Annotated in this window: 99 protein-coding genes and 8 pseudogenes; 49 read left to right on the top strand and 58 right to left on the bottom strand. The window is 68.6% G+C overall.

Going from position 1 to position 115343, the window contains the following annotated elements:
• Nucleotides 1-428 precede the first annotated feature (428 nt).
• Nucleotides 429-2045 (bottom strand): PucR family transcriptional regulator, encoded by a 1617-nt coding sequence (locus tag A3CU_RS0100010; RefSeq protein ID WP_043840451.1) that lies wholly within the window; start codon nucleotides 2043-2045, stop codon nucleotides 429-431.
• Nucleotides 2046-2209: 164 nt separating this feature from the next.
• On the opposite strand from A3CU_RS0100010, the gene A3CU_RS52075 reads away from it, so the two are divergent.
• A complete protein-coding gene (locus A3CU_RS52075) occupies nucleotides 2210-2992 on the top strand; it encodes a hypothetical protein (RefSeq protein WP_156960168.1) in 783 nt (260 codons plus the stop codon).
• Between the two features lie 421 nt (nucleotides 2993-3413).
• Here the strand turns inward: A3CU_RS52075 and A3CU_RS0100020 are convergent.
• Together A3CU_RS0100020 and A3CU_RS0100025 are read right to left on the bottom strand one after the other, a co-directional pair.
• Nucleotides 3414-3800, bottom strand: a pseudogene (locus A3CU_RS0100020) (hypothetical protein); the annotation flags it as partial.
• Nucleotides 3801-3830: 30 nt separating this feature from the next.
• The gene (locus tag A3CU_RS0100025; protein WP_156960169.1) at nucleotides 3831-4124 is read right to left on the bottom strand and encodes an MmgE/PrpD family protein; all 294 of its coding nucleotides are present in this window, start codon (nucleotides 4122-4124) and stop codon (nucleotides 3831-3833) included.
• Nucleotides 4125-4203: 79 nt separating this feature from the next.
• Here A3CU_RS0100025 and A3CU_RS0100030 point away from each other — a divergent pair, with 79 nt between their 5' ends.
• The 4 genes from A3CU_RS0100030 (at nucleotide 4204) to A3CU_RS0100045 (ending at nucleotide 8698) form a co-directional block, all read left to right on the top strand.
• A complete protein-coding gene (locus tag A3CU_RS0100030) occupies nucleotides 4204-5313 on the top strand; it encodes an acyl-CoA dehydrogenase family protein (protein WP_342668871.1) in 1110 nt (369 codons plus the stop codon).
• A gap of 234 nt (nucleotides 5314-5547) precedes the next feature.
• Nucleotides 5548-6435 (top strand): fumarylacetoacetate hydrolase family protein, encoded by an 888-nt coding sequence (locus A3CU_RS0100035; protein ID WP_027940536.1) that lies wholly within the window; start codon nucleotides 5548-5550, stop codon nucleotides 6433-6435.
• Nucleotides 6436-6471: 36 nt separating this feature from the next.
• On the top strand, nucleotides 6472-7437 hold the full coding sequence (locus A3CU_RS0100040; RefSeq protein ID WP_027940537.1) for a cupin domain-containing protein: 966 nt from the start codon (nucleotides 6472-6474) through the stop codon (nucleotides 7435-7437).
• Nucleotides 7438-7501: 64 nt separating this feature from the next.
• Nucleotides 7502-8698: an FAD-dependent monooxygenase gene (locus tag A3CU_RS0100045; protein ID WP_027940538.1), complete on the top strand. Its 1197-nt coding sequence runs from the start codon at nucleotides 7502-7504 to the stop codon at nucleotides 8696-8698.
• Between the two features lie 34 nt (nucleotides 8699-8732).
• Here A3CU_RS0100045 and A3CU_RS0100050 read toward each other — a convergent pair whose 3' ends face one another.
• The 6 genes and pseudogenes from A3CU_RS0100050 to A3CU_RS0100070 form a co-directional block, all read right to left on the bottom strand.
• Nucleotides 8733-9470, bottom strand: a complete 738-nt coding sequence (locus tag A3CU_RS0100050; RefSeq protein WP_052371327.1) for an IclR family transcriptional regulator — start codon at nucleotides 9468-9470, stop codon at nucleotides 8733-8735.
• A 167-nt stretch (nucleotides 9471-9637) separates the two neighbouring features.
• Nucleotides 9638-10654 carry a hypothetical protein gene (locus A3CU_RS54215; protein WP_281174075.1) on the bottom strand — a complete coding sequence of 339 codons (1017 nt, stop codon included), beginning with the start codon at nucleotides 10652-10654 and terminating at the stop codon, nucleotides 9638-9640.
• Nucleotides 10643-12361, bottom strand: a pseudogene (locus A3CU_RS54220) (aconitase family protein); the annotation flags it as partial. The gene A3CU_RS54215 and the pseudogene A3CU_RS54220, both read right to left, overlap by 12 nt.
• Nucleotides 12244-13104 carry a citryl-CoA lyase gene (locus tag A3CU_RS0100060; RefSeq protein ID WP_027940540.1) on the bottom strand — a complete coding sequence of 287 codons (861 nt, stop codon included), beginning with the start codon at nucleotides 13102-13104 and terminating at the stop codon, nucleotides 12244-12246. The gene A3CU_RS0100060 and the pseudogene A3CU_RS54220, both read right to left, overlap by 118 nt.
• Complete coding sequence (locus tag A3CU_RS0100065) at nucleotides 13101-14318, bottom strand: CaiB/BaiF CoA transferase family protein (RefSeq protein WP_027940541.1); 1218 nt, start codon at nucleotides 14316-14318, stop codon at nucleotides 13101-13103. Before A3CU_RS0100065 ends, A3CU_RS0100060 begins: the two co-directional genes overlap by 4 nt.
• 101 nt (nucleotides 14319-14419) lie before the next feature.
• Complete coding sequence (locus A3CU_RS0100070) at nucleotides 14420-15223, bottom strand: IclR family transcriptional regulator (protein WP_052371328.1); 804 nt, start codon at nucleotides 15221-15223, stop codon at nucleotides 14420-14422.
• A gap of 231 nt (nucleotides 15224-15454) precedes the next feature.
• Here A3CU_RS0100070 and A3CU_RS0100075 point away from each other — a divergent pair, with 231 nt between their 5' ends.
• Nucleotides 15455-16831, top strand: coding sequence for an MFS transporter (locus tag A3CU_RS0100075; RefSeq protein ID WP_027940543.1), 1377 nt, complete (start codon nucleotides 15455-15457; stop codon nucleotides 16829-16831).
• Between the two features lie 107 nt (nucleotides 16832-16938).
• Here A3CU_RS0100075 and A3CU_RS42800 read toward each other — a convergent pair whose 3' ends face one another.
• Complete coding sequence (locus A3CU_RS42800) at nucleotides 16939-17742, bottom strand: IclR family transcriptional regulator (protein ID WP_052371329.1); 804 nt, start codon at nucleotides 17740-17742, stop codon at nucleotides 16939-16941.
• 122 nt (nucleotides 17743-17864) lie between these two features.
• Here A3CU_RS42800 and A3CU_RS0100085 point away from each other — a divergent pair, with 122 nt between their 5' ends.
• From A3CU_RS0100085 to A3CU_RS42805, 4 genes and pseudogenes are all read left to right on the top strand, one after another.
• Nucleotides 17865-18260: a Rieske (2Fe-2S) protein gene (locus A3CU_RS0100085; protein ID WP_027940544.1), complete on the top strand. Its 396-nt coding sequence runs from the start codon at nucleotides 17865-17867 to the stop codon at nucleotides 18258-18260.
• Nucleotides 18247-18531: a hypothetical protein gene (locus A3CU_RS0100090; protein ID WP_027940545.1), complete on the top strand. Its 285-nt coding sequence runs from the start codon at nucleotides 18247-18249 to the stop codon at nucleotides 18529-18531. Before A3CU_RS0100085 ends, A3CU_RS0100090 begins: the two co-directional genes overlap by 14 nt.
• Nucleotides 18532-18593: 62 nt before the next feature.
• Nucleotides 18594-19796, top strand: coding sequence for an amidohydrolase family protein (locus A3CU_RS0100095; RefSeq protein ID WP_027940546.1), 1203 nt, complete (start codon nucleotides 18594-18596; stop codon nucleotides 19794-19796).
• Nucleotides 19797-19906: 110 nt separating this feature from the next.
• Nucleotides 19907-21379: pseudogene (locus A3CU_RS42805) on the top strand (aldehyde dehydrogenase family protein).
• Between the two features lie 22 nt (nucleotides 21380-21401).
• On the opposite strand, the gene A3CU_RS49550 reads toward A3CU_RS42805, so the two are convergent.
• Nucleotides 21402-22373: an AraC family transcriptional regulator gene (locus tag A3CU_RS49550; protein ID WP_052371330.1), complete on the bottom strand. Its 972-nt coding sequence runs from the start codon at nucleotides 22371-22373 to the stop codon at nucleotides 21402-21404.
• A 123-nt stretch (nucleotides 22374-22496) separates the two neighbouring features.
• Here A3CU_RS49550 and A3CU_RS0100110 point away from each other — a divergent pair, with 123 nt between their 5' ends.
• From A3CU_RS0100110 to A3CU_RS0100130, 5 genes are read left to right on the top strand one after another with little or no spacing between them, the layout of a single operon-like run.
• A complete protein-coding gene (locus A3CU_RS0100110; RefSeq protein ID WP_027940547.1) occupies nucleotides 22497-23294 on the top strand; it encodes a crotonase/enoyl-CoA hydratase family protein in 798 nt (265 codons plus the stop codon).
• A 23-nt stretch (nucleotides 23295-23317) separates the two neighbouring features.
• The gene (locus tag A3CU_RS0100115) at nucleotides 23318-25465 is read left to right on the top strand and encodes an acetate--CoA ligase family protein (protein ID WP_027940548.1); all 2148 of its coding nucleotides are present in this window, start codon (nucleotides 23318-23320) and stop codon (nucleotides 25463-25465) included.
• Between the two features lie 2 nt (nucleotides 25466-25467).
• Nucleotides 25468-26832 carry a 3-hydroxyacyl-CoA dehydrogenase gene (locus A3CU_RS42815; RefSeq protein WP_052371331.1) on the top strand — a complete coding sequence of 455 codons (1365 nt, stop codon included), beginning with the start codon at nucleotides 25468-25470 and terminating at the stop codon, nucleotides 26830-26832.
• Nucleotides 26829-27716 carry an amidohydrolase family protein gene (locus tag A3CU_RS0100125; RefSeq protein ID WP_043840452.1) on the top strand — a complete coding sequence of 296 codons (888 nt, stop codon included), beginning with the start codon at nucleotides 26829-26831 and terminating at the stop codon, nucleotides 27714-27716. Before A3CU_RS42815 ends, A3CU_RS0100125 begins: the two co-directional genes overlap by 4 nt.
• A 44-nt stretch (nucleotides 27717-27760) precedes the next feature.
• Nucleotides 27761-28912, top strand: a complete 1152-nt coding sequence (locus A3CU_RS0100130; protein ID WP_043840488.1) for an acyl-CoA dehydrogenase family protein — start codon at nucleotides 27761-27763, stop codon at nucleotides 28910-28912.
• 212 nt (nucleotides 28913-29124) lie between these two features.
• Here the strand turns inward: A3CU_RS0100130 and A3CU_RS0100140 are convergent, their stop codons facing one another.
• Both A3CU_RS0100140 and A3CU_RS0100145 read right to left on the bottom strand, forming a co-directional pair.
• Nucleotides 29125-29859, bottom strand: coding sequence for a branched-chain amino acid ABC transporter permease (locus A3CU_RS0100140; protein ID WP_027940551.1), 735 nt, complete (start codon nucleotides 29857-29859; stop codon nucleotides 29125-29127).
• A 613-nt stretch (nucleotides 29860-30472) separates the two neighbouring features.
• A complete protein-coding gene (locus A3CU_RS0100145; RefSeq protein WP_084143008.1) occupies nucleotides 30473-31273 on the bottom strand; it encodes a FadR/GntR family transcriptional regulator in 801 nt (266 codons plus the stop codon).
• A gap of 204 nt (nucleotides 31274-31477) precedes the next feature.
• On the opposite strand from A3CU_RS0100145, the gene A3CU_RS53815 reads away from it, so the two are divergent.
• The 3 genes from A3CU_RS53815 (at nucleotide 31478) to A3CU_RS0100160 (ending at nucleotide 32843) form a co-directional block, all read left to right on the top strand.
• A complete protein-coding gene (locus tag A3CU_RS53815; RefSeq protein WP_027940553.1) occupies nucleotides 31478-31855 on the top strand; it encodes an isocitrate lyase/phosphoenolpyruvate mutase family protein in 378 nt (125 codons plus the stop codon).
• 14 nt (nucleotides 31856-31869) lie between these two features.
• Entirely contained in the window at nucleotides 31870-32169 is a 300-nt protein-coding gene (locus A3CU_RS55035; protein WP_027940554.1) for an isocitrate lyase/phosphoenolpyruvate mutase family protein, read from the top strand.
• Nucleotides 32170-32249: 80 nt separating this feature from the next.
• Nucleotides 32250-32843: a TetR/AcrR family transcriptional regulator gene (locus A3CU_RS0100160; RefSeq protein ID WP_245616827.1), complete on the top strand. Its 594-nt coding sequence runs from the start codon at nucleotides 32250-32252 to the stop codon at nucleotides 32841-32843.
• Between the two features lie 41 nt (nucleotides 32844-32884).
• Here the strand turns inward: A3CU_RS0100160 and A3CU_RS0100165 are convergent, their stop codons facing one another.
• Together A3CU_RS0100165 and A3CU_RS0100170 are read right to left on the bottom strand one after the other, a co-directional pair.
• Complete coding sequence (locus A3CU_RS0100165; RefSeq protein ID WP_027940556.1) at nucleotides 32885-33682, bottom strand: SDR family NAD(P)-dependent oxidoreductase; 798 nt, start codon at nucleotides 33680-33682, stop codon at nucleotides 32885-32887.
• A gap of 20 nt (nucleotides 33683-33702) precedes the next feature.
• Nucleotides 33703-34503, bottom strand: a complete 801-nt coding sequence (locus A3CU_RS0100170) for an SDR family NAD(P)-dependent oxidoreductase (protein WP_027940557.1) — start codon at nucleotides 34501-34503, stop codon at nucleotides 33703-33705.
• Nucleotides 34504-34722: 219 nt separating this feature from the next.
• Here A3CU_RS0100170 and A3CU_RS42825 point away from each other — a divergent pair, with 219 nt between their 5' ends.
• Together A3CU_RS42825 and A3CU_RS42830 are read left to right on the top strand one after the other, a co-directional pair.
• Entirely contained in the window at nucleotides 34723-35109 is a 387-nt protein-coding gene (locus A3CU_RS42825; protein ID WP_084143009.1) for a MarR family winged helix-turn-helix transcriptional regulator, read from the top strand.
• Between the two features lie 105 nt (nucleotides 35110-35214).
• The gene (locus A3CU_RS42830) at nucleotides 35215-35559 is read left to right on the top strand and encodes a DUF6130 family protein (RefSeq protein ID WP_245616828.1); all 345 of its coding nucleotides are present in this window, start codon (nucleotides 35215-35217) and stop codon (nucleotides 35557-35559) included.
• 42 nt (nucleotides 35560-35601) lie between these two features.
• On the opposite strand, the gene A3CU_RS0100185 is transcribed toward A3CU_RS42830, so the two are convergent.
• Nucleotides 35602-36144, bottom strand: coding sequence for a TetR/AcrR family transcriptional regulator (locus tag A3CU_RS0100185; RefSeq protein WP_027940558.1), 543 nt, complete (start codon nucleotides 36142-36144; stop codon nucleotides 35602-35604).
• 93 nt (nucleotides 36145-36237) lie between these two features.
• On the opposite strand from A3CU_RS0100185, the gene A3CU_RS54230 reads away from it, so the two are divergent.
• Nucleotides 36238-37602 (top strand): thioredoxin family protein, encoded by a 1365-nt coding sequence (locus tag A3CU_RS54230; RefSeq protein WP_245616829.1) that lies wholly within the window; start codon nucleotides 36238-36240, stop codon nucleotides 37600-37602.
• Here the strand turns inward: A3CU_RS54230 and sigJ are convergent.
• Nucleotides 37599-38485: pseudogene (gene sigJ, locus A3CU_RS42840) on the bottom strand (RNA polymerase sigma factor SigJ). The gene A3CU_RS54230 and the pseudogene sigJ sit on opposite strands and share 4 nt — an antisense overlap.
• Nucleotides 38486-38569: 84 nt before the next feature.
• Here sigJ and A3CU_RS42845 point away from each other — a divergent pair.
• From A3CU_RS42845 to A3CU_RS0100215, 3 genes are all read left to right on the top strand, one after another.
• Nucleotides 38570-38956: a DoxX family protein gene (locus A3CU_RS42845; protein ID WP_342668872.1), complete on the top strand. Its 387-nt coding sequence runs from the start codon at nucleotides 38570-38572 to the stop codon at nucleotides 38954-38956.
• A gap of 272 nt (nucleotides 38957-39228) precedes the next feature.
• Nucleotides 39229-40836 carry an ABC-F family ATP-binding cassette domain-containing protein gene (locus A3CU_RS0100210; protein ID WP_027940559.1) on the top strand — a complete coding sequence of 536 codons (1608 nt, stop codon included), beginning with the start codon at nucleotides 39229-39231 and terminating at the stop codon, nucleotides 40834-40836.
• Nucleotides 40836-42428, top strand: a complete 1593-nt coding sequence (locus tag A3CU_RS0100215; protein WP_211246299.1) for an ABC-F family ATP-binding cassette domain-containing protein — start codon at nucleotides 40836-40838, stop codon at nucleotides 42426-42428. Before A3CU_RS0100210 ends, A3CU_RS0100215 begins: the two co-directional genes overlap by 1 nt.
• A 49-nt stretch (nucleotides 42429-42477) precedes the next feature.
• On the opposite strand, the gene A3CU_RS42850 is transcribed toward A3CU_RS0100215, so the two are convergent.
• A complete protein-coding gene (locus A3CU_RS42850; protein WP_063628777.1) occupies nucleotides 42478-44928 on the bottom strand; it encodes a BTAD domain-containing putative transcriptional regulator in 2451 nt (816 codons plus the stop codon).
• Nucleotides 44929-45158: 230 nt separating this feature from the next.
• Between A3CU_RS42850 and A3CU_RS52080 the strand changes: the two genes are divergently transcribed.
• From A3CU_RS52080 to A3CU_RS42855, 4 genes are all read left to right on the top strand, one after another.
• Nucleotides 45159-45326 (top strand): hypothetical protein, encoded by a 168-nt coding sequence (locus A3CU_RS52080; RefSeq protein ID WP_156960170.1) that lies wholly within the window; start codon nucleotides 45159-45161, stop codon nucleotides 45324-45326.
• A 38-nt stretch (nucleotides 45327-45364) separates the two neighbouring features.
• Nucleotides 45365-45796 (top strand): organic hydroperoxide resistance protein, encoded by a 432-nt coding sequence (locus A3CU_RS0100230; RefSeq protein WP_027940561.1) that lies wholly within the window; start codon nucleotides 45365-45367, stop codon nucleotides 45794-45796.
• A gap of 538 nt (nucleotides 45797-46334) precedes the next feature.
• Nucleotides 46335-47795 carry an aldehyde dehydrogenase gene (locus A3CU_RS0100235; RefSeq protein WP_027940562.1) on the top strand — a complete coding sequence of 487 codons (1461 nt, stop codon included), beginning with the start codon at nucleotides 46335-46337 and terminating at the stop codon, nucleotides 47793-47795.
• Nucleotides 47792-49147 (top strand): MDR family MFS transporter, encoded by a 1356-nt coding sequence (locus A3CU_RS42855; protein WP_052371334.1) that lies wholly within the window; start codon nucleotides 47792-47794, stop codon nucleotides 49145-49147. Before A3CU_RS0100235 ends, A3CU_RS42855 begins: the two co-directional genes overlap by 4 nt.
• A gap of 51 nt (nucleotides 49148-49198) precedes the next feature.
• Here A3CU_RS42855 and A3CU_RS0100245 read toward each other — a convergent pair whose 3' ends face one another.
• The 4 genes from A3CU_RS0100245 to A3CU_RS0100260 all read right to left on the bottom strand — a co-directional run bounded on the left by A3CU_RS0100245 (nucleotide 49199) and on the right by A3CU_RS0100260 (nucleotide 54461).
• On the bottom strand, nucleotides 49199-50236 hold the full coding sequence (locus A3CU_RS0100245; RefSeq protein WP_027940563.1) for an alpha/beta fold hydrolase: 1038 nt from the start codon (nucleotides 50234-50236) through the stop codon (nucleotides 49199-49201).
• Between the two features lie 96 nt (nucleotides 50237-50332).
• The gene (locus tag A3CU_RS0100250) at nucleotides 50333-53044 is read right to left on the bottom strand and encodes an ATP-binding protein (protein WP_027940564.1); all 2712 of its coding nucleotides are present in this window, start codon (nucleotides 53042-53044) and stop codon (nucleotides 50333-50335) included.
• Between the two features lie 72 nt (nucleotides 53045-53116).
• Complete coding sequence (locus A3CU_RS50750; protein ID WP_084143010.1) at nucleotides 53117-53257, bottom strand: MEKHLA domain-containing protein; 141 nt, start codon at nucleotides 53255-53257, stop codon at nucleotides 53117-53119.
• 43 nt (nucleotides 53258-53300) lie between these two features.
• Nucleotides 53301-54461 (bottom strand): acyl-CoA dehydrogenase family protein, encoded by a 1161-nt coding sequence (locus A3CU_RS0100260; RefSeq protein WP_027940565.1) that lies wholly within the window; start codon nucleotides 54459-54461, stop codon nucleotides 53301-53303.
• A 93-nt stretch (nucleotides 54462-54554) separates the two neighbouring features.
• Here A3CU_RS0100260 and A3CU_RS55360 point away from each other — a divergent pair, with 93 nt between their 5' ends.
• From A3CU_RS55360 to A3CU_RS0100270, 3 genes are all read left to right on the top strand, one after another.
• The gene (locus A3CU_RS55360; RefSeq protein ID WP_342668873.1) at nucleotides 54555-54761 is read left to right on the top strand and encodes a hypothetical protein; all 207 of its coding nucleotides are present in this window, start codon (nucleotides 54555-54557) and stop codon (nucleotides 54759-54761) included.
• Complete coding sequence (locus tag A3CU_RS55365) at nucleotides 54758-54985, top strand: cupin domain-containing protein (protein ID WP_342668874.1); 228 nt, start codon at nucleotides 54758-54760, stop codon at nucleotides 54983-54985. Before A3CU_RS55360 ends, A3CU_RS55365 begins: the two co-directional genes overlap by 4 nt.
• 180 nt (nucleotides 54986-55165) lie before the next feature.
• On the top strand, nucleotides 55166-56800 hold the full coding sequence (locus A3CU_RS0100270) for a tannase/feruloyl esterase family alpha/beta hydrolase (protein ID WP_043840493.1): 1635 nt from the start codon (nucleotides 55166-55168) through the stop codon (nucleotides 56798-56800).
• 59 nt (nucleotides 56801-56859) lie between these two features.
• On the opposite strand, the gene A3CU_RS53345 is transcribed toward A3CU_RS0100270, so the two are convergent.
• Complete coding sequence (locus A3CU_RS53345; protein ID WP_281174076.1) at nucleotides 56860-57351, bottom strand: ketopantoate reductase family protein; 492 nt, start codon at nucleotides 57349-57351, stop codon at nucleotides 56860-56862.
• The gene (locus A3CU_RS0100280) at nucleotides 57240-57710 is read right to left on the bottom strand and encodes a ketopantoate reductase family protein (RefSeq protein ID WP_027940568.1); all 471 of its coding nucleotides are present in this window, start codon (nucleotides 57708-57710) and stop codon (nucleotides 57240-57242) included. Before A3CU_RS0100280 ends, A3CU_RS53345 begins: the two co-directional genes overlap by 112 nt.
• A 134-nt stretch (nucleotides 57711-57844) precedes the next feature.
• Here A3CU_RS0100280 and A3CU_RS0100285 point away from each other — a divergent pair, with 134 nt between their 5' ends.
• Together A3CU_RS0100285 and A3CU_RS0100290 are read left to right on the top strand one after the other, a co-directional pair.
• Nucleotides 57845-58336 (top strand): hypothetical protein, encoded by a 492-nt coding sequence (locus tag A3CU_RS0100285; protein ID WP_211246300.1) that lies wholly within the window; start codon nucleotides 57845-57847, stop codon nucleotides 58334-58336.
• Nucleotides 58337-58539: 203 nt separating this feature from the next.
• On the top strand, nucleotides 58540-58944 hold the full coding sequence (locus A3CU_RS0100290; RefSeq protein WP_027940570.1) for a hypothetical protein: 405 nt from the start codon (nucleotides 58540-58542) through the stop codon (nucleotides 58942-58944).
• 242 nt (nucleotides 58945-59186) lie between these two features.
• Here A3CU_RS0100290 and A3CU_RS42865 read toward each other — a convergent pair whose 3' ends face one another.
• Nucleotides 59187-59648 (bottom strand): MerR family transcriptional regulator, encoded by a 462-nt coding sequence (locus A3CU_RS42865; protein ID WP_052371337.1) that lies wholly within the window; start codon nucleotides 59646-59648, stop codon nucleotides 59187-59189.
• A 45-nt stretch (nucleotides 59649-59693) separates the two neighbouring features.
• Between A3CU_RS42865 and A3CU_RS42870 the strand changes: the two genes are divergently transcribed.
• Nucleotides 59694-60305, top strand: coding sequence for a class I SAM-dependent methyltransferase (locus A3CU_RS42870; protein ID WP_052371338.1), 612 nt, complete (start codon nucleotides 59694-59696; stop codon nucleotides 60303-60305).
• A gap of 384 nt (nucleotides 60306-60689) precedes the next feature.
• Here the strand turns inward: A3CU_RS42870 and A3CU_RS0100305 are convergent, their stop codons facing one another.
• The gene (locus A3CU_RS0100305) at nucleotides 60690-62072 is read right to left on the bottom strand and encodes an MFS transporter (RefSeq protein ID WP_027940571.1); all 1383 of its coding nucleotides are present in this window, start codon (nucleotides 62070-62072) and stop codon (nucleotides 60690-60692) included.
• Between the two features lie 95 nt (nucleotides 62073-62167).
• Between A3CU_RS0100305 and A3CU_RS0100310 the strand changes: the two genes are divergently transcribed.
• The gene (locus A3CU_RS0100310) at nucleotides 62168-62806 is read left to right on the top strand and encodes a TetR/AcrR family transcriptional regulator (protein ID WP_027940572.1); all 639 of its coding nucleotides are present in this window, start codon (nucleotides 62168-62170) and stop codon (nucleotides 62804-62806) included.
• Nucleotides 62807-63157: 351 nt separating this feature from the next.
• Here A3CU_RS0100310 and A3CU_RS49565 read toward each other — a convergent pair whose 3' ends face one another.
• The 12 genes and pseudogenes from A3CU_RS49565 to A3CU_RS42885 form a co-directional block, all read right to left on the bottom strand.
• Nucleotides 63158-63616: an MFS transporter gene (locus A3CU_RS49565; protein ID WP_027940573.1), complete on the bottom strand. Its 459-nt coding sequence runs from the start codon at nucleotides 63614-63616 to the stop codon at nucleotides 63158-63160.
• The gene (locus tag A3CU_RS52085) at nucleotides 63550-63885 is read right to left on the bottom strand and encodes an MFS transporter (protein WP_156960173.1); all 336 of its coding nucleotides are present in this window, start codon (nucleotides 63883-63885) and stop codon (nucleotides 63550-63552) included. Before A3CU_RS52085 ends, A3CU_RS49565 begins: the two co-directional genes overlap by 67 nt.
• A 32-nt stretch (nucleotides 63886-63917) precedes the next feature.
• Complete coding sequence (locus tag A3CU_RS49570; RefSeq protein WP_156960174.1) at nucleotides 63918-64358, bottom strand: MFS transporter; 441 nt, start codon at nucleotides 64356-64358, stop codon at nucleotides 63918-63920.
• Nucleotides 64330-64593, bottom strand: a pseudogene (locus tag A3CU_RS55515) (hypothetical protein); the annotation flags it as partial. The gene A3CU_RS49570 and the pseudogene A3CU_RS55515, both read right to left, overlap by 29 nt.
• 44 nt (nucleotides 64594-64637) lie before the next feature.
• A complete protein-coding gene (locus tag A3CU_RS54235) occupies nucleotides 64638-64829 on the bottom strand; it encodes an Ig-like domain-containing protein (RefSeq protein ID WP_425388211.1) in 192 nt (63 codons plus the stop codon).
• Between the two features lie 260 nt (nucleotides 64830-65089).
• Nucleotides 65090-65957, bottom strand: a pseudogene (locus A3CU_RS42880) (IS701 family transposase); the annotation flags it as partial.
• 64 nt (nucleotides 65958-66021) lie between these two features.
• A complete protein-coding gene (locus tag A3CU_RS0100330) occupies nucleotides 66022-66417 on the bottom strand; it encodes a hypothetical protein (RefSeq protein ID WP_027940575.1) in 396 nt (131 codons plus the stop codon).
• 256 nt (nucleotides 66418-66673) lie between these two features.
• Nucleotides 66674-67126 carry a hypothetical protein gene (locus tag A3CU_RS0100335; protein WP_027940576.1) on the bottom strand — a complete coding sequence of 151 codons (453 nt, stop codon included), beginning with the start codon at nucleotides 67124-67126 and terminating at the stop codon, nucleotides 66674-66676.
• A 142-nt stretch (nucleotides 67127-67268) separates the two neighbouring features.
• The gene (locus A3CU_RS0100340; RefSeq protein ID WP_156960175.1) at nucleotides 67269-67523 is read right to left on the bottom strand and encodes a hypothetical protein; all 255 of its coding nucleotides are present in this window, start codon (nucleotides 67521-67523) and stop codon (nucleotides 67269-67271) included.
• 122 nt (nucleotides 67524-67645) lie between these two features.
• Complete coding sequence (locus A3CU_RS52090) at nucleotides 67646-67813, bottom strand: hypothetical protein (protein WP_156960176.1); 168 nt, start codon at nucleotides 67811-67813, stop codon at nucleotides 67646-67648.
• 175 nt (nucleotides 67814-67988) lie between these two features.
• Nucleotides 67989-68156: pseudogene (locus tag A3CU_RS50760) on the bottom strand (IS256 family transposase); the annotation flags it as partial.
• A 252-nt stretch (nucleotides 68157-68408) separates the two neighbouring features.
• Nucleotides 68409-69353 carry a helix-turn-helix transcriptional regulator gene (locus A3CU_RS42885; protein WP_245616830.1) on the bottom strand — a complete coding sequence of 315 codons (945 nt, stop codon included), beginning with the start codon at nucleotides 69351-69353 and terminating at the stop codon, nucleotides 68409-68411.
• 101 nt (nucleotides 69354-69454) lie between these two features.
• Here A3CU_RS42885 and A3CU_RS0100360 point away from each other — a divergent pair, with 101 nt between their 5' ends.
• Both A3CU_RS0100360 and A3CU_RS0100365 read left to right on the top strand, forming a co-directional pair.
• On the top strand, nucleotides 69455-70372 hold the full coding sequence (locus tag A3CU_RS0100360; RefSeq protein WP_027940578.1) for an MBL fold metallo-hydrolase: 918 nt from the start codon (nucleotides 69455-69457) through the stop codon (nucleotides 70370-70372).
• Nucleotides 70373-70398: 26 nt separating this feature from the next.
• Nucleotides 70399-71844 (top strand): carboxylesterase/lipase family protein, encoded by a 1446-nt coding sequence (locus A3CU_RS0100365; RefSeq protein WP_027940579.1) that lies wholly within the window; start codon nucleotides 70399-70401, stop codon nucleotides 71842-71844.
• 178 nt (nucleotides 71845-72022) lie between these two features.
• On the opposite strand, the gene A3CU_RS0100370 is transcribed toward A3CU_RS0100365, so the two are convergent.
• From A3CU_RS0100370 to A3CU_RS0100395, 6 genes are all read right to left on the bottom strand, one after another.
• A complete protein-coding gene (locus A3CU_RS0100370; RefSeq protein WP_027940580.1) occupies nucleotides 72023-73408 on the bottom strand; it encodes an MFS transporter in 1386 nt (461 codons plus the stop codon).
• Nucleotides 73409-73672: 264 nt separating this feature from the next.
• Nucleotides 73673-74473: an enoyl-CoA hydratase/isomerase family protein gene (locus tag A3CU_RS0100375; protein ID WP_052371384.1), complete on the bottom strand. Its 801-nt coding sequence runs from the start codon at nucleotides 74471-74473 to the stop codon at nucleotides 73673-73675.
• Nucleotides 74466-75638: a CaiB/BaiF CoA transferase family protein gene (locus A3CU_RS0100380; RefSeq protein ID WP_027940582.1), complete on the bottom strand. Its 1173-nt coding sequence runs from the start codon at nucleotides 75636-75638 to the stop codon at nucleotides 74466-74468. Before A3CU_RS0100380 ends, A3CU_RS0100375 begins: the two co-directional genes overlap by 8 nt.
• Before the next feature lie 176 nt (nucleotides 75639-75814).
• Complete coding sequence (locus A3CU_RS0100385; RefSeq protein WP_027940583.1) at nucleotides 75815-76825, bottom strand: LacI family DNA-binding transcriptional regulator; 1011 nt, start codon at nucleotides 76823-76825, stop codon at nucleotides 75815-75817.
• 792 nt (nucleotides 76826-77617) lie between these two features.
• Nucleotides 77618-79081: a M81 family metallopeptidase gene (locus A3CU_RS0100390; protein ID WP_027940584.1), complete on the bottom strand. Its 1464-nt coding sequence runs from the start codon at nucleotides 79079-79081 to the stop codon at nucleotides 77618-77620.
• Nucleotides 79078-80361 (bottom strand): MFS transporter, encoded by a 1284-nt coding sequence (locus A3CU_RS0100395; protein ID WP_052371340.1) that lies wholly within the window; start codon nucleotides 80359-80361, stop codon nucleotides 79078-79080. The genes A3CU_RS0100390 and A3CU_RS0100395 overlap by 4 nt, the downstream gene beginning before the upstream one ends.
• Before the next feature lie 97 nt (nucleotides 80362-80458).
• On the opposite strand from A3CU_RS0100395, the gene A3CU_RS0100400 reads away from it, so the two are divergent.
• On the top strand, nucleotides 80459-81472 hold the full coding sequence (locus tag A3CU_RS0100400; protein WP_027940586.1) for an Lrp/AsnC family transcriptional regulator: 1014 nt from the start codon (nucleotides 80459-80461) through the stop codon (nucleotides 81470-81472).
• Here the strand turns inward: A3CU_RS0100400 and A3CU_RS0100405 are convergent.
• Genes A3CU_RS0100405 through A3CU_RS0100415 form a run of 3 tightly spaced genes read right to left on the bottom strand, consistent with a single transcriptional unit; the run spans nucleotide 81459 to nucleotide 85842 of the window.
• On the bottom strand, nucleotides 81459-82766 hold the full coding sequence (locus A3CU_RS0100405; protein WP_027940587.1) for an MFS transporter: 1308 nt from the start codon (nucleotides 82764-82766) through the stop codon (nucleotides 81459-81461). The genes A3CU_RS0100400 and A3CU_RS0100405 overlap by 14 nt on opposite strands.
• A gap of 33 nt (nucleotides 82767-82799) precedes the next feature.
• On the bottom strand, nucleotides 82800-84464 hold the full coding sequence (locus A3CU_RS0100410; protein ID WP_027940588.1) for a dihydroxy-acid dehydratase: 1665 nt from the start codon (nucleotides 84462-84464) through the stop codon (nucleotides 82800-82802).
• 13 nt (nucleotides 84465-84477) lie between these two features.
• Complete coding sequence (locus tag A3CU_RS0100415; RefSeq protein ID WP_043840499.1) at nucleotides 84478-85842, bottom strand: FAD-dependent oxidoreductase; 1365 nt, start codon at nucleotides 85840-85842, stop codon at nucleotides 84478-84480.
• A 67-nt stretch (nucleotides 85843-85909) separates the two neighbouring features.
• Here A3CU_RS0100415 and A3CU_RS0100420 point away from each other — a divergent pair, with 67 nt between their 5' ends.
• On the top strand, nucleotides 85910-86548 hold the full coding sequence (locus A3CU_RS0100420) for a GntR family transcriptional regulator (protein WP_027940590.1): 639 nt from the start codon (nucleotides 85910-85912) through the stop codon (nucleotides 86546-86548).
• 1927 nt (nucleotides 86549-88475) lie between these two features.
• Here A3CU_RS0100420 and A3CU_RS0100425 read toward each other — a convergent pair.
• From A3CU_RS0100425 to A3CU_RS55520, 4 genes and pseudogenes are all read right to left on the bottom strand, one after another.
• Nucleotides 88476-89471 carry a hypothetical protein gene (locus A3CU_RS0100425; protein ID WP_027940591.1) on the bottom strand — a complete coding sequence of 332 codons (996 nt, stop codon included), beginning with the start codon at nucleotides 89469-89471 and terminating at the stop codon, nucleotides 88476-88478.
• 200 nt (nucleotides 89472-89671) lie between these two features.
• Nucleotides 89672-90535, bottom strand: a complete 864-nt coding sequence (locus tag A3CU_RS0100430; protein WP_342668875.1) for an SAM-dependent methyltransferase — start codon at nucleotides 90533-90535, stop codon at nucleotides 89672-89674.
• 167 nt (nucleotides 90536-90702) lie between these two features.
• On the bottom strand, nucleotides 90703-91254 hold the full coding sequence (locus A3CU_RS54240; protein WP_043840453.1) for a hypothetical protein: 552 nt from the start codon (nucleotides 91252-91254) through the stop codon (nucleotides 90703-90705).
• 77 nt (nucleotides 91255-91331) lie between these two features.
• A pseudogene (locus A3CU_RS55520) lies at nucleotides 91332-91673 on the bottom strand (phosphotransferase family protein); the annotation flags it as partial.
• Between A3CU_RS55520 and A3CU_RS54245 the strand changes: the two are divergent.
• The 9 genes from A3CU_RS54245 (at nucleotide 91643) to A3CU_RS42900 (ending at nucleotide 98734) form a co-directional block, all read left to right on the top strand.
• Nucleotides 91643-91864, top strand: a complete 222-nt coding sequence (locus A3CU_RS54245; protein ID WP_027940593.1) for a hypothetical protein — start codon at nucleotides 91643-91645, stop codon at nucleotides 91862-91864. The pseudogene A3CU_RS55520 and the gene A3CU_RS54245 sit on opposite strands and share 31 nt — an antisense overlap.
• Nucleotides 91861-93003: an MFS transporter gene (locus A3CU_RS0100445; protein ID WP_027940594.1), complete on the top strand. Its 1143-nt coding sequence runs from the start codon at nucleotides 91861-91863 to the stop codon at nucleotides 93001-93003. The genes A3CU_RS54245 and A3CU_RS0100445 overlap by 4 nt, the downstream gene beginning before the upstream one ends.
• Nucleotides 93004-93013: 10 nt before the next feature.
• Nucleotides 93014-93160: a hypothetical protein gene (locus tag A3CU_RS52095; RefSeq protein WP_156960177.1), complete on the top strand. Its 147-nt coding sequence runs from the start codon at nucleotides 93014-93016 to the stop codon at nucleotides 93158-93160.
• A 58-nt stretch (nucleotides 93161-93218) separates the two neighbouring features.
• On the top strand, nucleotides 93219-93899 hold the full coding sequence (locus A3CU_RS42895) for a TetR/AcrR family transcriptional regulator (protein ID WP_052371342.1): 681 nt from the start codon (nucleotides 93219-93221) through the stop codon (nucleotides 93897-93899).
• 101 nt (nucleotides 93900-94000) lie between these two features.
• Entirely contained in the window at nucleotides 94001-95188 is a 1188-nt protein-coding gene (locus tag A3CU_RS0100460; protein WP_027940595.1) for a cytochrome P450, read from the top strand.
• A gap of 16 nt (nucleotides 95189-95204) precedes the next feature.
• Nucleotides 95205-96398, top strand: a complete 1194-nt coding sequence (locus A3CU_RS0100465) for a cytochrome P450 (RefSeq protein WP_027940596.1) — start codon at nucleotides 95205-95207, stop codon at nucleotides 96396-96398.
• Between the two features lie 10 nt (nucleotides 96399-96408).
• Nucleotides 96409-97224, top strand: coding sequence for an oxidoreductase (locus A3CU_RS0100470; RefSeq protein ID WP_027940597.1), 816 nt, complete (start codon nucleotides 96409-96411; stop codon nucleotides 97222-97224).
• A gap of 125 nt (nucleotides 97225-97349) precedes the next feature.
• Nucleotides 97350-97550: a ferredoxin gene (locus A3CU_RS0100475; RefSeq protein ID WP_027940598.1), complete on the top strand. Its 201-nt coding sequence runs from the start codon at nucleotides 97350-97352 to the stop codon at nucleotides 97548-97550.
• A complete protein-coding gene (locus A3CU_RS42900; protein WP_043840454.1) occupies nucleotides 97547-98734 on the top strand; it encodes an NAD(P)/FAD-dependent oxidoreductase in 1188 nt (395 codons plus the stop codon). The genes A3CU_RS0100475 and A3CU_RS42900 overlap by 4 nt, the downstream gene beginning before the upstream one ends.
• Nucleotides 98735-99115: 381 nt before the next feature.
• Here the strand turns inward: A3CU_RS42900 and rph are convergent, their stop codons facing one another.
• From rph to A3CU_RS55040, 7 genes are all read right to left on the bottom strand, one after another.
• The gene (gene rph / locus A3CU_RS0100485) at nucleotides 99116-101758 is read right to left on the bottom strand and encodes a rifamycin-inactivating phosphotransferase (protein WP_027940599.1); all 2643 of its coding nucleotides are present in this window, start codon (nucleotides 101756-101758) and stop codon (nucleotides 99116-99118) included.
• A gap of 1112 nt (nucleotides 101759-102870) precedes the next feature.
• Complete coding sequence (locus A3CU_RS0100490; RefSeq protein WP_027940600.1) at nucleotides 102871-104088, bottom strand: TIGR02679 family protein; 1218 nt, start codon at nucleotides 104086-104088, stop codon at nucleotides 102871-102873.
• A complete protein-coding gene (locus tag A3CU_RS0100495) occupies nucleotides 104085-108110 on the bottom strand; it encodes a TIGR02680 family protein (protein WP_027940601.1) in 4026 nt (1341 codons plus the stop codon). Before A3CU_RS0100495 ends, A3CU_RS0100490 begins: the two co-directional genes overlap by 4 nt.
• A complete protein-coding gene (locus A3CU_RS0100500; protein WP_027940602.1) occupies nucleotides 108107-109333 on the bottom strand; it encodes a TIGR02678 family protein in 1227 nt (408 codons plus the stop codon). The genes A3CU_RS0100495 and A3CU_RS0100500 overlap by 4 nt, the downstream gene beginning before the upstream one ends.
• Entirely contained in the window at nucleotides 109330-110862 is a 1533-nt protein-coding gene (locus A3CU_RS0100505; RefSeq protein WP_027940603.1) for a TIGR02677 family protein, read from the bottom strand. Before A3CU_RS0100505 ends, A3CU_RS0100500 begins: the two co-directional genes overlap by 4 nt.
• A gap of 286 nt (nucleotides 110863-111148) precedes the next feature.
• Nucleotides 111149-112411 (bottom strand): hypothetical protein, encoded by a 1263-nt coding sequence (locus A3CU_RS42905; RefSeq protein WP_245616832.1) that lies wholly within the window; start codon nucleotides 112409-112411, stop codon nucleotides 111149-111151.
• 586 nt (nucleotides 112412-112997) lie between these two features.
• Nucleotides 112998-113120: a hypothetical protein gene (locus A3CU_RS55040; RefSeq protein WP_281174070.1), complete on the bottom strand. Its 123-nt coding sequence runs from the start codon at nucleotides 113118-113120 to the stop codon at nucleotides 112998-113000.
• A gap of 713 nt (nucleotides 113121-113833) precedes the next feature.
• On the opposite strand from A3CU_RS55040, the gene A3CU_RS42910 reads away from it, so the two are divergent.
• Entirely contained in the window at nucleotides 113834-115111 is a 1278-nt protein-coding gene (locus A3CU_RS42910) for a recombinase family protein (RefSeq protein WP_052371343.1), read from the top strand.
• The last annotated feature ends 232 nt before the right edge of the window (nucleotides 115112-115343 follow it).

The following is a 115343-nucleotide window of genomic DNA, read 5'->3' on the forward strand; positions in this document are numbered from 1 at the left end:
GACTATCCCGACACGCACCCTGCAACACCCTGATCATCACCGCACACCAACGCCTCACCGCCCTGCCACAACTCGCCTAACCATCACCAACCCGCCCCGACAACCAGCAACACCACCCCGGCAGTGAACACCGGCGGCCACCCCACCGACAACGGGCACCACCAACCTGCCCCAAACCAAACAAACACCCCGAACAACAACCCCACGGACCACCCAGGACCAGCCGACCACCCCATGCAAGATCCGGGCTAGGGTGGCAACATCATCGGAGAACGTCGAAATGACCAAGCCTTCGGTGGCTGCGCTCATAAGAAGAAATAATTTCCCGAAAGCCATCTGCATAACAAGACTCAACACTGTAGCCGTTAGTCGAATTTATTTACACCTTGTAACGGCCGAGGGACGACGCCGTAGCCAGGCACCGCGGCTCAGCGAGCGGCGTGACGGATGCAGTCCAGACCGTAGAGGGCAACGTGCAGGGCCAGCGCGATGTCCGGGTCGTCCAGGTCAATCGACAGTATCCGCTCGATGCGGCGCAGCCGTTCGTATAGCGCCGGACGGCTCATGGACAGGGTGGTCGCGGTGGTGGATTTGTTGCCACGATGTTCCAGAAAGGCCCGCAACACGGCTACCAGGTCAGTGTCATGTCGCTGGTCGTGGCGCAGCAACTCGCCGAGTTCGCGCTCCACGTAGGCCTGCAGCCGGGGCTCCTCGCGCAGCAGGTGCAGCAGGCCGTGCAAGTGGGTGTCGGCCAGCGTGTAGTACGGGCGCGCGCGATGTGACCGGCTTGCCGCCGCGACCGCGTCCTTGGCCTGCAGGTATGACCGTTCCACCTCGCTGATTCCGCGCACCACGGAGCCGACACCGATGGTGGCGTCCAGCCTGTCGTGCACCGCGTGCGCCATCTCGCCGAGCGGGCCCTCGACGCCCGCGTCCGCGCGCACCGCCAGCACCATGACGACCAGCCCCGACCCGGCCGTGGCGACCAGCCCGGACAAACCCTCGGTGCGCCGCACCGCCCGCTCGACAGCGGCCACGTGCGAGGTCTCGTCGGCCCGGCCGTCGGTCGCCGGGGCCCGGCCCTGAACCCGGACGATCGCGCACACCAGTCGATGGGCGCCGAGCTCGATACCCATCGCCCGCGCCCGGCTGGCCAGCGCCTCGTGCTCGCCTGGCGACTGGCGCAGGATGTCCTCGATCAGGGTGCGCTGGGCCTGCTGGCCGACGGTCTCGCGGTTGCCATCGATCAGCCGCCGCAGCACCAGCGTGTTCACCGCAAGCTCGGCGACGCTACGCGCCCGGGCGGTGTCGCTGTCCTCGCCAAGCACGATCACCAGCCGGCCCCACACATCGTTGCGCTCGCCGACTGTGGCGAGCAGCCAGCCCTGCTCCGGGTCGTGATCCAGCAGCCGTCCGCCGACAACCTTCCGGGAGCGCTGCTCCCAGCCGCGCAACAACGGCGGTAACGGCTGGCCCGCCGGGTCGGCGGCCAGCACCTGGTGCGCGAGATCCTCCAGCACGGCCGGGCAGCCGAGGATGGCGGCCACCCGGCCCACGATCGTCTCCAGCCCGGCACCGGCCAGCGCCAGGTCGCTGAACGTCTGATGGTCGTCCACCCGCTGGCGGAGTTGATCACGTTGGCCGCCGAGCAGCCGTTCGTGCACCGTCCGGGTCACGTCGACAAACCGGATCGGCCGGCTCAACGCGACCACCGGCAGCCCGCTCGACTCCGCCTCGTCGATCATCTGTTCCGGGATGCTCTGGTGGTAGACGCCCAGCTCGATGATCAGACCGGCCGCGCCGCGGTTCGTCATAGAACGGGCCAGCGCAGTCCAGGCCGCCGGGCCAGGCGCCACGCCGGTACCGCTGGTCAGGACGAGCTCGCCGCCGTCCACGAACTGGGTGACATCGGATTGCTCGCACACGTGCACCCACCGCACCGGCCGGTCCAGCGACGCCCTGCCCGCGAGGACCGTCGGCACCCCCATGGCCACCGACGGCAGTTCCAGCACCTCACGCACGCTGACCAGCCCGGCCACCCCCATCGTAGGTGGAGTGATTCGGACTAGTATCGGGCGCGGCCAAGACCTGACACAAGAACCTGCGATCAGCCCAGCGCTACGTCCCCCAGCCTCGCCGCCGGCCACGCTGACGCGATCCGAACCGGCCTGAGTCATGCCATCGAGCCACGGACCCACGATCGTCCAACGTGGGACGTGGCGGCGATGTGGTTGATCTCGGCCAGCCGGGTATCGGCCACCGCACGGCGCGTGGAGGGCAGACGTCGGGGTTTGGCGACCTTGCTCGCCGGGTTAGCGGCGGGGTCGATCAGGCCGTCGTCTTCGGCGTGCCGGTACAGGCAACGCAACGCGGCAACAAGATGCTCGGCCGCGCTGCGCCCGCCACGGGCGTTACCGCGGGCAACAACGTTGACTTTCACGTGTTCGACCAGTTGTTTGATCTCCGACGGGGTTGGTTCGTCGAGGTGCCGGTCACCCCAGCGTTGTTCGATGCGGTTCCAGTAGGGACACGACGGGTGCCAACGGTGACAGCGACAGCCACGATCGGGATGTACTGGCTGAACGTCGGCACCAGTGGACGTGCAGTGGGCGCGGCCAAGAGGTCTTCGGGCGACACGCCCATCCGGGCCAGCAGCAGCCGCGCGGCCTTCACCTCAGCCGATGCCGCCACCAACCGACCAGGCCGGATCGCTGCGCTGTTATCCGAGATCACCATCCAGCAGTGCGGCGTGGCGCGGGGCGAGCAGATCGTCCAGCGCGGCCGGCGGGTGCACGATGCACAGGTCACGCTGCGGGTCGGCGGCCAACAGAACCCGGTCACCTGGGACCAGGTCGCAACAGTGTCGGACAGGAGCGGGCAGGCGCAAGTGCCCCTGCCTGGTCACGCTGAACACGCCGTGATCATCACGGCGAATGACCAGAAGCCCTCGAGATTCGCGGATGTCCAGGGTAGTGCCGGGCACCCAGCCTAGCGCCGTCATCACGGCGTGATCGGCCACTCGGCCCCGGCAGTCCACAGCCGCTAGCCCATACACAACACTGCTCGTGCACGGCGTGGGCAGGCTCGGCAAGGGCAACGTTCGACGAGTGGACGACGTCCCCGACGATGAAACGGCCGCCTGCCCATCGCACCGCACAGGGGTCGCCGGAATGACCACCGGCTTGATCACAGCGCCAGTCACGACGACCACCGCCGGAAGACACACGAACGCGACTCAAAGACCACAGTCAAGTGTTGGAGTGCGTTCAAGCACAGGTACGTTAGGTGTCGCAGGCATGCCACGAAACTGTGTCCGAGGACCGAACTGCACCAAATCCCCAACCTCACCCACGCCACCGATCTGCAGCTCCCTTGATCGCCGGACGCAGTCCGGACAAGAGGCGTCCAAGAGCTCAGCCAGTGGCACCGACTAGCGAGCGGAGCGTAGAGAGATCGGGGTGCGCCGCGCCGATCAGCGCGTCGCTGAACTTCTCGGCCGCGGTCGATTCGACGCCGACTCGGGCGCAGTTGTCCAGAAACTTTCCGATCACACGCGCGGCATCCCATGGACGTCGCGCACTGCCATCGACGTCGTCGATGCGGAGGGTCTCGGTCGTGCCGTCGGTGAGCTCGACTTCAATGGCCGCTGGGAAGACCGCCGGGTAGCTGGATTCCGGCCACGGCTCCCAATCGATCCGAGCCGCCATCGCCAGTACGGCGGGATCGGGCACGCCGACGAAATCGTCCAGCACCACCGCGCCACGTACCACCTGCAGCGCAAGCACATACGGCAGGCTCCACCGTGCCTCGTCAGCCCGGCCGGGAACCTGCTAACGCGCCCACGGAAGGGCGATGATCTGCTCCTGCCCCTCCGGTACGCGGCAAAGAATCCGGCGGATCCGGCTTGGCGGGAGATCCAGGGCGGCGACCGCCTCGACGAACGGGTGCAGGAAATGCCAGCAGGGCAACGCCTTGAACGCCGCATCGGCCAGGTGCCAGCGGGAGCCGAGGTCGTCCGACAGCGCCACCAGCCGGTCGGCCGCCACGGGATCCCTGGCGTAGAGGCCGAAAAGACCGCGTTCGCCTTCGAAGACGTCCGGTGCGCCGGTTATTCCACCTCGCACGAGCGCCACCGCCGAGATCGCGGCTTGCGCGCCGATACCGGCCTGCGCCGCCTTACTCGTGGCGCCCCGGCTGAGGAAGGTGAAATTGCCAGCGCACCAGCTGAGGCGTCAGACCGTGCGTTCGTTCGTGGAGCGGGAGATCGCGCCGAACATCGGCAAGTGGGAGCGTCAGGAACGCATCGACCCCGGGCTGTGGCAGGCCGCCGCCAAGATCGGATTGCTCGGCCTGCGCATCCCCACCGAGTACGGCGGCGCAGGCCTGGACGACTATCGCTTCCGCTTCATCGTGCTGGAAGAGCTGGCCCGTGCGGGAGCGGCGTCGGTCAACGCCGGGATCAGCCTCGTCGACGACCTCGTCGGCCCCTACCTGGTGGATCTGGGCACTGACGAGCAGAAACGCCGTTGGCTGCCGGGGCTGTGGCCGGGCACCACGACCGCGGCGATCGCGATGACCGAGCCGGGTGCGGGTAGCGATCTGCACGGTATCCGCACACGGGCGGTCCGGGACGGCGACGAGTGGGTGCTCAACGGCAGCAAGACCTTCATCACCAACGGCGGTCACGCCGACCTGGTCGTGGTGGTGGCGCGGACCGGTGAACGGCAGCTCAGCCTGTTCGTGGTCGAGGACGGCATGCCCGGGTTCAGCCGGGGCGAGCCGCTGGAGACCATGGGTCGTCGCGCCGAGGCAGTGACCGAGCTGTTCTTCGACCACGTGCGCGTGCCTGCCGCGAACCTGCTCGGCACCGAGGGCAAAGGTATGCGGCATCTGATGGAGCGGATGTCGATCGCCTGCTTCGCGCTCGCGTGCGCCGAATCGGCGCTGCGCTGGACTCTGGACTACACGCGTGAGCGCAGCGCCTTCGGGTCGCGGATCGCCGAGTTCCAGTCCGCGAGGTTCGCTCTGGTCGAGATGACGACCGAGATCGAGGTGACCCGCGCCTACCTCGAGGCGCGGGTGCTGGACCTGGGTGCGGGCACCTTGACCGACACCGACGCGGCGAAGGCCAAGTGGTGGACCACCGAGCTGTTCCAGCGGGTGCTGACCCGGTGCGTCCAGCTGCACGGCGGCTACGGCTACATGCTGGCGTACCCGATCGCGCGTGCCTTTGTCGATGGCCGGATCCAGGCCATCTACGGCGGCACCACGGAAATCATGAAAGAGGTCATCGGCCGGTCCCTTCTGGCCTGAACCCGTCACCGCACCGCATTCAGGCTCTGACACAGCGCACCGCGTGCCATCCACCACCCGCGACACGACCGCCCGCCCTCGCCCGGGCCAGCGGTGATTGGGCCGTCCTCGCACTGAGCGGAACGTCGTTTCCCGACCCGGCGTCGCCGGCTTTACCGTCGGGTCACGTCGGCTGGGAAGCTCGCGCTACAACGCTCCTCGTGCCGGCAGAGCTCGCGCGTTAAGGAGGCATCGTTGAGGATCGCCCGTTTCGGGAACGGCCGCATCGGCGTGGTCGTGGACGACGACCAGGTCGTCGATGTCACCGACAGTGTCGGTGTGCAGCCGCAGGAATGGCCCCCGGTCGGCCCACTCCGGTTGATCGCGGACTTCGACCGTCACGCCGAGGCGCTGAAGAAGGCCGCTGCTGACGGCGAACGTCTGCCGCTGTCGTCGGTACCGCTGCTCACTCCGGTCCCGTGGCCGAACAAGGTCATCGCGTTCCCCGTGAATTATCACGACCACGGCAAGGAAATGCGCGCCGGTTACCGCGCCGACCGGCAGGGGTTCTTCCTCAAGCCGCCGTCGGCGCTGTCCGGCGCGGGAGAACCGGTTGTCCTGCCCCACCTTCCCGGCCGGGAGGTGCACCACGAGTCGGAGCTTGGGATCGTGATCGGCAAGGGTGGTCGCGGGATCGCCGCCGCCGACTGGCGTGACCACGTGTTCGGCTACGCCTGCCTGCTCGACATGGTCGTCCGGGGCCGCGAGGAGCGGGTGTTCCGCAAGGCGTACGACACGTTCTGCCCGGTCGGCCCGTGGATCACCACCGCCGACGAGGTCGGCGACCCGACCGCCCTCGAGATGCAGCTCTGGGTCAACGACGACCTGCGGCAGCACGCGAACACGCGTGACCTGGTGCTCGATATTCCCGGCATGATCGAGATGGCATCAGCCGTCATGACACTGCACCCCGGCGACATCATCGCGACCGGCACACCGGCGGGAGTCGGCCCGGTCTCCGACGGCGACACCATCCGCATTCGCATCGATCGCGTTGGCGAAATGTCCGTGCCGGTTCGGCAGGGCGACGCGGGCGCCACCCCGGCGTTCGCCGAGCCCTACCAGCTGGAGATCGCGAAGTAGGTCCGTGCGGAAATCCTTGAAGGAGAACAACAACCGATGACCGCCACACCGCTTGCCAGTCTGTCCAATGTGGAGACCCTTGAGGAACTGTACGAAGTCTTCGACGAGCTCAGCATGGAAGGGGGCTGGCATCGCCGGTTCCCGGCCCTGTGGCCCGAGCCGCGGAAGAATCTCGTTCCGGCGCGCTGGAGCTACGCCACGATCAAGTCGGTGCTCGACGCGGCGGGCCGCCTCGTCGATCACAGCATGGCCGACCGGCGCAACGTCACGCTGCGGAACCCGGCCGAGGGCAACGTCTACTCGACCGTTCGCACACTCGTGGCCGCCTATCAGCTAATCCGTCCCGGTGAGACCGCCGACGCCCACCGGCACAGCCCGGCCGCGCTGCGGATCATCCTCGAAGGACGTGGGACGTCCACAGTGGTCAACGGCACGCGGCTCGAGATGCGTCCCGGCGACGTGCTGCTCACCCCTAGCACGGCGTGGCACTCGCATTCGGCGGACGGGCCCGACGACTGCTACTGGGTCGACATCCTCGACGTGCCGCTGATCCATCTGCTGGAGCCGATGTTCTTCGAACCGCACCCGGACCGGCTCGAAAAGGACGTTGTCGACGCCGAGGTCTCGTCTCTGGCCTTCCGCTGGGAGGACTCGCTCGCCCGGCTCGACGCACAGACCAGCGCGCCGGAGCACGGTATGGCCGAGCGCGAGATCCAGCTCGGCGACCCGGCACTCAAGACCGTTGCCCTGCACGTTCAGCGGATGCCGGCCGGTTTCCGCTCCGCGACGCTTCGCACCACGGCGAACTCGATCTTCACCGTGCTGTGCGGCAGCGGTGAGACCGTCGTCGACGGTGAGGTGCTCACCTGGACCACCGGCGACATCGTCGCGGTGCCCGCGTGGCGTCCCTACCAGCACCACACCAGCGAGGACGCCTACCTGGTCCGCGCGAGCGACGAGCCCGTGATGCGGGCGTTCGACCTGTTGCGCGTGTCTGATTGATCGCTGCCCGCACCCGCCGTCAGTGCGTGCTGTCTGGCGGCGGAATCCACAAAGGAGTGAACGAATGCATGTGCTGATCGCGGGAGGCGGCATCGGCGGTATGACGACTGCGCTCGCGTTGCTGCGGCGCGGGTTCACCGTCGACCTATACGAGCAGGCATCCGAGCTCACCGAAACCGGGGCGGGTATTCAGATCAGCCCCAACGGCAACCGGGTCCTCGATGAGCTGGGCCTTTTCGAGGAATTGAAAGAACTGTCGTGCGACCCGGTGCGCAAGGAACTCCGGCTCTGGGACACCGGTCGGCGCTGGCCGATGTTCGACCTCGGGCCCAAGGCCGTCGGGCGCTACGGCTACCCGTATCTCACGGTGTACCGACCGGACCTGCTCGGCGCTCTCGAGGCCGCGGTGCGCGCCACGTCCCCGGGCACCATTCACCTCGGCAGCAAGGCCGCCGGGTTCGAGGAGGACGACCACGGTGTCACGCTGATCCTGGGCAACGGCGAGCGTGCCCGCGGTGACGTGCTCATCGGGGCCGACGGTTGGCGTTCGGTGATCCGCACCCAGCTGTGGGGAGACACCACGCCCGAGTTCTCCGGCATGATCGCCTGGCGTGGACTGGTGCCGATGGACAGCCTTCCCGAGCACATGAAGGAGAACGTAGGCACCACATGGATCGGCCCCGGCGGGCACGCCGTCAGCTACCCGCTGCACAAGGGGACGATCATGAACTTCGTCGCCACCATCGAGGGCAAGCAGTGGTCGTCCGAGCGGGGCAGCGAACCGGGAACGGCGGAGGAATGCCTCGCGGATTTCACAGGGTGGCACGAGGAGGTGCAGACCCTCATCCGGCTCTCGCCGACGCTGTCCAAGTGGGCGCTGATGCAGCGTGACCCGATCACGCGGTGGTCGTCGGGCCGGGTCAGCCTGGTCGGAGACGCGTGCCACGCGACCCTGCCGTTCCTCGCACAGGGTGCCGTGCATTCGATGGAGGACGGACTGGTCCTGGCTCGTGCGCTCGAGACGTACGGCGACGATCCGGCCGGTCCGTTCGAGGCGCTGAGCCGTTACGAGTCCGCGCGGATCGAGCGGACCAGCCGGATGGTGCGCGGCGCGCGCGCGAACACCGAGCGGTTCCACAGCCAGGAACTCAAGGACGAACAGACCGCGGAGAAGTACTTGGCGCGGGAATGGAGCAACGCGCCGATCTTCGACCGCTACGACTGGCTCTACTCCTATGACTCGGCGACCGTGGAGATCTGATCGTTTCGAACGTCAGCGAACCGCGTCCGCGGGCTCACCGGCCGCGGACGCGGTTCGCGAGGTCCCGGGTGACCGCGGCCGCGGCGGCGCTCACCGCGCGGGACGAAGCGCCCGTGTTCACCGTGTCGTCGGCGGCGACGATCGACAGGGTCGAGCGGATCGTGCCATCCCGGTCGAAAATCGGCGCGGATACCCAGGTCGCCGAGCCGGGGCCGGCCACGCTGTGCACGGCGACACCGGTGCGGCGCACGTCGTCCAGAAGCTCGCGTCGCTGGGCGTCCACGGGCGTCCGAAGGTCGGCCGAGGTGCGGTGGGCCAGGATGACGATGCCGGGGGCGGACCAGGTGAACGGCAGGGTGGAGGGCATGGGGATGTGTTCGAGTGCCCTGCGACCGGCGATCACGTCCACGACCGCCACCCGGTCGCCGTCCGGTGAGCAGAGCGCGGAGATACAGCCGGTCACGTCGTGCAGGTCGACGAGGAACGGCCGGGCGACGTCCTTGAGGATCCGCGTGCTCGGCACGTCGCGGCCGAGCTTCCACAACCGCCGTCCGAGCCGATAGTGGCCGCGCGACATGCGTTCGACCGCGCCCCACCGGATGAGGTGGGCGAGCATGCGGTGCACGGTGGCGGGAGGCAGGCCCGTTTGCTGGCTGAGGCCGACGACCGTCTGTTCCGGCTCGTCGCCCGCGAAGCACTCGAGGATGTCGAAGGCGCGGCCAAGGACGGAGCGTTTGCCCTCCACCTGCTCCACCCGCCCCGGCGTGGCCATGGACTTCCCTCCGGAACGCACCCATCCTGTGGGACGCTGCGCGCCCCGCGCACACGATACCTGGGCCCGTTCCCGGACACGTGGCCTCAGGGCGACATCGACTACCTTTCCACGGCGCGTGTGCGACTCACCTCGACCAGCAGTCTCACCGATCTACCAACAGCCTCTCACTGCGTCCACTCGGCGATGAGGTGGCCGATGATGCCGCCGTGGCGCAGCCAGGCGCGCTCGACGTCGTTGTCCAGGCGCTTGCGGCCCTCGTGACGTGCGACGACCTGCCCGTCGCGGACGATGCGGACCTCTACGCCGGGAGCGTCGGTCCCCGCTCCGAGCAGGTCGAACCGGTCCGCTGGTGCCAGTGAGGCGGGATCGAGCGATGGGCATTCGATCGGAAGCACGCCGAGCGCGACGAGGTTGGTCCGGTGGATCCGTTCGAAACCGCGTGCGACCACGACCCTGATACCGAGCAGGCGGGTCACCTTGGCCGCCCAGTCACGCGCGGAACCGGTGCCGTAACGGTGACCGGCCACGACGATGGCGGGGACACCCGCTCGCACGAACGCCTCGGCGGCCTCGTGCACGGGGACCGGTTCGGCCGGCCGTTCGCCGGATGGGGTGCACACCGTGCGCGTCCACCCGCCGCGCCGCCCTGGCACGAGCAGGTTTTCCAGACGCACGTTGGCGAAACCGCCGCGCAGCATCACATCGTGGTTGAGTCGTCGTGACGCGAAACTGCCGAAATCGGGTGCGCCGACAGCGCGCTCGGCGAGCCACTCCCCGGCGGCGGAGTCCCGCGAGATCCGCGCCACCGGCGAGATGTGGTCGGTGGTGATGTCGTCGCCGAGTACCAGAAGGGCCTGCGCGCCGAGAATGTCGTCACCGTCGACCACGGGCCTGGTAAGCGACGCGTCGGCGAACGGCGGGCGGCGGATCGACCCCGACTCGTCCTCCCACTCGTACGTCGGCCCTTCCGAACGCGGCAGGGACAGCCACCGGTCGGTGGTCAGTGCGCCGGTAGCGGCCCGGCGCAGTGCGTCGGAGGAGAACTCGCCGACCACCTTGTCGACCTCGTCCGGATCCGGCCACAAGTCCGCCAGCCGGACCGGCCGTCCCGCCTGGTCGTGCCCAAGCGGGTCGGTGTCGAGGTCGACCGCAATGTCGCCGGCCAGCGCGGCCGCGACCACGAGCGGCGGCGACGCGAGGTAGCTGTCCGTCACGTCGGGATGGATCCGGCCGGGGAAGTTGCGGTTGCCAGAGAGAACGGCGACACCGCGGACGTTTCCGGCCGCGAGCGATTCGGAGACTCCGGCGTTCAGCGGTCCGGAGTTACCCATGCAGGTTCCGCAGCCGAACCCGGCCACCTGGAACCCGAGTTCGTCCAGCCACCGCTGCAGACCGCTCGCGCGCAGGATCTCGGCCGAGGAACGCGACCCCGGTGTGAACGAGGTCTTGACCCACGAAGGGGTCGACAACCCCAGCTCGCGGGCGCGTCGCGCCAGCAGCCCGGCGGTCACCAGCGTGTGTGGGTTGGCGGTGTTCGTGCAGCTGGTGATCGCCGCGATGACCACCTGCCCGCGGGGAGCCTCGCGCCCCGCCTCGCGAGCGACCGCCGACGGCGAGGCCGCCTAGTGCGGGCGGGCGGGGCCGGCCATGGTGCGCCGGATCGTGGACAGGTCGAGCTCGGATCTCTCGGTGTAGCGAACCTCGGCCGGATCCCGCACGGTGATCATGTTCTGCGCGCGCAGGTAGTCCTCGGCCAGGGAGGCGGGACGGCCGGTGGCACGCAGGTAGTCGAGAACCCGTTCGTCCGGTGGGAAATACGCCATGGTGGCGCCGTATTCGGGAGCCATGTTCGCGATCGTGGCCCGGTCCGCGACCGACAGCGCCGCGACACCGTCGCCGTGGAACTCCACGATCTTCTCCACGACACCGTGAGCCCGCAGCATCTCCGCCAGCCGAAGCGCGACATCCGTCGCGAGAACGCCGGGTGCCATCCGGCCGGTCAGCCGCACGCCGACCACTTCCGGTATGCGGATGGCGAGGGGTTGGCCGAGCGCGGCGGCCGTCGCCTCGATGCCGCCGACCCCCCAGCCGACCACGCCCAGCGCGTTGATCATGGTGCTGTGGCTGTCGGTGCCGATCATCGTGTCGAACGCGACGAACCGGCGGCCACCGGTCTTCCGCACACCGACCACGTCGGCCAGCACCTCCAGGTTCAGCTGGTGGCAGATGCCGACACCCGGCGGGACGACACGCAGACCGGACAGCTGGGTCTCACACCACCGCAGGAACCGGAAACGCCGAGCGTGCCGGTCGTACTCGCGGTCAAGGTTCTGCGCCGCCGCGTTCCCACGGCCGGCCACGTCGACCTCGACCGCGTGGTCGACGACCAGGCCCATCCGCCGAGCCGGGGAGGCCACTTCCGGCGCGACGCCTTCGGCGATCGCGCGTTCGCGGATGGCGACAAGGTCGGCCAGCACCGGCAGTCCGGACGCGTCCTGCAGCAGAATGCGCTCCGGGTGGAATGGGATCGAAGCGCTGGTGTCGTGGGCGGTGAGCGCCTTGATATGGGCTGTCGTGACGGTCTGGCCGTCTTCATGCCTGAGCAGGTTCTCGGCCAGGATCCGCAGCGCGTACGGGAGCCGGTGCAGATCACCCGCCCCATGTCGTTCGGCGAGTTCAAGGCTGGCGAAGACCGTGTCCGGGTGGCCGGGAAGCGAGCGCACACAGTCGAAGGAGTCGTTGCTTTCGCCCACGCGACCGGCGGTCGCGCTCATTCCGGCCTCTCCCCGGAGTCGTCCAGGTCGCGTTCGGACACGCCGGTGTACGCGGCGAGCAGCGGGGGCGGCAGGGGTCCCTTGATGCGCCGCGCCTGTGCGGTCTCCTCCCATGCGTGCGCGAGGATTCCCACCGAGCGGGACAGAATGAACAACCCGCGCGCCAGCTCCGGCTCGAACCCGAGTTCCGCGTAGATCACGGCGGTGGCACCGTCGATGTTCATGGGGACACGCCGGCCGGAACGGGTTTCCAGCGCCTTCTCGATCTCGGTCGCGATGCGCAGGTACTCGCCGCTGACCACGCCGAGGTCGCGTTGCTCCGCGACGGCACCGAGCAACGGGTCGCGCCGGGGGTCTCGCGGGTGGAACCGGTGACCGAAACCCGGCAGAAACCGGCGTGCCGCCCGGTAGTCGGCGACCGTGCGCCGCACCGCTTCCATCAGCGGCTCACCGTCGGCTACGGCCTGCCGGATCCCCTGATACACCACCATCGCTTGCTGGCCCGCTCCGCCGTGGACGTCGCCGAGCAGTCCGACGCCGGTCGACACCGCTCCCTGTAAACCGATGCCGCACGTCGCGGCCATGCGGGCGGACGCGATCGACGGCGCTTGTGGGCCGTGGTCGACGGCGGAGACCAGTGCCTTTTCCAGCAGCGCGGACTGGCCCGGTGACGGAAGTTCGCCGCGGAGCATGAGCCAGATCATGTCGGTGAAGCCGATGCCGTTGATCAGCTGCTCGATGGGGTAGCCGCGCATCCGGATGACGCCGGGTTCGATGTCGCTGATCGCGGTCGCCCACCAGTCGACGGTCGCCTCCACGGTCGTGTCCGCGATGGCCTGCTTTCGGGCGTCGCTCATATCGCTCCCTCCTCCCGCAGCGCAGCGATCTCCTCGCCGGTGAACCCGAGCTCGCCGAGAACGGCCTCGGTGTGCTCGCCGAGCCGTGGGGCACGGGACGCCGGCCGCACCGACGCACCGTCCACACGGGTCGGAGAGCCGAGAACCTCGACGGTCTTTCCCCCGCCTGTCGCGAGTTCGACTTCGCTGACCAGTTCGCGATGGCGGATCTGCTGGGAACGCAGGGCGGTCGGCACCGACACGACGGGAGCCGCGGGGACACCGGTGCCGAGCAGGATGTCGTCCCACTCCCGCGCCGATTTCGTCTTCAGCGACCGCTGAAGTTCCTCGCGCAGCTCGTCCCGGTTGCGCTTGCGGTCCTCGCGGGTCACAAACCGCGGATCGGTGAGCAGCTCCGGTCGGTCCAGCACAGTGCAGAGCGTTTCGTATTGTTCCTGCTTGTTCGCCGCGATGTTGAGGTCGCCGTCGCCGGTCTCGAACGTGCCGGACGGGGCCGACGTGACGTTCTCGTTCCCCATCGGCATGGGCTCCCGGCCCGCGATCAGATGATCGGAGACGACCCACCCCATCGAGGTGATCGCCGCGTCGAGCATGGAGGTGTCCAGATAGGCGCCCTGGCCGGTACTGCGCTGCCGCAGGAGCGCGGACACGACGGCGAAGGCCGCGGCCAGGCCGCCGAAGCTGTCGCAGATCGGGAAGCCCACCCGCAGCGGGGCGGTGTCCGGGGTGCCGGTCACCGACATCATCCCGGACAGGCCCTGGATGACCTGGTCGTAGGCTGGGCGTTGACTCATCGGGCCGGTGGCGCCGAACCCGGACACGGCGCAGTAGACCAGTCTCGGGTTGATGGTCCGCAGGCGCTCCCAGTCGAATCCCAGCCGGGCGAGAACACCGGGGCGGAAGTTCTCGAGCAGAACGTCGGCGCCCGCGACGAGCCGTTCGAAGATGCGTCGCCCGCCGTCCGACTTGAGGTTGACCGTGATGGAGCGTTTTCCGGAGTTCTGCGCCAGGAACGAGACACCGAGGCGGTGCTCGCTCAGCTCCCGGCTGGCGCCGAGCTGGCGTGCGAGGTCGCCGGTTCCCGGGGTCTCGACCTTCACGACATCGGCGCCCATGAGCGCCAGCTGGTAACCGGCGAACGGCCCCGCGAGAACGTTGGTCATATCGAGTACGCGCACACCCGCGAGCAGCCCGCTCTCGGTGTTTGTCGGCAAACCTCCGTATGGCGCGTGCGAGGACTCACCTCGACAAGAAATCTCACGGTTCGGCAACAAGCTCTCGGCGATACCGGGCTCTGGGGGTTCGTCATTCGTGGTCACAGGAAAGCCTCCACATTGCCCAGACCCAGCTGTTCGATCCGTGCCGCCGCGCTCGTCACCTGATCGACCAGGGTGCCGACGCGGTCGGCGGTGAAACGCGAGGTCGGGCCGCTGGCCGACAGCGCGGCGATCACGCGCCCGTCCGCGCCGTGGATCGGTGCGGCGACGGCGGAGGCGCCCAATTCGCGCTCGCCGTGTGTCACCGCGTAACCGACCTCGTTGATACTCAAGACTTCACAACGGAAAGCCTCACTGTCCGCATCGGAGCGTTGCGCGAGCAGTGCACGCAGCACCGGTTCCGGTGTCCCGCTGAGCAGGATCTTCGCTCCGGCGCCGGTCATGAGCGAATAGGGCACACCGACCTTGACCACACTGCGAACAGTGGAACTTCCCTCGACCTGCGCGATGGAGATCCGGCTCCGGTCGCGCCGGACGTAGATGTTGACGGTCTCTCCGCACGCGTCGACCAGCTCGGCCATGACGCGGCGCACGTCGGCGCTGACCTCCCACAGTGACCGCGCGAGATCGACCCAGCGCAGGAAACCGGTGCCCAGCCCGTATGTCGACTCGCCCTTGTCCGCCACCAGATCGAGGGTTTCCAGTGTCGCCAGCACCCGCACCACCGTCGTCTTGGGCAGGCCGGTCAGCGACACGATCTCCCGCAGGGTGCGGCTCGGGTGCTCGGCGTCGAACAGCTCGAGAATGCTGACCGCGCGGCCGATGCTCCGGACGCCGGCGTCGGATTTGCCGCCGGGATCGCCGATCTGGGTCGCGCCGGGCGACAGGTTTCCGTCCGTCATGGCAGCAACCATAGACCACCTAGTGGTCTAGGAAAACCATGAGGCGGTCTTGACGAAAAAACATGCCCATGTTTTCCTTCCTCCAGTGCAACTCGGGACCGTTAGACGGTTCACAAGAACCGTACTTCGGTGAAAGAGTGCGTCACTGACGTGATCCGGGGTCGTGCGGATGCCGGACCGCCTTTCATCGAGGACGTCCACAACCCCTGGCCCATGAGCTGAGGACCAACTATGAGCAATGATGCTGACGCTGCGGGTCTGACGGCTTCTGTCGACCAACGCGACGATCGAGAGACCGGGAAGGGGTATCGACGAGTTCTGCTGTCCAGTTTCCTGGGCACGTCGGTCGAGTACTACGACTTCCTGCTGTACGGCACGGCCGCCAGCCTTGTGTTCGGGCCGCTGTTCTTCAAGGGACAGGGGCAGGCGATTGCCCTGCTGCTGTCGTTCGCCACGTTCGCCGTGGGCTACATCGCACGGCCGCTCGGCGGGATCATCTTCGGAACCATCGGCGACCGGCTCGGTCGCAAGGCCAGTCTTTTCACCACGATGCTCATGATGGGCATCGCCTCGACCGCCATCGGCGTGCTCCCGACCTCCTCGCAGGTCGGGGCAATCGCGCCGATTCTGCTGGTGATCGTCCGTGTCATCCAGGGCATCGCGGTCGGTGGCGAATGGGGCGGGGCGGCACTGATGGCGCTCGAGCACTCCCCGGATCGCAAGCGCGGGTTCGGGGCGTCCTTCGCGAACATGGGCGGGCCGGCAGGCGGCTTCGTCGCCACGATCATGTTCGCGCTGTTCAGTGCGCTTCCGCGCGAGCAGTTCCTCTCCTGGGGCTGGCGGATTCCGTTCCTGTTCTCCGCGGTGCTGGTCGCCGTCGGGCTCTTCGTGCGACTCAAGATCGCCGAGTCCCCGGTGTTCGTCGCCGCGAAGAAGCGCACGGCAACCGGCGAGAAGCCACGTCCCGCCATCTTGGTCGTCATCAGCCGGTACCCTCGGCAGCTGGCACTGGCAGCCACCGCGGTCATCGGCGCTCTGGTGTTCCAGACGTTCTTCTCGAGCTTCGCTCTCACCATGTCCACCAACGGCGGTGTCAGCTCGAGCGCGGTGCTCTACTGCAAGGCGGGCTCGCAGGTCGTCAACCTCATCTCGATCGGCTACTTCGCCCACTTCTCCGACCGGCTCGGACGCAAGCGGGTGCTCATGGGCGGTGCCTGCGCCTCCATTCTGGCGGCGTATCCGATCCTCATGCTGATGGGCAGCGGAAGCGTGGTCGGCGTGCTGCTCGGGTACACACTCGGCAACGTGGTGCAGGGCGCGATGTACGGACCACTGGCCGCCTATATCTCCGAGCTGTTCGGCACCGGCGCCCGCTACACCGGGGCCGGGGTGAGCTACCAGCTCGGCGCCATCATCGGCGGGTTCACGCCGTTCATCGCCACCAGCCTGTGGGAGCTGGGACAACACCACGTCTCGTCGGCGGGCTGGAGCCAGTACTGGCTGATCGGGCTGTTCCTGATCCTGGGCTGCGTGGTGACCATCGTCTCGGTGTCCGTGGGCAAGGAAACGCGCAACCGAAAGCTCGACCAGGCCGAGTCCCTCGCCTGAGCGATCGGCCTCAGAGTCTGTTGGTAGATCGGTGAGACTGCTGGTCGAGGTGAGTCGCACACACGCCGTGGAAAGGTACCCCCACCGCGGTGACCTCGACCCGGGCTTCAGCTGCTGAAGCCCGGGTCGAGCGCGTTCGACAGGTCTGCCGAGGCCTTGCGCACCGTGTCGATGACGAGGTTGCGCCGCTGGTCGTCCATACGGAACAGAGGGCAGGGTGCCGACAGCGTGGCGACGACATTGCCGTCCTCGTACACCGCGGCCGCCGGCGCCCAGACGCCCTCGTCGATCTCCTCGTTGCTGACCGACCAGCCACGCTTCAAGTCCCGTTCCACCTCGCGCAGAAACCGTTCCCGGCCGTGCAGAGGTGGCTGCGCCCCGGACTGTATGGCGGAGTCGACGTAGTTCTCACGCTGGGTGGGTGTCATGGGGCCGAGCAGGAGCCGGATGCTGGCGCCCCGCAACAGCGGAAGCGACTGGCCCGGCTCGAAGGACAACCGGAACCGGCCCGGGCTTTCGACCCGGTGTGAACACACCGGCTGGCCACCCACCATCCGGATGAGCAGCACAGCTTCGCCGATCTGCTCGGCAAGACGCCGCATATACGGCTCGGCGAGGTCGACGAGCGGGGTCGCCTGCCGAGCGGCACGCGCCAGCGCCGCTACCCGCATGGTGAGGTGGTATTGCCCACGGGTGCCTTCTTCGAGCAGGCCCATCTCCCGCAGCATCGCGACATAGCGGTGCACCGACGGAACCGGGATGTCCAGAGTCTCCGCCAGATCGCGGACCGAGGCGCTGGGCTTGTTTTCGGTGAACGCGAAAAGCATCTCCAGTGCGCGCCGGGCGCTGTCGGCCCCGGATTTCGTGCCCGCCACCGTCTCCCTCGCTTGTGTTCGCAGGTCTTTGCGCATGCCGGCTGTTCGTTGACCTCGCCAAGTATCGCTTGTTAAGGTGCTTCTATCAGCCTGCAATTTTATTCTATCACATAGTGATAGAAGAGGCATTCCCGTGAGTTCGCTTCGAGGAGGGCACCTTGGCGCCCAGTGGCACCCAGCAGTCCGCCAATTCGGTCGTTGTCGCACGCAGTGGTGACGTCGCCGAAGGCGGGCGCTATGTCGTCGCGGTCCGCGACGACCTGCACATCGGCATCTTCCGTTTCCGCGGCGCTCTGTACGCCTACGAGAACACCTGTCCGCACCAGGGCGGCCCCGCCTGCCAGGGGCGTCTCGTCGACGGTGTGCGTGAGCGTCTCGACGAACACTGCAACAGCCTCGGCCGGACCTTCGACAAGGACGACCCGCACATCGTCTGCCCCTGGCACGGCTTCGAATTCCGGCTCACCACCGGCGAACATCCCGGTGCGCCCCGGTACCGGCTGCGTGCCTTCGAGGTCTCGGAGAAAGAAGGAGAAATCAGTGTCGTCGTCTGAGCTTGCCGACCTCGCGGCGCAACTGGAACACCAGGTCAACGACCTCGTCACCAAGGTTGACGGTCCGCTCGAGGTGAGCCCGGAGTCCGTGCGCGCCATCGTCACCGCCGCAGCCCGGCTGTATGCCCGCTACGGGGAGACCGTCGGCCCGATCGACCCGCTGCGTGAGGAGGCCAGCCCCACCGAGGCCGTCGACCTGGCCTGCGGCCTGCTGCGCGCCCGCGACCTCAACCCCTTCGACCTCGCGCTCTGGTTCTCCCGACCGGCCTGAACACGCACCGTCGGAGTCCGCTGGAGCCGGACTCCGCCCACCATGACCCGAAAGGAGCCGATATGCCGCAGGCATCCGGCGCCCGTCCCCTGCCATCGCAGGAGATCACCACCAAGACCCACACCGCGGAGATCCTCGCGAACGCACGCCGCGACACCGAGCGCTACGGCCTCGACGAGATCTTCATCGTCGATGTCGACTCGCACCACTCCGAGCTCAGTTCATGGCGAGACATCATCGCCTACGTCGAGGACCCGGTGCTGCGTGACAATGCCCAGCGAATGATGGATCACCGCCCAACGGGTGCGCAGCTCGCCCTCAGCAACTTCACGCCAGGCCTGGCCTTCCAGGACGTCGGCACGCGGGTCCCGCACCAGACCGGGCTCTCCGAGCCGGTGCCGGTCGACGGCAACCCCCGCGACGTCGAACTCGTCCGCCGCGCCATGGACGCGATGAGCATCGACATCCAGGTCGTGTTCCCCCAGCCGATGCTCGAGATCGGCCTGCACCCAGAGCCGGCCATCGCGGTACAGCTGATGAAGGCGTACAACCGCTGGTTCGTGGAGCAGATCCTGCCCGGAGACCCGCGCATCAAGACGATGCTCGGCCTCCCCTTCGAAGACCCGGCCGCGTGTGTCGAGACCATTCGCCAGTTCGGTGACCATCCCGACGTCATCGGCTTCCTGGTCACCAGTCAGCGCCACACCGGCGTCCACCGCAACGAGTACCTGCGCATCTACGCCGAACTCGAGGAGCGCGGCCTGCCCATCGGCTTCCATGCCGGCCCGTCGTGGCACGACACCATGACGGCCACCATGAACCGGTTCCTGTCGGTCCACGCGATGTCCTTCGTCACCTGCAACATGACGCACCTGACGAACTGGATCATCAACGGTCTGCCCGAACGGTTCCCGAACCTGCGCACGATCTGGATCGAAAGCGGTCTCGCCTGGATCCCGTTCATGATGCAGCGCCTCGACCACGAATACCTCATGCGCCAGTCCGAGGCCCCGCTGCTGCGGCGGCTGCCCAGCGAATACATGCGGCAGATGTACTACACCTCCCAGCCCATGGAGATCACCGATCTCAAGCTCCTCGAGGCCACGTTCCATGCGATGGACGCCGAGAACACGCTGCTCTACTCCTCGGACTGGCCGCACTGGGACTTCGACGTCCCTGGCCGCGTCATGAGCATCCCGTTCCTGGACGACACCGCCAAACGCAACATCCTCGGCGGCAACGCCCGCAAGGTGTTCGGCCTCTGAGCTTGTTTGTTCAACCGTGAGATTCCTGGTCGAGGTGAGTCCTCGCACGCGCCATCCGGAGGTAAGCGCCTTTGCCAACAAACACTGACCACGACGGCGGGAAACTGACCATGACCCCACCTCTCGACACCGATGACCACACTCCAGCATGGAACGGCAAGATCTTCAGCGGCGGATGGGTCGCGGGCGCAGCCGGCGTCCTTGCGGTGACCGCACCGGGCACGGGGCGGCCCGTCGCGTCGGTCGGGGTGGCTTCCGCCGCCGACGTCGACCGGGCCGTCGGCATCGCCAAGGCGGCGCAGCGTGAGTGGGCAGCCTTGCCCTATGACCAGCGCACCGCCGTCCTGCGCAACGCGGCGGCCCTGCTGACCGCCGACCCCCATCGGTTACGGCGCTGGCTGGCGCCCGAGTCCGGATCCGCACAGGGCAAGGCCCGGCGCGAGACCGGCCTCGTGGTGTCCAAACTCCACGAGTCCGCGACACTGGCCGCGCGACCGTATGGTGAGCTGCTGCGCAGCGCCAAGCGGCGGTTCTCCTTCTCCCGGAGGGTTCCCCTCGGGGTGATCGGTGTGATCTCGCCGTTCAACTTTCCAGCCCTGCTGTCCATGCGCTCGGTCGCTCCCGCGTTGGCCGTGGGTAACGCGGTAATCCTCAAACCCGATCCGCGCACCCCGATCTCCGGCGGGCTCGCATAGGCGGAGTTGCTCGCCGAGGCCGGCCTGCCCGAGGGCCTGCTGCACGTGTTGCCTGGCGGGGCGGACGTAGGAGAGGCGCTGGTGGCCCACCCTGGCGTGCCGTGCATCTCCTTTACCGGGTCGACCGCGGCCGGGCGGGTGATCGGCGCCGCGGCGGCCCCGCTGCTGAAGAAGGTCCACCTGGAGTTGGGTGGCAACAACGCGTTGCTCGTCCTGCCCGATGCCGACCTCGACGACGCCGCCTCGGCTGGTGCCTTCGGTTCGTTCCTCCACCAGGGCCAGATCTGCATGACCACCGGCCGCCATCTTGTGCCTGCCGACAAGGCCGAGGAGTACGTCGCGAAGCTCGCCGAGAAGGCCACCGCGATCAAGGTCGGGGACCCGGAGGACCCCGCTAACGCGCTCGGTCCGGTGATCGACGCACGTCAGCGCGACCGGATCCATGATCTGGTTGTCCGCACCGTCGAGCGGGGCGCCGCCCTGGCGGCGGGCGGTAGTTACGAAGGGCTGTTCTACCGGCCCACCGTGCTCGCCGACGTGCCGAAGGACGCTCCTGCCTTCTGCGAAGAGATCTTCGGTCCGGTCGCGCCGGTGACCACCTACGAGACGGTGGAGGAGGCGATCGAGATCATCAACTCCTCCGAATACGGTCTGTCCGTCGGGATTCTCACCACTGACGCGTTCGGCGCGATCGAACTCGCCGAGCGCATCGAGTCCGGCGCCGTGCACATCAACGACCAGACCGTCGACGACGAGGCGGTGGCGCCTTTCGGCGGGGTGAAGGCGTCGGGCACCGGCGGCCGTTTCGGCGGCAGCGCGAGCCTGGACACCTTCAGCGAGGTGCAGTGGGTGACCGCTCAGACGTCGATCGAGCGCTACCCGTTCTGACCATCCATTGTGGAACAGGACTTCAGCGGCGCCCGTGGGCGCGGTATTCGCGCGGTGTGCGGTGGATGGCGGCGGTGAAGGCCCGGCGGAACGCGGCCTCGCTGCGATAGCCGACCATTTCCGCGATTCTGTCCACTGTGGTATCGGTCGTGCTGATCATTTTCGCCGCTGTCGCCATGCGCCAGCCGGTCAGATAAGAGTGCGGGGCCTCGCCGACCGTTTCGGCGAACCGGGCCGCGAACGCCGAGCGGGAAAGCCCGCAGATCGCGGCCAGCGAGGCGACCGACCAGTGCTGCCCCGGGTCGGCGTGGATCGCCTTGATCGCCGGCGCGATCAGCGGATCGGCGAGGGCCCGCAGACCCGGCTTGCCGGCGCGATCGTTGGCTTGCCGCCGGAGCGCGAGGATCAGCAGCACCTCCGCCAGCCTGCTCATCAGGCGGGTGCTGGCGGGGCCGGGAGACGTGCTCTCCGAGATCATCATTTCCGCGACACGCCAGATCTGTCCGGATGTCCCGGATGCCCGCGTCGAGATATGAGTGACCGCGGGAAGGCTGTCCAGCAAAGGGCCGCGCGGTGCGTCGCCAAGGCGCATCAGGCAGCACACGAACGAGCTGGCCGGGTTGTCCGGAGTCAGCCGCAACGGGGCCGGTGTCGCGGTTCGCCCTGGCTTCGGGGTGAGCATCCACGTGGTGGTGGCCGGGTCGGATCCGTCGTGGATGTACCCGCCTCCGACGCCGCGCAGCTGGATCACCACGTCGCCGGGATTCATGACGACGGGTTCGGCGTCCTCCTTGCGCACCAGGTAGCTCTGTCCGACGGCCTGCACGAGTATCGACACCAGGTCGGTGGGTTCACTGTCGAGCCGCCAGGGTGGCGCGAGGTCGATCCTTCCCGCGACGACGGTCGTGAGCCGGTGGACATCCAGCAGTGACGCCAGCACGTCGACATCCTCTCCCTCGGGGACGGTCTTCTCTCGGTTGACGTGCGTCACCATCGGGATCTCCACTGGACGATTTAGTCGGTTTCAGCGACATAGTGTCATGGACAGTCCTGATTTCCGAGCATTTACTGAAGGCAATCCGGCCTGCTTCCCGAGCACGGAACAAAGGAGACCACGATGTCGGAAGACCTACTCAGCTACGAGCTCGACAACGACATCGCGTTGATCGGCATCAACCGCCCGGAGAAGCGGAATGCCATGCCCGAGGCGATGTTCGCCGACCTGGGCCGGCTGGCGGATAAGGCGGGACAGGAAGCGCGCGCGGCCGTCCTGTTCGGACACGGCCCGCACTTCTCGGCCGGGCTGGACTTGGCCGACCTCGCTCGCCGGCTGAAGGAGAACGGAGGAAAGCGGCCTCCGCACGCGGGGCCGTACATGCCGCACATCGCCTTCGACAAGATCGCGCGTGGTCGCATCCCCTTCGTTGCCGCGCTCTCCGGTGCGGTGATCGGTGCGGGACTGGAGGTCGCGGCCGCGACACACGTGCGGGTCGCCGACGACACAGCGTTCTTCGCGCTCCCCGAGGCCCAGCGCGGGATCTTCGTCGGCGCGGGTGGATCGGTCCGCATCCAGCGGCTGGTGGGCAACGCCCGGATGACGGACATGATGCTGACCGGGCGGGTTCTGGGCGCTGACGAGGCCTACGCCCAGAACCTGGTGCAGTACCGCGTCGACGAGGGCAAGGCGATCGAGAAGGCCAAGGAGCTCGCCACCGTCATCGCGGGCAACCGGGTCGAGACCAACTGGTCGATCACCCAGGGACTCAGCCGGGTCAACGACATGTCCTACGACGACGCCCTGTTCGTGGAGACCCTCATCGGTCGCAACGCCGCTTCCGCCGGAACCGAACGCCTGCTCGACTTCCTGGAGAAGCGAGCCAAGCCCCTCGCCCCTCACCCCGCTCCGCGGAACTGATCCACTTAAGGGAGAAGCCGTCCATGACGACACAGCATTCGGCCGCGCCGCCCCGCACCGCGGTCGCCACCATGCTCGAGCCGCGGTCGATCGCGATCGTCGGCATCTCGGCGAAGCCGGAGGCGTCCAGCCGCAGACTGCTCGATCACCTGTTCCAGGACAACTACGCCGGAGACATTCACCTGGTCGGCCGCTCCGGTGGCGAGATCGTCGGACGCCCGGTACTGGCCGGCGTCGACGAGCTTCCCGATGGCGTCGATCTTGCTCTGCTGATCCTGCCGGCCGGTGCGGTCAAGGATGCGGTGAAGGCGTGCGTGCGCCGGGGCGTGCGCGTCGCGGTGGTCTACGCTGCCGGGTTCGCCGAGCTCGGCGACGCCGGACGAGCAGAGCAGGCCGAGATCGGCAGGCTGGCGCGGGAGGGCGGTCTGGCGCTGGCGGGGCCGAACTGCATCGGCTTCATCAACTACGTCAACCCGCTCAACACCATCTTCATCCCGCAGATCCCGGTGCGAAAACTCGCCGAGGAAACGACGGGTGCGCTCGCCGTACTCGCGCAGAGCGGCGGCCTCATGGCGATGGTGCGCGAGGGTCTGCGTGCTCGTGGGGTCCCCATCTCGTACTGCGTCTCGACAGGCAACGAGGCCGGGCTTACCCTGGCCGACTACCTCGATCACCTTGCCGAAGATCCGGCGACGAGCGGGGTCGTCGTCTACGCCGAGGACATTCGCGACCCACGCGGGCTTCTTGGCGCGGTGCGGAAGATGCGCGCGAACGGCAAAGTGCTGGTGCTCATGCACACCGGTCGCAGCGAACGCGGCAAGGTGGCGGCGGCCTCCCACACAGGGGCCCTCGCCGCCGACTACGGCGTGATGAAGACGTTGCTGACCCATACCGGCGCGTGCGTCGTGGAATCCCTTGAGGAGCTGGTCGACGTCGGGGAGATCCTCGCGCGGTATCCGCGGCCACCCGCGGCCGACACGGCGGTCGTCACCACCTCCGGCGCGTTCTGCTCGATCGCACTGGACGCTCTGGGCGATCTCGGTGCCGACGTGCCGGAGTTATCGCCGCACACCGTGGAGACCCTCACGGCGCGTATGCCGTCCTACATGAAGCCGGGCAATCCACTGGACCTCGGCACGGTCACCGCGACGGACCCGGAGCTGTACCACGACGGTCTCGCCGCGGTGCTGGCCGACGACCGGATCGGTTCGGTCGTCGTCGCCGTCCCCTTCGTCAGCGCGGCCGCCAATCTTCGCATGCTGGAGGAGGTCACCAGGGCTGCTTCGGGCCAGCCCAAGCCCGTCGCGATCGGACTGCTGGGGGACGTGAAGCCACTCGACGAGGACCTCAAGAGCTACGCGAAGGAACACGGGATGGTCGTCTCCGGTTCCCCCGAGCGCATCATCCGCGCGATGGCCGCCGTCACGAGGTATGGACGCACGCTGGCGCGCGCCCGTGGCACCGTCGCGGAGTCCGCGGACGTAGCCGAGCCCAGCGGTCTCGGGCCGGGAGCGCGGCCGGAGTGGGCGGGCAAGAGGTTCGTTGCCGCACAAGGAATTCCCGTTCCGGACGGCGAGCTGGCCACGACCGTGGAGCAGGCAGTGGAGATCGCGGCCAAGGTCGGCTACCCGGTCGCGGCGAAGGCACAGGCGGCCGATCTCCAGCACAAGACCGAGGCAGGCGGTCTGGTGCTCGGCATTCCCGACGAGAGCGCGTTGCGCGCGGCGTGGGACCGGCTGACCGAGCGCGTCGCCGAGGCCGGGGTGCGCTTGTTCGACGGCGTTCTCGTCGAGGCAATGGCACCCAAGGGTGTCGAGCTGATGGTCGGCGCTAAACGCCACCCGGAGTGGGGCCCGGTGGTGATGGTGGGGCTCGGTGGGGTGTGGGTCGAGGCGATCGGCGATGTGCGGTTGATCCCGCCGGATCTGTCCGAGGCCGAGATCGTCGGCGAACTGCGCGCCCTCCGGTCGGCGAAACTCCTCGGGGACTTCCGGGGATCCCGTGCGGTCGATCTGGACGCGGTCGCACGTGTCGTCTCCACGGTCGGACGGCTGATGGTGGCGCACCCCGAGATCGCCGAGCTCGACATCAACCCGTTGCTCGCCCGGCCGGACGGCGCCACGGCGCTGGACGTGCTGATCGCGTGCTCCCCCGAGGACACCCGGAGGTAAGGATGACCCAGCACAAGAAAACGCCGGCGACCCCGGAAGAGGAGGCGGCGGTCGAATACGTGCGGCACACACAGGAGGCGGCCGCCGACATTCCCGGCCTTCCCGAGGTCGATCCCGCCTGGCGACCGGTACGAGCCGCGGTGGTGGGGGCTGGAACGATGGGCGGCGGGATCGCCATGGCGCTGGCGAACGCCGAGGTGCCGGTGACGTTGATCGACCGCGGTGCCGACGACCTGGCGCGGGGGATCGAACGGATCAAGGCGAACTACGCGTCGAGCGTGCGCCGGGGGCGGCTCGAACAGTCCGTGGCGGACCGCCGCATCGGACTGATCACCCCGGTCGCCGACCTGGCCGCGGTTGCCGACGCGGACGTCGTCGTGGAGGCGGTCTTCGAGGAGATGCATGTCAAGCAGGAGGTCTTCCGCGCGCTGGACCGCCATGTGAAGGCTGATGTGCTGCTGGGCACCAACACCTCGGCGCTCGACATCGACGCGATCGCGTCCGCGACGAGCAGGCCCGATCGGGTCGTCGGAACGCACTTTTTCAGCCCGGCCCACGTCATGCGCCTGCTCGAGGTCGTACCCGGCGCGGCGACGGGCCCGGCGACACTGGCCGAGGCGATGGCACTGGGAAGGCTACTGGGCAAGGTGGCGGTGCGGGCGGGCAACTCGCACGGCTTCATCGGCAACGCCATGCTTTTCGACTATCGCAGGGAGGCGTTCTTCGTTGTCGAGGAGGGAGCGTTCCCGAGCGACGTCGATCGTGTGCTGACCGATTTCGGCTTCGCCATGGGCCTTTTCACCATGACCGACATGTCGGGCCTCGATCTGGGCGTGGATTCCAAGCGTAAGGCGATCGCGACCAGGCCGAAGGACCGCCGTTACACGGATCTCGGCTTGCTGCCCGTCGACCTCGGCCGTCTCGGCCAGAAGACCGGTGCGGGCTGGTACCGGTATGAGCCGGGAGACCGGACGGCGCACCGCGACCCCGAGATGGACCGTGAGATCGTCGCGTACTCCGCGCGCATCGGAATCGAGCGCAGGAAGGTCAGCGACGAGGAGATTCTCAAGCGCTGCCTGTACGCGCTGGTCAACAGGGGTGCGTGGTTGGTGGAGCAGGGTGTCGCGGCCAAGCCGGGCGACGTCGACGCCGTCTACACCACGGGTTATGGCTTCCCCAAGACCAAGGGCGGCCCGCTGTATTGGGCCGACTCGATCGGGCTTTCCACGGTACTGGCCGACATCGAGCGGCTGCACGAGGAACACGGCGTGTGGTGGGAACCCGCACCTCTGCTGGTGCGCCTCGCCCGCGACGGTGCGACATTCACCGGTCCAAGTGCCGGCGCGAAGCAGGGAGAGACGGAATGACGACCACCTATCGGCCCGCGATCGACGTCGCGGCGATCACGGCACTGGACATGCACACTCACGTGCACGCCTCGGTGCACGAGACCGAACCGGCGCACAACGAGACACTGGCCGCGATGGCGAAGTACTTCAAGTCGGGTGACACGCCTCCCGCGACTCTTCCGGACCTCGCGGCTTACTATCGTGAACGCGGCATCGCGGCGGTCACCTTCACTGTCGACAAAGGACCGACGAAGCCCGATCCGATCCTGCGCAACGATGAGATAGTCGAACTTGCCGCGCAGCACAGCGACATCGTGATTCCCTTCGCCAGCGTGCATCCCGCCCGTGGCGAGCAGGCGGCACGTGAGGCGGAACGGCTCATCACCGAGGGTGGTGTCCGCGGGTTCAAGTTCCACCCGAACTCGATGGCGTTCTTTCCCAATGACCGCAGCGCCTACGACCTCTACGAGGTGCTCAACGCTCACCGTGTCCCGGCGTTGTTCCACACCGGACAGAGCGGAGCGGGTGCCGGCACCCGGGGCGGCGGAGGGATCAGGCTGAAATATTCTAATCCGCTGCACCTCGACGATGTCGCGACCGACTTCCCCGATATGCCGATCGTACTCGCGCATCCTTCGTTCCCATGGCAGGAAGAAGCGCTCGCGATCGCCGTCCACAAGCCGCAGGTCTACCTCGAACTATCCGGCTGGTCGCCGAAGTACTTTCCACCGATCCTCGTGCAATACGCCAACACCCTGCTGCGCGATCGGGTTCTCTTCGGCAGCGACTTCCCGTTGATCACTCCGGACCGCTGGCTCGCCGACCTGGAGAAGACCGGTATTCGCGACGAGGTCAAATCTGGCCTATTGAAGAACAACGCGGTGCGGTTGCTGGGCCTGTAAGCCGCGCTCCGCTTTGTGAACACAACGTCTGGGAGCCTGTAGTGATCGATTTTTCACTTTCCGACGAAGAAAGGGCCGTGCGCGACACGATCCGGAGTTTCGTCGACCGAGAGCTAAAACCGCTCGAGGAGAGTGTGCTGCGCAACGAGCGGTCGGGGCTCGCGCCGCTCGAGCCCGGAATTCTCCGCGACCTGCAGGAGAAGGCGCGAGCGGCGGGATTCTGGGGAATCACCCTCCCCGAGGAGTATGGCGGCATCGCGCTCGGCGCAGTCATGCACTCCATTGTGGAGATGGAACTCGGGCGCACCTTCGTCCCGTTCCGGTTCGGGGGTGAGGCCGACAACATCTTGTTCGCCTGCACAGGGCAACAGCGCGACTCATACCTGCTGCCGACGATCGCCGGTGAACGCCGGGCGTGTTTTGCCCTCACCGAGCCGGGCGCTGGATCTGACGCCCGCAACATCCGCGCTACCGCCCGGCGCGATGGTGGTGACTGGGTGATCAACGGTGAGAAAACCTTCATCACCGGGGGCTCGGAGGCGGACTTCTGCATTCTGTTCGCCCGGACCGGTGAAGGCATCACCGCGTTCCTCGTGGACAGGGAGATGGGCTGGAAGTCGTCTCCGATCCCGCTCATGGGACAGCGGTTGTGTGCGTCGCTGTCCTTTGAGGACGTTCGCGTGCCTGGGTCGAACGTCCTCGGCGAGGTCGGCGGTGGCCTGGATCTGGCGTTGTCGTGGATCGGCCAGAAGCGCTACGTCATACCGTCTATGGCCATCGGCGCGGCCGAAAGGCTGTTGGGGATGGCAATCGACTATGCGCGTGTCCGTCAGTCGATGGGCCACCCGATCGCCCACTACCAGGCGATCCAGTGGCAGATCGCGGACAGCGAGGTGGAGATAGCATCAGCCAAGTGGCTCACGCTGCACGCCGCCTGGCGGGTCGAGCGGGGCATGGACGCTCGCCACGCCATTTCGATCGCGAAGCTGCACGGTTCGGTGATGGCGAACCAGGTGGTCGATCGGGTGATGCAGATCCACGGTGCGATGGGCTACACGAAGGAACTGCCCGTCGAGCGCTGGTACCGGGACCTGCGCGTCATGCGGATCTACGAAGGCACCGACGAAATCCAGCGCCGCACGATCGCCCGCAATCTGATCAAGGGCCACGCCAAGCTGGGTTCCATAGGGGAATGAGTCCACGTGCGACACCTGGCGTGAAGGCCGGTGGCCGGGAACTCGAGTCGCGGGTTCAAATCCTGTCGTCCCGATGGTCGTGGAAGAGCTTCCTGATTTGAGTATCAGCCCGGGTCAGGAGGCTGATCCACTGCTGTGGCGGTTGGCGACCGGTCAGGGACCGGATGCCCGTGAAGTGCACCAGTCTCCCGAACGTGACCGCGTGCGCTCGTTCATGCCGGCTCGGTTGAACCTCCTCGCGCACGACGTCCGCGTCGTCGAAACCGTGCGGATCGAGGAACTCCCCGCGTGTGGTCGGCCGGGGCGAGGCCGATGATCGGGGCGGACAGCACACCGGCCAGCCCCGCCAGGAACACGCTCATGGCCCACACCCCGACCGAGACGAGCTTCGGGTTGGTGCCGGACAGCGCGGTCATCGCCGGGGAGTCGACCATCGCCCGCACCCGCAGGCCCACGTCGGTGCAGCGCAGGACCAGCGCGCCCACGACCAGGACCACGACGACGCTGACGTACACGATGAGCTGGTCCATCGTCACCGGAACCCCGACGATCCGGAACACCCGCACCGGCTCGGGGGCGAGGCCGGGTGCCTTGACGATCGGGACGTTGCCGAACACGAGCGCGGCGATCGTGGGCAGGCACACCGAAACGCCGAGCGTCACCATCACCTGCACCAGTGGTGCGGCCAGGCGCAGCAACCGGAAGAGCCCGAAGTACAGCACGACGCCGAGCGCAGGACCCGCCAGCACCACCGAAACCAGCGCCGCCGGGGCGATGGCCCAGCCGTGCTGCGTGTGCAGGAAGTAGTAGAACCGCGAGATGAAGTAGGCGAGGGCGCCGAACCCGAAGTTCAGGATGCCAGCCGCGCGGTAGGTGACGACGATGCCCGCCGAGGCGATCGCATAGATACCGCCGAGCACGAGCCCGGCGATCACGTATTGGATCATGTTCTCTCCGCCTGCCTGACACTGGCGTCGTTCGCTGCCTGGCGATCAGCCAGTGTCCTTATTCGGAACGCGTCCTCAGGATCCGTGCGGCCGTGACCGTGCGGCGAGGATGCTCGCCGCGAGGCCTCGGCGGTGGTGGCGAGCCTGGCCGGAGGCTGGTGTGCTCGGTCTGCTGACCGCCGGTTCGATGTGGTCACCGGCGGAGATTAGGGTAATGTTAGGAGCAAATTGACGGGCTGGCAAGTGCCTTGGTTTTCCGCCGCCGGAAGCTCCCGGCGGCGGAGGGGAACCGCTCGACCGAGCACGAACCGGCGAGGGCGGCCCGGCACGCCCCGGGAACTCCGGCTCCCGCCAACCGTGGATTGGTGGAACCACCAGCACGCCCGGAAGCGCGATCACCACGACCGGGTGTTGTGGTCACCTCCGGCGCCGGACCCTGCCACGCCCTCCGCGGCTACCCCGGCTCCTGCGGGGCTTGCCCACGGCCGCAGGGACTCACCGGCCACCCGGCAACAGCCGCCCGCGGCACCCACGACGGACAGCACATACCGGCCACCACGCAGGACGGGACCGCACCTCCACCGGCTCCCACGTCCGGCGGGCGGCGCCGGGATCACGGTGCGATGTCGCGCCACCGCACGGGCCGCTCGTACACGAGCGGGAACTTCTCCTCGACGTACCGGCGGAACTCGCGCATGTGACGGCGCATCGCCCAGCGCGCGCCCTCGGGGTCCTTCGTGCTGATCGCCTCGAACACCGCCTCGTGCGCGCGCAGCACCGCGGCACGACGGGTCTCCGGGTAGCTCACGCCGAGCGGCATACCGTCGGTGATCAGGTGCAGCGACGAGATCAGCAGACCGAACAGCTCGTTGCCCGCGGCAGCGGCCACCGCAGCGTGGAAACGGTCGTTCTCGGCGAGGAAGTTCTGCTCGTCGCTCAGGAACTCGCGCATCCCGGCGATCGAGTCCTCGATCTCGGCGATGTCCTCATCGGCCGCCGACTCCGCGGCCAGTGCCGCGAGCTCCGGCTCCAGGATCTCCCGCGCGGAGACGAGCGCCTTGAACGGCAGCCCGCGCAGCTGGGAGAACAGCCCGAGCGTGCCGGCGAGGTCGTGAGCGTCCGGCTCGGAGACGAACGGCCCGCCCTGCGGCCCGGCCTTGACGTTGATGACCCCGCTCATCTCCAGGAAACGCAGCGATTCCCGCAGGGTGCCGCGGCCGGTAGCGAAGCGCGCCATCATCTCGCGCTCGGTCGCCAGCTTGGTGCCGGGCTCGAGCTTATCCTCGGTGATGTCGTCCACGATGCGCTGGGCGATCGCCAGCGAGACCTTCCGCGCGCGGCGCCCTTCCGGACGACGTCGAGGCGTCCTCGCGCGGTCCGCCCCCTCGGCTTCGCGCGGCCCGCCCCCCACCATGGCCCACCCCTCTCGCTACCGGTCCGAACATGCGGATGTTAGTAGCCTACCGTGCGCATCAGACCGGCCGTTCAGCGCAACATGCCCACGATATCGCTGGTCCGGCGCGATTTTTTGTCTACGAGTGTGTACTTGTTCGACAGCTTCGAGCCAGCTATGGGATAATAGTAGGAGCAACTACGAGGTCTGGAGCGACGATGCTCGATGTGGAACGCGCCGAGTTCCGCCGACGCCTGGACGGCGACGAGCCACTGTTCGTGCAATGGTGCCCCCGGCGCACTGACGGCCCGGCTGTGCGAACAGCTGGGATATGACGGGGGCTACCTCGGCGGTGGCGGTCTGGGCTACTCGATGGCGGTTTCGGAAGCCCTGCTGACGCTGACGGAGCTGGCCACCACGGCCTGGCAGATCCGCCGCCGCTCGCGGCTGCCGCTGATCGCCGACGGGAACGTCGGGTTCGGCGATGCCATCCACGTCGCGGGCATGGTGCGCGAGCTGGAGCACGCGGGCGTCCACGCGATCGAGCTCGAGGACAGGTCGCCCCGAAACGGGCGAGCCACCACCGCCACATCGAGCACCTGATCACGCAGCAGGAGATGGTTGCCAAGATCGCTTGCGTGGTCGAGGCGCGCCGCGATCCGGACCTGCTCGTCATCGCACGCACCGGCGCCGTGCAGAACGAGAGCTTCGACGCCGCCATCGAGCGGCTAGAGGCCTACTTCGAGGCCGGCGCGGACATCGCGATGCTCCTCGCCGCCGACGACGAGCAGCTGGCGGCCGCTGGCGCCGGCCGCCGCCAGCGCGAGCGCTTCGCCGCGGCCGATCTCCCGGCCGGCGCCGGTGACGATCGCCACCCGGCCTTCGAGCGGCCCCTGACCAGTCATCATTCCTCCTAGAACGTGACCGCACGGTTAATACGTTAATAGTAGGAGCAAGCACGTCAAGCTGTGCCCGCTCGCCGGTCTACACTCGTAGAATGAGCGACGAAGGGACAGTGACCGAGCCCGCACCCCGGCGCCGCAACGCCGCGGAGACCCGGGTCGCGATCCTGCAGTCGGCGATCACCGCCTTCACCCAGCACGGGTACGACGGTGTCGGCGTGCGGGAGATCGCGAAGGCGGCCGGGGTCACCGCGATGCTCGTCAACCGCTACTTCGGGTCCAAGGAGCAGCTGTTCGTCGAGGCGGTGGACACCTCGTTCGCCCCGCGCACGGTAGTCAGCGGCGACGCCGCGACGCTGGCGCACGAGGCCGCCGTCCGGCTGGTGTCCCGCACCGCCCCCGACGCCGACGACCTCGACCCGTTCCTGCTGATGCTGCGTTCGGTGGGCAACCCGCGCACCACCGAGATCATCCGGGACAGCATCGAGAAGCACGTCGGCGCCGACCTGCTGGCCCGGCTCTCCGGCGGCGCCGCGCCGGAACGGTCGGAACTTCTGCTGGCGCTCATCGCCGGGATCTGGCTGATGCGCAAGGTCATCGGTACTCCCGCTCTCCAGGATGCCGATCCGGACAAGCTGACCCCCTTGGTGGAACAGCTCTTCGGGCAACTGACCGGCACCGGCACCTGATCGGGTGGAGGGCTGATCACCCCGCCCTCCACATTGGACTTCTACAGGGTCCGGATGGTGCCGCCGTCGACGCGCAGGATCGCTCCGCTGACGTAGCCGGCGAGCGGGCTGGCCAGGAACGCGACCGCCGCGGCGATCTCCTCCGGCCGGCCGAACCGACCGGTGTCGTTGGGCACGAAGTCCCGCGCGGCAGCCGCCTCGATCTCCTCCCACGTCTCGCCCCAGCCGTGGCTCGGCGCGAGGTTGGTGAGCAGCTTGCGGACCGAGTCGACCAGGGTCGCCCCCGGCGCCACAACGTTGGAGGTCACCCCCGTGCCACTGAGTTCACGGGCGAGCGAGACCGCGAGGTTGTGCCGCGCGGCCAGCGTCGCGTTGTAGTGCGGCTCCATCGGGATCGGCTGGATCGCCAGGCCACCGCCGATCTGGATGATGCGGCCCCAGCCGCGCTCCCGCATCCCGGGCACGATCCGCTGGATCATCCGCACGCCGGAGATCACGTTCGTCTCGTAGGTCCGGGACCAGGTTTCCGGGGTCGCCTGCGTCCAGGACAGCTCGTCGTAGGCTCCGGCGTTGTTGACCAGGATGTCCACCGGGCCACCGGCCAGTGCGGTCTCGGCGACCGCGTACGCACCGGCGTCGGTGGCCAGATCACCCACGGCGACGTCGGCGCGCCCGCCGGCCGCCCGGATGGCGTCGGCCACCTTCGCGGCGCGGGCCTCGTCACGGCCGTGCACCACCACGGCGGCCCCCTCCGCGGCGAGCAGCGCCGCCGTGGCCTCGCCTAGGCCTGCGCTCGACCCGGTGACGAGGGCGCGCTTGCCGTTGAGCTGCAAATCCATGGAAATCCCCTTCCCGCGCGTCAGTTGACCTTGCGGATGAAGCCACCGTCGACGCGCAGGGTGGCGCCGCTGATGTAGCCGGACAGCGGGCTGGCGAGGTAGGCCACCGCGGTCGCGATCTCGTCGGGCCGGCCCATCCGCCCGGTGTCGTTCGGGACGAGCTCCTTGGCCGCCGCCTCCTCGATCTCGGACCACTCGGTGCCCCAGCCCCGGTCCGGGCCGATGTGCATCAGGAGGTCCTTGACCGCGTCGACCACGATCGCGCCGGGCGAGACCACGTTGGAGGTCACGCCGGTGCCGCTTAGCTCGCGGGCCAGGGACACCGCGAGGTTGTGCCGGGCGGCCAGGGTGGCGTTGTACTGCGGGTGGGTGTTCATCGGCTGGATCGCCAGGCCCCCACCGATGGTGATCACGCGGCCCCAGCCCCGCCCCCGCATCTGCGGGACGAGGCGCTGGATCATCCGGACACCCGAGATGACGTTGCCCTCGTAGGTCTCCCGCCAGTCCTGCGGGGTGGAGGCCATCCAGGACACGTGCTCGTAGGCGCCGGCGTTGTTGACCAGGACGTCCACGGGTCCACCCGCGAGCGCGGCTTCGGCCACGGCGTCCGCACCCGCGTCCGTCGTCAGGTCACCGAGGACGACCTCGGCCTTGCCGCCGGCGGTGGTGATCGCGTCCGCGACCGCCTTGGCACGGGCTTCGTCGCGCCCGTGCACGATCACGGCCGCCCCTTCGGCAGCCAGGAGGTTGACCATGGCTTCGCCGAGTCCCGAGTTGGATCCGGTCACCAGGATCCGCTTGCCGGTCAGTTGCAGGTCCATCGTTGCGTTTCTTTCTTCCGAGCTGAATGACGTTCCGGAAGAAAAGTCTACAGATGTAGACTTTGCCACCGACATTGAGTCTACGCCCGTATACTTCGACACGTCACTCGCGGTCACGCTCGGGTGAAAGTGACACTTGACTCACGCGCTATCCAGGCTAATAGTAGGAGCAAAAGGTCGCTTGGCGGGCGGCTCCGCGCCGAGGGCCTGCGCACCCCGATGCCGTGGAGCAGGAGCCAGCTGGTGGCACTCGACCGCATCGTCGGAGGCACCGCGGTCTCGACGAGTGACCTCGCGGCGGCCGAGCACATGCGCCCCCAGCCGATGGCCCAGATCGTGTCCGCGCTGGAACGGGACGGCCTGATCGAGCGCCGTCCCGACCCGGCGGACGGGCGCCGCAGCCTCATCGAGGCGACGGCGAAGGGCCGGGAAGCCGTCGAGACCGCGTCGACGCTCCGGGACACCTGGCTGGCGCAGGCACTCGACCAGGCGCTGGACGCCCGGCAGCGGAACCTGGTGCCGGAGCTGATCGAGCTGCTCAACCTGCTCGCCGACGCGGACACCGTGCCGCCAGGGCGTCCCCCACTGCGTGACGTACGGCGGTGACGTCGTCCGACGGGCGCCGGGCCCATGACGGGGCACTTACGTTCGGTGCATGATCCGCGCAGTCGTCGTCACCACCATCGCCGCCACCGCCGCTCTCGTGAGCGCGTGTTCGGCGAGCACCCCGCCTCCCGTCGCGCCGCCGCCGGTGCTCGTGGTGGACCAGCCGCTGCCGGAGCAGCTCGCGACGGGGCTGGTCGGATCCGCTACCGCGCGGAGAACCTGCGGATCGTGTCGGTCTACGGGCCGAACGCGCTCGACGTGTCACCGCGGATCGGGCACATCCACGTCACGGTCGACGACGCGCCGTGGCACTGGGCCGACGGCAGCGGCGAACCGCTGATCATCCAAGGGCTTCCGGCCGGCCCGCACCGCGTGTGGATCGGCCTGGCCGATCCGACGCACAAGATCCTGGACAGCAAGACCGTGGACTTCGTCGTCCCCACACGCTGAGAGGGCACGGCCGGCGGCGGACCGCAGCGGCGTGGAAACGACCTAGGCTGCGCCGAAGCCACGCAGGAACGTGTCCACGATGACGTCCGCGGCCTGCGCGTCGCTCAGGTCGCGCAGTTCCCGTGACGCGAGGTGCAGCAGTTGCCCGAGCACGTGGCCCGGCCAGCCGACGGGTAGGCCGGGGCGCAGCAGGCCGTCCTCGGTGGCCCGCCGCAGGAACAGCTCGACCTCCTCGACCGCGCGCATCCGCCGCGCCCAGATCTGCGGCTCCAACCGCATCTTGCTCAGCTCGACCGGCCACTTGCGGTTGACGCCGACGATGCCTTCGACGTATCGGTGCAGCGCCACCGGGACGGGCGCTTCGCGCAGCCGCGCGGCTTCGACGGCCGCCTCGATCGCGTCCAGCCGGGCCTCGTACACCGCGGTCAGCAGTTCGTCGCGGCTGGCGAAGCGACGGTAGACGGTGCGGCGGTCCACCCCCGCCTCGGCGGCGATCGCGGCGATGCTGGTCGCGGGGTCGTCGGCGAGCATGCGAGCGCCCGTGGTCAGCACGAGCTCGAGGTTGCGCACGGCGTCGGCTCTCACCTGCTCAACATACCCTTCGCTGTCGCGTTCCCGGCGCCTTTCCGCTACAGCGTCGAGGCATTCCCCGGGGCACGCCCGGCACCGGACGGGAACGTGGCGACCACGAGGTCGGCCGCTCGCCCGGCACTCAGCTCCAGCATCTCCCGCGACCCGAGGTGGACGAGCCGCCCGAGGACGTGGCCGGTGGTGACCGCCTGCGTGTTCGCCGACGACCTGCTGGACGGCGAGTCGATCCTGATGCCGCTCAACGCCTCGCCGGTCGTGCAGGTGCTGCCCGCGGGCAGGCACGCGGAGGCCGACGTCGTGGTGGTGGTCGCGGCGGCCGTCACCGGCACGCTGCTCGAATCGCTGGAGGAGATGTCCGCGCGGGCGGAGAACCCGCGCCAGCGGATGATGCTGGTCTCCGGCCCGCTGCGCGGCCCGCAGCTCGCGCGCGCCGTCGGGTGCGGCGTGGTCAGCATCCTGCCCCGGGCCGGCATCACGCCGCGGGTGGTGCTGCGCGCGGTGATCGCGAGCGGCACCGGCGGGGCGGTCGTGCCCGAGGCCGTGACGCGCTGGCTGCTCGACGAAGCGCGCACCTTCCAGCAGACGATCCTCGCCGGGCAGGGGCCTCACCACCGGCGGCCTGACCGACCGGGAGGTGGACGTGCTCCGGCTGCTCGCCGAGGGCCGCGACACCGGTTCCGTGGCCGCCGAACTGAACTTCTCGGAGCGCACGATCAAGAAGATCATCCAGAACCTGACCGGACGGTTCGGACTGTCGACGCCGGCCTGGAAGTAGTCGGCGTGCACACCCCGGAGTTCGAGCACGACCCGGGCAACGTGGCCGACCAGGCGGCGAAGCTCGGCGTGCACTACCCGGTCGCGATCGACGACGACTACCGGACCTGGAGCGCCTACGGCAACCACTACTGGCCCGCCGCCTACCTGGTCGACGCGACCGGCCAGGTGCGGTCGGCCAGCTTCGGCGAGGGCGGGTACACCGGCTTCGAACAGCAGATCCGCGCCGCGCTCACCGACAGCGGCGCCCGGTCGCTCCCCCCGGCCACCGACGTCCCCGACACCACCCCGGGCGCCTCGCTGACCCCTGAGATTTACCTCGGCGCCGAGCACACGCCGCTGGCCACGAGCGGCGCGCGGGTCGCCGTCGGTCAGACCCGCGCCTACACCTTCCCCGCCGGGCTGGATCCGGACACGTTCGCCCTCGACGGCACGTGGACGTCGGACAACGAGTACCTCACCGCGGGCCCGGACGCCCGGCTGCGCCTGGACTTCCACGCCTCCTCGGTCCACCTGGTTCTCGGCGGCACCGGAACCGTGACGGTGGACGGCACGAGAACCATCACGGTGACCGGCCCGCCGACGCCCTACACCCTGCTCGACGGCCACTCCGGGCACGGCCGGCTGACGATCTCGGCCACCCCTGGCGTGCAGGCCTACGACTTCACGTTCGGCTAGGCCCAGGGGCGCAGCTTCTCCGGGTTGCGCACGGCCCAGATGTGCCGGACCTTCTCGCCCGCGACGTCGAAGGCCAGGACCGCCCCGGTGGTGCCCTCGTGCTGCACCACCAGGCCGGGCTGGCCGTTGACGGTGCGTTCGACCACCACGAGGCCGGGCGCCCGCTCGGCCAGGTCGACGAGGTAGCGCGCGACCGCCTCGCCGCCTTCGATCGGGTGCGGCATGGCCGCGACGATCCCGCCGCCGTCGCCGACCGCGCGGACCCGCGGGTCGAGCAGGCCGACGAGCGCGGCGATGTCCTTGGCCTGCCACGCTTCCTTCACCCCCCCGCACGACCTCCGCGCTGCGCGCCGCGGGCGCCGACGGCGTCCGGGCCTCCCGCAGCCGGCGCCAGGCGGAGGTGGCGAGCTGGCGGCACGCGGCGGGACTGCGGCCGACGATCTCCGCCACCTCGGGGAACGGGTAACGGAAGACGTCGTGCAGCACGAACGCGACCCGTTCGGCCGGGGTCATCGACTCGAGCACCACGAGGAACGCCATGCTGACCGACTCGTCGAGCGTGACGCGGTCGGCCGGATCACCCGGCCCCGCCCACTCCGACGGTTCGGGCACGGTTCCGGGATCCACTCGCCGACGTACCGTTCCCGCCGGGTCCACGCCGAGCCGAGCAGGTCCAGGCAGATCCGCCCGGCGACCGTGGTCAGCCACGCGCCGGGCGAGGCGATCTCGTCCCGCTGCCGCGGGGTCAGCGCGTACCAGCGCGCGTAGGTCTCCTGCACCGCATCCTCGGCGCCGGCCAGGAGCCGAGCAGCCGGTAGGCGAGGTTGATCAGCTGCCGCCGCTCGGTCATCACGGCGCTCAGGCCGGAGTCGTCCGCGTTCATACCACCTCCTGTGTCCCCACCCCGACGAAACAGCCCGGCGAACTGTGAGCCTCACACTAGGCGCGGCCGCGTCGTCGGACGGGCATGAACATCGCACTGTGGATCATCGCGGGCCTGCTGGCCGCGCTCTTCCTGGCCAGTGGAGCCCAGAAACTGGCCCAGCCGCCGCCGAAACCGGCTCCGGCGCTCGCCGGGTTCGGCGGCGGCGTGGTCACCACGATCGGGGCGCTGGAGGTCCTGGCGGCGGCCGGGCTGATCCTGCCCGCGGCACTCTGGATCGCCGAGGTGCTGGTGCCGCTCGCGGCCGTCGGCGTGGGACTGCTGATGGCCAGCGCGGCCGTCGTCCACGTCCGGCGGCGCGAACCGCAGGGGGGTCGCCGTGACGCTCGTGCTGCTGGCGCTGGCCGTTCTCATCGCGTGGGGCCGCTTCGGTCCCCAGGCGTTCTGACCGGGAGGACACCGTGGAGCTGACGGCACTCACCGATCGCCGCGGTGACGAGCTCCACTACGCCGGCACGACACCCCTGCCGGATTCGGTTCCCTGAGCGGTGATCGCGCGGGCTGGTATGGTCGAGGCGCAAGGGAACCGTTCTGAGGAGACCCGACGTGGCAGGTGAAGACGACATCTCCGGGTGATCCCCCGGAGTGAGCAAGGCCCCCGGCGGTGCCGAGGTGGCCATTTCGTCGTCTACCCGTATCCGCGGGCCAGTGCCCGCGCCACCCTGTTTCGAGGTCTCGTTCCCATGTCCGAATCCCGCATCGTGGTGTCCGGTTTGTCCTTCTCCTGGCCGGACGACACCCCCGTCTTCGACCAGCTGTCCTTCACCGTCCCCGACGGCAGCACCGGTCTGGTCGCGCCGAACGGGGCAGGCAAGTCGACCCTGCTCAAGTTGATCGCGGGCGAGCTGACGCCCGCCGACGGTGGCGTGTCCGTCGACGGCCTGCTCGGTTACCTGCCCCAGGACCTGCCGCTGACGGGTGAACCGTCCGTCGCGGAGGTCCTGGGCATCGAGCCGGTGCTGCGCGCGCTGGCGGCCGTCGAGTCCGGCGACGTTGCCGAGGAGCACTTCGCCACCATCGGCGAGGACTGGGACATCGAGGAACGCACCCGCGCCCAGCTGGACCGGCTCGGCCTGGGCGAGGTCACCCTGGACCGCACCCTGAGCACCCTGTCCGGCGGTCAGATCGTGTCGCTCGGCCTGGCCGCGCAGCTGCTCAAGCGGCCGGACGTGCTGCTGCTCGACGAACCCACCAACAACCTCGACCTCGACGCCCGCCACAAGCTCCACACCGTGCTCGACGACTGGTCCGGCTGCCTCCTGGTGGTCAGCCACGACCGAGCCCTGCTCGACCGGATGGACCGCATCGCCGAGCTCGACGGCGGCGAGATCCGCTACTACGGCGGCAACTTCACCGAGTACGAGCAGGCTGTCCAGGCCGAGCGGGAGGTCGCCGAGAAGAACATCCGCAACGCCGAGCAGGAGGTCAAGCGCGAGAAGCGCGAGATGCAGCAGGCGCGGGAACGCGCCGCGAAGCGGGCGAGCACCGCGCAGCGCAACCTCTCCAGCGCGGGCCTGCCGAAGATCCTCGCGGGAGCCCGCAAGCGCAACGCGCAGGAGTCCGCGGGCAAGGCCGACGGCGCGCACGCCGCCCGGGTCAGCGCGGCGAAGGCGAAGCTCGACGAGGCCGAGCGGTCGCTGCGGGAGGACCAGAAGATCACCCTGGCGCTCCCGCAGACGGCGGTGCCCGCGGGCCGGACGCTGTTCCTCGGCGAGGACCTGCGCAAGCGGGACCTCTTCGGCGACGGCGTCGACCTGGCGATCCGCGGCCCGGAACGCATCGCGCTGAGCGGCGCCAACGGGTCCGGGAAGTCGACGCTGCTGCGGCTGATCACCGGTGATCTGGAGCCCGACGGCGGCGCGGTCAAGCGTGCCGACGGCCGGATCGCCTACCTGTCCCAGCGGCTGGACCTGCTCGACGACGCGCGCACGGTCGCGGAGAACCTCGCGGCGTTCGCCCCCGCGATGCCGCCTGCCGACCGGATGAACCTGCTGGCCCGCTTCCTGTTCCGCGGTGACCGGGCGCACCTGCCCGTCGCCGTGCTGTCCGGCGGGGAACGGCTGCGCGCGACCCTGGCGTGCATCCTGTTCGCCGAGCCCGCGCCGCAGCTGCTGTTGCTGGACGAGCCGACGAACAACCTGGACCTGATCAGCGCCGGACAGCTGGAGAGCGCGCTCAACGCCTACCAGGGCGCGTTCGTGGTGGTCAGCCACGACGAGCGGTTCCTCGGCGAGATCCGGGTCGACCGCTGGTTGCGGCTCGACGGCGGCAAGCTGGCCGAGACCCGCTGATGGAGGCGGCTCTCGTCGCGCACGACCTCGTGCGCGTCCTGGGTGACCGCCGGGTGCTGGACGGGGTGTCGCTGACCGCGGCGCCGGGTCACCGGATCGGGTTGATCGGCGAGAACGGCGCGGGGAAGTCGACGCTGCTGCGGGTGCTGGCCGGAGTGGACCGGCCGGACCGCGGCAGCGTCGAACGCCCGGCCGACCTCGGCTACCTGCACCAGGAAATGCCGTTCGACCCGGCGGCGACGGTCGCCGAGGTGGTCGACGACGGGCTCGCGGGCGCGCGCGAGGACCTGGCGGAACTGGACCGGCTCGGGGCGCTGCTGGCCGAGGACGAGGGGCTGTTCGACGCGTACTCGGCGCGGCTGGAACTGGCCGAGCTGCACGACGCGTGGGACGCCGACCGGCGCGCGAAGATCGTCCTCGACGGGCTGGGACTGGCCGGTGTGGAGCACTCGCGCCGCCTCGGTGAGCTGTCCGGCGGACAGCGCGGGCGGCTCGCGCTGGCCGCGCTGCTGGTGCGGCGGCCGTCCGCGGTCCTGCTGGACGAGCCGACCAACCACCTCGACGACGACGCGGCGGGGTTCCTCGAGGAGCAGGTGCGCGGTCTGCCCGGCGCGGTCGTGGTGGCCAGCCACGACCGCGCGTTTCTGGACGCGGTCTGCACCGACATCGTCGACCTCGACCCCGCGGTCGACGGGCCCGTGCGGTTCGGCGGGAACTACACCGGTTACCTCGCGCAGAAGCGCGCGGACCGGGCGCGCTGGGAACGGCGCCACGCCGAGGAGCAGGAGGAGATCGCGGCCCTGCGGGACTCGCTCGGCGTCACCACGCACCGGGTCGCGCCGGACCGGGGGCCGCGCGACCACGAGAAGATGGGCTACGGGCACCGGGCCGGGCGGGTGCAGAACTCGATCTCCCGCCGGGTCCGCAACGCCGCGCGGCGGCTGGCCGAGCTGGAACACGCGCAGGTGCCCGCGCCACCGCCACCGCTACGGTTCCGCCCGGACGCACTCGCCGGCCCGGCGCCGGACGAGGTCCTGGTGTCGCTGCGGGACGTGCGGGTGCCCGGGCGGCTCACCGTCGAGCGCCTCGACGTCCCGGACACCGCCCGGCTGCTGGTCACCGGAGAAAACGGGGCGGGCAAGTCGACGCTGCTGCACGTGCTGGCCGGCCGGATCGAGGTGCCCGGCGTGCGGCGGTTGCCGGACCTGCGGGTCGGATTGCTGATCCAGGACACCGAGTTCGACTCACCGGACCGGACCGCGCGCCGGACCTACGCGGCGGCCGGTGCCGGTGCCGTGCCGCTGGAGTCGCTGGGGCTGCTGGGAAAGCGGGACGTCGACAAGCCGGTCGGCGAGCTGTCGGCGGGCCAGCGACGCCGGCTGGCGCTGGCGATCCTCGTCGCGAACCCACCCCAGCTGCTGCTGCTGGACGAGCCGACCAACCACCTGTCCCCCACCCTGTGCGACGAACTGGAGGACGCACTGGGCCCCGGCCCGGGCGCGATCGTGGTGGCCGCCCACGACCGGCGGCTGCGAGCCCGCTGGCGGGGCGGCGAACTGCGGGTCCACAACGGACGGGCGGAGCCGGTGTAGGCGTGCCGCTGCGCGGCGGCGGTGTTCCGCCATCGGCCGCGGGCGGGGCTCAGGAACCCTCGCGGCGGAACAGGTCCGGCCGCCGCGGCGCCCACAGCTCGTCCTCCAGGTGGCGGTCCTGGCACTGGGACGGCGGGTCGGCGACCCAGTCGTGCCCGAAGATGGCGTACGGGTAGTTCGACCCGGAGCAGTGCAGCTCGTAGTGGTCGAAGTAGTCCATCAGCGGCGCCCACAGCTGCCGGTGCGCGATCACCAGGTAGGAGACCGCCAGTCCGGGCTCGTGCACCCAGCCGCGCATCATCCGCGCCAGGAACACGTCGGTGATGGGGTTCGGCTTGGTCTCGAAGGCGGGGCAGATCAGGTGCCGCGCGACCGCGACGTGCGCGCCGGGCGGCAGGTTCCGCCGTGCGGCGTCGGTCCAGACGTCCGCGATGACCGGGTCGGTGTCCGGCACCTCCGGGCCCGGCTCGCGCACGGTCAGCCAGCTCATGAAGGCGCGCAACCGGTCGCTGTCGGCGCAGCGCAGGACGTAGAAGGCGGACGGCTGGCGGCTCAGCCAGAACCGCACGGACGACGCGGTGAACTCGCCGTAGGTCTCGCGCGCCAGTGCGACGAGCTCGTCGTGGTCGGCCGGGGTGGCGCGGGCGGGCCGCACGTCCGGCTCCCCCGTCGCCGACACGTAGCGGTTCGTCACGCCGCCGCCGCGCCGCAGGTGGCTGATGGTCCGCAGGACCGCCGCGCTCGTCCGCGGGTCGGTGGACTCGCGCAGCAGCGTGTTCATGACGTGACCGCGGATCCGCCGGTGCATCCGCTCGTAGCCGGCCGGGTCCCGCCACCGCAGGTGGGCCTCCAGCGTTTCCCGCAGCACCCCGTTGATGTCCAGGCCGTGCCCGGGCGTCTCGACGTAGGGCTGTCTGCGCAGCCAGTCGAACAGTTCCGCGGCATCGGCGTCCGGCACGGCGACGCGCAGGAGGTCCTCGGTGGTGTACCGGGCGTGCGCACACACGTGCAGGGCCCACCGGTGCTGCGGCGACGGCACCTCGCCGATCAAGTGGTCCAGCACGGTGTCCACGACGAACCGCACGGCCTCCCGCCGGGACGGCTGCCCGGTCGCCGACATGCTCCGGCCGACCTCGGCGGCCAGCGACAGCACGAGCGGGTTGCCCGCGGCGAAGTCCACGATGGACCCGGCGAAGCCGGGATCGACACCCCGGGCCCGGACCAGCGCCGCCGACTCCGCGGGGCTGAGGGCCTCCAGCTGCCGGGCCACGATCGCGCCGGACCACGCCGGGTCGGTGATCCCGCTCCGGCTCGCCAGCACGACGATCGAACCGCCGGGCAGCGTGCGGAGGTAGTCCGCGCGCAGCCACGGCTCGAGTTCACCGTGCCGCTCGAAGGAGTCCACGAGCACGACCGGGCGCGCGGGGGTCCCGGCGATCCCCGCGGCGAGCTGTTCCAGCCGTTCCCGCAGCTCCCCGGTCGTGAGGTCGTGCAGGTGCCACACCGTCCGCCCGGCGGCCGCGGCGTCCTCGGCGTAGCGCCGCAGCAGAGTCGACTTGCCGATGCCCGCGTGGCCGCACAGGAAGAACACCTCGAGGCCGTCGCTCCGCTTGCGTTCGAGGATGGCCGCGAAGGCCGCGCGCTCGGCGTCGCGCCCGACGAACTGGGAACCGACGTTGCGGTCCAGCGCTGCACCGGCCGGCTCACCCGGCGGCTCCTCGGCCACCGGCGCCACCACCCGCGGCCGTGGCGCGGGGACGAACTCGTCCTCGGCGTCGGTGTCGGCCCGCAGTATCTTCTCGTGGATCGCCCGCAGCCGCGGGCCCGGGCTGGCCCCCAGCTCCTTGCCGAGCAGGTCGTAGACCATCCGGTAGACCTCCAGCGCCTCGGCGCGGCGGCCGCTGCGGTAGAGGGCCAGCAGTTGGATCTCGTACAGCGGCTCCTCCAGCCGGTTCAGCTGGATGAGCAGCGGCACCTCGGCCACCACCTCGGCGTGCTCGCCCATCTCCAGGCGCAGCTGCAGCAGCTCCTGGGTGGCGATCAGCTTCAGCCGTTCCAGGCGGGAGCGTTCCCGCTCGGCCGCCTCGCCCGGCACGTCGCCGGCCGCGCGCTCCTGCCGGGCGGTTTCGACCAGCCGTGTGAACTCGTCCGCGTCGAGCGCGAACAACGACGGGTCGAGCATGTAGCCGCCGGACTGCGAGCGGATCGCCGAGCCGAGGCCGTGCTCGGAGAACACGCGGCGGATGCGTGAGATGTAGGTGCGGATGACGGCTTCGCCGGTGGCCGGGGCGCGGTCGCCCCACAGCCCGTCGATCAGCTCGCCGATCCGGACGAAACTGCCGCTGCGGGACAACAGCAGCATGAGGACGGCCTGCTGTTGCGGCGCGCCCAGGTCCAGCTCGGCGTCACCGCAGCGGAGCCCGGGCGGTCCGAGGATGGTGAACCGGCACTGGGTGGAGACCACGTTCTGCTGTCCAATCACGGCTGCCCGGCGGTGCATACCCGGAAGGTAGGTCTGCCGGGACGGCCCTCGCGAGCGTCACGTGACGCTGTGCTTGTACGTCACCCCCGGTCGGCACAACCAGCGGTGTCCCGCGGCCGCGCGCTCGGCGAGGGTGCCGGCCGTTGCCGGCAGTGCGGTCTCCGCGAGCGGGGCGGCCCGCAGACCGTGCGTGCGGGCGGCGGTGTGGCTGGTCTGCGGGCGCGCAGCCGGTGGGTCGCGGCGCCGTTGTGGTCCAGGTCGCACAGCAGCCGCTCGGCGAACCGCCGACCGCCGACGTGCGCGGGACCGTCGTGCGCCGGGTGGAACCCACCCGCGCCTGCGCCCTGGTCCGCGACACCGTGACGTACACCGGTGACGTCGTGCGACGGTCGCCGCGGCGGTTCCGGCGTTCGTAACGTGGTCGGCACACACCACGGAACGCAAAGGAAAGCCGATGTCTGAAGTCACTTACACCGCGGTCGCCTCCTCCACCGCGGAGGGCCGCAACGGGGGGCACGCCAGGTCGGACGACGGCCAGTTGGACGTCACCCTCGGCGTGCCGAAGGCCCTCGGCGGCGCGGGCAACGGCACCAACCCGGAGCAGCTGTTCGCCGCGGGCTGGGCGTCCTGCTTCGTCGGCGCGGTGCGGCGGGTCGCCGCCGCGAAGAAGGTCCACCCGAGCGACCTCGCCGTCGTCGCGGAGATCACCCTGCACCACGACACCGAGGCCAGCGACTTCAAGCTGAGCGCGGCGCTGCACCTGGAGGCCTCCGGCGTCGACCAGGCCACCGCCGACGAGCTGGTCCAGGGCGCGCACCAGCTGTGCCCGTACTCGAAGGCCACGCGCGGCAACATCGAGGTCAGCCTCGACGCCACCGTCGCCTGACCCCGGACCTCGAGCCCGCCCCCGTGTCCCGGAGGCGGGCTCGAGCCGTTTCTCTGTCCACAATGAACGGAGCCCGAGCGTGACCCGCCGTCGCGGCCAGGATCGGCCGCTGACCGGCCGCGTCCACGCGCGACCGGGCCATCCCGCCCGCCGCCGAACGGTTCGAAGCCCAGCGCGCCGGCGCGACGATCACCGAGGTCGACTCGCCGCACGCGGTCCCGGCGGCGGACCCGCAGGCCGTCGTCGACGTCATCCCCGGGCCGCCGGCTGATCCTCGGCAGCCGGGACCGTGCGGCTTTCCCCGACGACGCACATCCAGGGCAGGCGCCCGTCCACCGGGCACCGGCGAACTGGTGGGACGACGGCGACTTCACCGGCGTCGGCGACTCGCGACGCAGCGTTGGCGCTTCGCCGAGCGCCGGGTGGACATCCGGCTCGTGAGTCTCTTCAGTGTGACCCTCCAGACAGTGAACGCCTCACCAGTGTGGCAAATAAGTGCTACATTGATGAGGCAGTTGAAAACGGAGGGAGCACCCCAGTGATCACCAACGAGCAGCTCTTCATCGGCGGCGAGTGGACCACCCCGAGCAGCCCGGAGCTGCTGGACATCCGGTCCCCGCACGACCAGTCGCTGCTGGGCCGCGTCGCGCAGGCCCAGCCCGCGGACGTCGACTGGGCCGTCGCCGCCGCGCGGAAGGCCTTCGACGAGGGCCCGTGGCCGCGCACCACCCCGGCCGAGCGCATCGCCGTCATCCGCAGGCTGAACAAGCTCCGCGAGGAGCGCGCCGACGAGATCGCGGCGCTCATCTCGGCCGAGAACGGGTCGGCCCGGTGGTTCACCAAGGCCGGCCAGCCCGGTCTGACCCGCCAGGCCGGCGCCTACCTCAAGGCCGCCGAGGAGTTCGGCTGGGAGGAGACCCTCGAACCGTCCGACCCGGCCGCGCCGTTCCGCTCGGTCGTGCGCCGCGAGGCGGTCGGTGTCGTCGCCGCGATCATCCCGTGGAACTCGCCGTTCTCCTCGGCCATGGCGAAGATCCTGCCCGCGCTGCTTACCGGCAACACGATCGTCCTCAAGGTCTCGCCGGAGAACACGCTGAGCATGAACCTCCTGGCTGAGCTGCTCGAGGAAACCGGTCTGCCCGAGGGCGTCATAAGCGTGCTGCCCGCCGACCGCGAGACCAGCGAGTACCTGGTCAAGCACACCGATGTGGACAAGATCGCCTTCACCGGCTCCACCCGCGCCGGCCGCCGCATCGCGTCGCTGGCCGGTGAGCAGCTCAAGCGCGTCAGCCTGGAACTGGGCGGCAAGTCCGCCATGATCATCCTGCCGGACGCCGACGTCGACGCGGCGGTCCAGGGCGTGAAGTTCTCCTCCCTGCTGAACAACGCCGAATCGTGCATCGCGCAGACCCGCATCCTCGCGCCGCGCGCCCGCTACGACGAGGTGGTCGCCGGGCTCAAGACGCTCATCGAGTCCCTGGGCGTCGGCGACCCGGCCGACGAGGGCACGTTCATCGGCCCGATGGTCCGCCGCGACCAGCAGCAGCGCGTCCTCGACTACATCCGCACCGGCATCGAGGAGGGCGCGCGGCTCGTCACCGGCGGCCCGGAAGTCCCGGCGGGGCTGGAAAACGGCTTCTACGTGACGCCGACCCTGTTCGCCGACGTGGACAACTCGATGCGCATCGCGCAGGAGGAGATCTTCGGCCCGGTCCTGGTCGTCATCGCCTATGACGACGAGGACGATGCGGTCCGCATCGCCAACGACTCCGAGTACGGCCTGTCCGGCGGGGTGTGGTCGGCCGATCCCGCGCACGCGCTGGAGATCGCCCGCCGCGTGCGCACCGGCACCGTCACCGTCAACGGCTCCCCCATCGGGTTCGACGGCCCGTTCGGCGGCTTCAAGGCCAGCGGCCTTGGCCGCGAGTACGGCGCGGTCGGGCTCGGCACCTACACCGAGTACAAGACCGTCACGATCCCCGCGAAGGCACCCCGATGACCACCCTCGACCTCCCCGCCAAACCCGCCGTGCGGCCGGCGATGACAGCCCTCGTCCTGGCTGTCCTACTGGCCGCACTGGACCAGACCATCATCGCGACCGCGCTGCCCAGGATCGCCCGGGACCTCGGCGGGTTCCGCGACATCGCCTGGGTCACCGCGTCCTACCTGCTCGCCTCGACCGCGGCCACCCCGCTGTGGGGCAAGCTCGGTGACATGCTCGGGCGCAAGCGCCTGTACCTCGTCGCCACCACGGCGTTCCTGATCGCCTCCGCGCTGTGCGGGCTGGCGCAGGACCTGCCGCAGCTCGTCGCCGCGCGCGCCCTGCAGGGGCTGGCCGGCGGCGGGATGATCGTCCTGACCTTCGCGCTCGTCGGCGATATCGTCGCGCCCGAGGAACGCGGCCGCTACCAGGGCCGGTTCGGCTCGGTGTACGGCATCGCCAGCATCGCCGGGCCGCTGCTCGGCGGGCTGTTCACCGACGAGCTGTCGTGGCGGTGGGCGTTCCTGATCAACGTGCCGGTCGGGCTGGTCGCGGTCGCGATCGCCGCGCGGCACCTGCCGGGCGCCGCGCGCAGGTCCGCCGCCCGCATCGACTACCCCGGCGCCGGCCTGCTGGCCGCGGCGGCCACGGCGCTGATCCTGATCACCTCGTTCGGGCCGCAGTGGGGCTGGACGTCCCCGGGCACCCTGGGCCTCGCCGCGGCGGCGGTCGTGCTGATCGCGCTGGTGATCCCGGTCGAACGGCGGGCCGCGGCTCCGGTGCTGCCGCTGTCGATGCTCACCTCGCGCACGGTCGCGATCGCTTCGGTCATCGGGTTCATCGCCAACGTCGCGATGTTCAGCGTGCTCGTCTACCTGCCGACCTACCTGCAGGTGGTGGACGGGGTTTCGGCCACATTGTCCGGTGTGCACATGCTGCCGCTGGTGATCGGGCTGGTCGTGAGCCAGTCGCTGGCCGGCCGGTGGATCGCGAACCCGGCGCGGCTGCGGGTGGTGCTGGTGGCCGGGATGGCGCTCAACGTCGCCGGGCTCCTGCTGCTGAGCACGCTCGCCGCCGGCACCGCGCAGCTCGCGCTCGTCGTCTACTTCCTGGTCACCGGAATCGGCGTCGGGATGGTGCCGATGGTCGCCCTGACGGCGGCGCAGAACGCGGTCCCGGCGGCGGACATCGGCGCGGCGAGCGCGGTCGTGACCTTCGCCCGCTCGATCGGCGCGGCGTTCGGGGTGGCGGTGTTCGGCACCCTGCTCGGCGGCGACGTGGCGGGCCACATCGGCCGCGGCTTCCTGTGGATCGCGCCGCTGGTCGTCGTCGGCACCCTGCTCGCGCTGCTCCTCCCGAAGCGCGGCTGACCGTCCACACGGCACAGCGCCCGGCGATCCGCCGGGCGCTGTCCGCGGTGTTCAGAGGTGGCCGGCGTCGACGATCGCCTGGGTGAAGGGCTGCGGCGCCTCCTGCGGCACGTTGTGCCCGATGCCGGCGAACACGCGGTGCTCGTACTTGCCGGTGAACTTGTTCCGGTAGGTCGTGCCGTCGACCGCGGCGCCGTCGAAGTCGCTGCCGATCGTGATCGTCGGGACCGCGATGGGCGGCGCGGTCTGCAGCTTCTGCTCGTAGGCGTCGTACTGCGGCTCACCGGGCGCCAGGCTCAGCCGCCACCGGTAGTTGTGCACCACGATCGCCACGTGGTCCGGGTTGTCGAACGCCGCCGCGCTGCGGTCGAACGTGGCGTCGTCGAAGTTCCACGCGGGCGAGGCGTTCTTCCAGATCAGCTTGTTGAAGTCGTGCCGGTTCCTGGTGTAGCCCAGCACGCCGCGCTCGGTCGAGAAGTAGTACTGGTACCACCAGCCCAGCTCGGCCGCGGGCGCCAGCGGCTGCTGGTTGGCCGCCAGGTTCGTGACGAGGTACCCGCTGACCGCAACGAGCGCCGTCACCCGCTCCGGCCATAGCACCGCGATGATGGCCGCGGTGCGCGAACCCCAGTCGTAGCCGCCGAAGATCGCCTTGTCGATCCGGAGCGCGTCCAGCAGGGCGATGACGTCGAGCGCGATCGCGGACTGCTGCCCGTTGCGCACGGTCTGCGCCGAGCGGAACGTGGTGCTGCCGTAGCCGCGCAGGAACGGCACGATCACCCGGTAGCCCTGGGCGGCCAGCAGCGGCGCGACATCGACGTAGCTGTACGGGTCGTAGGGCCAGCCGTGCAGCAGCACCACCGGCGTCCCGATCGCCGGCCCGAACTCGAAGTAACCCATGTCCAGCACACCGGCGGTGACCTGCTTGACCGGGCCGAGCGCGGTGTGCTCGCCGGAGCCCGTCCGCAGGTCCGCGCCCGGCGCCGGAGCGGGAGCCGCGACCGGCGCCCTCTTCAGCGAGCACGCGCCCAGCGAAGCCGCCGCCGCACCCGCCGCGATCGTCTGCCCGAACAGTCTCTTGCTGATCATCTCGAAACACTCCCGTGCGAGGCACCCGTTGTCCTCGACGACGCTAGGTACCGCGCGCGAGGTGGCGCGCCCGTCGGGTGACGCTGCGGGTGTACGTCACCCCCGGTTTTCGAGCATCTCGGCCAGGTCAGCGCGGGAGCTGACGCCCAGTTTCGGGAAGATCCGGTGCAGGTGGGTACCCACGGTGCGGTGCGACAGGTACAACCGCTGCCCGATCTCCCGGTTGGTCAGCCCCTGCGCGGCCAGCTCGGCGATGCTCAGCTCGTGCGGCGTCAGCTTCTCCCGGGCATCCGTGCCGCGGTTCGGGCTCGACTCCCCCGCACTCCGCAACTCCCGCCGCGCCCGCTCACCCCACGCCGTCATCCCGAGCGCGTCGAACGTCTCCCGCGCGGTCCGCAGGTGCGTCCGCGACTTCACGACCCGCCGCTGCCGCCGCAACCACTCCCCGAACGCCAGGTGCACCCGCCCGCGCTCGGCGGGCCACCCGGTCAGATCCGCCCGCAACGCCTCCAGGAACAACTCCTCCGCGTCCTCGGTGGACGCCAGCACCGCCCGCGCGTACCGCAGTCCGATGTGGAGCGCCGGGGACGAGGTGGTCCTCCCGAGCGGTTCCATCTCCGCCAGGATGTCCCGCATCGTGTCGCTCTGACCGGATCGGACCGCCGCCTCGGTCAGCTCGGCGAGGAAGTACGCCCGCAACGCCAGCTGGTAGGCCGGATCGGCCGGGTCGAGCACACGGCGCAGGTCGGCGAACGCGTCGTCGTAGCGGCCCTCGCTCAGCGCGGCGAGCCCGCGGGCGAGCTGGACGGTCGCCAGCACCGGTCGGGCGCCCGCCGCGAGCCCGGCCCGCTCGGCCTCGTCGGCCAGCGCCGTGGCCTGCGCGTGGTCGCCCCGCAGCGCGGCGATCTCGGCCTGCACCGCCTTGGCCAGCCCGAACATGAACGGCTGGTGCGTCTCCTGGGCGAGCTTCGCGGCCTCCGCGGCGACCGGCACCGCGGTGGCCAGGTCGCCGAGGCGGGCCCGGCTCCACGCCTGCACCGCCAGCGCCCGCGGCAGCAGCCCGAGCAGGCCCTGGGCGCGCAGCCCGGGCGCGGCCGCCGCCGCGAAGCGCGCGGCCAGGTCGAACGCCCCGACCTGCAGCGCCGCGCTGCCCAGGACGCGGTCGATCGCGGAGTTCGCGCCCGCGGCGCCGGCCAGGGTGCGCAACCCGGCGAGCACGGTCTCACCGCGGTCGAACGGCGCGACGTAGGCGGCGATCGCGACCTGGCGCGGATCGTCGCCGGGCAGCGGCAGCCGGTCGGACACGGCCAGCAGCGCGCGCCGGGTCTGCGGGCCGGGCTCGGACCAGAAGCAGCGCATCGCGGTGCTCCACAGGATCCGCGCCGCGACCTCGGTGTGCCCGTCGCCGGCGACCCACGCGGCCAGCTCGCCCAGTTCCGCGACGCGGGTGATGTCCTCGCGCACCCCGTCCTCGAACGCGCTGAGCAGCCACGCCGCGGCGGCCTGCTGGCGCGGCGTGAGGTCCAGGCCCTGCGCCTCGCGCACCAGGCGTTCGACCGCGTCACGGCGGCCGCAGTCGGCAGCCAGCTCCGCGGCACGCAGCAGGCGGACCCCGCGCCCGTCCGGCCGCTCGGACAGCCGGGCGGCCTGTTCGACGGCGGCGATCGCGGCGGTGGCCGCGCCGCGGCGGCGGGCGCGTTCGGCGACCTGGTCGAGTTCCTCCGCCACCGCCTCGTCGGGGCTCGTGGTCGCGGCGGCCTGATGCCAGGCCCGCCGGTCCGGGTGGGCGACCAGCGTCGCGGCGAGCGCCAGGTGCGCCTGCCTGCGCTCGGCGAGCGTCGCGGCCGCCGGGATGGCCGAGCGCATCAGCGGGTGCCGGAACGTCACCGTGCCCGCGGTGACGTCGACGAGCCCGGCCGCCACGGCGGGCGTCAGCACGTCCACCTCGACGGTGTCCTGCCCGACCAGGCCGGTGGCGGCCAGCGTTTCGGCGACCGAGTCGCTCTGCGCGAGCGCCGCGACCAGCAGCGCGGTGCGGGTCGGCGCGGGCAGGCCGGCGACCCGGGCGGTGAAGGCGCGTTCGAGCCGGTCGCTCAACGGCAGCACCGGATCCAGCACGCCCGCCTCGGCCACGACGGAGGGCAGCTCGGCCAGCGCGAGCGGGTTGCCCGCCGCTTCGGCCAGTACCTGCTCCCGCGCCGACGCGGACAGCCCGGGGGCGAGCGAATCCAGCAGGTCGGCCGCGTCCTCGTCGGACAGTCGCGCGACCGGCATCGCGGACAGGCCGGCGTCCTGCAGCGGCGAGCGTTCGCCGTCGCGCAGGGTCGCGATCAGCGCGATGGGCTCGGAGTCGATCCGCCGGGCCACGAACGCCAGCGCGTCCACGCTCGCGCGGTCGAGCCAGTGCACGTCCTCGGCGACGAGCAGCAGCGGCCGGTCCGCGGCCTCCTCGGCCAGCAGGGTCAACGCCGCCAGGCCGACCAGGTAGGTGCTGGGCTCGTCCCCGTCGGCGAGGCCGAGCGCCGTGCGCAACGCGGCCCGCTGCGGGGACGGCAGCGCGTCGATCCCCGCCCGCACCGGGTGGAGCAGCTGGTGCAGCCCCGCGTAGGCGAGGTTCTGCTCGGCCTGCACGCCGGTGGTCGTCAGGACCCGCACCCCCGCGACACCCGCCGCGGCGACGGCTTCCGCGACGAGCGCGGACTTCCCGATGCCGGCCTCCCCGGTCAGCAGGAACCCCGTGCACTCCCCCGGGCCGTCCACGAGCTCGGCCAGTCGCTTGAGCTCGGTCTCCCGTCCGAACAGCCCCATCCCGCGGCACCCCTACCCTCGATCTCCCGAAGGCGACGATACCGAAAGGGTCAGGTGTGGCGTTTCACCAGTTCAGGCGGGCGTGACGGCACGGATGACCGCCGCCTCTCCGTGCCGCGTCCCGTCCGGGCCGAGCAGCGTCCACACCGTGGTGTCCTCGATCCAGAACCGTTCCCCGGACTTCGCGATCCGCCGGTGTAGCCGAACCGGCACTGCGCGACCAGCAGCGCCGCGAACGCGGGATCCTCCGGCGCCATCAGAACATCGGCAGACCGGGCTCCATGCCCAGCCGCACGCGTCCCGAACCGCCGAAGAACTCGGGCGCCTGGTTGACGTGCTGCAGCGCCACCATCCCGTCCCGGTGCAGCCGCTCGATCGGGCTGCCCAGGTACAGCGACGCCGAGCCGGCCAGCTGGTACACCGCGACCAGGGCCTCCCGGCCGACGGCGGCCGCGTGCGCCATCGCCGAGTGCAGGTCGGCGTGCAGCTCCAGCGTGATGGGCGCGTTGCGCTCGGCGGCCTCGTCGATCCGCCGGGCCACGTCGAACAGGAACAGGCGCGCCGCCCGCACCGCGGTCTCGTGGCGGGCCAGCAGCTCCGGCACGCGGGGCTGTGCGGCGAGGGGACCGCCGAACGCCGTCGCCTTGCCGGGCGCGAGCGCGACCAGCTCGTCGATCGCCTGCTCGACCGTGCCCAGCGCCACGGCGGTGCAGCCGGCGAAGACCAGCAGGATTGGGTTGCGGCGGTAGGTGGGCCGGTCCAGGCGCAGCGGGAGGTCGATCCGCGCGGTCAGCTCGGCGGGCACGAACGCGCCGGTCACCACGACCCCGTGGCTGCCGGTTGCGCGCATCCCGCTGACGTCCCAGGTGCGCTCGATCTCCAGCTGGTCCCGGTGGACGTGGAACAGCCGCGCTTCCGGGCCGCAGTCGGTCATCGCGGGCTGTTCGCCGTCCATCACGACGCCGAGCGGGACGAACCACTCGGCCGCCTCGATGCCGCTGACGATGGGCCAGCGGCCGGACAGCCGGTACCCGCCGTCGACCGGGACGGCCGTGCCCGGCTGGCCCCCGTTGGCCAGCACCGGTTCGCGCCCGCCGGTCCAGATCTTCGCGGCCCCCTCCTCGCCGAGCATCGCCGCGGTGAAGCCGAAGTTGGCGTTCCACACGATCCACGCGGTGGCGGGGTCGATCCGGCCGAACCGCTCGTAGACGGTGAGCGCGGTGGTGAGCGACACCTCGAGCCCGCCGTACTCGGCCGGGGTGAACAGGCTGAAGGCGCCGGCGTCGCGCAGCTCGGCGATCAGGTGGTCCGGCAGGCGGCCGGTTCGTCCGGCTTCCTCACGCACGGCCTCGATCATGCCTCGGAGCAGGGTGGGCAAAGCCAGCGCCTGGGTCTCCCCGGAAGTGTTGTGCGACATGAAGACGATGGTGCTGCCACGTTGTGTACACGCGATCGACGCCATCGATTTCGCGTACAGCCGCTGTCCACAATGGCGCCTTAACCTCCACCCGTGATCAAGAAAACAGCAGTTGTCATGGCGGCCGCCGCCGGCCTAGTCCTGACCGTCCTGCCGGGCACGGCGGACGCGACCCCGGGCCGGGGCGTCTCGGCCGTCACGATCTTCGACCACGTCATCGGCGACACCGACTATGTCCTCAAGGAGATCACCCTCGCTCCGGGTGGAAGCACGGCTGGCACTACCACCCCGGCCAGGTGACCGGTTACGTCAAGCAGGGCGTCCTGAGCCACAACGAGTCCGATTGCGCGAGCGACGGCGTCTACCACGCCGGTCAGGTCATCTCGGAGGAGAGCGGCGCCGGTTACGTTCACATTGGACGCAACCTCGGCACGACGCCGGTGGTGCTCCACGTGCTCTACCGGAGCCCGGTCGGTCAACCTCTCGCCGTCGACGTTGCCAACCCCGGCTGTTCCTTCGACTGACACTCGTCTGCGGAACGTCGATCGATCGTCTATTTCCGGCGTTTACGGTTCATCTCAGGCGTGGCCCGAGGTCCGCTCGCGAAGGACCGGCGCGGCAGCGAGCTCGTCCGGACCGCCTGTCCCACGGCTACCCGTGACCAGTTCAACTGGCTACGCATGACCAACGAAAGGTGCCAGGAAATGTCACAAGAACGACGGGACAGACGCGCAAGACGCCTGACCGGGCTACTGGCGGCGGCTGTTCCGCTCGTCGCCGTGATTCCCCTCGCCGCGAGCGCGTCGACCCAGCTCGCGCCCGCGCAGGCCACCACGCCGGCGTGTACCTCGGTGCCCGTCACGGCTCCGCAGGGCGCGAAGATCGAATCGGTACAGGCGGAGCGCCACGAGGGCGGAACGCTTTCGTTTCCGGCCACGGAACTTTCGCCGGCGACCGTGATCACCGATGTGCCCGCCTACTGCGAAATCAGCGTGACCGTCACTCACCTCGGGGCGGACGACCACGTGAAGGTCGGCATCACCCTCCCGGACACCGGCTGGACCGGACGGCTCCAGGGTATCGGCGGCAGCGCCTACGCCGCGGGCAACTTCGGGGCGCCGCTGGTGCAAGCCGTGAAGGACGGTTACGTCGGCGTCACGACGGATGCCGGCGTGTTGAGCGGCCTCGACACCAGCTGGGCGGTCACCGCCGACGGCACGGTCGACCAGGCCCTGCTGTCCGACTTCGCGTCCCGTTCGGTCCACGAGTCGGCCGTGATCGGCAAGGACGTCGTGCGCCGGCACTACCAGCGCGCGGTGTCGTACTCATACTGGAACGGCTGCTCGACCGGTGGCCGCCAGGGCTACGAGGAAGCCCAGGACTTCCCGGCCGACTTCGACGGCATCCTGGCCAACGCGCCCGCGGTGAACTGGACGCAGTTCGCGGTGGCGACCCTGTGGCCGCAGACCGTGATGAACAACGACCACCACTTCGTCAGCAACTGCGTGCTCGGCGCGTTCCAGAAGGCCGCGATCCAGGCGTGCGACCCGCGTGACGGGGTCACCAACGGCATCATCGACCGGCCGGACGAGTGCGGCTACGACCCGCGCTCGCTCGTGGGCACCACGGTGCTGTGCGACGGCCGGGAGATCACCGTGACCACCGCGGACGCGGACGTCATGCGCAAGATCTGGAACGGCCCGACCGACGAGCGCGGGCGGTCGTTGTGGGCCGGCCTGCCCAAGGGGGCGGACTACACCTGGCTCGCGGGCACGGCTCCCGGCCCCGACGGCGCGTTGACGGCGCCGGGTTTCCCAGTGGCGGTGCAGTGGGTGCAGGCCTTCCTGGAGAAGCAGCCGGGCTTCGACACCGCGCAGCTCACCTACGCCCAGTACCGCGACTTGTTCGGCCAGTCGGTGCGGGAGTACGACCGGGTCATCGGCACCTCCGACCCGGACCTGTCGGCGTTCCGCCGCTCCGGTGGCAAGCTGATCACGTTCGTCGGCACCGCCGACCAGCTGATCCCGCCGGGCGGCACGCTCGCCTACCGCGCACAGGTCGAGCAGCGGATGGGCGACGCGGAGCGGGTGAACGACTTCTACCGCCTGTTCCTCGCGCCCGGCGTCCAGCACTGCGGTGGCGGCGCGGGTGCGCAGCCGACGAACGAGCTGGGCGCGCTGGTCAACTGGGTCGAGCACGGCACGGCCCCGGTCACCCTCGCCGCAACCACCCTCGATGGTTCGGCGTCGCGGGACCTGTGCCCGCTGCCTCAGGTGTCGCGCTACCAGGGCTACGGTGACCCGGCGCTGGCGTCGAGCTACCGCTGCACCAGGTTCTGAACCCGAGCGGGAAAACGCCGTCTGCGCCGGCCTTTCCGGCGCAGACGGCGTTTTCGCGTTCAGCGCGGCAGACCGCGCAGCAGCCGCAGGATCGTCGTGGTCACCAGGGCCGGCACGCCGTGCCGCTCGGCGAGGGTGACGACGGGGCCGAGCAGTCCGTCGTGCTCCAGCGGACGGCCCGCCTGCCGGTCCTGCAGCATCGACGTCGTCATGTCCGGGTTCATCCCGCTGATCCAGTCGACGATCTCCCGTGCCCGCGCGTCCGTCAGGGGCACGCCCGCGGCACGCGCCACCGAGGCGGTCTCGGCGGCCAGGTCCAGGGCGATCGCGCGCAGGCCGGGGTCGCCCAGCATCTCCATCCGGCGGCCGGTCAGCGCGGTGAGCGAGTTGGTCACGACGTTGATGATCAGCTTGGCGCCGGCCGCGATTTCGCCCGGCTCTACGCGGGGTTCGGGCTCGTCGTCGAGACCGTGCCGGACCTCGCGCTCGCCTCGTGGGAAATCGTCGGGGAGGACGAGTGCCCCGGCGCGATCCGCTCGCAGTTGAGCCAGGCCAGCGCCGGCACGACGCGCGCGTCGGTGAGCGCACTCACCCGCTCGCGCTGGTCGATCCCGTTCTGCGCGACCAGCACCGCCCCGTCCGCGGGCAGCTGCGCCAGCCAGTCCGCGACGGCGGGCGTCGCGCCGATCTTCACGGCGAGGACCGCCCACCGCGCCGCGGGCAGGTCCCCGGGCGTGGCCACCCACTTCACCGGCTCCTCGCCGGTTCCGGTGTCGTCGGTCACGGCGAGGCGGTCCACTTCGGACCGCTCGCACACGATCACGGTGTGTCCCGCCCTGGCCAGGTGGTAGCCCAGCAGTGTGCCGAGCGCGCCCGCGCCGATCAGCGCGACGGACTCGGATGTTCCCATCGTTGTCACCACACCAACGTTTGACACCATCCGTTGACGGGACGCTCGAGGTCCGGCCCGGCGTCTACAAAAAGAACTCTCAAGTAGCCCATATCTACGGCGTTAAACCGGGGGCAGCTCGGTATCAACCAGACATGCCTGCCGCCGAGCGCGACTCGTTCGCCAACCTGCTTCTCCTGTGCTTGGGCCATCACGAGGAGGTCGACGACGACGAGAATCGCTATCCGCCGGAGAAGTTGAAGGAATGGAAAACCGCGCACGAGGGCGCCGCTAATTCAGTGTTGAACAGATTGACGGTGCTGGACACGAACGGCCTAATGGAGTTACTGACTGAGATTGCCGAGCCGCCCCTCGATCGCCTGGAGACCATTACCAAGCGCCTGGAAGAGACCGGCTCCGTTACTGCCGACACGGTGAACGAACTCAAGCAGATCATCGCCGTCATGTCCGATACAGGTGTCGGCATCGACGCACATACAGCACAGATCCTGTCCTACGCCGCAGAAGTACTCGGCACCAGCGACTTCAGCAACAGCGCCCGTCTCCTCGCCACAGCAGCGGACATCCTGCCCAGCACGGCCAAGGAGATGAGCCGTGTCGCCGAGGCGATGAATCAATTCAGGTAAGCCCAATGGCGTGAAAGCGGCAGGTTAACCAACAAACCTACGACTGAAGCTGCGACACGGTTCGACGGCTTCCGTTCACGTCGGCTGCCGCGCTGTTTTCGGTGCGCCTGTCCAATCGGAGAACCATCTGAAGAACACCCAGTCGGGTGAACGTGCTGGGGCAGTTTTGTGTGGCCCCGGACTTCGGGTGGATTTCTCATGTCGTGCGCCACGCCATCAGCGTGATCGACACCCTGCTCGACGGCGAGCACGTACCCGCCATGCCGCAGCCGGGCTGGACCCGATCGTTCCAGGAATTCGCCGACTTCCTCCGAAACAACCCCACGGATCGAGAAGTGAAGCGGCGGCGCACCCACATCACGTTCATCGCCGACCTGCCCAGCCTGGGTATCTTCCGCGAGGTCCTACACGAGAAGCTGTCTGATCCCCGACTGCGCTGGGAAAACAACGACCTCACCGACATGATGTACCTGTCCGCAGGCGCCGCATACTGCGACCACATCGTCGGCGAACGCCGCCACATCGCCTACATCACCAACGCAACCCAGCGACTTCAACGCCACGCCAGAGTCCACCGCACCCTCACGTCCCTTACGGACCACCTCTGACCCAACGTCAACTGTACAGCCGAGACCAACCTCCAAAAAGAGCGGCCAAACATCGGCCACTGACCAGAAAACCGACGGGCCCAACCGAAGAGCAATTTGGGGATCAACGTCACGTGGATCGCCCAGTTCTCGACGCCGGTTTCGAGTTCGGTGACGCTGCGGGGCCAAGCGGCGGAGTTTGCGGTTGGCCAGTTCGGCGAACCACGAAGTGCCTGCCGATCATTGCCCTCCGCCCCGCGCACCTAATACTCCAGCTGTAGGTCGTAATCTTGCTGGTTGGGGTCCGTGTGCTCAGCCGCGAGCTGCTCAAAGGAGGTGCCGTCGAGCAGCCGGTCGAGCATGTCCATCAGGTGAGGACATTCGTGAGCCGGGTGCTCGGCCGGGCACATGAGCGCGTGCGTAAGGAAGCCCTTGGCCCCCTGAGCCCTGGAGATCAGCTCCTCCAGCTCCGCGATCTGCTCGCCGACCGTAGCGCGCCATTGTTCGCTCGCCTCGTCCAGCACGGCGGCGGCTGCGTGGAGGCGAATGCCCAACCTCTGTGCAATCTGAAGGAACGCCAAGCGGCGCATCTCCTGCAGGCCGTAGACCCGCCTCCCATTCACTCGTCCCGCCGGCCGCACGAGGTCGCGCTCCTCGTAGTAGCGCAACGTCGATGTTCGCATGCCGAGTCGCTTGGCGGCCTCACCGATGGGAATCAGGTCCATGTCTCCATTTGACTTCAAGCCGACTTGAAGCAGGAGCCTGGGTGCATGGAAACCACGACGTCCTGGACCCGAGAGAAACCGACCCGTTCGCCGTTCGCGATGCCGAGTGGGCTACCCGGCCGGCTCGCAGGCCGCATCATGCTGTGGACGAACAGGCAGCAGGACCTGCTCGACCTGCTCGACGTCCAAGCGGGCGAGCAGGTCCTGGAGGTCGGTTACGGTCCTGGCGGGCTGATCCGCCTGCTCCAGCAGACGCCCGCGAGGCGGATCAGCGGTGTAGACCCCTCTCCCCAGATGCGCAACCTTGCCGCGCAGCCGCACCGGGCGGAGATTGCCACGGGCCGGATCGACTTGCAGCTGGGCACGGCCGACCGCACAGGCTTCGGGGATGCGGAGTTCGACTGCGTGGTCTCCGTGAACAACGTGGCCATCTGGCCGAATCTTCAAGCAGGACTAAGCGAGTTGCATCGAGTGACACGTGCTGGCGGGCGAGTACTGATCGCCTGGCATGGCGGGACGCGGCCGTCCCGGATCGCCCGCAGCCTCGCGCTGCCGGAGGACAAGGCTACTCACCTCGAGCGGGAGCTTCGCAGCTTCTTCTCTGGTGTCACACGCCACGAGTTGACCACCCTGACCGTCTGGGCCGCCGTCCGCTGACCAGGCACTCCGAAAACTCCAGCGGTAGATCGCAATACCGCGCCAAACAAGCCCACTACCAGTGAAGACACGCCAAAACTACGAAGTGGGAGGGTCGGGAGCTGGCGCGGTCTCATCGATCGGCCGTAGGGCACGGGGCCTCTGGTGGCCGCATGGCTTCCCGGTGAGCCGTTCTTCTCCGTGGCCGTGACCTGATCGTGGTTCCGTTTCCAGCTCCCGCCCGTCAAACCCGTTTCCAGACCAGGCCGCCAGCCCGCTCCGGGCCTCCTGGCAGCTACCCGGACCGGACTTACACCGGCAAGCCAACCGCTGGACGATCACCTTCTGGGTGCGCGGGCGTGGCATTATCGGTGTCGTCGGCGGCCGCGCGGCGACGGTTGAATCTCAGTGCACTGGCGTGGCCGCGGGTGAGGGTTGCCGCCGGGAAATCAGGGCGCCGGAGATGATCGCGCCGACGGCCGCGGCGATCGCGGCGACGGTGAACGCGGTGACGTAGCCGCCGGTGGCGTGGCTGGTGAGGTTGCCTGCGGCGAGGCTGGAGGTGACCGCGGCACCGGTGGAGGCGCCGAATTCGTGGAAGGTCGACACAATGCCGGAGGCGATGCCTGCCTCGTCGGGTGCGACCTGACCGAGTGCGGTGGCCGAGGCCACCACGAACAGCGTGCCGATCCCGGCCGACCCGATACTGACCCCCAGGACCACCCCGACGGTGGTGGGCCAGAATGCGGGGACCGCGAGACCCACTGCGGCGGTGACGAGGCCGATGATCGCCAGGCGCCGTCCGCCCCAGGTGCCGATGATCCGGCCACTCAACTGGGCGCCGATCATGGTCATGATCGCGACGGGGAGGAACAGCAGCCCGGTGACAAGCGGGCCGAGATCGGCGGTGTTCTGCAGGTAGAACGAGCCCAAGAAGAAGACCGCCACCATGAGGGCCGTTCCGATCGCGATCACGAACGTCCCGGCCACAACCGGGCGCCGGAACAACAGGCCCAGATCCATCAGCGGAGCCGCCGCAGTGCGCTGCCGCCACCCGAACAACAGGTAGAGCACCACGCCGACAGCGAACATGACCAACGTCCGCGGAGCCAGCCAGCCCGCTTCGCCAGCGCCGATCATCCCGTAGATCACCGAGCCGGTGGCCGCGGTCACCAGCAGCGCACCGAGCACGTCGGCGCTGCGCCGCTGCCCGGTCTCGACGGCTGGCAGTTTCGGCAACACACGGATCAAGACGACAAACACGATCACACCGATCGGCACGTTGATGTAGAACACCCACGGCCAGCCGGGGCCTGCAGCGAGCAGGCCGCCGACGAGAACGCCGACCGCGGCGCCACCGCCGCCGAGCGCGGACCAGATCCCGAGCGCCTTGTTCCGCTCGTCACCCTCGAACATCCGCACCACAACCGACAGCGCCGACGGGGACAGCATGGCCGCGCCAAGGCCCTGGCCAACCCGGCCGATCAGAACCACCACTCCGTCCTGCGCGGCACCGGTAGCGAGCGACGCGAGCGTGAAAAGGGCCAGGCCGAGCAGCACCATCGTCTTCGGACCGACCAGGTCGGCAATCCGCCCGCCCAGCAGCATAAGACCGCCGAACGTGAGCGTGTAGGCACTGACCACCCACGTCACCGTCTGCCGGTCCAGACCAAGATCGGCACCCATCAGTGGCAGCGAGATCGCTACCACGGTCACATCCAAGATCAGCATGAACTGCGCGATCCCGAGCAGCGCCAGCGTCTGCCAGCGCCTGGGGTAGCTGTCCACGGTTCCTCCTTCGAGCTAACTCAAGCATGTCTGTACGAGTTGCAACCGATATACTAACTCAAGCATTCCTGTACGAGTTGTGAGCTGGAGGAGCGATGACAGGTGCGCGGGCCGATGGTGCAACGCGTGGCGCCGGTGGCCGGCCGGCGCGCGGGCGCCGGGCCGCGAATGTCCGAGCTGACGCCCAGCGGAACCGGGCTGCGATCCTGCAGGCCACTGTGGACACACTGCGGAAGGACCCCGATGCGTCGGTGGCTCAGATCGCGGCCGAGGCCGGAGTGGGTCGCATGACGCTCTACGGGCATTTCCCGACACGGCCGGAATTGATCGAGGCCGCACTGATCGACAGCCTCGACCGAGGTGATGCCGTGCTGCGAGATGTGGATCTGGAAGGCGATGTCCGCGAGGCGTTCAGCCGCCTGATCACCGTGAGCTGGGTACTTGTCGACCAGTCCCGCGCACTGCTCGCCGCGGCCCAGAAGGAACTACCCCCGGGGCGCATCCGCGAACTGCACGAGAAAGCGGAGGCGACTCACCGCGACCTGTTGGAACGAGGGCAGCGCGAGGGCGCCTTTCGTACCGACCTCCCAGTCAGCTGGCTACTCACCACGACACATGTGGTTATCCATGGCGCCGCCGACGAAATCGCCGCGGGACGTCTCACCTCCGAGGACGCTCCGCGATTCATCGATACGACCTTGCAAGCAGCCTTCGCCAACCCGGCACAGACCTGACACAACAGGAACAGACCCTGGCGAGCCGATCTGACTCCGAGCGGCTCCGCCGCAGGGTCCGGTCCCCACGGCGATCTCTTTTCGCCAAGTCGTTCACCCTGCGCCGCTTGACCGACGTCCCCACTTGAGCGCGAGCGTCTGTGAGCAGACCACGCCTAACCAGTGGCGACGTCCACACTGTCGATGAGCAGGGTGGGCGACGTACGCCAAGATCGCCACGGGGGGCCAGTCCCCCGCGGCGATCCGCTTTTGCGTACGACGGTCGATGGTGTCCGCGCCCCCACGCCATTCGGCTGCGAATCGGGTGTTTCCCCTACCGGAGAGACGCTTTCGCGCATTTCATGCCGTGGGTCACTCGGTGGCGGAGTGGGCAGCGTGCTCCTGCTTGACCTTGCGGAGGAATTCCACTGTCCACAGTGGCACTGTAGGCAGAATCACCGCCAGGATGAGGAAGACCGCGCCGAGCGGCAGAGTCCACAGGTACACGGTGTGGATCGCGTCCGCGAAGGCGTGGGATACGACCTGTTGGATGGGTTGCGGGAGCACCGTGCCGTCGGCCAGCGCCAGCTGGGCAATCATGTCGGCCGGCGCGGGAAGGGCCGGCGTCTGCTGAAGTTGATCCACCATGCTGCGCGCCAGAATGGTACTGAACAGGGCTGTGCCGAGCGCACCGCCCATGGAGCGGAAGAACATCGCCGCCGCCGAGGCGACACCGAGGAACCGCGGTTCGGCGGAGTTCTGCATCACCAGGACCAGAAGCTGGATAGCGCAGCCGATGCCGGCGCCGAGGATGAGCATCTCCACGGCCATGAGCCAGACCGGGGTGCCGGCGTCGAGTTGGGCGAGCCCGGCCCGCCCGCGAGCGTGAGCGCGGCGCCCGCGATGGGGAAGGCACGGTAGCGGCCGCTGGCGGACACCCTGCGCCCGACGAAGGTCATCGTGACAACCACGCCCAGCATGAGCGGAGTCAGCGCCAGCCCGGAAAGCGAAGCATCCATGCCACGCACGACCTGGAAATACTGCGGGAGGAAGACCACCGCGCTCAGCAGCAGCATGCCCAGTACCACCGAGGCGGGCACGGCGACAGCGAAGGCCTTGGCCCGGAACAAGCTCAGGGCAACACGGGGTTGGCGGCCCGGCGCTCCCAGATTACGAAGGCGAGCACCAGCGCCAGCGAGGCTGCCAGCAGCCCGATGACCACCCCGGAGTCCCAGGCGTAGTCCCGGCCACCCCAGACGGTGACCAGCATGACGCAGGTGATCGCCCCGACCAGCAGGGCGGAGCCGAGGACATCGACAGAAGCGCGGACGCGGTGGTGAGTGACGGTGAAGAACCTGACGACCAGGAGCAACGCGATCAGGCCGGTCGGCACGTTGATGTAGAAGACCCAGCGCCAGCCGAGATGGTCGGTGAACAGACCACCCAGCAGCGGACCGCCGACGCTGCCGACGGCGAAGACAGCAACCGCTGTAACTGAGCGCCTTGCCGCGCTCGTGCACCGGCACCAGGTCGGCGATGCCGGCACTGCCCAGCCCCAGTAGGCCTCCACCACCGAGACCCTGGACGGCGCGCAGCGCGATCAGTGACCACATGTTCGGGGCCATTCCGGCCAGGATCGAGGCGGCACTGCGTGCGCGTGGGCAGATCGAGACGGCAGCAGGTCTCTTGGGTGGGGCCTTACCAGTGGCGCCGTCCACACCGTCGATGAGAAGGGTGGGCGACGGGTCCGGCCCCTCCAACTCCTCCACGACCACCAGGGTAGGAATCAGGAGAAGGCATTCCCGCATTGAATAGCCGGAACCGGCGCTGGCCGCCGTCGTCACGGCCGGAGTCAGCGCGCTCGCGGTCGGGCAACTGCTCGGTCCTGCCGTCGGCCTTGGCGATCCACAAGTCGTGCCCTGAACGTCTCGCCCCCGTACACGCCGTTACCCAGATCCACGCCATAGACCTTCGCGGTCACCGTAGCCGTGGTGCCCGGCTGCCAGTAGTTCTGCGGCCGGTAGTGGACTCCCCGCTTCGACAGCCAGTACCGGCCGCCCGGCTGAGCCGTCGGTCAGCGGGGCGTTGTTCGCCCGCATCGCCCGCACGACGACCGGGGTGGCCGGGCTGACCTCGCCCGCGTTATGGGCGGCCACAGACCAACGTCATCACCGCGGGGGCACAAGGTCCTGTTTGCTGTAGTAGCCGGTACCCGAGCAAGGTCGCGTGGGAGCTACCTGGCGGCGATATCTATCGACCCCAGCAGACCACGTGACGTGTCGCCGTGGTTAACTCCAGACGGAAGAAGCGCAGTCTGTGCGTGGTGTCCTTGATCGGTGTAATGACATGTGTGGCGAGTACGTGCTGGACTTCGTTGCAGGTCAAGGCAATCCAGCCGGTCGGTTCCGTTGCGCGGGTGCGTTCGGTCGCGGCGAGGACGGTGAGGAACGCGTGCGCGAGCATCGCCAGGACGGTCCAGCGATGCCAAGAGACCCAGCGGCGGACCTGGTGCTGATCCAGACCGGCCAGACCTTTGCTGGTTTGGAAGGATTCTTCGACGCGCCACCGAGTTCCAGCCACGCGGACCAGAACCGGCAGCGCCACGAGGGTGGGCGCGTAGCAGCGATAGAACGCCAACTCTTCGGTACGGCGGTTGCGCCGGATCAGCAGCCACCGATGCCCGGCCACCTCGGCGCCTGGATCGATGTCGATCAGGGCCCAGTCGTAAAAGCGGTGTCCTTTCGCCCCGGCGCCGGCCGACAGGCGCTGCCACACGTGTTTCGGTAGCCGTGTGACCAGTTCGTCGGGGCGGAACGTCCCGGCTGCGGTGGCGACGCGGCGGTCGCATCCAATGGCCAGCACGTAGCCGACGCCACGGCCCTCCAGTTCCGCACGCAGCCCGGGGTCGGCGCCATAGACCTCATCGCCGGTCACCCACGGCACGTGAACTCCGGCATCGAGAGTCCGGATGATCATCGTCGTGGCCATGGCCGGTTTGGTCGCGAACTGCACGTCCTTGTCGATCCCGGCCGCGGCGCAACGGGCGCGGTCGCCTGTCCAGGATTTCGGCAGACAGCAACACAGCGACCTGCGAGTTCTCGATCCGGCCAGCGGTTCCGGTGTATTGACGCTGCACACCGACGGTGTGGGTGCCCTTTTTCAGGTCACCGGTCGGCACGCCGGGGAGCCACGGAAGCAAGTTATCCGGCTACGCAATCAGGCACCAAAATATGCCGCTAGCGGTTTTCAATCCGAAGCGGGTTTGGACCGTGTTCAAGCAAATGCACTCTGAGAGGCCCAAGCCCCTCGCCCACCAAAGTGGTCTCAATCAAAGACACATTGTCCACTGTTTCGACGTCAACACTGAGAAGCGATGCCCGATCCGGCGCGTAGAGGATGAATCCATCAGTCATCCATTTCACAGCCGACGGAACTAGCTCGGACTGCACAATGTCTGGTGACACCTCAATCCATGCCGCTTCCGGGTAATCCATGATCGAGGCGACGAGTCGCTCTTCGCGCAATGCGACCAGTTCACACGATCTCGACACCTCGTCGAAATATCCCTTGGCCGGCCAACGCTGAATGACTCGCTCGCGCGACTCGGCGAGCGCCCAAACCTCCCCGGTCATCCGGACTGACTCCTGAAAGGTGCACCATTCACCCGTCAGTTGACGGCCATGATCACTGAACGCATTAGAGAGAGCTTCCCTGGCCCTTCTCGCCTTCCAGTTCCATCGCGCGAGCTCAGCTCGCTTTGCCACATCACCCACAGGGAACTCCACCGTAGTTTGCCTTAGCCTTTGCGCGGGAACGTTATGTGCGCAATCCGCTCAGTCAGGTTCGCGACTGTTTCCTTGGCCCCGTCTCCGCCTGGCGACGACGCCGCTATGCCGCTCGCCGGTTCGCCTCGCAGCGCCTGAACAGGTAGTAGCCCACCACTTCGCCTTTGATCGCGACGTTCTGTCCGGACGACATGAACTTGTCGCGGCTCTCTTGCCCCTGCTCGACGAAGACGAACGAACCGTTGACCAGGTCCCAACCTTCATGGCACACGGAGTTGAGTACGTCGACAGGATCGCTCGTCCGCTGTGTCGTCGTGCCGCCGACCATTGCGACGATGACGGCCTTCTGGTTCATCACGTCGATAGAGAACTGGAAGACGTGGTCGCCGTTCCTGAACGCCGCACGAGCACGCCCAGCCGGGGACCGCTCGAACGCTTGCCTTTCCTTCTCCACTTGCTGTTGGCGTTTGCGTTCCTCCGCCTCACGGCGCACCTGCTCCTTCGCCGCGAGTTCCGCAGCTACCTCTTCAGGCGTCTTCTTCTTGAGCAGCGCCACCTTTTCCTCCGCAATCTACCTCGGTCCCACACTTGGGGTCCCTTTCTTGTCGGTGACGGCGGTTCGGAAGTTACGGATTGTTTGATCTCGATTTGGTGACGACGCGAGCAATCGTCCTGCAAGGGCGTCAGGAGGCAGGAGCTCAGTTCCGTGGCTTCCGCATCTCCGCAGTGCGGATGCCGCCGTTGAGTAGCAGGTCGACTAGCGCGTCATCGCGCGTGCGCCACGGTCCGCCTGGCACGGCGAGCGACGTGGCCGCCGTCCACACTTCCCAGCGGCGTCGCCGGTCGCGACCGAGGTACCCGACCAGGATCGAGTCGCCAGCCAGCACGCGGTAAGTGCCTGAGCTCTCGAAGTCATTGCTGCGCTCGACTCGGACCGTATCAACGTTGACCATGTCTTCGCGCGTCACCCGGCGCGCTTCCGGCGCCACCGAATCCGTGACGGATTCCGTGACAATCGGCTCCGTGGGGCGCGCGGACGGGCGTTCGACCTCCGCGTGAGGTGCGCTGGCAACTTTTATCGCGTGACCGGCGTTGGCCAGCTCGGCAACGGCGGCGCGGCGGTGGCCAGCTCGGTGCGCATGTGCCCGGCGATGGCCGAGCCGACCACAGCGCGGGAACACAGGTCGATCACGGTGACCACATACGCCCAGCCCCAGATCCTGGCATAGGTGATGCCCCGCACCAGCGTTGGTCCGCCGCGGCGGCAGTGAGGTCCCGGCCGATCCCCGGTGCCGAAACTGACTCGTCATCGAGGATCGTGGTGCGTTTCCACGCCTTGGGATGGCGGCCTTCATCAGCCGCCACACCCGCTTCGGGGAGAGGGTCTATAGCGGCAACGATGTTTCCAGCGTCGTCGGTTAGTAGGTTTCGGCGGTCGGCCAGCGGTCGCCGAAGGTGATGGCGAAGGCGTCGAGCGCGGGCTTCCAGCGCATCGTCCATCGGGTGCGGCTGGTCCCGGTCGGGTCCAGGCCGCGAGTCACAAGATACAGGCACTTGAGCGCGGCCTGTTCGGTTGGGAAGTGCCCAAAACATTCTGTCGACGTATGGCGAGGCGTTCGATCTGGTCGGGTTCAAGGACCGAGTAGAGAGACAGAACCGCCGCCACCGCGGCGAACATGCCCACGGGAACGTCCTGGCGTGAGTTTCTCGCCTCGCCGGACATCATTGCGGGTGTCATCACCCTGGCGAACGAGAAGAGTAAGCAGGCGCTCGTGATCGCGGTCAGGGCGGCGCCAGGTGCGCAACGACGGGCCGCACGCGGCGATCAGCGTCCAGGTCTACTCCAGTGGCGGGCGCGCGATGCGCGCCACCACCTGGCCCCGGTGAGCGCCCGGTCCGGGTTTGACGGTCCCTGCACCGACGTCGTGCGCACCGCTGCTCGTCTGCCGGAGAAGTGCGAGAGCCTCTTCGGAGGGGGAGCCGACGGGCGTCGTGCAGACGATCAAGACCTGGTCCGGCGAACGGACGATCGACAGCGTTTGCTGAGTCACGGTCACCGTGCCGACGAGGGGGTGGTGCAGTTCATAGGACGCGGCGTCACAGGGTGCCACGCGGTGGTCGCCCCAGAGCGCGACGAACTCTGGGCTCCGCATCGTCAGTTCGCCGATCAGCTCGGCGAGCAGTGGGTCCTGCGGGCGCTTGCCGACGGTGATCCGCAGGTTGCCGACCACCGCGCGGGCCTTGCGCCTCCAGTCCGTGTACAGCTCACGGCAGTGCGGGTCGAGGAACAGCATCCGGGTCATGTTCGGCCGCCGCGCCGGGTCGTCCGGACTGTGGAAGTCCAGGTGGCCGGCCAGCAGAGTGTGCCCGAGAGCGTTCCACGCCAGCACATCCGTGCGCCGGCCGAGCACCAGCGCCGGAACGCCGTCCACGGCGCGCAGGAGGTCCCGCGTCTCGTCGGCGAGTTTTTCCGGCCGGGGACGGCGAGCGCGGGGGGTGCGGCGGGCGGCACCGGCGAGCCGGACGAGGTGCTCGCGCTCGTGGTCGTCGAGCCGCAGGGCGCGAGCGATCGCATCGAGCACTTCGGCCGAGGCGCCGCGGGACAAGCCCTGCTCCAACCTGGTGTAGTACGACACGCTGACCCCCGCCAGTTGGGCCAGTTCCTCGCGCCGAAGCCCGGCCACCCGCCTGCGGGGCCCAACGTCGCGCAGACCGACGTCCTCCGGTCGCAGCAGCGCCCTTCTGGCCTGCAGGAAATCGCCGAGTGGGCCAGGTCCGTCCATGCGTCCAGTATCCGGTGCGCGGCCGATCCCAGCCACACCCTGCGAGGGGTAGGACAACGCGGGAGTGGTTCGCACCCGCCCTCGTTCCCAGACTCGGTGCCATGGAGCACAACCCCGAACAGATCGCACTGGGCGAGGTCACCGTCACCCGCATCAAGGAGTTCTACGGTTCGGTCGAGATGAGCCCGGACGAGTTCTTCCCGGACAGTCCGGACGGCGCGTGGGACGAGCACCGCGACTGGCTGGCGCCCGACTTCTGGGACCCCGACACCGACCAGTGCCAGTCGGCGATCCAGTCTTGGCTGCTGCGCAGCGAGGGGCGCACGATCCTCGTCGACACCGGCGTGGGCAACTACAAGGACCGGCCGTACGCCCCGGTCTGGAGCCGCCTGGACACGAGCTACCTCGACAACCTCGCCGCCGCCGGGGTGCGGCCCGAGGACGTCGACATCGTGATCAACACCCATCTGCACATCGACCACGTGGGCTGGAACACCCGGCTCGAGGGCCGCGCCTGGGTGCCGACCTTCCCGAACGCCACCTACCTGATGCCGAGGCGGGACTTCGAGTTCTGGAACCCCGCCAACGAGAACGAGTCCGTGCTGGGCCGGGGGAACCAGAACGTCTTCGAGGACAGCGTCATGCCGGTCCACCGGGCCGGCCTGACCCGACTGTGGGACGGCTCGTACCGGATCGACAAGAACCTGAGGCTCGACCTCGCTCCCGGGCACACCCCCGGCTCGTCCGTGCTCGTCCTGGAGTCCGGCGTCGACCGGGCCCTGTTCGTCGGGGATCTGGTGCACACCGCGCTGCAGATCCCAGAGCCGGACACCAACTCCTGCTTCTGCGAGGACCCAGCCGGGTCCCGGGCCACCCGGCACAAGCTGCTCGGCCACGCCGCCGAGACCAACGCGCTCGTGTTCCCCGCGCACTTCGCCGGCGCGGGCGCCGCCGAGGTCGAGCGCGACGGATCGAAGTTCGCGATCAAGGAGTGGGCGGCCTTCTCCCGCGTCTGCTGACCCCGCCTGGAAAGGAAGCGTTTTCCGTGACCCACAACGCGGATCCGGTGGTCGAAACCCCGGCGGGCGCCGTGCGCGGCGTCCGCGACGACTCCGGTGAGTTCTACCGTGCCATCCCCTACGCGGCGGCACCGATCGGCGCCCGCCGGTTCGCCCCTCCCGAGCCACACCCGGGCTGGTCGGGCGTCCGCGACGGCACCCGGCCTTCGCCCACAGCGCCCCAACCGGCCCGCGACTTCGGCCGGCTCGACATGACCCCGTACTTCGGGCCGGGCTGGATACCGGGCGAAGAGTATCTGACCGTCGACGTCCGCACACCCGCCGCGGACGGCGGCAAGCGCCCCGTCCTGGTCTTCGTGCACGGAGGTGGATTCGTCACCGGCTCGACCCGCGCCGCGCTCTACGACGGCAGTGCGTTCGCCCGCGACGGCATCGTGCTCGTGACGGTGAACTACCGCCTCGGCATCCCCGGGTTCCTCGACCTGGAGGGCGCTCCAGCCAACCGCGGGCTGCTCGACGTGCTCGCCGCCCTCGGCTGGGTGCGTGCCACGGTCGCGGCGTTCGGTGGTGACCCTGACAACGTCACGATCTCCGGCCAGTCCGCGGGCGCAACGCTCGTTGGAGCGCTGCTCGCGACGCCGGGGGCGGGCGGCCTGTTCCGGCGGGCGATCGTGCAGAGTGGCAGTGGAACCGGCGCCTTCACGCCGGAACAGGCGCGCCGGGTCACCGCCGCAGCGGCTGCCGCGCTGGGTACCGAACCGACCGCCGAGGCGTTCGCCGCGATCCCGGACGAGCGTTTCGTGGAGATCCTGCCGGCACTGGCCGGCCTCGACCTGCGCACGAGCACCGCCACGGACCCGCTGGCCGGCCTCAGCCAGTTCAGCGTCGTCCGCGCGGTCCAGCCCGCCGACGCTCTCGCCGACGGTCCGGCCCGTGACGTCGACCTGCTGATCGGCACCAACACCGAAGAGGGCCTCCTCTACCTCGTGCCGCAGGGCACCCTGGAGACCACCACGGAAACGGACGTGCTCGCCCTCGCCGCGCAGGTGCACCCGGCCCCGGAGACGGCGGTCGCCGCGCACCGCGCCGCACTGCCGGACGCGACCCCGGGCGAACTGCGCTCAGCAGTGCTCGGGGAGGCTCTGTTCGGGGCCGGGACGGCACACCTGGCCAAAGCCCACGCGCAGATCTCCGGCGGCCGCACACACGTCTACTCGTTCGGGTACCGCTCGACCGCACTCAAGGGACGGCTCGGCGCCGCCCACACCGTCGAGTTGCCCTTCGTCTTCGACATCGCCGACGAGCCGTGGCTGCACGGTGACACCGGCCTGCTCGGCCCGGACCCCGTCCCGGACGGCCTCGCCGCCCGGGTGCACGCCGCCTGGGTCTCGTTCGCCCGGACCGGGAACCCGGGCTGGGCCGCGTACGATCCGCGACGACCCGTGGCGGAGGTCCTCGGCACCGTGCGGTGACAAGGTCCGATCTGGCACGACGGCGGCGGGACGCGGCGGCGACACCGACCTGTGTGTCGGATCGGTGTCGTTGCCTGCCACCCCGGCACTGCGTCCGGCCGGTGTTCGGAAGCCGCCTCCCTCAAGGGGATGCCCCGAAACCGGCTGGATCGGGGCATCCGCGCTCGACGACCCGCTGTCACCCGTCCTCGCCGGGCTTCGTGGAGGCCGGCACGCCACAGCCCGCGCCGGCTCCCGGGCTCTCGACGGGAGTGTCCAATGCGGACAGGGACATACCCTTCGTCTCACGGGTCGCGACCACCGCGATCGTCGAGATGATCGCGGCGACCGCGAGGTACAGCGCGATCGGGATCGACGAGCCGAAGCTCTTGAGCAGCGTCGCGGTGATGAACGGCGCCAGGGAACCCGCGAAGATCGACGTCGTCTGGTAGCCGAGTGACACGCCTGCGTAGCGCATCCGCGTCGGGAACAGCTCGGCCATCATCGCCGGCTGCGGGGCGTACATCAGGCCGTGCACGGCGACCCCCAGCACCAGCGCCAGCACGATCAGCACCGGGGATCCGGTGTCCATCAGAGGGAACCCGGCGAATCCCCACCCGATCATGGCGACCGAGCCGGCGAGGAACACCGGACGGCGTCCCCACCGGTCCGCGAGGTGGCCGAACAGCGGGACCAGCACCATGTGCGCGAGGTGCGCGAACACCAGGAGCAACAGGATGTCGGTCGTGCTGCTGCCCACCCGCAGCGCCAGATACGTGATCGAAAACGTCACCACTACCTGGTACAGGATGTTCTCACCGACCCGCGCACCCATCGCCACGAGGACACCGCGCGGGTACCGCCGCACCACTTCGATGATCGAGGTCCGCTCGTTCTCCCGCGCCTGCGCCTTCTCCAGCGACGCCAGGAAGATCGGCGCCTCCTCCACCTGCGTGCGGATGTAGTAGCCGATCAGCACGATGACCGCCGAGGCCCAGAACGCAGCACGCCAGCCCCAGGACAGGAACTGCTCCGGTGAGAGCACTCCCGACAGCCCAAGCAGGACCACCGTCGCGACCAGGTTGCCGATCGGCAGCCCCGCCTGGGGCCAGCTGGACCAGAACGCCCGGCTGCGGTCCGGGCTGTGCTCCCCCACCAGCAGCACCGCGCCACCCCACTCGCCGCCGAGCGCGAAGCCCTGTACGAACCGCAGAAGCACCAGGATCATCGGCGCCCAGTACCCGATCGAAGCAAAGGCGGGAACACAGCCGATCGCGAACGTCGCCGCCCCGACCAGCAACAGGCTCAGCTGCAGAAGCTTCTTCCGGCCGAGACGGTCGCCGAAGTGCCCGAAGACGATCCCGCCGAGCGGGCGGGCGACGAAGCCCACCGCGTAGATGAGCAAAGCGTTGATCACACCGTTGAGCGGCTGGTCGGACTGAGGGAAGAACAACGCGCCGAAAACGAGTGCCGAGGACGCCGAATAGAGCAGGAACTCGTACCACTCGGCGACTGTGCCGGCCATCGAGGCCGCCACGACCTTCCGCAGCCCGCTCGGCGGCGGGCTCGCGTGCTGTGTTCGCATGGGTGACTCCTTTGTCGATAAGTATTTGCACAATCGGTTGTGCACCTCGTGCGGGCGCCCCCTGGGAGAGAACGTTCGGCAAGGGTGCAGATCGGACTTCCGTGAGGTCCTCGGGACCGACGACATCGGGCATCCGCCCGCCGTGTTCCGCTCAGTCCCGTGACCTAGCCGACCTCGGTGGCGGTCGCCGTCGAGCAGCATCCCGACAACCGTCCTGCACAGCAGGACTCGCGCACGGCGAGAACGCCTTCGGGCAGCGGGTATTCAGCGACCGCCGAAGCGGGGCGGTCGCTTGTGGACGAACGCCGCGATCCCTTCCCTGCCGTCCGCCGACTCGAACAATGCGGACAACTTCGCCCTCTCCAGCTGGAAACCCGCCCCGGCCGACGCTTCCGCCGCGGCCGGCACGGCGGCGGTGACCGTCTCGCGGATCGCGGCGACGGCCAGTGGCGCCTGTTCGGCGAGGGTGGTGGCGACCTGGGCCGCCCGGGCCGCGAGTTCGTCCCGGGCGCAGCGGTGGGTGACGATGCCTGCCGCCTCGGCCGCCTCCGCGTCGAGGCGCTCGCCGGACATCACCAGCCACTTGGCGCGGTTGGGGCCGACGTGCCAGGTCAGCCGCTGGGTACCGCCCCAGCCCGGCAGGAGTCCCAGGCAGACCTCGGGCAGGCCGAACGACGCCCCGTCCGCCGCGACGACGACATCGCAGCTGAGGACGAGTTCGAACCCGCCCCCGAGCGCCAGGCCGTTCACCGCGGCCACGACGGGGACAGCACATGTCGCGATCCGATCGCACAAAGTGTTGCACCGCTGGGTAAAGGCGTCGAACGACACGCGGTCCGCGTCGGCGTAGAACGCGATGTCGGCACCGGCGGCGAAGGCCTTTCCCGCCCCGGTCAGCACGATCGCGCGGATGGAGGGATCGTCCTCCAGTTCGGTGAGCGCCTTCTCGAGCGCGTCCACGACGGCGGCGTTGATCGCGTTGTACTTCTCCGGCCGGTTGATCGTGACGACCGCGATCGGCGCGGACCGCTCGACCAGCACCGGGCGCGGCGCTGTGTCAGCCACGGACCACACCGCCTTCCAGCAGGCGTGCGATGTCCTCGGCCGAGTACCCGAGTTCGGCGAGGACCTCCCCGGTGTGCTCCCCGAGCGCCGGGGGCAGGCGGCGGATTCCCGGGCGCTGCCCGCCGTAGCGGATCGGGTGGGCGAGGACCTGGACCGGGCCGGCCGAAGGGTGGTCGAAAGACAGGAACGTCTCGTTGTGGCGCACCTGCGGGTCGGCCACCACGTCGTCATAGCTGTTGACCGGGGCGTGCCAGATGCGGAACTCGGCGAAGCGCTCGGTCCAGTACCTCGTGGTCTTCTGGGCGAGCAGTTCGGCGATACGCGCGTTGATCTCGTCGCGCATCGCGTACTCGGCGTCGGGTTCGATCCCGCGGAACCATGGTTCCTCCAGTACCTTGCTCAGGGCGTCGGTGCTGGTCAGGGAGATCGTGAGGTGCCCGTCGGCCGTGGCGAACACGCCGTAGGGCGCCTTGTAGAACGGCGAGGAGATCCCGCTCGTGCTCCGCTGCCCGCGGAAGCCGTTCAGGTAGTACGACAACGGTTCGATCTGCAGGTCCAGCGCGGCATTGAGGAGGTTGCTCTCCACCCGGGTGCCTTCGCCGGTGCGCTCGCGGCCGTGCAGGGCGGCGAGGATGCCCAGTGCGCCGAGCACGGCAGCGTGCTGGTCGACCAGCGACGCGCCCACCGGAGTCGGCGGCCCGGACGCCGGGCCGGTCGTCGAGGCCAGCCCGGACAGCGACTGGATGAGCACATCCTGCCCGGGACGGTCCTTGTACGGGCCGTCGGACCCGTAACCCGACAGCGAGCAGTAGACCAGCCCGGGGTTGGTCTCATGCAGCTTCTCGTAGCCGAGCCCCAGCCGGTCCATCACCCCCGGGCGGAAACTCTCGATGAGCACGTCGGCGCCGTCGATCAGCCGGCGCAGCACCGCTTTCCCGTCCTCGTTCTTCAGGTCGACCACCATGCTGCGCACGTTGCGGTTACCGAGCAAGAAGAACACCGACACACCCTCGACGTAGGCGTCCGGGCCGGACCAGCCGCGCTCGAAGGCACCCTGCGGTGGTTCGACCTTCACGACGTCCGCGCCCAGGTCGGCCAGGATCTGCGTAGCCGAGGGGCCCTGCAGGAAATGGGTGAAACTGACGATCTTGATTCCGGAAAGCATTGTTGCCCTCGTCCTGTCAACGAGGAGCCTCAGCCGACGAGCATCGGCAAGGGATCGCAGTTATCGGCAGGGGCAGCTGCGAAGCGATCCCGGGGCTCCGAACGGAAATGTCCGGGCTCGAGTGAAGTGCCACAGTGGACACCGGCGAAGATGTTAAGCGGCGACCGACCTCCCGGTCAAGGCACCGGCCGCGTCGACTCCCGGACGATCAGCTCCGGCACCGGCTCCTCGACCACAACGTCGCCGAGCCGTTGCCCCGCGAGGTGATCAAGCAGCATCCCGCATGCGCGGTGCCCCAGGGCGCGCAGCGGCATCCGCACGGTGGTGAGGGCGGGCGCCCAGGTTTCGGCGACCCAGGTGTCGTTGATCGCGACCACCGACAGGTCCTCGGGCACCCGGACACCCAGGCGGCTCAGCGCCGACAACGCCCCGATTCCGGCGTTGACACTCGAGACCACCAGCGCGGTCGGCCGCGTTTTCCGCTGCATCATCCTGGTGACGGCCGCGGCACCACCAGGCGCCTCCCAGCCGGAGCGCTCGACCCACGACGGGCGCACCGAAAGTCCCGCCGCGCGCATGGTCTCGGTGAAGCCGCGGTGACGGCGGACGGCCGTGTCGTGCTCGGCCATGCCGGCGAGGTGACCGATGCGTTCGTGACCGAGGTCGATCAGGTGCCGGGTCGCCGTCGCGGCCCCACGGACATCGTCGAGGACAACCGAGCCGGCGCGCCCGGCCAGTTTGGAGTTGATCAGCACCACCGGCGGATCCCCGGCGAGCACCTCACGCAGGCGCGTGTCGTCGAAATCCTCACGCCGCTGCAGGAGAACCCCGTCGACCCGGCCTTCGGCGACCAGCCGGCGTAACTGGTCGCGCCCGGCCGGCGGCGGGTCGATCTGACTCAGTAGCACCGACATCCCCGCCTCGCCCGCCCGATCCTGCACGCCCGCCAGCATCTCGGCGAACACGGCGTTGTTCACATCCGGGACGATCAGGCCCACGGCGCCCGACTTGGCGAACCGCAACGCCCGCGACCGGTGATTGGGCACGTACTGGAGCTCTTCGGCGACCGCGCGCACCCGTCGGCGGGTTTCCTCGCTCATCCGGGTCGTGAAGTCGCCCGTCAGGGCACGCGAAGCCACCGCCTTGGACACCCCCGCCGCCTCGGCGACCTCCCGCAACGTGGCCATGGGCTGGAGCATATCGCGATCAGACACCAGCGGCACAACCGGTTGCGCGCGATGCACAACCGGTTGTGCACCTAGCTTCCGCCGTGTTTTACTACCTCCCGGGTTCGAGTGAGCACCATCGATGTCAGCGAGGCCACCGATCCGGCGGGCAGCCGGTCGACCTGGCCTCGCCCACGGAAGCCGGGAAAGGCTGGTCGGCCATGAGCGAGGAACGCTTCTTGATCACCGGGGTGATGCGCTGCAGCTGGGCCGGCGCCTCACCCGTCCGGGAAACGTTGAGGTCGTGACGTTCGGCCTCCCGGCGGACAACTCCCGCCCCCGAACGACTTCCTTTCAGTGTTCGGGGGGCGGGCAACTCATGCGCCAGACCGCATCACCCCTGAGGCAACAACGAGGCCGAACGCCACGACACTCCCCTGCTGACCGCATGGGCCGCACCCGCAAGTCTTCACCGGGACGGCCCTTTCCGACGCGGGTGCAGTCGGTCAAGCCGCGACCGATCTCGGTCCGACCCGCCCGGGCCCGCAGTCCTGCAGACGCAACCCCGAGCGGGAAACGGCGTATCAGCAGTACCGGTCGCTGTTCCGCGCGGCCGATGCCCCAGGGCGAGCTCGGCAGGTCCGGCACCGACCTTGCGAGGTCATGGCGCATCCGTCGCCCGCCTGTGCCCTCAGCAGCAGAAGGCCGTCCGGCTCGCCGCGGGTCGGCTGACGAGCCCTGATCCGGCACCGGCCGTCCTGTCTGCGCGCACCTTCGATGCACACCTGTACCGGGCGTCCCCCGAGCCGGGGGTCACGACGTTCGCTCAGGCCCGCGACCTGCCGGCCGCCCGGCGGGAGTGATCCGGACCTGTGGCGGCAGCCTGGTCCACACCAGATCCGCCGGATCGGCGGCCATCACCCCGGGGGCCTTCGCGACCAGGATGTGCGCGGCCATGGGGGCGAAGTCGCCGCGGAAGTGGACGGAGCTCTTGACCACGACGATCCGCTGGCGCTCGGGCTCGATCCCGACCATCCGGAACAGGTTGCGGTCGAACACCTGCGTCCGCCCGGTCGTGACACCGATCCGCACGGAACCGCTGCGCAGGCACGCCGACGGGCCGAGGTCGACGACGTTGCCGTGCATCATCGGGCCGTCGAACCGGCAGCGGCCGTCCGAAAGGTGCTCCACCGTGAACCGGCCGTGCACGGGCGTGTCGCCGGGCACGGCCGGTTCCCCGCCGAGACCCACGGTGATCGTCGCGCCGACCCCGGCCGCGTGGGCGGCGGCGGCCGCTTGCGGGTCGGTGAACAGGCCGATCGCCGCCGGCCCGGGGTCGGCGGCGAGCAGCGCCTTGAGCAGCCCGGTGGTACGCGCGGTTCCGCCCGCGCCGGGGTTGTCCTGGGTGTCGGCGATGACGACCGGTCCATCGGAGCTGAGCCGGATCGCGTCGGCCACCGCCTGCCGCGGGTCGGGTAGCTCGATCGCCCAGTCCGCTTCCCGGCTCGTGACCTGTTCGTGGACCCGGTCGACCTCTTCAGCCAGCCCGCCGCCGTAGCCGAACACCACCGGCCCGCAGTCCGGGATGTCGGCGGCCGGGAACCCGGCGGCGAAGGACATCCCCTCGACCAGGCCGCGGTAGACGGCTCCGGCGGGCTCCAGATCAGTGCAGCCCGCGTTGATCGGGATGAGGAACGGCACCCGTCGCCACGCCACTCGCGGCCGCTCTCCTGCGATCGCCCGCGCGAGCAGCCCGGCCGCGCGGGCGCCGGTCTCCGCCATGTCGACGTGCGGGTAAGTGCGGTAGGCGACCAGCGCGTCGGCCATGGCGAACATCTCCTCGGACAGGTTTGCGTGCAGGTCCAGGCTCGCCACGACGGGCACGTCGTCGCCGACGACCGCGCGCAAGCGGCGCAACAGCTCACCCTCGCCGTCGTCGTGGTGCTCGGTGACCATCGCGCCGTGCAGATCCAGGTACACCGCGTCCGGGCGGGCGGAGCGGGCTGCGTCGAGGATCTCCCCGGTGATGCGCTCGTAGGCGTCGGCGGTCACGGGCCCGGACGGGGACGCGGCTGCCCAGACCACCGGCAGCACGGTCACGTCCCGCATCGCGCGCAGGAATCCGCCGATCGGCAGGTTCACGTTCGCCAGCCGCAACACCTCCTCGCCTCGGCACAGCGCCGGGAACCCCTCCCCGTTGAGGAAGTTGCCGTAACCGGCGGGGGTGTCGGCGAACGTGTTGGTCTCATGCTGGAAACCAGCGGCCAGGATCTTCATCGTGCCTCGTTCCGGAGCTTGGTGAACAGGATGAGCAGCCCCCCGATCAGCAGCAGGGCGACCATCGACAGCAGACCCGTCTCGGTGCTCCCGGTGGCCTGTTTGACGTAGCCGATCAGCGTGGGGCTGAAGAACCCGCCGAGCAGCCCGATGCTGTTGATCAGGGCGATCCCGCCCGCCGCAGCGGTGTCGGTCAGGTACGCCGACGGGATCGCCCAGAACACCGTGTACGAGCCCCACATCGCGGCCGTGGCGATGACCAGCGCGAGCATCGAGACCGCGAACGACTGCGCGGTGAGCGCGGCCACCGCCAGCGCTGCCGCGGCGACCAGCGCCGGGACGGCGCTGTGCAGACGGCGTTCCCCGCGCCGGTCCGATCGGCGGGACAACCAGAACATCAGGACGAGCGAGCACGCGTACGGCACCGCGGTCCACAGTCCGATGTGGATGGAACTGGCGACCCCGTTCTCCCTCAGGATGGTCGGCAGCCAGAAACTCACCGCGTACAGGCCGCTGATCAGGCAGAAGTAGCCGATGGCGAGCGCGTACACCTTGGGATCGGTCAGCACGCGCCGGAAACTGTGGTGCCGCGTGGCCCCGGGCCCCGCCACGTCCGCGGCGATCCGGGCCTTCTCGGCCGGGGTGAGCCAGCGGGCGTCGGCGGGGCCGTCGGGCAGCACCTTCCACACCACGAACGCCAGCAGGACGCACGGCAGGCCCTCGACGAGGAACATCCACTGCCACCCGGCGAGCCCGAGCCCGCCGTCGAACGCGGTGAGCACGAGCGAGGACAGCGGGCCGCCGATCATGGATCCGAGCGGGCCCGGGATCATCAGCACCGACATCGCCGCAGCCATCCGCGCGGGCGGATACCAGTATGTCAGGTAGAAGATGATGCCCGGTGCGAACCCGGCCTCGAACACGCCGAGCAGGAACCGCAGCACGTAGAAGCTGGTGCTGTCGTGCACGAACAGCATCGAGGCCGACGTCAGGCCCCACAACAGCATGATGCGGAAGACCGTCTTGCGCGTGCCGATCCGCTGCAGCAGCAGATTGCTCGGCACCTCGAACAGCACGTAGCCGAGGAAGAAGATACCGGCCGCCAGACCGTAGACCGACTCGCTGATCCCGATGTCGGTGGTCATCTGCAGTTTGGCGAAGCCGATGTTCACGCGGTCGAGGTAGGCGAAGACGTAACACACCACGAGCAACGGCAGGATCCGGCTGCCGACCTTGCGGTACAGCGCGTCCGGTACGACTTTGTCGGAGATGTCGACCATGGTCACTCCCTGGTCCGGTAATTTCCGTTTACACTCCAGAAGACCCCGGAGTTCCTCGGAAAATCGACGGATACTGACGGCGAAGGCCCGGCACACGATGGATAGTGACAGCCACCTGCTGGACGAGACCGATCTGGCGCTGGTGGACGCACTGCAGGTGCACCCGCGGGCCAGCTGGACGAACCTCGCCGAAGCGCTGGACCTCGCGCCGGTCACGCTGGCGCGGCGCTGGCAACATCTCGTCGAGTCCGGCTCGGCGTGGATCACGGTGGCGCTGAGCAACAGCGCGATGCGCGGCGCACTGCTGGAACTGACGTGTCGTCCGCGCACGGCGGAGCGCGTCGCGCTGGCACTCGCGGAGCTGCCGAACGTGTCGACGGTCGGGATCACCACCGGGGAGTTCGGGGTGTTCGCGCTGGTGCTGGCGCCGAACCTGCCCGCCGTCGCCGAGGTGCTGGTGCGCACGCTGCCGATCCCGCAGGAGGTCACCAACGCCCGCTCGTACGTCTACAGCGGACTGTTCGGTGGGGTGGTGTGGCGGCTCGGCGTGATGAACCGGGCGCAGACCGAGCTGGTCCGCGAGCCCGCCGGGCCGGCACCGGAACAGATCCGGCCGTTCGGCCCGGCGGACCGCGCGCTCTTCCTCGCGCTGGGGTACGACGGGCGGCGCCCCTACACAGAGCTGGCCGCGGAGCTGGGCACGTCACCGCAGGCGGTCAAGCGGCGGCTGGATCGCCTGCGGCGGCACGGCGACATCACGTTCCGGTGTGACGTCGCCCGCCCGCTCACGGGGTGGGAGTCCATGGCACTGCTGTGGCTCGCGGTGCCGGACCTCCTGGTGGGCGAGACGGGCCGCCGGCTGGGCGCCTGGCCGGAAACCCGGCACTGCGCCGCGGTTCCCGGCCCGGCCAACCTCTCCCTGATCGTGAGCCTACGGTCCTTGGATCACCTCGGTGACCTGCTCACGCGGATCGCGCTGGAGTGCCCCAAGGTGTCCGTCGTGGACCGCCGGATCGTGCTGCGGCAGGTCAAGGTGCACGGCCGGATCGTCGACGAACTGGGCCGCAGCACCCGCGTCGTCCCCGTCGATCCCTGGGCTAACCCGTCGTGACCGTCGAGCGCGTACCGGCGGACTCGATGTCGCGGCGCTGGGTTTCGGGGCCGACGGCGAGTGCGATGAGGGTGAGCACCGTCAGCAGCCCCAGGTACACCGCGACCGGCCACCAGTGGCCGGACCACGCGAGCAACGCGGTCGCGATCAGCGGCAGGAAACCGCCGGCCAGCACCGAACCGATCTCGCGGGCGAACGCGAATCCGGCGAGCCTGGTCCTGGTGTCGAACAGCTCGGCGAACCACGCGGCCTGCGGAGCCAGCATCGCCGGGTAGCAGATACCGAGCCCCACCACGAACCCGGCCACGACGGCCACCGGCTCGCGGGTTTCCAGCAGGAGGAAGAACGGTACGGTCCACAGCGCCGACGCGATGGCCCCGGCCGCGTAGACGGGCCGCCGCCCCCACCGGTCGGACAACCAAGCGAACAGGGGCACCCCCGCCACCTGCACCGCCGACGCGACGATCACCGCGGTCAGCCCGAGCGACTGGGACAGGTTCAGCTGCTTGGTCAGGAACGCGACCGCGAACACGGGGAACAGGTAGGCGAAGCCGTTCTCCGCGAAACGGGCGCCGACGACGACCAGAAAGCTCTTGGGCTCGTGCCGCAGGGCGGCGAACAGTCCCGTCTTGGTCTGCTGGGCCTGTTTCGCGTTCTCGAACGCGGGGGTCTCGTCCACGCCGCTGCGAATGAAGTACCCGATCGCGAGCATGACGATCCCCAGCAGGAACGGCACGCGCCAGCCCCACTGGCGGAACTGCTCGTCGGGCAGCAACAGGAACAGCTGGTAGATCCCGGTCGCGAGCAAGGTGGCGAGTGCGAAACCGGCCGGGGCCCACGCCCCGGCCAGTCCGCGCCGCCGCTGGTCGCCGTGCTCGACGGACAGCACCACGGCACCCGCGTACTCGCCTCCGGCGCCGAAGCCCTGCACGAGCCGCAACAGGATCAGCAGCACCGGCGCCCACACGCCGATCTGGTCGTAGGTGGGCAGCACGCCGATCAGTGCGGTCGCCAGACCCATCAGCACGATCGTTAGCACCAGCATCGTCTTGCGGCCGAGCCGGTCGCCGAGGTTGCCCAGCACGATCCCGCCCAGCGGCCGGGCCAGGAAGCCGACAGCGTAAGTGGCGAAAGTGGCCAGTGTGCCCGCGACCGGGCTGATCGCGGGGAAGAACAGCTTGTTCAGGATCAGTGCGGCCGCCGTGCCGTAGATCAGGAAGTCGTACCACTCGAGCGTGGTGCCGACGAGTGCGGCGATCCCGGCTCTGCGGGCGTGCCGTCGGGGTGTGTTCACGGAAGCCGGCTCCTTCGGTGGCTAGGGGAAACTTCAGTGGCGGGCGGGACGGCGCAGGACCGCGCCTCGCTGGATCGGGCCGACCAGTGCCGCGTACTGGCCCAGCCAGCCGCGTTCGGCGCCGGGATCCCCGGCGGTGACCGGCTTGCCGTCGCGCACCGGATCGGCGTCGATCAGCCGTGCGTCGAGGTCGATCGAGATGGTGTCCCCGTCCTGGACCCCGGCGAGTGGCCCGCCGTCGGCCGCTTCGGGCATCACCTGTCCCACGACGAGACCGTGGTTCAGTCCGGACAGTTCGCCGTCGGTGACCACGGCAACCTGACCGCCGAGACCCGCGCCGTTGAGCGCTGCCACGAAGCTCGCGGCGAACACCGTGCCCGGGCCGCCCCTCGGGCCCATCCCGCGCAGCACGATCACGTGGCCCGGCTCGATCCCGCCCTGGCCGAGCGCGGCGATCGCCTCGTCCTCACCGGCGAAGACCTTGGCGGGCCCGGAGAACTGGCGGCGCGCCGAGCCCACTCCGGCGACCTTGACGATCGCGCCGTCCGGCGCCAGCGAACCACGCAGGATCAGCAGACCCGGCTCGTCGGCAATGGGTTTCTCCAGCGGGCGCACCACGTTGCCATCCGGTTCGGTCGCCTCGGCGATCAGTTCGGCGACGGTGCTGCCGGACACGGTGAGCGCGCCGGTGTGCAGCCGCGATGCCAGCGCACGCAGTACGGTCCGGACCCCGCCGACCCGGTCGAGGTCCCACACCTGGTGTGTCCCGTTTGGACGGATGGCGGCGAGTTGCTTGGCGCCGCGGCCCTTCTCCTCGAACAACGCGACTACGTCGAGATCGAGATCGGCCTCCGCGGCCACGGCTGTGAGGTGCCGGATGCAGTTGACCGAACCGCCCAGCGCCAGCGCCACCTCGACCGCGTTCTCGATGGCGTCGCGGGTCAGCACCTTCCGGGCGGTGAGCCCTTCCCGGACCAGCTCGACGGCACGGCGTCCCGCGGCCGCGGCTCGTTCGAGCATCGGCGCGGAGTTCGCGCGAGTCGGCGCGGAACCGGGCATCGTCATGCCAAGGGCCTCGGCGAGCACGTGCATCGTGTTCGCCGTCGCCAGGCCCGCGCAAACACCGGGCCCCTCGATCGCCCGGTCGGCCAGCTCACCGAGCTCGTCCACGCCCAGCTTCCCGGACGCCACGGCACCCACCGATTCGTACACCGAGTCGATGTCGACCGAGCAGCCGGAGAACGTGCCGCCCCGCTGGTAGCCGCCGATGACGATGACCGAGGGCAGGTCGAGCCGGGCGGCGGCCATCAGGTGGGCCGGGGTGGTCTTGTCGCAGCTCGACAACAGCACCATGCCGTCGAGCTGGGCGCCCTCGACAGCAGCTTCGACGTCGTTGACGATCAGGTCGCGGGTCGGCATCAGGTAACGCGCCTTGCGGCCCGCGCTGGTGACGAAATCGGACGGCGCGGTCGTCCGGATTTCCAGCGGCAACCCGCCCGCCTCACGGACAGCGTCCGCGACGACTCCCGCCACGTCGTCGAGATGCGCGAAGCACACCGACAGCTTCGACGACGTGTTGACGATCGCGATCTTGGGCTTGCGCTGGTCCTCGGCACTGATGCCCATCGCGCTCCACTGGGCGCGACGCACGGCCCAGCGAGTGGTGCCGGGCTCGAAGTTGCTCCGCAGCTGGTCCATGGTGTTTCTCCCGTCAGGAAAGGGAAAGTGCACTTCCGTTGGCGACCATCGCCGACCGGACCTCGCGGCCGTCGAGCTCCCGGTAGGGGAGGCCCTTGTCAAGCGACAGCAGGGTTGCCACGGCGGCGGCGTGGCCGTACTCGAAGCACTGCGCGGTGACCCGCGCCGAGGCGAGTGCCTCGTGCTCGGCGCTCAGACAGCGGCCCGCGACGATGACGCCTTCGCCGCGTTCGGGCACGAGCGTGCCGTAGGGCACCTCGTAGTAGTCGTCGAGGAGCCAGGTCAGCTTGGGCCGGTCACCGGCGTGTAGCTCGATCGGCCACGGCACCCGGCAGATCCCGTCCTCGCGCTTGCGTGCTGCGAGGACGTCCTCGTTGGACAGCCGCTCGATCCCGGTGATCGTGCGGGTCTGCCTGATCCCGGCCTCGACGCCGGTGTCCACGACGAAGGCGTTTTCGCAGCCCGGGATCCGTTCGCCCAGGAAGCGCGCGTAAGCGCGGACCTGCCGGCGTCCCAGCATCTCGGCCTCGGTGAAGTCGACGGGGTCGATCACGTTGAGCATCCGGCCGTCGCGGCCCGCCAGCCGTGTCGCGTTGACCAGCAGCTCGCCCGGCCTGGGGGTGGTGAAGATCCAGATCTTCTGTCGGGGCAGGTCCAGCCCTGCGTCTCGCGCCCGGAGGATCTCCTCGGTGACGTACGGCGGGCAGATCGTGTCCTCGCCGTAGAACTCCAGGAACCGCTCGACGTCAACGTTGCCGAGGCGGAAGAACATGGTCGGGTTCTGGATCGCGCCGTTGTCGCCGAAGGTGTAGCGGTGCCCGGCGCGGGCGACCACCGCCGCGTCGCCCGAGGCGTCGATCGTCCTGGCGGCTAGCACAACGGCCCGGCCGGCGTTCGACTCGATCACGACCCCCCGGTGGGTGTCCCCGTCGAGGACGACGCCGGTGACGGCGGTGTGGAACAGCACCGTGACGCCCGCGGCTTCGAGGAGGTCGTCCGCGACCTCGCGCCACACCAGCGGATCATGCGCCGCGGTCCAGGTCTTGCCGTAGACCTGCGGTGCGGTGAGACCGCCGCGGGCGGCCAGTTCCCGCCGGAACCGTTCGGTGAACCCCGCGACGACCTGCCTCGGCTCGCGGTCGGTGTCCGACGCGAGGTACATCCCGCAGATCGTGCCGGACATGCCGGCGACCGCCGCGCCACCGGCGAAGCCGTACTTCTCCACGACGAGCACCGACTTGCCCGCCTCGGCCGCGACGACCGCCGCCGCGACCCCGGCTGCTCCGGCTCCAACGACGAGCACATCGACCTCAGCCAGCACATCAAGCCCCTGATCCGGCGGGCGGCTGGTCAGCGACCATCCCGATATATTGGTCATGTATTGGTTGTACATTGTGCGGCGCGGTACTGTCCAGACCCAGCAGAGGAGTGAGCAGGAGGCGCCCGTGGCGAACAAGGCCGACCAGGCCTACGACGTACTGGAACGCATGATCACGTTCCAGGAGCTCCCGCCGGGTTCGCTGTTGTCGGAGGCCCGGCTGATGGAGCGCACGGGACTCGGCCGCACTCCGGTGCGCGAGGCGCTGCAACGGCTCGCGCGGGAGCGCATGGTCGAGATCCACCCCAGCCAGGGGGTGTTCGTCGCCCCGACCTCGATCGAGGCGCAGCTCAAGGTGCTCGAACTACGCCGCTGCGTGGAGGAACTCGCGGTGCGCCTTGCCGCGCACCGGGCCACAACGGAGCAGCGCGAGCGGATCCTGGCGCTGGCCGAGGTGCTCGGCGCGTTCGACGGCGACGACTCCCGGCGGTTCGGGGAACTGCTCAAGCAGACCCACACCCTGATCGTCGAGGCCGCGCACAACGAGTACCTGTCGGTGGCGATGGCCCCGCTGCAGGGGCTCTCACGCCGGTTCTGGTTCGCCCACCTCCGGAACCCGAAGGCGGAACTGGCCGAAGCGTCCGACCTCCACGGGGACATCCTCCGCGCCATCCGCCACGGGGATCAGGCCAAGGCGTCGGAGGCCTCGCTCAGGCTGAACGACTACCTGACCGACTTCACCTACCGGACCCTGCGAGACCAGTGATTCACGCGCTTACCACGACCCCGCGAGGACGATCGCGGTCGTCGAGTGGGCCGCCGTGACCTCCGTCGACGCGGGTCAACCGGGCGCGGCAACAACTTCGCGACGCGCTCGTGGCGAACGCGATTAGGCCGGCCACCCGAGTCTCGTCCGAGACGTCCGCAGCGAACGGTCCGGGCCGCCTCGTCGGCGGTCAGCACCTCCGCCGCGTGCAGCATCGAAGTGCCGTCCTCGGCCAGGCAGCTGAGCGTTTCCAGCCGCGCGGTGTCGGTCATTCCGTCCGTCACCATCACCGGGCTGACCCGGATGCGGCGCTCGGCCGCGCCCTCCGAGTCGCGGGGATCGGCCGGTGCCCAACCGGTGGTTTGCACCGAGTTCGGGCCGTACACCATGGAGACCTTGGGGGCTCGAGGTCATGACCGGCGCGGAAACGGCCGCCGGCCCGTCGCAGCACACAGGAGTTGCTGGGATGACCACCGGCTTGACCACCGCGCTGGTCACGACGACCACCGCCGAAAGACACACGAACGCGACCTACCCGCCACAGTCAGGTGTCGGAGTGCATTCAAGCACAGGGACGTTGGATGTCGCAGGCGTGCTACGAAACTGTGTCCAAGGGGGGACTCGAACGCATGTTCGTGGCGTCCATGCACAGGTTGCGTGTTCATGCGACGGACCATGCCATGTGTCGCGATCAAGCGCCAGCGTGTTCACGCATCCGATTTATTGTCGCAAGTTCTTATGCCTCAACGATTCTTGCGAGGCTTCCAATACACTCCCCCTTTCGCAACCACCTCACGAGGCGATCGGACAGTCGTCGAGAATTGGATTCAAGCGATCCTTTCATGAGTTCACAGGGGTCACAGGGTCATCCAAGGAAGTAGGCAGCATCGCCGATCGTCTGGAATGGCCTTGAGCGCAGTTGTTTGATGCTCACTCCCTTGGTGCTTGCTCACTTCGATCTGCGAGTGTCCTAACCAGTGGTCGAGCGTCCCGATTCGGCAGTGAGAAACCCCCGATATCGGCGGGTTTGCGATCCAGCCAAGCGGGGTTCACCGGCGAGTCCCTGGACCGCGTCCGAACCGTAGCCGGCGAGGGACAACAAAGCAGGCTCGCACCGGAACCCCTCACCGTGGCCCAGCGCCGCCCGCGCCCTGTCCGCGCCCACATGCACCCGCCGCGGTCACGCGGGTAACGATCGCGGCCAGGATCGCCTGGGGGTCGTGGCCTCATCGGTTGGCCCTCCTCGCGACATGACCGGCACGGCCTGCCAAGCCACCCCAGAAGGCCGTGTTCCGGCAACTTTCCGACACCACTTTTTCAAAACACTTGCGTGCCGGTCAGCCGCCATCGTCTTGCCAGCTACCTTCCCAGCCGATCACCGCCGAGTTGCGATGGGACGGACCACAACTAATATCGGCCTGGGTTTTCATAATTGTGATCAGACCGGCGCGCGAACGCGACCTGGTGCCCTCAGAGGGGGCCACCCGGGACTCGAACCTATGGATTAAAGGCCCAGACCAATCCGATGTCAGCGAGTGCCACTGGTGTCGATCTCTGCCGATCCGTGCAGGTCAACCGCCATCTTTTCGTGTTTGTAGTGCCGGGGAGTGCCGCCTGGTGTCGGGCAATGATTCGGCAACGGAGCCCCATCGGAGACGCAATACACGAGCTTCCGGTCCACTGTGGACGTTTTCGCGGCCGCCTTAGTCACTGTCGGGGCGGGTCGCGCTGCTCGATTGCGATTGCCTTTGGGTGAGCCGGCTGGAGCCAGCCAGGCGCGCCACGCCTCGGCGCTGGATCAGCTGACCGATGTGCCGGGCTGGCAGTGGAGTAGAGCGTGATGGGCCGGGCGGAGCGTCGTCGAGTCAACGCTGCGGTGTTGTTGTTGGCTGGGGACTGTCCCGCGTAGTGCGAACCCAGATATGGGCTACCAGTGTGATCTCGGGGACCTGCTGATTTCGGTGGCCGTGCGGTGTGCGGTGGTAGCGAGTACCAGTGCCAAGAGAGAGGGATCGTCGGCGTGTCTGTTCAGGTCAGGGATGATCTGGTGCGCCTGTCCGTTGACGGCGTGATCGACGACCTGCGCGGCCAGCATGAGCGAGCGACGGCTGGCATCGCGGTCCCGGGTGATCTCGCAGTCGGCAGACGCGGGGCGTGGGCCGGCCGGGTGAGGCCACGCTGTCGACTCACCCGGGCTGCGGGTTTCGGCGATAGTGTGAGCGAGCACGGCGATCGCGGTGTGCTGCGGGTCGTGGTCGGGTGGCTGGCCGGGAAGCCCGCTGGCGAGCGTACGGATGACAGCAGCCGCCTGTTCCGCGGGCAGGTGGGTGTCCCGCCAGTAGGCCGCCACCACCCGCGTCAGCGCAACGACTAGAGGAGTCTCATCGCACACCTGCCTTGCCAATGTCCCGGTGTGGAGTCCCTCCGCTCGAGCAATGCGTTCTCGGGCGATCACGTAGCGGCAGGGCTCGACAGCGATCGGCAACTCGACCAGCAGTTCACCGACCATCTCCATCGCCAGTTCGATCTGGGCATTGTCCTGCCATCCCGCGAGCTCGATCAGGACCGCGGCGACCGATTCTTCGTGACGGTCCTGCATACCGCCGACCAACTGCCCGATCGGCTGCGCCAGCCAGGATGGCAGGTCAGGCTGTCGACCGTCGGGGTGTGCCCACCGCGGTGCGAAGTCGGCCAGGAGCCAGGCCCAATGGCGCAGCATCAGTAGCCGGGCGAGCCCCTCGGTGCGCTGCACACAGCTGCGTGCGCGCGCGAAGTCGCCGCGACGGGCAGCATCGAGGACGACGTCCGTGGTGTCGATGACGTGATACGTCACCCGATCGACGTTCTGGCCACTGTAACCGTCATCGCTCACCTCAGCATGCTCCTTTTCCACGTGGACGATCGCCGCCCGAACCAGACTCACCTCGTTTCTTTCAACGGTGCCAGGTGGTCCGACAAGCTCGTTCCCACGGGCGCGCACTGACCTTCCACAGCGCACACAGCTGCGGCCTGTCTCGCCAGTCCGCGGCTGTGCCCGTCGGCTCGTGACGCCTCGCCCTTCGCCGGTGGCGGCATCGTGCACTCAGCTGGAGGCGGGTTCGTCTCAGCACAGAGGTTGGCTGGTCAGGATTGCGCCGGCTCCGAGGCAACCTTGCATCCGACGCCGGCCAATCCGCGCGAGCGAAACTCCGGGGTCGGTCGGTCTGTGTTGTCGTCCGGCCGCCATGCCGTTATCCAGGTCAGGCCGGGCTCTACCAGCTCGAAGTCACCGAAGAATGGTTTGATTTCTTCCTCTTTGCGGAGGTGGCCGGGCAGTGTTGCCTTCGTCTTGTAGTTGTTCGCCACCTGCTGCCAGGCTGGATCGTCGACGTCGGCTGCGTGGGACAGGGCGAGCAGTGAACCCGGTGGAAGTTGGTCGCGGTAGAACGCCAGCGGAACCTCGGGCCGGGTGTCCGGCGGCATGAAGTGCAGGACGGCCGCCAGGACCAGGCACACGGGCTCGGCGGGATCGATCACGTGAGTAGCAAGAACCTGTTCCCACACATCGTCGTAGTCGAAGAAGCTTCCGCAGACTGCGCGGTGGCGGGCCGGATCAGCGTCGGCAGCAAGTAGAAGATCCGAATGTGCCTGCACAATCGGGTCGTTGTCGACGTAGACAACGGTGGCTTCTCCACGCGCCACGATATCGGCCACCTCGTGGATGTTCCCCTGAGTGGGCAACCCGGACCCGATGTCGACGAACTGCCGCACGCCCTGCTCGATGGCGAACCGCACGGCACGACCAACCCACGCCCTGTTCCACCTCATCATCAACGCTAGGTCAGGGAGGGCCGTGAGCTGTTGGTCGAGAAAGGCTCGGTCGATCGCGTAGTTGTGCGTTCCCCCCAGCCCGGCGTCGTACACGCGCGCCGGGCTCGGCTTGTCGAGCTCGATCCCCAGGTCACGAGCCTTCTTCCGCAACTCGCCGAGAATAGCCTCAGACATCATTCCTCCCAGTGGAGATAGAACCTGATTTTCAAAGGACGGCTCTTCTAGCGGTGAGAGACCAAGCTAGTGGACGAGCCGCAGAAGGTAGCCTTCAGCAACTCGCCAGCCAGCGGATCGGGGCAGCGGGCAGCGGCTGGAGCCTGGTCATCGGACGGGTCCGTGTTTGGTCACCGGCCCAGCGCCCACGACAGTGCTTCGTCGGCGCCGCTGAAGAAGTCGCGGCCGTGGAACTTGTAGCCGCCGAGATAGACGCGGCCGGTGACCATGTGGTGTTCGGCATCGGCCTGCTCGGGCGTCGGCCAGCGGTCCCTGCGCCACTCGGTGCGGGTACCCGGGGTAAACTCGGCCAGTCCCTGGGTCCAGGCCAAGGCATGGTGCTGGCCACGGATGTAGCCGCTGTCGCCAAGCTTGCGCAACTCCTCGGCCCGCTGCATGACCTCGTCCGCGGTGCGCAACGTCGGATCCGGGTGCGCGATGCCCATCGCTTGGACAACGGCCAGTGTGTCAGCTTGGGTGTGTTCGACGATCTCCAGAGCGATGCAGCCCGGCCAGGGGTAGGGCTTGAGGGCACCGGTCAGCCAGATCTCCGGCGCGTCGGAGGTGGAGCCGTTGCGCCAAAGCTGAGCGTAGAAGCTGCCGGTGCCCTCGTCCCAGCCCCAGATGCTCTGGTGTTCCCAGCCGGGCAAATCGACCGCGTCGTGCAGTTGGTAGCCGCCCATTTGGACAGCAGCTCCATGACTGCGGGCAGGTTGTCGACCTTCAAGTATGGGGATCCGCGGAGTGTGGTGTTGATCAGATCCCATTCGGGCGGCCCAATCGCGCATCGTTCCAGGTCCAGCCACACCACATGGCCGTCGGCGGTAGCCGCGACGTTGCCTACCCAAGCATCGCCGTGGATCACACAATGGGGTCTGCCGGTGGGCAGTTCGGCGTAGCGGGCCCGGAGATCAGTGAGGCGCCTGTGTAACCAGGTGCGATTGTCGTCGGACAGGGTGGTGGCAGCCTCGACGCGGTCGGCCAGCCGCACAAACGGCGCCAACGGGGCCAAACTGAGCTCGGTCGGGATGGGCAGGCTGTGCAGCCGGCGCACTGCCCGGCTACCCGGCCGTGGGGCTGCTGCGCTGCACCGACGAGACATCGAGCCCGGCGGACCCGCGTCCGGCGGCGCCCGAACCGGCCTGGGCCGGCCTTGTCGAGCCGGACCGGTGTTGGCGCCTCCCCGTCGCGCCGTCCGCGCTGCTGACCCCACCATACGACGCGACCGTCGCGCGGTGGCTGACCGAGACCGCGACCGTCGCCGATCTCGCTGATCTGGAGGCCGGCCAATGACCACGCACTCGAACGACACGGCCGAGGCGGCCGCCACCTCGACGCGGATGGCCTCGCTGGCCTGGCTGGCCGACCTGGTGGCGTCCGGGCCGCGTGGGCTGCTGGCCCGCCAGGCGCTGACCAGTTCGGTCGGCATCTTCCTCTCCCTGTCGGTGACCGCGCTCTACCTGGTCGGGCCCGGTGGGCTGGGCAGCGGTGTCGCCGCGGCCTCCCTCACCGCGGCGTCGGCGGCCAGCGTGGCCGTGACCGTTCCGGTCGGCCGGCTGGTCCATCGGCTCGGAGCACGGCGGTTCACGCTGCTGTCCACCTACGTGCGCGCGGTGGTGTTGCTGACAGTGCCGCTCGCCCAGCCGCACTGGGCACTGGTGGCCAACGTCATCGCGATCGGCGTCGCGGAGACGGCCGCGTTCGGCGTCTACCAGATCATCATCGCGCAAACCCTCGGCGAGGCGGCGCGGACCAAGGCGCTCGCCGCCCGCCGCTCGACGCTCAACCTCGGCTTCAGCGTGGCCGCCGGGCTCACCGCGGTCGTCGTCGGCATCGGGACGCCCGTGGCGTACCTGGCCGCCTTCCTGTTCAGCGGTGGCCTGCTGCTGGCCAGCGCCTGGTTCATCCACGCCCTGCCGAGTGGCCCAGCAGACCGGCCGGACACCGAGGAGCCGGAGGTCAAGGTGTCGCCGCGGTCGGTCCTGCATGATCCGCGCTACCTCACGCTGATCCTGGTCGCGAGTTTCTTCGCGACGAGCCTGAGTCTGCTGACGGTCGGCGTGCCCCTGTGGGTCGTCGCGCACACCCACGCGCCGCACGCGATCGTCGGCCTTCTCATGGGCACCAACACCGTGCTCGTCATGATCTTCCAGGTGCGTCTCGCGTCCAGGGCCGAGACGCTGAAGGGTGCCCGGCGTGCGGTGGCGTTCGGCGGATTCGGATTCGCCATCGCGGCCGCGGTCTATGCGGTGGCGGGCCGGTCACCAACACTGGTGACCGGCCCTTGTGCATCACATGCCCTCCGGGTCATCCCGGCTCGGGACGCGTACGCCCAGGCTTGCGCGGTCCTCGACCCGACGCTGGAGGATCGCCCCCTGACCGCCGACATCGCGGCCGGGGTCGAACTCCTCGACAGCTTGTCCAGGATTTGAGCCCGCAGGAGTGCGCACGGGCACGGGAACCGCAACCGCACCGGTGGCGATCTCGGTGATGCTGCCGACGGTCGAGCGCGGGTTACGGCTGGGTATGTGCTGCCGCACCGCGATCGCGGGCCCCAGCCCGGTGATCGCGGTGACCGCGCGCCGGTAACCGGCGCATCCGGGCGTGCCACCCACCGAAGCGAAATACGGCACACTACTGTATCGTAATGGCCGTGGACAAAAACGTGAACCACCGGTCGCCCGGGCGCCCACGAAGCGAGCGGGCGGATGATGCGATCCTCGCTGCCGCGATCAACCTCCTGATCGACCGCGGCGTCGGCGAGACGAGCATCGAGAAAGTGGCTCAACAGGCCGGTGTCACCAGAGCGACCGTCTACCGGAGATTCGCGGACAAGACGGAGCTGCTGGTCCGAGCGATCGGGTGGGAGTACCGCGACCAGGAACCCGGACTCCTGGAGTGGGCCGACATCGACAGCATGCTCACCGACTGGGGCGACTACCTCAGCCAAACCCGGCACCGCCGATTGCTGCGCCGCCTGTACGGTTCCGTCGACGACTACCCGGAATTGCTCCAGAGCTACGGCAAAGCCAGCGGGGAGCAGCGAACACGGGCCGTCCACACTGTCCTGCAACGCGCCGTCGATAAAGGACAATTCCCAGCCGACAGCGACGTGGACATCATTCTGCAGATGCTCAGCGGAGCGATCCTGTACCACCTCGGCACCTATCCGGACAACGTCAGTGCCGACGACATCAAGGCTTATCTCGCCGCGCTGCTTCGGCAGGCGGGCCATCAGCCTGCCCAGTCACGCCCGAGTAAACCGGCCAAGTCCCCGGCGCGCAAGACGCGAGGACACCAGACCGCAGCACGCTCCACGCCAAGCTAGACATACGCGATGTGGGCCCACGATGGCTTCGTCGTTGCCATGTTAAGATACAGCTCTGTTCTGTATTTAATCTCTTCTGCACTCCGCCAAGGAGCTTCGCGATGACAGACCTTTCCGCGCCAGAGTTTCCGATCTCGCGTGACAACCCCTTCGATCCACCCGCCGAACTCGGCCGTCGCCGCGAAGAGGACCCGCTCAGCCGGATGACCTATCCCGACGGTCACGTGGGTTGGCTGGTAACCAGCTACGACACGGCGCGCGCGGTGCTGGCCGATGCTCGTTTCAGCTCCCGTGGCGAACTCAAGCGGGCCCCGCTCGCCCAAGGGAACACCGCGGAGCAGACCCAACCCGCGCCACCGGGTTTCTTCGTTTCGAACGACCCGCCGGAGCACACCCGCTACCGGCACCTGCTCACCGGCCAGTTCACCGTTCGCCGGATGCGTGAACTCACCTCGCGTATCGAAGAGATCACGGCCCACCAACTCGATTTCCTGGCCGAACGGGGACCGGGGGCGGACCTGGTGCAGGATTTCGGACTGCCGATCCCGTCGCTGGTGATCTGCGAGTTGCTCGGGGTGCCCTACGCCGACCGCGAGGACTTCCAGCGTCATTCGGCGGAGCTGGTGCGGGTGGGCAACTCCCCGGAGGACAGGATCGCCGCCTACCTGGGCCTGCGCGACTACATGCAAGAATTGGTGCTGGACAAACGCGCCGCCCCGCAGGAAGATGTCCTCAGTGGACTGACCGGCAGCGACCTCACAGATGAGGAACTCGCCAACATCGGCTTCATGTTGCTCGGAGCCGGGCACGACACCACGGCCAACATGCTCGCGTTGGGCACCTTCGCGTTGCTGCACCAACCCGACCAGTTGGACTTGCTGAAGACCGGTTCGGTCGGGGTCGCGCAGGTGGTCGAGGAGCTGTTGCGCTACCTGAGCATCGTGCCCTTCACGGTTCGGACCGCGCTGACCGACATCGAGCTGAATGGGCACCTGGTCAAGGCCGGTGAATCGGTGACGGTCTCGATCCAGGCCGCCAACCGTGATCCACGGCGGTTCGACCGTCCCGATGTTCTTGACCTACATCGTACAGCGACTGGTCAGATGGCCTTCGGCCACGGTATCCACCAGTGTCTGGGACAGCAGCTGGCGCGGATCGAGATGCAGGTCGCTTTCCCGGCGTTGTTCAACCGGTTCCCGACCTTGCGCCTCGACATCGCTTTCGAAGACGTTCCGCTGCGCAGCGACATGCTCATCTACGGCGTGCATCGGCTCCCGGTCACCTGGTAAGCGAAGGAGGCAGGCAATGGTCACCATCTCCGACGCCTGGGGAATCGGCCAGGCGCAGTTCTGGTTACGCGGAAAGCAACCGGACCAGCCGGTGTGCTTCGACGTGGCGGCCGGGGTGTGGAATGTCTACGGCTTCCCGGAAACACTCGCTGTGCTCTCCGACCCGAAGACGTTCTCCTCCGATACCGCACGCGTGGTGCCCGAGCAGTTCCACCTGCTCGCCGACGGCAACCTCGGAGAGCTGGATCCGCCCCGGCACACCAAGCTCCGCAAGCTGGTCAGCCACACGTTCACTCCCAAAGTGGTCGCCGGCCTCGAACCACGAATCGCCGCGCTGACCCATGAACTGCTCGACGCGGTGGCCGGCCGACCCCGGATAGAGCTGGTGGCCGACCTGGCCTACCCGTTGCCGGTCACGGTCATCGCGGACCTGCTGGGAGTGCCCGCCAGCGATCGCCACCTGTTCAAGGAATCGGTGGACAAGATGGTCGGGTCCTCCGGCCAGTTCTCCCTCGTCCACCACAGCGAGGAGCAGGATTCCGCGCTGCGGACGACGAAGGAACAGATCGAGAACATCGCCGGCTACCTCCGGGATCACGTCGCACACCGCCGGCAACGACCACGCACCGACCTGCTCACGCAACTGGTGGAGGCCGAAGTGGACGGTGAACGGCTCAGTGATGCGGAGGTGGTGAACTTCGCGATCATCCTGTTGTTCGCCGGACACATCACCACCACCATGCTGCTGGGCAACACCGTGCTGTGCCTGGACGCGCATCCGGAACAGTTCGCCAAAGCCCGCGCCGACCGGTCGATCGTGCCCGCCGTCGTCGAGGAATCCCTGCGACTGTTCAGCCCGTTCGCCGTCATCAGCCGGGTCACCACCGCGGATGTCTTGCTCGGCGAGCAACACCTACCAGCTGATCAGCTGGTCCGGCTGTGGCTCGCCGCGGCCAACCGCGACCCGAGGCAGTTCGCCGACCCGAACTCCTTCGACCCGACCCGCGACCCCAACCCACATCTCGGCTTCGGCCGCGGAATCCACTTCTGCCTCGGTGCGCCACTGGCGCGGCTGGAAGGCCGCGTGGTGCTGAACATCCTCTTCGATCGCTTTGCCCACTTGCGCTCCGACCCCGATGATCCCCCGCGTTTCATCCCGGCTCCGAGCCTCACCGGCGTTTCGAAGTTCCCGCTACTGACCAGTCCCTAGGAGCAACACCATGGCAACAAAGGTTTGCCTCGTAACCGGAGCGTCTTCCGGCATCGGGCATGCCACCGCGCTCGAGCTGCTGCGCGCCGGCCACGTCGTGTACGGCGCCGCGCGACGGGTATCCAAAATGGAGCCCCTCCGGGCGGCCGGCGGCCAGGTGGTCGAGCTGGACGTCACCAAAGAAGCCGACGTCAACGAGGTCGTGCGGGTAATTCTCGCCGAGCAAGGTCGGATCGATGTCCTGGTGAACAACGCCGGTGCCGGGCTCCACGGCTCGGTCGAGGAAGTCGGCCTCGACAAGGCACGTTCCCTGTTCGACGTCAACGTGTTCGGACCGGCGCGACTGACCCAACTCGTCCTGCCACACCTGCGGAAGCAGGGATCAGGCACCGTCGTCAACGTCTCCTCCATCGCCGGAGAGATCGCACTTCCGCTCGGCGCCTGGTACTACGCGTCCAAACACGCGCTCGAAGCGTATTCCGACACACTCCGCCAGGAACTGTCGCCTTTCGGCATCAATGTCGTACTCATTCAGCCTGGCATCATCAAAACCGAATTCGAGCACGGAACCTCCGACGAACTTCGCGAGGTCTCGGGGAAGGGCGCGTACCACAACGTTGCCGAAGCGATGGCGAAACAAGCCGAGTCGCAGGGCGACAAGGGATCTTCCGCTGTCGTGGTCGCGCGGGCCATCCGGAAGGCCGTCGAGTCATCTTCGCCGAAACCACGTTATGCGGTGGGCTATCTCGCGAAGACCATCCTGTGGATGAACCGGCTCCTACCGGACCGAATCTACGACAAGGTCATGACCGGCCGCCTCAACTAGAGACCGCGCCAAGAAACCCAGCGTAGTGCCCCGTCCACCTACTGTCGGGGCAGTTCGGTGCATCGATTCCCGGCCACGGGACGTATACCTCGTGGCAGACCCTTGCTCAGATTGGAGCACGCATCATGAATGTCGTCGTTGACCAGGACAAGTGCGTCGGCGCGGGCCAGTGCGTACTGGCCGCGTCGGATATCTTCGACCAACGGGAGGAGGACGGTATCGTTGTCCTACTCGACCCCAGTCCCAGCGCCGATAAGCGGCCCGCAGTCCGCGAAGCCGCCTTGTTGTGTCCCGCAGCGGCCATTCGTCTGCGGGAGAGCGAGTGACGCTCCCCTCTGACGTCCTGGTCATCGGAGCCTCAGTCGGTGGGCTCACCGTGGCCGAGGCACTGCGCGCGCGGGGCTATTCCGGCCGGATCCGCTTGATCGGTGAAGAGTCTCACGCGCCCTACGACCGCCCGCCGCTGTCAAAGGAGATCCTGGCCGGAACGTGGCGCCCCGCACGCGCCTTCCTGCGCGATCGTGAACAGCTTGACAAGCTCGATACCGACTTTGTTCTCGGCCGCCGCGCCGTGCGACTCGACGCGGGGCAGCAGAACGTAGAGCTTGACGACGGCAGCGCGGTCTCCTACTCGGCGCTTGTCGTGGCGACCGGTCTGATCTCGCGCCGGCTGCCATTCGGACACGACCTGACCGGTGTCCACAGCCTTCGCACCATGGACGATGCGCTCGCGCTGCGCGCGGGCCTGCAAACGGCGCGGCGGGTCGCGGTCATCGGTGCAGGCGTCCTTGGGTGCGAGATCGCAGCGACCGCACGCACCTTGGGGCTGCAGGTCACCCTCATCGACGCCGCGCCCGGTGTCATGGTCGGTCAACTCGGAGATGAGCTCAGTGCCATCATGGCCAAGCTCCACGAAAGTCACGGTGTGGACGTGCGCATCGGTGTGGGGGTAGCGGCCATGACCGGTGTGGACGGACACGTCGATGGCGTCGACCTGATCGACGGGACGCGCGTCGCGGCCGATCTGGTCGTGGTCGCCACCGGGTCCGTCCCAGCCACCGAATGGCTGGCCGGCAGCGGCTTGTCCCTGGGCGACGGCGTCGAATGCGACTCCCACTGCCGGGCTGCGCCGGGAATTCACGCCGTCGGCGACGTTGCCCGCTGGCATCACGAGGTGCTCGGCGAGAGCATCCGCCTGGAGAACCGCAGCAACGCCACCCAGCAAGCGAACGCAGTTGCCGCCGACATCCTCGGCACCGGCGCCGCATACACCCCGATCCCCTACTTCTGGACCGACCAATACGACGTCAAACTCCAGATCCACGGAATCATCCCGCCCGGTGCACAGCTTCGCACGATCGGTGGCGAACTGGGCACCGGGCGGTTCACCGCTCTCGCGGTGCTGGACGGCGTACCAACCGCAGCGATCGGCTGGAACCACCCACGCGGCGTCCTCGCCGCCCGACGTCACCTCGGCGCCCCTCAGCGCCCGTCGCCCACCAGGACCTGAGGTTCCAGCAGGCAGCGCATCCCGTCACATCGTTGACTTGCTCGTACCGCTGCCACCGCAGTTTTGCGACGGCGCCGACTGCTGTGGCAGCGGTTTCTGCACGACACCAAGCCACCAATTACGGCACGTCATCATCTCCAGGCCACGAGCAACCCTGGTGCATGCCCGCGCTTGGATACCAGACGTAACAAAAGTGTGCCGCCCCCACGGTCTCCTGGGGGCGGCACACTCGTCGATGCAACTGGAGGTCCAGAGCCCGCGGCGCTCGGCGGCCATCGCCGGCGCCGCATCGAACCGGCCTTCGGTGACCCGTTGCGGATGGGCAGGTTGCTCGCACGCCCGCTTCCGGTGACGGGACAGACGCCATCGGACAGCGGCGGATCAGGGCTCCGGCAGCAACTCCACGTACCCTTCGGTTCCGTTCACCCGGATCAGTTGGCCGTCCCGGATTCGTTTGGTGGCGTCTTGGACGCCGACGACCGACGGAAGCCCGTATTCCCGCGCGATTACGGCGCCGTGGGTCATTACTCCGCCAACCTCCATCACCACGCCGCTCACCGAGACGAACAGCGCTGACCAACTGGGGTCGGTGAAAACGGCGACGAGAATATCGCCCTCCTGCACGTCGGCGTTCGCCAAGTCCAGCACCACCCGAGCACGGCCCTCGACGACACCCGCCGACACCGCGACACCCGCGAGGGCGCCTTCCGGCACGTCTCCGGCGTCGTACTCGCCGGAGAATATCTCCCCCTCCGAGGTGATCACCCGCGGCGGCGTCAGATTCTGGTACACCTCGAAGTCGTTTTGCCGCTCGGTGATGACGGAGTAGTCCAACTGTCCGGTCCGCACGACTTCCCGATACTCCTCCAGGGACAGGAAGTACACGTCCTCCGGGACCTTGATCAGGCCACGGTCGACCAGTTTTCCGGCCTCGGCCATCAGCGCCTGCTTGTAAAGCCCGTACCGCTGCAAGCACGCGTGCTTTGAGTATTCTCGATAGCCGATGAAGTGCCGCAACAGATTTATGCGTTTCTCCGCGCTCTTCGCTTTGTGCTTTCCGCCTGGCAGGCTTTTCAGTCGGGCGAGCAGATCAGCCTTCGCCCGTTCGGCGTCGGCGCGGCCCTTCTCCACCCTGGCCCGGCTCGCGCCCGGCGGGAAATTATTGATATTACCGAGAATGAGCGGCACGAGCAGCGTGGGGTCCTCGCTCCACCGCGTCCTGGTGAAGTCGATATCCCCCGAGCAGTGCATGCCGTACTTACGCAAGTATTCCTTGATGGCACTGGAGACGTCGTCACCACCCGCCAGCTGTGCCAACCCAAGGAAGAACGTGTCCCGTTCAGCGGTAGCGAGGTATTCCACGACATCCGGGTACTGCCGGGCCACATCGGCGACATCAAGTAGGTCCAGACCCATCGCGGCGACCACATTGTGGTCGGCCGACTGAGCGAGGACGTCGGCGGCGTTCTTCTCCCCCAGCCAGGATTTCAGGTGCTTGTTGATCCAGTTCGCGGACTGGATTCCCACGAACGCCGCGGCCACGCTCCGCGGTTCGAACATGATGTCGGTGAGTTCACGGTGGTCCTCGATGATGAAATCGAACAGCTCTTCCCCGGACTTGGTCGCGATGTCCCGCTCGAGCTTTTCGATCGACCTCTCGTTCTGCGCGATGAGCTCTGGAACCACGCCGGGGTCGTCGTCCCTGGACAGTGCCAGGTACTGGCGTGCCATCGGCAACGGCCCACCTTTGCCGAAGTTCATCACCGATGCCTTGCCGCGCGCGAGGCCCCGGGCGAACTCCTTGTGCTCCAACACCTCGCGCAGGGCATTGGCCGTCAGGACGTCGACCTGCCCCAAGCTCTTGAGCGTGATCGCCCTGGCCATCGGCGAGGTAAGCTCATGGGACATGTCCTTGTAGAAACGTCCGCCGGCGATGTTCATCGCCGGACGTCCCAGCTTTTCGTCCAGCAACTGGAAGAACGACAGTCCGAGAGGCTTGAACGCGTCGGTCATCATTTGCCGATGGCCGTAGGACATGTACACGTGGTTCTTGTCATCGGAGGCGGGCGGAACGGGATACAGCGTGGTGATCGGGCGGCTCTGCAGGACGTAGTACCTGCCCTCGGACAGACCCCACTCGATGTCCTGAGGACGGCCGAAGTGGGACTCGATCCGACGGCCCAGCTGCTCCAGCTCCAGGATCTGCTCATCGCTCAAGGCTTGCGCGGTCTGCCGCTCCGGCGCGATCGGCAGCTCGTCGATCGTGCCATCCGGTGCCGCACGCAGTTCCATGGTTTGCGCGCGGACCTTCTTGTCCACGATCACTCCGGCCCGGGCACGGTAGGTGTCGGCGTTGACCACGCCGGAAACGAACGCCTCGCCCAACCCGAAACCCGCGTCGATCGAAACCACCTTGCGGTTGCCCGTGATCGGGTCCGCGGTGAACATGATGCCCGCCGCTTCGGGGAAAACCATGCGTTGGACGACCACCGAGAGCTGGACTGCCCGGTGGTCGAAACCGAACTGGATACGGTAGGCCACCGCACGGTCGGTGAACAGCGATGCCCAGCACCGCCGGACATTGTGGACAATCTCGGCCGGCCCTCGGATGTTCAGGTAGGTGTCCTGCTGCCCCGCGAAGGAACTCGACGGCAGATCCTCGGCCGTGGCACTCGACCGCACGGCGCACGGCACGTCCTCGCCGATAAAGCCGAGATGTTCGATGATGGCACGCTCGATTTCGCCTGGGATGACCAGGTTTTCGATGGCCGCACGGAGTCGTGCGGCAGCCTCGGCGATCCCGTCCCGGTCGTCCGCCCGCAGACCCGAGAGCCCGTCGATGAGCCGACTGACCGCATCATCCCCTGTCACCACCGCGCGATATGCCGCTGTGGTGACACAGAAACCGCCGGGCACCCGGACACCGTCGATCCGGTGCAACTCACCGAGGTTGGCCCCCTTCCCGCCCACCAAGGGGAGCTGTGTCTTGTCGATTCCGTCAAAACCGAGCACGTAGGCACTCATGGTTCGATCCTGTCCCTTTTCCGCACCCCGGCGGTCCACCCCCACCTCGATGCGATCCGTCCGAGCCTGAACACAACAATACAGTACAGTACTGTATTGTCGCTTGCTCGGTTATCGGGGTCATGACCGCGTCGTACTGCGCCAGGTGCTGGCGCATCGCGGGCTTGTCGTAGCTGCCGCTCCTGTCCCCGGCGACGCCGCGCAGCATGACCTCCGGGGTGGGTAGTCGAGAAAGGGGATGAACTCAGGCCAGGCCCTGCGCCAGACGTCGATAGCGCCGGGGTATTGCGCGCCGAACTGTGTGTCGAATGCGGCGAGACCCACCGTCCGTGCGTCTTCCCTGTGGGGGCCGAGGCGGAGCCGAACGTGCATGGCCGCCGGGCCGGGAGAGCGCACTTTCGGGGTCAGCACCAGCCGTGCCTGCTGAGTTCGCTCCGATACTGCTGGCGTAGCTCTTGATCTGCTCCGCACAGCGGCCCAGCCCAGTCGCCTTCGACAGCCTCCACACCGCGCCTGGGGACGTCGACTGACCCCACACCCCACGTGTCCGGAGAACGGGGGAACCTCAGTTCGGCGGGAGGCGTGGCTGCGCGGCGGGTTGGTGCTGGCGGGCGTGTGGGGACTGGCCGGGGTCATGTGGCATGCTCTGGTCGAGGTGACGCGCGAGGTCGTGCCCCTCCCGATCCGGTGGCCAACGCCCGGGTGCGAGCCAGGCACCGTCGCTGCCATTCGTGGCGTTCCGTCGCCTCGGCAGGGCAGCTGAGCCCCGGCCACGCCGGATGGCTAGTCGACCGCCTGGGGCCGCTTCCGACCCGAAGGTGCGTGGGCCGGTGTTCAGCGATCCTCGCAGTCTGGACCGACCGTCTTCGCGGTGAACGGTCGGTGACGGACTGGAAGATTGGTAGCACGGACGCCAGGCCCGTAGCGGTGAGCACCAGGAAGGCCGGCCGGTCGACATCTACCGGCGACTCGGCCTCCGGCTCACCTACCAGCCCGGAAAACGAACTGTGCGGGCCGAGACGAATCTCGACCCGCACAGTTGGGGTTATGGTGCGTGTCCGAGACGGAGTTGCACGCTAACTACACGACTGCGGCTGCCATAAGTGGTCAGCTCAGTGCGGTGCCGCGGCGTCCAGGTCACTGAGCAGGTCTTCGGCCGCGTGCTCTTCGGCGAGTGACTCGCCGTGCTCGCGGATAGTTCTGGCCAGGTTGTCGTCCCATGGCGCCTCGGTGAGCCTGCCGGGCGCGGGGCCCGGGACTTCCTCCCGCAGGCCGTGCAAGAAATCGACCGTGTTCATGCGCCACGGACGTGCATGGGTTTTCTCCATGACGTACGCGGCGATCCGCAGGCCCTCGCCGTCGAAGTCCCCGTGATAGCGCAGGTCCGATCCGAGGTCGGCGAAACCGCGCAGCAGCATCATGACGGCCGTGTTCGGCCAGCCCGACGTGCACACGAGGGGCGGGCACGTGGCCTCGAAGCGGTTGACGGCCATCGCCAGGATGCTGGGGTTTTCGACGATCCACACCTGGCCGGGCGCGGACTCCCAGACGGACGCGCGTAGCTGTGCCAGCGTCAACGCTGCGACGTGGCCGGCGTCGGCGCAGGCCCGGGCGATGTCGCAGGCGATGCCTCGTCCGGCAACCCGCAGCCCGGCGGCCAGTACCATGCTGGACAGCTCGTCGGCGGCGACTCCCGCGCGTTCCCACAACATCCGCCTGTCGTACGCCGTCGCGGGCACGCTCGCATCGAAGATCTCCGCGAGTGCCCGTAACACGAGGTTGCCGAGACGGGTGCCCTCGTCCAGCGCGTGCGGAGCACCGGTGGTCTCACCGGCCAGTGCCGGCAGCGGCTGTCCTTCGGCGGGAAGACGGCTCAGCACGGCCAAAGCAGTAGAAAGGATCTCGCGTGTCCGCGCCACCGACCCCTCGACGACGCCGGTGCGCCGGACCTGCCGAGCCCACGCACGCAACGCGGGCTGACGCTGAACCTCCGGATGATTTTCCAGCCACGACCAGAGCGCGGCACGGTCGGCTTCGATCCGTTCGCGTTCCGCCGCGCGATCACCGATCGGTCCGACGACCGCGGTGAGCACGCACGGCAGATCCGTGCCCGCCTCGGCCAGCGCCGAGTGCAACTTAGACAGTGGGATCACGTACTCCCTGCCGGGCAAGCGGTCCAGGCCGAGCAGGTCCGCGACCGCGGATTGCTGTGCGTCGTCGAGAGGGCCGATGCGGACCCGGCTGACGGCGCGCCCCGACGACAATCGGTCGTGAACCGACTGCCACATCGGCATCAGCGCGGCCTGCCGCATCACGTCGGGCACGGTCATTCGTCCTCACCGACCCAATCCGTGCCGGTCCAGATGAACCGGGCCGTGGTCACGGCGTCGTCGCCGTCATCGCCGGTGAGTAGATTGTGGATGGCGATGCCCGGAATCTCCCGGTAGCTGCACCACTCGTGGTCCGATGTCAGCATGAGGTCCAGATCAAGGGAAGTCAGCAACTCGAACACCTGGCCCCGGTTGCTCGAGTCGACGCCGACGAACACCTCGTCGAGCAGGATCAGCCGTGGCGCCGTCGGTACGGCCTGGTAATGCGCCGCCACCGCGGCGAACAAGGGCAGGTGCAACGCGATGGCCTTCTCGCCACCGGAAAGCGCTCCGTGCAGCTTCTTCGTGAGCGGTTGCCAGCCCTTGCCATCGGACCGGTCGAGCTTCACGACGAACCGGTGCCAGGCGGTGTAGTCGAACACCTGTGCCAGCTGTTCCTGCCAGCTGGCCGCGGTGTTGTCTTCCTTGGCCTGGTCGACACGTTCGCGGAAGAACCGGTGCAGCGAATTCCGGTCCGCGTCGGACAGCCCAGCCGGATCCTTGAGGAGAAGCTGTCTCGCCTCTTTGGTGCCGGCGGGCAGCTCCTCGTCCACCTGCCAGACCAGCCGAACGGCCACGCGTGACGCGGTGCGTACGCGTTCCAGCCGCGAGTTCATCGCGTCGACGAGTTCGCCCGCCTGCCGGATCCGCTCGGCCAGCTGGCGCCGGGTGTCCCCGGTCAGAGTTCGGTCGAACAGGTCACGTTCGCGTTCGGTGATGTCGTCCCGGCTGGTTTCGGCCTCGACTCGCAGCGTGTCCAGCAGGGTGTGCGTGCTCACCCGGACGCCGTCCAGAATCGCGGTGAGCACCCGGACTTCGTCGTCGCTCAGCTCGAGTTCCGCGCGAGCCCCGAGAACGTCCCGGGTCTCGTAGATCATCTCGTTCAGCCGGTGAAGCGCGTCCTCGACGTTTTTCTGTTCGTGTGGAACGGATGGCCACTTGGCGGCGACGGATTGCGCCGCGCGCAGCGTCGCCGTGACACCGTCCGTTATGGACAGTTCCAGATCCGCCGCGGAATCGTCGGCGAGTGTCCCCGTCGCCAGCGTGCGAAAGCGGCCGGCAGCGGCGTCCCGGGCTTCGACCGCGTCGTCGCGTTTCGCGGCGTCTTGCTGGCGGCGTTCTTTGAGTTGGCCAATGCGTTCCTTGAGTCCGTCCCGGGTGGTGCGCGCCTCGGACTCCTGCTCGCCGAGCCGGCGCCGCAGGTCACGTTGTGCCTGCAGATCCGCCAGAATCTGCCGGTAATCATCGGCGTTGACGGTGCGCTCCACCGCACGGAGCTTCTCGGCCAACGCCTCGGCATCTTGCGCGGCTTGTTCAGCGGCGGCCCTCTCCTCAGCGGCCTCGGCGACCGACCGATCCGCGGTCTCGCGAAGCGTGTTCGCGGTTCGTGTCACGAGAGCCAGCTGCGTGTTCTGGTTGAGCCAGGTGCGCGCGACCTCGCGGAACTGTTCCACGACGGCGCCGAGATCGTCCAGGCCGGTGCGGCTCGTGGGCACGTCGTGCTCGGTGCCGGCGTGATGCAGTTCGAGTTGCGCCCGGCGCGCGTCCTGTTCACGATCGGCCAGCTTCCCGTTCGCGTCGCGTACGGCACGGTCGGTACGGGTCACCTCGTCCACGGCGCGATCGAGCGCTCGTCGCGCTTCCGCCACCGCGGTGTGCGGGGGTATGCGCTTACGTTCGGCGGTCAGCGCCTCCCGGCGCGATTCGAGCAGCGCGATCTGGTCCGTGAGATCGGCGATTTCCCTTGCTATCGCGTCCATTTCCGTGGTCAGCTCGGTGATGCGCCGACGCCGTGCCCGCTCGCGCGCCGCCGCTCCCAGGTAGGCGACCTCGTCCTTGCCCCAGCTGCCGGTGAGGGCGCCGAGCCGCCATCGGCCGTCGGCACTGCAGGCCGCCGGATGCCCGTCCGGCAGCGTGTCCCCGAAGGCGACGGCTGAAAGGAGGCGTTCGACCCGGTGGAGCGGCACCGGCGCGCCGGGCTCGGGACGGAGTATGTCGCGGAGGGATCGTCCCGGTGCGGGATCGACGAGTTCGCCGTCCGCGAAGGAGTCGTGGCCCTCGATCGTGACCCGGCCATCTGACGTCACCCACGCGTCAAGTAGGCCGCTGGCCTCGAGCGCGGCTTCGACGCGAGCCCGCCGCGCTACTGGAAAGTCTTCGGAGAAGTCGACAAGGCGCCAGAACGGCGCGCCCGGCAAGGTTTCGCGATCGGCCGTACGGTGGATCGGTGCGTCGGGAGGCAAATCCACGTCGGAGGAGAGCTTGTCCCGTTGTGTCACCTTGGTTTCACGGCGTTGCGTGGCGTCGTCGCGATGGCCGCGGAGCCGGGTTTCCGCAGCGGTGAGAGCCCGGTCGAGGTGCTCGGCCACGTCGCGGACGTAGTCGAGCAGGGCGGCTTCGGACTCGGCGCGTTCCACGAGTGCCTCCGGCTCCTCGAAAACGAGTTCACGACATTCGGCGGCCCAGCGCAGCAGGGCCTGTTCGTGATCGCGCAGTCTCTCCTGGTATCCGTTGGAAAGGCTGTCCCGTTTTTCGTTCGCTTCCGACAGCTTTCCTCGGGCTTCTTCCAGGATTTCTTCGGCTGCCGTACGTTCCTTGATGGCTTGGTCGTAGAACTCGAGCACGCGGCGCACCGCTTTGATCGCGTTCAGCCGGCTGGTAACCGCGGCCTCGAGAAGTCGGTCGCCGTGGCCACTTCCCGAATCGAGCGCGCCGGCGACTTCGCGGTGTGTGGTGGCGAGCCCGGCACGCCGGGCATGATGCGCCGCGTCCTCGGCCGCCGCGCGTACCTGCTCGGTTCGTTGCTCGACATCGCGACGTGCTTCCTCAGCCTTTCCGCCGTCTTCTTCCGCCCTGGCGGTCTTGTCGGCCGCCTTTCTCGCCAGTGCGTCCGCGTCACGCCCGGCTGCGCCGACAGCTTCGCGAAGTTCGTCGAGCCGCTGCCCGTCCCGATAACCCTCGCTTTGCATGATCCCCTCGATGGCTTGCTGCGCGGCGGTACGACCGCGAATCACCTTCGCCAGCGTGGTTTCGGTGGCCGCCAGGTCTGCCGAGGCCTTCTCGTGTTCCGCTTCCGAGAGCCGGGCAGCGCGCGTCAGATCGTCCATCCGGGTGGTCGCGGAGATCAGCTCGGCGGAACCCTTGCGCAATGCCCGTTGCGCGTAGGTTTTCTGCCGCCCGGCGACTTTCTTGGCCGCGTCGACCTCTCGGTCCAGTGCCGCGAGACGTTCACGGTGCTGGTCCAACCGTTCGAAACCTTCGGCGAGCTCCGCGATGTCCCCCTCGTCCAGCGGGGGCAGGGCGCGGGACAGCAGACTGGACAGCAGGCTGGGGTCGAGTCGTTGGGACAGCTTGGGCGTGCGCAACTGAAGGAGCGCGGTGATCAAGGCTTCGTAGCGTTGTTCGGACAGGCCCGGGAACAGGGTGTGTCGCACGGCCGCCCGGTACTCGGACGGGCTGGGATGCAGGACGCCGTTTGCGCCCAGGGTTTCGGTCAGAGCCGCTCTGGTCAGCGGTTGATCCGTGGTGTTGGTGAGCTCGAAGTCCGTCCCGACACGCAGTGACGTCGTGAAGTAGTCGGCGGTGACGCCCGTGGTTCGCGTCGTGGCCTGAAGGCGGGCACCGCAGGTGAAGGATTCGCCGGGATCGGTGAGGTCGGCGAACTCGAGCCAGACGTAGCCGACGCGGGTCGTACCGGTGGTGCCCTCGCCCATGAGGTTCCAGTGCATCGTGCGCTCGCTGGTGCCGAACGTCGACAACCGGTGCGGGCGCAGGCTCGCGTCGAACAGGAAAGGCAGCAAAAGCTCCAGGGCCTTGGACTTGCCGGTCCCGTTCGGGCCACGTAGCAGCAGCCTGCCATGGTGGAACTCGAAAACTTCGTCGTAGTACCGCCAGACGTTGAGGATGCCGGCGCGCGCCGGCTGCCACCGCGCGGGACTGGTGGTCTCAGCCTCGACGCGATGCGGGAGCTCCGCGATCGTCACGATTTCTCCTCGGTGGTGCGGACTTCGGCCAATGCGTACCGGGTGGCCGCGGGTAGCGTCCGTACTCGCCCGCCGGTCCGTGTCACGAGTTGGAACGAAGTGAGTACGTCCAATGCATCGGAAACGAGCCGGCCGGTGCCGTCATCGCCACGGAATGTCTTGGCCCATCGGGGAAAACGAGCCAGCAGCTCAGCTGCCTCCGTGTGCAGTTGTTCGATGGTGAGACCGAGCGGAACGGCGTTGAGGACGTCCAGCAGCAACAGCGCCGCGACGCTGGCCGTGCTCGTGTCGTCGGGGAACTTCCGGTCGGTGGCCATCGCGTCCGGGTCGACGAGCAGGTAACCTTCGGCGCGTTCTTCGAGGAGGAAACCGGCCTGCTCGGCGGCACGCTGCAGCACCTGCCGGCCCGTGAGCGAAGTGACGTAGGCACGTTGCTCGTCGTTAAGATCGGCGCGGTAGAGGACCGGCTCGTCGAACAGTTTGCGGCAGACCGAATGGCGCAGCCAGAGGTTGCGCTGGACGTCCGAAGCGGATGATTCCCCTTCGCCATAGCGGGTTTCGCGGACGAGCCGCGATATCGCTTCCGGCCATTGGTGTCCGACCGCCTCGGGCGCGAGCCCGAGCTGTGACGGGCCGTTGGGCGCGGACAACAGGCGCACGACGAGGGTCGCGTCGACGCGGTACAGCACTTTCGCCTCGCGTGATTCGACGTACGAGTCGGTGCTGCCGTCGATGGTGTCGACCGCACCGCAGGATTCCAGGAACCGCAACGCGTCCACGTAGGCCATGCGCTCCGTCCTCGACGACGTGTCGAACTGGTCCAGCCACGGATCGGCGGCAGTGGCCTGCCGGACGCGGTCGGCCAGTAGGCCGATGGTGGTGACTGGGCCGGACAACAGCTCCGCAGCGATGACACACAGCAGCGTGTAGCGGCGCCGGTCGAAGGGCAGGCGCCCGGAGCGTGCCCGGCGGGCGGGATGGGTGTGGTCCGGATCGCGGCTGATTTTGGCCAGCCGGACGTAGCCGAGGCGAGGTTCGACGATGAGCCGCCAGCCGCAGTGATATTCGAACCATTTCGTGATCGGCAGATGACGCTTGCGCACGAGATCGAACGCATCCGGTGCGAGTTTTTCGGTGATGAGTGGGGTGGCCAGCAGTATCCGGATCCCTTTGGCGACGTCCTCGCGTTCGGCGAGCACAAGCTGATTCGCCAGGTTGCTCACGCGGTCGCCTCCTCGCGTACGTTCCCGGCACCCGGCGCGGTGATCTTGACGAGATAGTCGGGACCCTGGAAGACACCGCGCGGAGTACGCAATGTCGCCATCGCTGGATCTGGTGGCGGGCTCAAGACTATTTCCACTTTGCCGTCGCTGGTCGTGGCCCGGCGGGCCCCGGACGAATCCGGTGTGGTCGCGAGCGCGCGGCCGAGGAGATCCAGCAGGCGTTCGAAGGTGGCGTGGTCGAGTTCGGCGAACACGGACAGCCGTACTGTGCCGCCGGTGTCGAGCTGCTGCCATGCGCGCCGAAGTTCTGCCCGCTGCGCGCGGGCACGTGCCGCGCGTTCCTGTTTGATCGCGGCGACATCGCGCACCCGCCCGGTTCGCGAGATCTTTTCCGTCCGGCCGGCGGTGCGCAGCAGAGGAGAGACCGGGACCGGCGGCGCGTTGTCCCAAGGTGTCGAGGAGCTGATGAGTTCGGGGTCCGGGTGCGTGAGATGCGCGTGCCGGGCCGAGCCGAGACCGAAGGCCGCCGAGTACAACCGGTGCAGGTCGTCGGTGGTGGGTGCCGCGGCGAACCAGCGTGCGAGTTCCCGGAAGTCCGCGACCGCGCTGCTGGCCCGCAGCCGAGACTCGGAGATCCGGTCCAGCACCTGCAGCAGCGTGACGATTGCGCGCCGGGCGACCCGGTGCAGGTCCGCCGCGCGTGGTGGGGTGGCGTCCGTGGGCAGGAACCAAGCCTGCAGGCCTGCCCACCGGCTGCGACGGTGCGCCAGCCAGTCCGCTTTCGTGTCGTCGCTGGTCGATGGCGGTAGTTCGGCGCCGGCGAGGGCTCGTTCCTGCAGTTGGGCGGTGCCGAGCGCCTCGATGCGCGTGATGCCGGCGGCGATGGCCTCCGTGCGCTGGTCAAGGTTGGTGAGGAACTCTTCGAGGTAGGCGACCGTCGCGGACTTGACCTCGTGGAACGTCGAGTGATCCGCGTTCTCGGCCCGGAGCAGACGCTGGAGTTCGCCATTGAACTGTTTGGTGTTGGTGCGCAGCGCGTCGAGATGGGTCTCCAGCTCGGTCAACGCGGTATAGATCTTGCGGTCGCTGACCTGCGGACCGGTCAGGAGGCGATGTAACTCCGCCAGCCGGTCGGCTATCGCGTCGAGCACCGCAGTCTGGAGCGCGCCGCTGGAAGCCAGCACGGTGAGCGCGTGCTGCACGCCGGCGAAGGCGGCTTCACCGCGTTTCGTCAGGGAATACTGGAGATTGCGTCGCTCGTATTCCTCGGCGGTCCGGTAGTTCTCGGTCTGGCTCTGGATCGCGTCGACCAACCGCCAGTCCCGCAAGCTGCCGAGCGCGCGCATCAGTTCCGCGTCCTCGAGAGCGCCGAACCAGCCCACGGTCCGCAGCCGCTCGTGCAGTCCATCCAGGCTCAGGGACGTCTCGAGGCGCTCGTTGGCCTCTGTGAACGCGTGGAGGATCGCGGTATACAAATCCGCATGCTCGCCGGTGCTGAAGCTGAACAACTGCGCCGGTATACGTTCCATCATCCTCCCCGGGTCTCCGTCCGGATCCCAGGGTAGAGGGTGGTACCGACAGAAATGAGACAGCTCGCTGTGAGGGGATGCGGTCGCGCTGATCTACAACCCACGCCATGCCACCTCGATGTTGGCCTTGTTCGCCCGCCACTACACCGACCACCGGTCACATCAAGCGCTGAGCCAGCAGCCGCGCTACCACGATGCCAGTGCGGTCGTCCCGCTGGACCAGCCGATCCGTCGCCATCACGTGCTCGGCGGCGTGCTCAACGGGTACCGCCGAGCCGCCGTCCCGTCAGCGGAGCAGGCGCATGGCGAGCACGGTTCCATCCTGGTGAACCGACACCGGGCCGTCCCACCGGCCGTCCCAGGAATTACTGGGCCAAGCGGAGCGGCGCTCGTAGATCTCGCGGCGGTACTGCTCCACTTGTCCGGCAGCCAAAAGGTCGAACAGGTCCTTCGCTACGCCGGAGAAGGCCTCAACGCGGGTCCTGTTCAGCCGGAAGACGTGGTCGGTGCCGACAAAACGAATGCCGAAGAGGAGGTGGTCGGCATCCTGCACGCTACCGGCGGCCGCGTGCGCAAAGCCCGTGAAGCGCTTCTTCCCTTGACGCTCGGTCAAGTACTGAGTGGTCGCTTCCCCGTCGCCGGCGAAGGCCGTCAGTCCAGCGGCAGCCGTGCGCGCGAGCACCTGCCCGAACCATTCGTACCGTTCCGGCGTGACGTGGTAGCCGGTGACCGAGGAAGGGGGCTTGTCGCCCTCGGCGGGCAGTCGGATTTCGGGGAAGTGATTCGCATCGCTAAGCCGGACATCCAGACCACCACCCCCGGCGTGGGGCTTGCTCAGCCAGCCGCCGCGTCCTTCTGCACAGAGTGCGTAGACGATGACATGACCGTCCGGGGGTAGTTCGGTGCTGAAGATCAAGGCAGGGGTCTCGTTCCAGGGCCCGATGTGCACCGTTTCCACGTGAGCTGATGCGGAGGCTAGTTGGCCGTAGGAGTGCGTGGCGTTGCTGTGGTTGCCCTTGCAGGCGATCGGGAGTGCTAGGGAAGGCTCTCCCGGCTTCCAAAGTTCGGCGAAGAACTGCGGGCGGTAGATACCTCGTGGGCTCCAGCCAGCGCGCAACGTCGTGTCCCCGGGCACGATCGAGACGACGCGGTCCGGATAGCGCTGCGCCAAGACCCGCTGTGCCGCTACCAGGCCGAAGCCGATGCCGAGCTCGCTCGACTGGAGGGCCTTGTAGTGGTCAGCCGTCACCTTGCCCTCAGCGGACAGCTTCATGAAGGAACCGGTGTCGCCGGTCAGTGCCTGACTGTACTTCAGCGCGCCCCAGTGCTCGGCGAGTCCACGCGCGGCTCCTCGACTCGACAGCGCGGTGGCTCGGCCGAGTACATGCAGCACGTCCCAGGGCGTCAGCTGAACAGATCGCTCTCCCCACGCGGAAACGGGCCGGAGTTCGGGCTTCCGCCGCAGGACGTTGTCCTCGTCCTTCGACTTTTTCTTGTCAGCCTGCTCCTTCGCACGGTTCTCGTCGTACTTCGCTGCGGCGTCGGTCACGGCGCCAACCAGCCCGAGATCCGAGCGGAAGGAGATGTTCGAGTATTAGGCGAGCTCCCCCAGCACCTCTTCTGCCGACTTCCACACCATTCCCCCTATGGGCCCACTGCGCGGACTGCACTCGGTACTTCGTGATCGACACCGACGTATAACGTTACGTTTTCAAGCGCACGCGCGCTTCCGCACAACGAGTGATATGGGTCGAGGATCTTGGTTGTCCACGGTGATGTGGTGCAGGCCGGCTCAACGTGCCAATGTCCTGCTTCGAAGGGCGCGGATCGCCGTGTTCGTGGATGGCTGCTGGCACTCGTGCCCGGAACACGCCAACTTGCCGAGGAACGAATTGCGCGCGATCTCCGCCGTGCTCAGGTCCGAACGTCGTTCCAGCACGGTCATCGCCGTGTACTGCAACGGCGTGATCGCGACGGGCCGAAGCACTTCGTCGGGAGGACCCCCACGGCTAGTTCCAGCTGTTTGATTAGGCACAGCCTTCATTTTGTTCGTCGCGACCGAACGCCGCTCGTCGGCGCCGCTGCTCAGACTGGATCTGTTCGCAACGTCTGTCGTTAGTGGACGGGCGCGGCGATCAGTACTCGGCGCCCGCTTGCACCAGCGCCGCGATCCGGCTGTCGCGCGTGCATTGCAGGTACGTGGTGAGCAGCGGGAGCGGTGTCCTGATCGCCCCGGGCGATAGCGTCGGAGATCTCATCGTGGTGTCGTGAAAAGGTTCGGCGCTTCGGCCAGTAACCGGGGTCTCGTAGGGCGCGAGCTGGCCGGCGAGCCGTTCCAGGAGTTCGCGAGCTTGCGGAGGATCACGAGCAGTTCCGGGGTGCGGTTCGCCTCATCCGCGAAGTTTCCCATCAGCACCATGGCGCCGGGTTGAAATACGCGGGATCCAGGCGACGGACGGCCTCGACGAAGACTTCCCGCGTCTCCGTCCGGCTCAGGTCGAGGGGCGTAGGTGTGACAACGCCACCGTCGTCGCCTTCGATCCGATACTGAAGTCAGACCGCCTGACCAGGGGCGTATCGATATCAGTCCACGCACTGCCCTGCCGGACGCGCACCGGATGCACAAACTTCGTCGACGTCCACGCACCATCCGGGTGCGCCGCCGTCTGTGAGGTCTCACTGGTAGCCGACGCCACCCGCCCGCTCGCGCGCTGGGACGTCGCTCAGGCGTGCGGAGAGATGGGACTGTAATACGTTCGCGGTTGATCCGTCCGGTGATTGTGATCGACCCTGGCGTGCCTGTTGGTCTACCTGGGTGGTCGCCCGTGGTGTTGTGTCATGCATCGGCCTTCCTTGCGTCACGTAGTTGGCAGCTGGTGACGTAAGGGCGGTGGAAATGGGGAGTCCTGATCTTCTCCGCGGGTGGGGCCAGGGCACCCGTCAGAGGCTTGCGCACCGTTCGCAGCGACGGGTGGGTGGTGGGCTCAGGTTCGCGTTCTACGGTCGGACGTCAACGGTGGAGCATCAGGATCCGGTGAGTTCCGCTGCGTGGCAGCGCGAGGCAGCCGAGGTATTGGTCGCCGGACGCGGTGTGATCGTGGCGGAGTATTTCGATGCTGGGTGTTCGCGGCGGTTGCCGTGGCGCGACCGGCCGGAGGCAGCGTCACTGCTGGCGGCTCTTCTTGATCCGGATCGTAGCTTCGATGCGATCGTGGTGGGAGAGTACGAGCGTGCCTTTGCCGCGGACCAGTTCGAGCAACTGACCCCGATACTCAACAAGCACGGGGTGCAGGTCTGGATACCGGAGGCCGGCGGGCCGGTCGAGGTGGGTAGTCCCCTGCACCGGATGCTCATGACCGTGCTCGGCGCACAATCGCAACGGGAGGTGCTGCGGGCTCGGCACAGGACGTTAGCAGCGATGCGCGCCCAGGTAAGCAGGCAGGGCCGCTACTTGGGAGGGCGTCCGCCTTACGGGTACCGCCTGGTCGATGCGGGGCCGCATCCGAACCAGACGCACGCTGGCTGGGGGCGTCGACTTCAGCGGCTGGATCCGGATCCGGTGACGGCACCGCATGTGAAATGGATCTTCGCGGAACGGCTTACTGGCCGGAGCGCCGCGGGTATTGCTCGCGAGCTGAATGAGCGAGGCGTCCCGTGCCCGTCCGCAGTCGATCCGGCCCGGAATCGGCATCGTTCCGGCCGGACGTGGTCGCTCCGCACGGTTGTCGAGATCCTTCGGAATCCGCGGTACACCGGTCGAGAGGTCTGGGACCGCATCACCGGCCGTAACCTGCGAAATCCGGAGTCGCCCCGTGGCATGTTGACAATCGCGGCTGAACCCTCGCATCCAGCGCTGGTGAGCGAGCGGGATTTCATCGCCGTGCAGGCTGTTCGGGTCACCAGGACGGCGTCTGACGGCACGAGACGCGTCTACCGGTTGTCGGGTCTGGTGCGCTGCGGGTCCTGCGGACGTCGGATGGACTCGCACTGGGTGAACGGTCGCCCAGGCTACCGCTGCCGGCATGGGTACACGAGCGCCCAACCCCGACCAGCCACGGGCTTGAAGAACCTCTATCTACGAGAAGACGACCTCCTCGCACGGATTTCCGCAGGCTTGATCGCCCAAGGCGGTCCGGCCCATGATGTTGCCGCGTACTTGCGCGCGCAGAACTTGATGATCAACTGCAACGCTGAGACGCTCACGCTGCGACCCGTGGGAGATCGGCAAATAGGACTGCCCCACGACTGATCGAGAGTTGATCGTCCATGGGGCAGTGATGTGTCCGAGACGGAGTTGCGCACTAACCACCCGTCTTCGACTGCCCATGTGAGGCGCGCGAGGGCGCAGCTATGACCGGCTCGGCGTCGCCCGCCGCAGCCAGGACCCGTGCCCAGGTGTCCTCGGCGCGCTGCGTTCCGGGATCGAACCGGCAACCCGACGTGCCGACGGCGCCAGTCGGGCGGGGAGCGTTTCATGTTCG

It is taken from the genome of Amycolatopsis taiwanensis DSM 45107 (assembly GCF_000519205.1).
Lineage (GTDB): Bacteria > Actinomycetota > Actinomycetes > Mycobacteriales > Pseudonocardiaceae > Amycolatopsis_E > Amycolatopsis_E taiwanensis.

Excerpts from the sequence above, each read along its gene's own strand:
- A3CU_RS0100010 (WP_043840451.1), bottom strand. The coding sequence starts at position 2,045 with ATGGGGGTGGCCGGGCTGGTCAGCGTGCGTGAGGTGCTGGAACTGCCG.
- A3CU_RS0100040 (WP_027940537.1), top strand. The coding sequence starts at position 6,472 with ATGACCGCCACACCGCTTGCCAGTCTGTCCAATGTGGAGACCCTTGAG.
- A3CU_RS0100045 (WP_027940538.1), top strand. The coding sequence starts at position 7,502 with ATGCATGTGCTGATCGCGGGAGGCGGCATCGGCGGTATGACGACTGCG.
- A3CU_RS0100050 (WP_052371327.1), bottom strand. The coding sequence starts at position 9,470 with ATGGCCACGCCGGGGCGGGTGGAGCAGGTGGAGGGCAAACGCTCCGTC.
- A3CU_RS0100060 (WP_027940540.1), bottom strand. The coding sequence starts at position 13,104 with ATGAGCGACGCCCGAAAGCAGGCCATCGCGGACACGACCGTGGAGGCG.
- A3CU_RS0100070 (WP_052371328.1), bottom strand. The coding sequence starts at position 15,223 with ATGACGGACGGAAACCTGTCGCCCGGCGCGACCCAGATCGGCGATCCC.
- A3CU_RS0100075 (WP_027940543.1), top strand. The coding sequence starts at position 15,455 with ATGAGCAATGATGCTGACGCTGCGGGTCTGACGGCTTCTGTCGACCAA.
- A3CU_RS42800 (WP_052371329.1), bottom strand. The coding sequence starts at position 17,742 with ATGCGCAAAGACCTGCGAACACAAGCGAGGGAGACGGTGGCGGGCACG.
- A3CU_RS0100095 (WP_027940546.1), top strand. The coding sequence starts at position 18,594 with ATGCCGCAGGCATCCGGCGCCCGTCCCCTGCCATCGCAGGAGATCACC.
- A3CU_RS49550 (WP_052371330.1), bottom strand. The coding sequence starts at position 22,373 with ATGGTGACGCACGTCAACCGAGAGAAGACCGTCCCCGAGGGAGAGGAT.
- A3CU_RS0100110 (WP_027940547.1), top strand. The coding sequence starts at position 22,497 with ATGTCGGAAGACCTACTCAGCTACGAGCTCGACAACGACATCGCGTTG.
- A3CU_RS0100115 (WP_027940548.1), top strand. The coding sequence starts at position 23,318 with ATGACGACACAGCATTCGGCCGCGCCGCCCCGCACCGCGGTCGCCACC.
- A3CU_RS42815 (WP_052371331.1), top strand. The coding sequence starts at position 25,468 with ATGACCCAGCACAAGAAAACGCCGGCGACCCCGGAAGAGGAGGCGGCG.
- A3CU_RS0100125 (WP_043840452.1), top strand. The coding sequence starts at position 26,829 with ATGACGACCACCTATCGGCCCGCGATCGACGTCGCGGCGATCACGGCA.
- A3CU_RS0100140 (WP_027940551.1), bottom strand. The coding sequence starts at position 29,859 with ATGATCCAATACGTGATCGCCGGGCTCGTGCTCGGCGGTATCTATGCG.
- A3CU_RS0100145 (WP_084143008.1), bottom strand. The coding sequence starts at position 31,273 with ATGGTGGGGGGCGGGCCGCGCGAAGCCGAGGGGGCGGACCGCGCGAGG.
- A3CU_RS53815 (WP_027940553.1), top strand. The coding sequence starts at position 31,478 with ATGTGGAACGCGCCGAGTTCCGCCGACGCCTGGACGGCGACGAGCCAC.
- A3CU_RS55035 (WP_027940554.1), top strand. The coding sequence starts at position 31,870 with ATGGTTGCCAAGATCGCTTGCGTGGTCGAGGCGCGCCGCGATCCGGAC.
- A3CU_RS0100160 (WP_245616827.1), top strand. The coding sequence starts at position 32,250 with ATGAGCGACGAAGGGACAGTGACCGAGCCCGCACCCCGGCGCCGCAAC.
- A3CU_RS0100165 (WP_027940556.1), bottom strand. The coding sequence starts at position 33,682 with ATGGATTTGCAGCTCAACGGCAAGCGCGCCCTCGTCACCGGGTCGAGC.
- A3CU_RS0100170 (WP_027940557.1), bottom strand. The coding sequence starts at position 34,503 with ATGGACCTGCAACTGACCGGCAAGCGGATCCTGGTGACCGGATCCAAC.
- A3CU_RS42825 (WP_084143009.1), top strand. The coding sequence starts at position 34,723 with ATGCCGTGGAGCAGGAGCCAGCTGGTGGCACTCGACCGCATCGTCGGA.
- A3CU_RS42845 (WP_342668872.1), top strand. The coding sequence starts at position 38,570 with ATGAACATCGCACTGTGGATCATCGCGGGCCTGCTGGCCGCGCTCTTC.
- A3CU_RS0100210 (WP_027940559.1), top strand. The coding sequence starts at position 39,229 with ATGTCCGAATCCCGCATCGTGGTGTCCGGTTTGTCCTTCTCCTGGCCG.
- A3CU_RS0100215 (WP_211246299.1), top strand. The coding sequence starts at position 40,836 with ATGGAGGCGGCTCTCGTCGCGCACGACCTCGTGCGCGTCCTGGGTGAC.
- A3CU_RS42850 (WP_063628777.1), bottom strand. The coding sequence starts at position 44,928 with ATGCACCGCCGGGCAGCCGTGATTGGACAGCAGAACGTGGTCTCCACC.
- A3CU_RS0100230 (WP_027940561.1), top strand. The coding sequence starts at position 45,365 with ATGTCTGAAGTCACTTACACCGCGGTCGCCTCCTCCACCGCGGAGGGC.
- A3CU_RS42855 (WP_052371334.1), top strand. The coding sequence starts at position 47,792 with ATGACCACCCTCGACCTCCCCGCCAAACCCGCCGTGCGGCCGGCGATG.
- A3CU_RS0100245 (WP_027940563.1), bottom strand. The coding sequence starts at position 50,236 with ATGATCAGCAAGAGACTGTTCGGGCAGACGATCGCGGCGGGTGCGGCG.
- A3CU_RS0100250 (WP_027940564.1), bottom strand. The coding sequence starts at position 53,044 with ATGGGGCTGTTCGGACGGGAGACCGAGCTCAAGCGACTGGCCGAGCTC.
- A3CU_RS0100260 (WP_027940565.1), bottom strand. The coding sequence starts at position 54,461 with ATGTCGCACAACACTTCCGGGGAGACCCAGGCGCTGGCTTTGCCCACC.
- A3CU_RS0100270 (WP_043840493.1), top strand. The coding sequence starts at position 55,166 with ATGTCACAAGAACGACGGGACAGACGCGCAAGACGCCTGACCGGGCTA.
- A3CU_RS0100280 (WP_027940568.1), bottom strand. The coding sequence starts at position 57,710 with ATGGGAACATCCGAGTCCGTCGCGCTGATCGGCGCGGGCGCGCTCGGC.
- A3CU_RS0100285 (WP_211246300.1), top strand. The coding sequence starts at position 57,845 with ATGCCTGCCGCCGAGCGCGACTCGTTCGCCAACCTGCTTCTCCTGTGC.
- A3CU_RS42865 (WP_052371337.1), bottom strand. The coding sequence starts at position 59,648 with ATGGACCTGATTCCCATCGGTGAGGCCGCCAAGCGACTCGGCATGCGA.
- A3CU_RS42870 (WP_052371338.1), top strand. The coding sequence starts at position 59,694 with ATGGAAACCACGACGTCCTGGACCCGAGAGAAACCGACCCGTTCGCCG.
- A3CU_RS0100310 (WP_027940572.1), top strand. The coding sequence starts at position 62,168 with ATGACAGGTGCGCGGGCCGATGGTGCAACGCGTGGCGCCGGTGGCCGG.
- A3CU_RS49565 (WP_027940573.1), bottom strand. The coding sequence starts at position 63,616 with ATGGCCGTGGAGATGCTCATCCTCGGCGCCGGCATCGGCTGCGCTATC.
- A3CU_RS0100330 (WP_027940575.1), bottom strand. The coding sequence starts at position 66,417 with ATGACCGGGGAGGTTTGGGCGCTCGCCGAGTCGCGCGAGCGAGTCATT.
- A3CU_RS0100340 (WP_156960175.1), bottom strand. The coding sequence starts at position 67,523 with ATGGTCAACGTTGATACGGTCCGAGTCGAGCGCAGCAATGACTTCGAG.
- A3CU_RS42885 (WP_245616830.1), bottom strand. The coding sequence starts at position 69,353 with ATGGACGGACCTGGCCCACTCGGCGATTTCCTGCAGGCCAGAAGGGCG.
- A3CU_RS0100360 (WP_027940578.1), top strand. The coding sequence starts at position 69,455 with ATGGAGCACAACCCCGAACAGATCGCACTGGGCGAGGTCACCGTCACC.
- A3CU_RS0100370 (WP_027940580.1), bottom strand. The coding sequence starts at position 73,408 with ATGCGAACACAGCACGCGAGCCCGCCGCCGAGCGGGCTGCGGAAGGTC.
- A3CU_RS0100380 (WP_027940582.1), bottom strand. The coding sequence starts at position 75,638 with ATGCTTTCCGGAATCAAGATCGTCAGTTTCACCCATTTCCTGCAGGGC.
- A3CU_RS0100385 (WP_027940583.1), bottom strand. The coding sequence starts at position 76,825 with ATGGCCACGTTGCGGGAGGTCGCCGAGGCGGCGGGGGTGTCCAAGGCG.
- A3CU_RS0100390 (WP_027940584.1), bottom strand. The coding sequence starts at position 79,081 with ATGAAGATCCTGGCCGCTGGTTTCCAGCATGAGACCAACACGTTCGCC.
- A3CU_RS0100395 (WP_052371340.1), bottom strand. The coding sequence starts at position 80,361 with ATGGTCGACATCTCCGACAAAGTCGTACCGGACGCGCTGTACCGCAAG.
- A3CU_RS0100400 (WP_027940586.1), top strand. The coding sequence starts at position 80,459 with ATGGATAGTGACAGCCACCTGCTGGACGAGACCGATCTGGCGCTGGTG.
- A3CU_RS0100410 (WP_027940588.1), bottom strand. The coding sequence starts at position 84,464 with ATGGACCAGCTGCGGAGCAACTTCGAGCCCGGCACCACTCGCTGGGCC.
- A3CU_RS0100415 (WP_043840499.1), bottom strand. The coding sequence starts at position 85,842 with ATGACCAATATATCGGGATGGTCGCTGACCAGCCGCCCGCCGGATCAG.
- A3CU_RS0100430 (WP_342668875.1), bottom strand. The coding sequence starts at position 90,535 with ATGATGTCTGAGGCTATTCTCGGCGAGTTGCGGAAGAAGGCTCGTGAC.
- A3CU_RS54240 (WP_043840453.1), bottom strand. The coding sequence starts at position 91,254 with ATGGGCGGCTACCAACTGCACGACGCGGTCGATTTGCCCGGCTGGGAA.
- A3CU_RS0100445 (WP_027940594.1), top strand. The coding sequence starts at position 91,861 with ATGACCACGCACTCGAACGACACGGCCGAGGCGGCCGCCACCTCGACG.
- A3CU_RS42895 (WP_052371342.1), top strand. The coding sequence starts at position 93,219 with ATGGCCGTGGACAAAAACGTGAACCACCGGTCGCCCGGGCGCCCACGA.
- A3CU_RS0100460 (WP_027940595.1), top strand. The coding sequence starts at position 94,001 with ATGACAGACCTTTCCGCGCCAGAGTTTCCGATCTCGCGTGACAACCCC.
- A3CU_RS0100465 (WP_027940596.1), top strand. The coding sequence starts at position 95,205 with ATGGTCACCATCTCCGACGCCTGGGGAATCGGCCAGGCGCAGTTCTGG.
- A3CU_RS0100470 (WP_027940597.1), top strand. The coding sequence starts at position 96,409 with ATGGCAACAAAGGTTTGCCTCGTAACCGGAGCGTCTTCCGGCATCGGG.
- A3CU_RS0100475 (WP_027940598.1), top strand. The coding sequence starts at position 97,350 with ATGAATGTCGTCGTTGACCAGGACAAGTGCGTCGGCGCGGGCCAGTGC.
- rph (WP_027940599.1), bottom strand. The coding sequence starts at position 101,758 with ATGAGTGCCTACGTGCTCGGTTTTGACGGAATCGACAAGACACAGCTC.
- A3CU_RS0100490 (WP_027940600.1), bottom strand. The coding sequence starts at position 104,088 with ATGACCGTGCCCGACGTGATGCGGCAGGCCGCGCTGATGCCGATGTGG.
- A3CU_RS0100505 (WP_027940603.1), bottom strand. The coding sequence starts at position 110,862 with ATGGAACGTATACCGGCGCAGTTGTTCAGCTTCAGCACCGGCGAGCAT.
- A3CU_RS55040 (WP_281174070.1), bottom strand. The coding sequence starts at position 113,120 with ATGAGATCTCCGACGCTATCGCCCGGGGCGATCAGGACACCGCTCCCG.